This window comes from Lacinutrix venerupis, from assembly GCF_003663945.1.
Lineage (GTDB): Bacteria > Bacteroidota > Bacteroidia > Flavobacteriales > Flavobacteriaceae > Lacinutrix > Lacinutrix venerupis.
Genome location: NZ_RCCH01000006.1, coordinates 57,672 through 173,014 on the forward strand (window position 1 = coordinate 57,672; position 115,343 = coordinate 173,014).

The 115,343-nt window shown below is 30.3% G+C and carries 110 protein-coding genes, 1 pseudogene and 1 riboswitch (2 of these 112 cut by a window edge); of the genes and pseudogenes, 53 read left to right on the forward strand and 58 right to left on the reverse strand.

Translation table 11 applies throughout. The features are described from left to right. Positions 1-572: the 3' portion of a TonB-dependent receptor gene (locus tag CLV86_RS10025; RefSeq protein WP_121052057.1), read on the forward strand. It extends 1,579 nt beyond the left edge of the window; the window shows 572 of its 2,151 coding nt (coding positions 1,580-2,151); the start codon falls outside the window, past its left edge; its stop codon occupies positions 570-572. Between the two features lie 14 nt (positions 573-586). Here the strand turns inward: CLV86_RS10025 and CLV86_RS10030 are convergent, their stop codons facing one another. The 4 genes from CLV86_RS10030 to CLV86_RS10045 are packed head-to-tail and all read right to left on the reverse strand — an operon-like array spanning position 587 to position 2,312. Beyond that, positions 587-904, reverse strand: a complete 318-nt coding sequence (locus CLV86_RS10030) for a hypothetical protein (protein ID WP_076732399.1) — start codon at positions 902-904, stop codon at positions 587-589. 4 nt (positions 905-908) lie between these two features. Further along, positions 909-1,454 carry a hypothetical protein gene (locus CLV86_RS10035; protein WP_121052059.1) on the reverse strand — a complete coding sequence of 182 codons (546 nt, stop codon included), beginning with the start codon at positions 1,452-1,454 and terminating at the stop codon, positions 909-911. 10 nt (positions 1,455-1,464) lie between these two features. Beyond that, entirely contained in the window at positions 1,465-1,905 is a 441-nt protein-coding gene (locus CLV86_RS10040) for a hypothetical protein (protein ID WP_121052061.1), read from the reverse strand. A gap of 5 nt (positions 1,906-1,910) precedes the next feature. After that, positions 1,911-2,312 carry a hypothetical protein gene (locus tag CLV86_RS10045; protein ID WP_076732402.1) on the reverse strand — a complete coding sequence of 134 codons (402 nt, stop codon included), beginning with the start codon at positions 2,310-2,312 and terminating at the stop codon, positions 1,911-1,913. 200 nt (positions 2,313-2,512) lie between these two features. Here CLV86_RS10045 and CLV86_RS10050 point away from each other — a divergent pair, with 200 nt between their 5' ends. The 5 genes from CLV86_RS10050 to CLV86_RS10070 all read left to right on the forward strand — a co-directional run bounded on the left by CLV86_RS10050 (position 2,513) and on the right by CLV86_RS10070 (position 5,979). Further along, a complete protein-coding gene (locus CLV86_RS10050) occupies positions 2,513-3,142 on the forward strand; it encodes a hypothetical protein (protein WP_121052063.1) in 630 nt (209 codons plus the stop codon). Positions 3,143-3,147: 5 nt separating this feature from the next. Next, on the forward strand, positions 3,148-4,497 hold the full coding sequence (locus tag CLV86_RS10055) for a 2TM domain-containing protein (protein ID WP_121052065.1): 1,350 nt from the start codon (positions 3,148-3,150) through the stop codon (positions 4,495-4,497). A gap of 2 nt (positions 4,498-4,499) precedes the next feature. Beyond that, a complete protein-coding gene (locus tag CLV86_RS10060; RefSeq protein WP_121052067.1) occupies positions 4,500-4,844 on the forward strand; it encodes a 2TM domain-containing protein in 345 nt (114 codons plus the stop codon). A 2-nt stretch (positions 4,845-4,846) separates the two neighbouring features. Further along, positions 4,847-5,158 (forward strand): 2TM domain-containing protein, encoded by a 312-nt coding sequence (locus tag CLV86_RS10065; RefSeq protein WP_076734372.1) that lies wholly within the window; start codon positions 4,847-4,849, stop codon positions 5,156-5,158. A gap of 65 nt (positions 5,159-5,223) precedes the next feature. Then, positions 5,224-5,979 carry a LytR/AlgR family response regulator transcription factor gene (locus tag CLV86_RS10070; protein WP_121052069.1) on the forward strand — a complete coding sequence of 252 codons (756 nt, stop codon included), beginning with the start codon at positions 5,224-5,226 and terminating at the stop codon, positions 5,977-5,979. On the opposite strand, the gene CLV86_RS10075 is transcribed toward CLV86_RS10070, so the two are convergent. Continuing rightward, positions 5,980-7,152, reverse strand: coding sequence for an LETM1-related biofilm-associated protein (locus CLV86_RS10075; RefSeq protein WP_121052071.1), 1,173 nt, complete (start codon positions 7,150-7,152; stop codon positions 5,980-5,982). A gap of 160 nt (positions 7,153-7,312) precedes the next feature. On the opposite strand from CLV86_RS10075, the gene CLV86_RS10080 reads away from it, so the two are divergent. The 4 genes from CLV86_RS10080 (at position 7,313) to CLV86_RS10095 (ending at position 12,173) form a co-directional block, all read left to right on the forward strand. After that, complete coding sequence (locus tag CLV86_RS10080) at positions 7,313-7,972, forward strand: DUF4331 family protein (RefSeq protein WP_121052073.1); 660 nt, start codon at positions 7,313-7,315, stop codon at positions 7,970-7,972. Between the two features lie 29 nt (positions 7,973-8,001). Next, a complete protein-coding gene (locus CLV86_RS10085) occupies positions 8,002-8,556 on the forward strand; it encodes a DUF4331 family protein (protein ID WP_076732409.1) in 555 nt (184 codons plus the stop codon). A gap of 79 nt (positions 8,557-8,635) precedes the next feature. Beyond that, on the forward strand, positions 8,636-9,919 hold the full coding sequence (locus tag CLV86_RS10090; RefSeq protein ID WP_121052075.1) for a tetratricopeptide repeat protein: 1,284 nt from the start codon (positions 8,636-8,638) through the stop codon (positions 9,917-9,919). A gap of 7 nt (positions 9,920-9,926) precedes the next feature. Next, complete coding sequence (locus CLV86_RS10095; protein WP_121052078.1) at positions 9,927-12,173, forward strand: TonB-dependent receptor; 2,247 nt, start codon at positions 9,927-9,929, stop codon at positions 12,171-12,173. A gap of 343 nt (positions 12,174-12,516) precedes the next feature. Here CLV86_RS10095 and CLV86_RS10100 read toward each other — a convergent pair whose 3' ends face one another. From CLV86_RS10100 to CLV86_RS10115, 4 genes are all read right to left on the reverse strand, one after another. Next, entirely contained in the window at positions 12,517-13,323 is an 807-nt protein-coding gene (locus CLV86_RS10100) for an anti-sigma factor (protein WP_121052080.1), read from the reverse strand. Position 13,324: 1 nt separating this feature from the next. Then, a complete protein-coding gene (locus CLV86_RS10105) occupies positions 13,325-13,855 on the reverse strand; it encodes an RNA polymerase sigma factor (RefSeq protein ID WP_076732413.1) in 531 nt (176 codons plus the stop codon). Between the two features lie 15 nt (positions 13,856-13,870). Further along, positions 13,871-14,428 carry a superoxide dismutase family protein gene (locus CLV86_RS10110; protein WP_121052380.1) on the reverse strand — a complete coding sequence of 186 codons (558 nt, stop codon included), beginning with the start codon at positions 14,426-14,428 and terminating at the stop codon, positions 13,871-13,873. Positions 14,429-14,578: 150 nt separating this feature from the next. Further along, positions 14,579-17,770 carry a VPS10 domain-containing protein gene (locus CLV86_RS10115; protein ID WP_121052082.1) on the reverse strand — a complete coding sequence of 1,064 codons (3,192 nt, stop codon included), beginning with the start codon at positions 17,768-17,770 and terminating at the stop codon, positions 14,579-14,581. 97 nt (positions 17,771-17,867) lie between these two features. On the opposite strand from CLV86_RS10115, the gene CLV86_RS10120 reads away from it, so the two are divergent. Together CLV86_RS10120 and CLV86_RS10125 are read left to right on the forward strand one after the other, a co-directional pair. Continuing rightward, complete coding sequence (locus CLV86_RS10120) at positions 17,868-18,995, forward strand: vWA domain-containing protein (RefSeq protein WP_121052084.1); 1,128 nt, start codon at positions 17,868-17,870, stop codon at positions 18,993-18,995. 71 nt (positions 18,996-19,066) lie between these two features. Next, a complete protein-coding gene (locus CLV86_RS10125; RefSeq protein WP_121052086.1) occupies positions 19,067-20,533 on the forward strand; it encodes a sigma 54-interacting transcriptional regulator in 1,467 nt (488 codons plus the stop codon). Positions 20,534-20,592: 59 nt separating this feature from the next. Here CLV86_RS10125 and CLV86_RS10130 read toward each other — a convergent pair whose 3' ends face one another. The 13 genes from CLV86_RS10130 to CLV86_RS10190 all read right to left on the reverse strand — a co-directional run bounded on the left by CLV86_RS10130 (position 20,593) and on the right by CLV86_RS10190 (position 40,803). Next, positions 20,593-21,804, reverse strand: a complete 1,212-nt coding sequence (locus CLV86_RS10130) for a bifunctional alpha/beta hydrolase/OsmC family protein (RefSeq protein ID WP_121052088.1) — start codon at positions 21,802-21,804, stop codon at positions 20,593-20,595. A 58-nt stretch (positions 21,805-21,862) separates the two neighbouring features. Continuing rightward, on the reverse strand, positions 21,863-22,435 hold the full coding sequence (locus CLV86_RS10135; RefSeq protein WP_121052090.1) for a YdeI/OmpD-associated family protein: 573 nt from the start codon (positions 22,433-22,435) through the stop codon (positions 21,863-21,865). Between the two features lies 1 nt (position 22,436). Beyond that, the gene (locus tag CLV86_RS10140; protein ID WP_121052092.1) at positions 22,437-24,086 is read right to left on the reverse strand and encodes a M1 family metallopeptidase; all 1,650 of its coding nucleotides are present in this window, start codon (positions 24,084-24,086) and stop codon (positions 22,437-22,439) included. Between the two features lie 95 nt (positions 24,087-24,181). Then, entirely contained in the window at positions 24,182-24,709 is a 528-nt protein-coding gene (locus CLV86_RS10145) for a DUF421 domain-containing protein (protein ID WP_121052094.1), read from the reverse strand. 160 nt (positions 24,710-24,869) lie between these two features. Further along, entirely contained in the window at positions 24,870-26,678 is a 1,809-nt protein-coding gene (locus tag CLV86_RS10150; protein WP_121052096.1) for an acyl-CoA dehydrogenase family protein, read from the reverse strand. 28 nt (positions 26,679-26,706) lie between these two features. Then, positions 26,707-27,900 carry an acetyl-CoA C-acyltransferase gene (locus CLV86_RS10155; protein WP_121052098.1) on the reverse strand — a complete coding sequence of 398 codons (1,194 nt, stop codon included), beginning with the start codon at positions 27,898-27,900 and terminating at the stop codon, positions 26,707-26,709. 7 nt (positions 27,901-27,907) lie between these two features. Next, entirely contained in the window at positions 27,908-30,316 is a 2,409-nt protein-coding gene (locus tag CLV86_RS10160; protein WP_121052100.1) for a 3-hydroxyacyl-CoA dehydrogenase/enoyl-CoA hydratase family protein, read from the reverse strand. A gap of 4 nt (positions 30,317-30,320) precedes the next feature. Further along, complete coding sequence (locus tag CLV86_RS10165) at positions 30,321-30,770, reverse strand: MarR family winged helix-turn-helix transcriptional regulator (protein ID WP_076732424.1); 450 nt, start codon at positions 30,768-30,770, stop codon at positions 30,321-30,323. A gap of 112 nt (positions 30,771-30,882) precedes the next feature. After that, positions 30,883-32,655, reverse strand: a complete 1,773-nt coding sequence (locus tag CLV86_RS10170; RefSeq protein ID WP_121052102.1) for an AMP-dependent synthetase/ligase — start codon at positions 32,653-32,655, stop codon at positions 30,883-30,885. A 260-nt stretch (positions 32,656-32,915) separates the two neighbouring features. Beyond that, positions 32,916-33,719 (reverse strand): helix-turn-helix domain-containing protein, encoded by an 804-nt coding sequence (locus tag CLV86_RS10175; protein ID WP_121052104.1) that lies wholly within the window; start codon positions 33,717-33,719, stop codon positions 32,916-32,918. A 167-nt stretch (positions 33,720-33,886) separates the two neighbouring features. Beyond that, a complete protein-coding gene (purL, locus tag CLV86_RS10180) occupies positions 33,887-37,549 on the reverse strand; it encodes a phosphoribosylformylglycinamidine synthase (protein ID WP_121052106.1) in 3,663 nt (1,220 codons plus the stop codon). Positions 37,550-37,712: 163 nt separating this feature from the next. Then, positions 37,713-39,572 carry an endonuclease gene (locus tag CLV86_RS10185; RefSeq protein WP_121052108.1) on the reverse strand — a complete coding sequence of 620 codons (1,860 nt, stop codon included), beginning with the start codon at positions 39,570-39,572 and terminating at the stop codon, positions 37,713-37,715. A 10-nt stretch (positions 39,573-39,582) separates the two neighbouring features. Next, complete coding sequence (locus tag CLV86_RS10190) at positions 39,583-40,803, reverse strand: RsmB/NOP family class I SAM-dependent RNA methyltransferase (protein WP_121052111.1); 1,221 nt, start codon at positions 40,801-40,803, stop codon at positions 39,583-39,585. A 302-nt stretch (positions 40,804-41,105) separates the two neighbouring features. Here CLV86_RS10190 and CLV86_RS10195 point away from each other — a divergent pair. From CLV86_RS10195 to CLV86_RS10225, 8 genes and pseudogenes are all read left to right on the forward strand, one after another. Further along, a pseudogene (locus tag CLV86_RS10195) lies at positions 41,106-41,591 on the forward strand (RNA polymerase sigma factor); the annotation flags it as partial. Between the two features lie 42 nt (positions 41,592-41,633). Next, entirely contained in the window at positions 41,634-41,792 is a 159-nt protein-coding gene (locus CLV86_RS14280) for a hypothetical protein (protein WP_170148536.1), read from the forward strand. A gap of 213 nt (positions 41,793-42,005) precedes the next feature. After that, the gene (locus CLV86_RS10200; protein WP_121052113.1) at positions 42,006-42,443 is read left to right on the forward strand and encodes a Spy/CpxP family protein refolding chaperone; all 438 of its coding nucleotides are present in this window, start codon (positions 42,006-42,008) and stop codon (positions 42,441-42,443) included. Positions 42,444-42,582: 139 nt separating this feature from the next. Beyond that, positions 42,583-42,867, forward strand: coding sequence for an EF-hand domain-containing protein (locus tag CLV86_RS10205; RefSeq protein WP_121052115.1), 285 nt, complete (start codon positions 42,583-42,585; stop codon positions 42,865-42,867). A 189-nt stretch (positions 42,868-43,056) separates the two neighbouring features. Then, a complete protein-coding gene (locus CLV86_RS10210) occupies positions 43,057-43,815 on the forward strand; it encodes a YHYH protein (protein ID WP_121052117.1) in 759 nt (252 codons plus the stop codon). Between the two features lie 4 nt (positions 43,816-43,819). Continuing rightward, the gene (locus CLV86_RS10215) at positions 43,820-44,440 is read left to right on the forward strand and encodes a toxin-antitoxin system YwqK family antitoxin (RefSeq protein WP_121052119.1); all 621 of its coding nucleotides are present in this window, start codon (positions 43,820-43,822) and stop codon (positions 44,438-44,440) included. Beyond that, the gene (locus CLV86_RS10220) at positions 44,415-45,110 is read left to right on the forward strand and encodes an SCO family protein (RefSeq protein WP_121052121.1); all 696 of its coding nucleotides are present in this window, start codon (positions 44,415-44,417) and stop codon (positions 45,108-45,110) included. Before CLV86_RS10215 ends, CLV86_RS10220 begins: the two co-directional genes overlap by 26 nt. 82 nt (positions 45,111-45,192) lie before the next feature. Next, positions 45,193-46,284 carry a WD40/YVTN/BNR-like repeat-containing protein gene (locus tag CLV86_RS10225; protein ID WP_121052123.1) on the forward strand — a complete coding sequence of 364 codons (1,092 nt, stop codon included), beginning with the start codon at positions 45,193-45,195 and terminating at the stop codon, positions 46,282-46,284. Positions 46,285-46,317: 33 nt separating this feature from the next. On the opposite strand, the gene CLV86_RS10230 is transcribed toward CLV86_RS10225, so the two are convergent. From CLV86_RS10230 to CLV86_RS10265, 8 genes are all read right to left on the reverse strand, one after another. Continuing rightward, positions 46,318-46,764 (reverse strand): hypothetical protein, encoded by a 447-nt coding sequence (locus CLV86_RS10230; RefSeq protein WP_121052125.1) that lies wholly within the window; start codon positions 46,762-46,764, stop codon positions 46,318-46,320. Positions 46,765-46,778: 14 nt separating this feature from the next. Beyond that, complete coding sequence (locus CLV86_RS10235) at positions 46,779-47,255, reverse strand: hypothetical protein (protein ID WP_121052127.1); 477 nt, start codon at positions 47,253-47,255, stop codon at positions 46,779-46,781. 64 nt (positions 47,256-47,319) lie between these two features. Continuing rightward, entirely contained in the window at positions 47,320-47,862 is a 543-nt protein-coding gene (locus CLV86_RS10240; protein ID WP_121052129.1) for an RNA polymerase sigma factor, read from the reverse strand. 294 nt (positions 47,863-48,156) lie between these two features. Beyond that, positions 48,157-49,986: an ABC transporter ATP-binding protein gene (locus tag CLV86_RS10245; RefSeq protein ID WP_121052132.1), complete on the reverse strand. Its 1,830-nt coding sequence runs from the start codon at positions 49,984-49,986 to the stop codon at positions 48,157-48,159. Between the two features lie 113 nt (positions 49,987-50,099). Next, complete coding sequence (locus CLV86_RS10250) at positions 50,100-51,329, reverse strand: IPT/TIG domain-containing protein (RefSeq protein ID WP_121052134.1); 1,230 nt, start codon at positions 51,327-51,329, stop codon at positions 50,100-50,102. Further along, complete coding sequence (locus CLV86_RS10255) at positions 51,330-53,060, reverse strand: phospho-sugar mutase (RefSeq protein ID WP_121052136.1); 1,731 nt, start codon at positions 53,058-53,060, stop codon at positions 51,330-51,332. Between the two features lie 5 nt (positions 53,061-53,065). After that, complete coding sequence (locus CLV86_RS10260) at positions 53,066-54,031, reverse strand: glycosyltransferase family 2 protein (RefSeq protein ID WP_076732447.1); 966 nt, start codon at positions 54,029-54,031, stop codon at positions 53,066-53,068. Between the two features lie 37 nt (positions 54,032-54,068). Further along, a complete protein-coding gene (locus CLV86_RS10265; protein ID WP_121052138.1) occupies positions 54,069-54,599 on the reverse strand; it encodes a DUF4199 domain-containing protein in 531 nt (176 codons plus the stop codon). A 156-nt stretch (positions 54,600-54,755) separates the two neighbouring features. Here CLV86_RS10265 and CLV86_RS10270 point away from each other — a divergent pair, with 156 nt between their 5' ends. The 3 genes from CLV86_RS10270 (at position 54,756) to CLV86_RS10280 (ending at position 57,120) form a co-directional block, all read left to right on the forward strand. Further along, positions 54,756-55,007 (forward strand): type B 50S ribosomal protein L31, encoded by a 252-nt coding sequence (locus CLV86_RS10270; RefSeq protein WP_076732448.1) that lies wholly within the window; start codon positions 54,756-54,758, stop codon positions 55,005-55,007. A gap of 144 nt (positions 55,008-55,151) precedes the next feature. Then, positions 55,152-56,327, forward strand: a complete 1,176-nt coding sequence (locus CLV86_RS10275) for a GlmU family protein (protein WP_121052140.1) — start codon at positions 55,152-55,154, stop codon at positions 56,325-56,327. 100 nt (positions 56,328-56,427) lie between these two features. Beyond that, positions 56,428-57,120 carry a lysoplasmalogenase family protein gene (locus CLV86_RS10280; protein ID WP_121052142.1) on the forward strand — a complete coding sequence of 231 codons (693 nt, stop codon included), beginning with the start codon at positions 56,428-56,430 and terminating at the stop codon, positions 57,118-57,120. 184 nt (positions 57,121-57,304) lie between these two features. Here the strand turns inward: CLV86_RS10280 and CLV86_RS10285 are convergent, their stop codons facing one another. Then, the gene (locus CLV86_RS10285) at positions 57,305-58,942 is read right to left on the reverse strand and encodes an ABC transporter substrate-binding protein (RefSeq protein ID WP_121052382.1); all 1,638 of its coding nucleotides are present in this window, start codon (positions 58,940-58,942) and stop codon (positions 57,305-57,307) included. A gap of 98 nt (positions 58,943-59,040) precedes the next feature. Here CLV86_RS10285 and mtaB point away from each other — a divergent pair, with 98 nt between their 5' ends. Beyond that, complete coding sequence (mtaB, locus tag CLV86_RS10290; RefSeq protein WP_121052144.1) at positions 59,041-60,363, forward strand: tRNA (N(6)-L-threonylcarbamoyladenosine(37)-C(2))-methylthiotransferase MtaB; 1,323 nt, start codon at positions 59,041-59,043, stop codon at positions 60,361-60,363. 48 nt (positions 60,364-60,411) lie between these two features. On the opposite strand, the gene CLV86_RS10295 is transcribed toward mtaB, so the two are convergent. Then, positions 60,412-60,708 (reverse strand): N-acetyltransferase, encoded by a 297-nt coding sequence (locus tag CLV86_RS10295; protein WP_121052146.1) that lies wholly within the window; start codon positions 60,706-60,708, stop codon positions 60,412-60,414. Positions 60,709-60,830: 122 nt separating this feature from the next. On the opposite strand from CLV86_RS10295, the gene CLV86_RS10300 reads away from it, so the two are divergent. Genes CLV86_RS10300 through cls form a run of 3 tightly spaced genes read left to right on the forward strand, consistent with a single transcriptional unit; the run spans position 60,831 to position 63,936 of the window. Then, positions 60,831-61,502 carry an alpha/beta hydrolase family protein gene (locus CLV86_RS10300; protein WP_121052148.1) on the forward strand — a complete coding sequence of 224 codons (672 nt, stop codon included), beginning with the start codon at positions 60,831-60,833 and terminating at the stop codon, positions 61,500-61,502. A gap of 43 nt (positions 61,503-61,545) precedes the next feature. Further along, positions 61,546-62,475, forward strand: a complete 930-nt coding sequence (locus CLV86_RS10305) for a lytic transglycosylase domain-containing protein (protein WP_076732463.1) — start codon at positions 61,546-61,548, stop codon at positions 62,473-62,475. Further along, a complete protein-coding gene (gene cls, locus CLV86_RS10310) occupies positions 62,476-63,936 on the forward strand; it encodes a cardiolipin synthase (RefSeq protein ID WP_121052151.1) in 1,461 nt (486 codons plus the stop codon). Positions 63,937-63,988: 52 nt separating this feature from the next. On the opposite strand, the gene CLV86_RS10315 is transcribed toward cls, so the two are convergent. After that, the gene (locus CLV86_RS10315) at positions 63,989-64,573 is read right to left on the reverse strand and encodes a hypothetical protein (RefSeq protein WP_076732469.1); all 585 of its coding nucleotides are present in this window, start codon (positions 64,571-64,573) and stop codon (positions 63,989-63,991) included. A gap of 303 nt (positions 64,574-64,876) precedes the next feature. Between CLV86_RS10315 and rpmH the strand changes: the two genes are divergently transcribed. The 3 genes from rpmH to CLV86_RS10330 all read left to right on the forward strand — a co-directional run bounded on the left by rpmH (position 64,877) and on the right by CLV86_RS10330 (position 68,716). After that, a complete protein-coding gene (gene rpmH, locus CLV86_RS10320) occupies positions 64,877-65,038 on the forward strand; it encodes a 50S ribosomal protein L34 (protein WP_034059443.1) in 162 nt (53 codons plus the stop codon). Between the two features lie 100 nt (positions 65,039-65,138). Further along, complete coding sequence (gene carB, locus CLV86_RS10325) at positions 65,139-67,991, forward strand: carbamoyl-phosphate synthase large subunit (protein WP_121052153.1); 2,853 nt, start codon at positions 65,139-65,141, stop codon at positions 67,989-67,991. 104 nt (positions 67,992-68,095) lie between these two features. Beyond that, positions 68,096-68,716 carry a T9SS type A sorting domain-containing protein gene (locus tag CLV86_RS10330; protein WP_121052155.1) on the forward strand — a complete coding sequence of 207 codons (621 nt, stop codon included), beginning with the start codon at positions 68,096-68,098 and terminating at the stop codon, positions 68,714-68,716. Between the two features lie 46 nt (positions 68,717-68,762). Here the strand turns inward: CLV86_RS10330 and CLV86_RS10335 are convergent, their stop codons facing one another. From CLV86_RS10335 to CLV86_RS10360, 6 genes are all read right to left on the reverse strand, one after another. Beyond that, complete coding sequence (locus CLV86_RS10335) at positions 68,763-69,320, reverse strand: acyl-CoA thioesterase (RefSeq protein WP_076732478.1); 558 nt, start codon at positions 69,318-69,320, stop codon at positions 68,763-68,765. A 4-nt stretch (positions 69,321-69,324) separates the two neighbouring features. Further along, positions 69,325-69,681 carry a 6-phosphogluconate dehydrogenase gene (locus CLV86_RS10340; protein ID WP_121052157.1) on the reverse strand — a complete coding sequence of 119 codons (357 nt, stop codon included), beginning with the start codon at positions 69,679-69,681 and terminating at the stop codon, positions 69,325-69,327. 29 nt (positions 69,682-69,710) lie between these two features. Then, complete coding sequence (locus CLV86_RS10345; RefSeq protein ID WP_121052159.1) at positions 69,711-71,096, reverse strand: DNA recombination protein RmuC; 1,386 nt, start codon at positions 71,094-71,096, stop codon at positions 69,711-69,713. 72 nt (positions 71,097-71,168) lie between these two features. Then, positions 71,169-71,963 (reverse strand): ABC transporter ATP-binding protein, encoded by a 795-nt coding sequence (locus CLV86_RS10350; RefSeq protein ID WP_121052162.1) that lies wholly within the window; start codon positions 71,961-71,963, stop codon positions 71,169-71,171. A gap of 1 nt (position 71,964) precedes the next feature. Next, on the reverse strand, positions 71,965-72,981 hold the full coding sequence (locus tag CLV86_RS10355; protein WP_121052164.1) for a FecCD family ABC transporter permease: 1,017 nt from the start codon (positions 72,979-72,981) through the stop codon (positions 71,965-71,967). Further along, positions 72,982-74,136: an ABC transporter substrate-binding protein gene (locus tag CLV86_RS10360; RefSeq protein WP_121052166.1), complete on the reverse strand. Its 1,155-nt coding sequence runs from the start codon at positions 74,134-74,136 to the stop codon at positions 72,982-72,984. A 70-nt stretch (positions 74,137-74,206) separates the two neighbouring features. Beyond that, a riboswitch (cobalamin riboswitch) is annotated at positions 74,207-74,429 on the forward strand. A gap of 28 nt (positions 74,430-74,457) precedes the next feature. Between CLV86_RS10360 and CLV86_RS10365 the strand changes: the two genes are divergently transcribed. Beyond that, positions 74,458-76,293: a TonB-dependent receptor plug domain-containing protein gene (locus CLV86_RS10365; RefSeq protein ID WP_249037471.1), complete on the forward strand. Its 1,836-nt coding sequence runs from the start codon at positions 74,458-74,460 to the stop codon at positions 76,291-76,293. Between the two features lie 21 nt (positions 76,294-76,314). Continuing rightward, positions 76,315-77,370 carry a DUF5074 domain-containing protein gene (locus tag CLV86_RS10370; RefSeq protein ID WP_121052168.1) on the forward strand — a complete coding sequence of 352 codons (1,056 nt, stop codon included), beginning with the start codon at positions 76,315-76,317 and terminating at the stop codon, positions 77,368-77,370. Positions 77,371-77,435: 65 nt separating this feature from the next. On the opposite strand, the gene CLV86_RS10375 is transcribed toward CLV86_RS10370, so the two are convergent. Next, entirely contained in the window at positions 77,436-78,134 is a 699-nt protein-coding gene (locus CLV86_RS10375) for a Dph6-related ATP pyrophosphatase (protein ID WP_121052170.1), read from the reverse strand. Beyond that, complete coding sequence (locus CLV86_RS10380; RefSeq protein ID WP_121052172.1) at positions 78,124-79,527, reverse strand: S41 family peptidase; 1,404 nt, start codon at positions 79,525-79,527, stop codon at positions 78,124-78,126. The genes CLV86_RS10375 and CLV86_RS10380 overlap by 11 nt, the downstream gene beginning before the upstream one ends. Positions 79,528-79,641: 114 nt before the next feature. Between CLV86_RS10380 and CLV86_RS10385 the strand changes: the two genes are divergently transcribed. From CLV86_RS10385 to CLV86_RS10400, 4 genes are all read left to right on the forward strand, one after another. Further along, positions 79,642-80,151 carry an RNA polymerase sigma factor gene (locus CLV86_RS10385; protein ID WP_121052386.1) on the forward strand — a complete coding sequence of 170 codons (510 nt, stop codon included), beginning with the start codon at positions 79,642-79,644 and terminating at the stop codon, positions 80,149-80,151. Continuing rightward, positions 80,138-80,617: a hypothetical protein gene (locus CLV86_RS10390; protein ID WP_121052174.1), complete on the forward strand. Its 480-nt coding sequence runs from the start codon at positions 80,138-80,140 to the stop codon at positions 80,615-80,617. The genes CLV86_RS10385 and CLV86_RS10390 overlap by 14 nt, the downstream gene beginning before the upstream one ends. A gap of 90 nt (positions 80,618-80,707) precedes the next feature. Beyond that, entirely contained in the window at positions 80,708-81,301 is a 594-nt protein-coding gene (locus CLV86_RS10395) for a DUF4252 domain-containing protein (RefSeq protein ID WP_121052176.1), read from the forward strand. 40 nt (positions 81,302-81,341) lie between these two features. Next, on the forward strand, positions 81,342-81,887 hold the full coding sequence (locus CLV86_RS10400) for a DUF4252 domain-containing protein (protein ID WP_121052178.1): 546 nt from the start codon (positions 81,342-81,344) through the stop codon (positions 81,885-81,887). Between the two features lie 48 nt (positions 81,888-81,935). On the opposite strand, the gene CLV86_RS10405 is transcribed toward CLV86_RS10400, so the two are convergent. The 3 genes from CLV86_RS10405 to CLV86_RS10415 all read right to left on the reverse strand — a co-directional run bounded on the left by CLV86_RS10405 (position 81,936) and on the right by CLV86_RS10415 (position 84,164). Beyond that, a complete protein-coding gene (locus tag CLV86_RS10405) occupies positions 81,936-82,145 on the reverse strand; it encodes a hypothetical protein (protein WP_121052180.1) in 210 nt (69 codons plus the stop codon). A gap of 2 nt (positions 82,146-82,147) precedes the next feature. Continuing rightward, on the reverse strand, positions 82,148-83,491 hold the full coding sequence (gene purB, locus CLV86_RS10410; RefSeq protein ID WP_121052388.1) for an adenylosuccinate lyase: 1,344 nt from the start codon (positions 83,489-83,491) through the stop codon (positions 82,148-82,150). Between the two features lie 109 nt (positions 83,492-83,600). After that, entirely contained in the window at positions 83,601-84,164 is a 564-nt protein-coding gene (locus tag CLV86_RS10415) for an adenylosuccinate lyase (protein WP_121052182.1), read from the reverse strand. 123 nt (positions 84,165-84,287) lie between these two features. Between CLV86_RS10415 and CLV86_RS10420 the strand changes: the two genes are divergently transcribed. From CLV86_RS10420 to CLV86_RS10430, 3 genes are read left to right on the forward strand one after another with little or no spacing between them, the layout of a single operon-like run. Further along, positions 84,288-84,761, forward strand: a complete 474-nt coding sequence (locus tag CLV86_RS10420) for a heme-binding domain-containing protein (protein ID WP_121052184.1) — start codon at positions 84,288-84,290, stop codon at positions 84,759-84,761. A gap of 47 nt (positions 84,762-84,808) precedes the next feature. Then, positions 84,809-86,044, forward strand: a complete 1,236-nt coding sequence (locus tag CLV86_RS10425; protein WP_121052186.1) for a glycosyltransferase — start codon at positions 84,809-84,811, stop codon at positions 86,042-86,044. A gap of 28 nt (positions 86,045-86,072) precedes the next feature. Continuing rightward, entirely contained in the window at positions 86,073-87,638 is a 1,566-nt protein-coding gene (locus CLV86_RS10430; protein ID WP_121052188.1) for a serine hydrolase, read from the forward strand. 94 nt (positions 87,639-87,732) lie between these two features. Here CLV86_RS10430 and CLV86_RS10435 read toward each other — a convergent pair whose 3' ends face one another. Beyond that, positions 87,733-88,179, reverse strand: coding sequence for a KTSC domain-containing protein (locus tag CLV86_RS10435; protein ID WP_076732504.1), 447 nt, complete (start codon positions 88,177-88,179; stop codon positions 87,733-87,735). Positions 88,180-88,343: 164 nt separating this feature from the next. Beyond that, positions 88,344-88,985, reverse strand: a complete 642-nt coding sequence (locus CLV86_RS10440; RefSeq protein WP_121052189.1) for a hypothetical protein — start codon at positions 88,983-88,985, stop codon at positions 88,344-88,346. A gap of 359 nt (positions 88,986-89,344) precedes the next feature. On the opposite strand from CLV86_RS10440, the gene pyrG reads away from it, so the two are divergent. From pyrG to CLV86_RS10455, 3 genes are all read left to right on the forward strand, one after another. Further along, on the forward strand, positions 89,345-90,961 hold the full coding sequence (gene pyrG / locus CLV86_RS10445) for a CTP synthase (RefSeq protein WP_076732508.1): 1,617 nt from the start codon (positions 89,345-89,347) through the stop codon (positions 90,959-90,961). 113 nt (positions 90,962-91,074) lie between these two features. Continuing rightward, positions 91,075-92,979, forward strand: coding sequence for a membrane protein insertase YidC (gene yidC / locus CLV86_RS10450; protein WP_121052191.1), 1,905 nt, complete (start codon positions 91,075-91,077; stop codon positions 92,977-92,979). A 145-nt stretch (positions 92,980-93,124) separates the two neighbouring features. After that, positions 93,125-93,826, forward strand: coding sequence for a toxin-antitoxin system YwqK family antitoxin (locus tag CLV86_RS10455; protein WP_121052193.1), 702 nt, complete (start codon positions 93,125-93,127; stop codon positions 93,824-93,826). A gap of 113 nt (positions 93,827-93,939) precedes the next feature. Here the strand turns inward: CLV86_RS10455 and CLV86_RS10460 are convergent, their stop codons facing one another. After that, positions 93,940-94,926 (reverse strand): fasciclin domain-containing protein, encoded by a 987-nt coding sequence (locus CLV86_RS10460; RefSeq protein ID WP_121052195.1) that lies wholly within the window; start codon positions 94,924-94,926, stop codon positions 93,940-93,942. 228 nt (positions 94,927-95,154) lie between these two features. Between CLV86_RS10460 and mnmA the strand changes: the two genes are divergently transcribed. The 6 genes from mnmA to CLV86_RS10490 all read left to right on the forward strand — a co-directional run bounded on the left by mnmA (position 95,155) and on the right by CLV86_RS10490 (position 101,409). Beyond that, positions 95,155-96,345, forward strand: a complete 1,191-nt coding sequence (gene mnmA, locus CLV86_RS10465) for a tRNA 2-thiouridine(34) synthase MnmA (protein ID WP_076732518.1) — start codon at positions 95,155-95,157, stop codon at positions 96,343-96,345. Positions 96,346-96,369: 24 nt separating this feature from the next. Continuing rightward, positions 96,370-97,989 carry a S8 family serine peptidase gene (locus tag CLV86_RS10470; protein WP_121052197.1) on the forward strand — a complete coding sequence of 540 codons (1,620 nt, stop codon included), beginning with the start codon at positions 96,370-96,372 and terminating at the stop codon, positions 97,987-97,989. Between the two features lie 49 nt (positions 97,990-98,038). After that, positions 98,039-98,980, forward strand: coding sequence for an NAD(P)H-dependent flavin oxidoreductase (locus tag CLV86_RS10475; RefSeq protein ID WP_121052199.1), 942 nt, complete (start codon positions 98,039-98,041; stop codon positions 98,978-98,980). Positions 98,981-99,126: 146 nt separating this feature from the next. Beyond that, the gene (locus CLV86_RS10480; RefSeq protein ID WP_121052201.1) at positions 99,127-100,518 is read left to right on the forward strand and encodes an MATE family efflux transporter; all 1,392 of its coding nucleotides are present in this window, start codon (positions 99,127-99,129) and stop codon (positions 100,516-100,518) included. Between the two features lie 12 nt (positions 100,519-100,530). Continuing rightward, complete coding sequence (locus CLV86_RS10485; protein WP_076732530.1) at positions 100,531-100,758, forward strand: hypothetical protein; 228 nt, start codon at positions 100,531-100,533, stop codon at positions 100,756-100,758. A 72-nt stretch (positions 100,759-100,830) separates the two neighbouring features. After that, on the forward strand, positions 100,831-101,409 hold the full coding sequence (locus CLV86_RS10490; RefSeq protein WP_121052203.1) for a phosphatase PAP2 family protein: 579 nt from the start codon (positions 100,831-100,833) through the stop codon (positions 101,407-101,409). Between the two features lie 2 nt (positions 101,410-101,411). On the opposite strand, the gene CLV86_RS10495 is transcribed toward CLV86_RS10490, so the two are convergent. The 3 genes from CLV86_RS10495 to CLV86_RS10505 are packed head-to-tail and all read right to left on the reverse strand — an operon-like array spanning position 101,412 to position 104,375. Next, on the reverse strand, positions 101,412-103,046 hold the full coding sequence (locus tag CLV86_RS10495) for an ArnT family glycosyltransferase (RefSeq protein WP_121052205.1): 1,635 nt from the start codon (positions 103,044-103,046) through the stop codon (positions 101,412-101,414). After that, complete coding sequence (locus tag CLV86_RS10500) at positions 103,030-103,662, reverse strand: lipid-A-disaccharide synthase N-terminal domain-containing protein (protein ID WP_121052206.1); 633 nt, start codon at positions 103,660-103,662, stop codon at positions 103,030-103,032. The genes CLV86_RS10495 and CLV86_RS10500 overlap by 17 nt, the downstream gene beginning before the upstream one ends. After that, a complete protein-coding gene (locus tag CLV86_RS10505) occupies positions 103,662-104,375 on the reverse strand; it encodes a glycosyltransferase family 2 protein (protein WP_121052208.1) in 714 nt (237 codons plus the stop codon). The genes CLV86_RS10500 and CLV86_RS10505 overlap by 1 nt, the downstream gene beginning before the upstream one ends. A gap of 96 nt (positions 104,376-104,471) precedes the next feature. Here CLV86_RS10505 and CLV86_RS10510 point away from each other — a divergent pair, with 96 nt between their 5' ends. Beyond that, positions 104,472-105,413, forward strand: a complete 942-nt coding sequence (locus tag CLV86_RS10510) for an NAD-dependent epimerase/dehydratase family protein (RefSeq protein WP_121052210.1) — start codon at positions 104,472-104,474, stop codon at positions 105,411-105,413. A 205-nt stretch (positions 105,414-105,618) separates the two neighbouring features. Here CLV86_RS10510 and CLV86_RS10515 read toward each other — a convergent pair whose 3' ends face one another. Next, on the reverse strand, positions 105,619-105,972 hold the full coding sequence (locus tag CLV86_RS10515; protein WP_121052212.1) for a DUF6567 family protein: 354 nt from the start codon (positions 105,970-105,972) through the stop codon (positions 105,619-105,621). Positions 105,973-106,142: 170 nt separating this feature from the next. Between CLV86_RS10515 and CLV86_RS10520 the strand changes: the two genes are divergently transcribed. From CLV86_RS10520 to CLV86_RS10530, 3 genes are read left to right on the forward strand one after another with little or no spacing between them, the layout of a single operon-like run. Next, a complete protein-coding gene (locus tag CLV86_RS10520) occupies positions 106,143-106,739 on the forward strand; it encodes a SprT-like domain-containing protein (RefSeq protein ID WP_121052214.1) in 597 nt (198 codons plus the stop codon). Then, positions 106,736-107,815 (forward strand): mannose-1-phosphate guanylyltransferase, encoded by a 1,080-nt coding sequence (locus CLV86_RS10525; RefSeq protein WP_121052216.1) that lies wholly within the window; start codon positions 106,736-106,738, stop codon positions 107,813-107,815. Before CLV86_RS10520 ends, CLV86_RS10525 begins: the two co-directional genes overlap by 4 nt. Positions 107,816-107,818: 3 nt before the next feature. Next, positions 107,819-109,345, forward strand: coding sequence for a DUF389 domain-containing protein (locus CLV86_RS10530; RefSeq protein ID WP_121052218.1), 1,527 nt, complete (start codon positions 107,819-107,821; stop codon positions 109,343-109,345). Here CLV86_RS10530 and CLV86_RS10535 read toward each other — a convergent pair whose 3' ends face one another. Further along, positions 109,346-110,113, reverse strand: coding sequence for an ABC transporter ATP-binding protein (locus tag CLV86_RS10535; RefSeq protein WP_076732557.1), 768 nt, complete (start codon positions 110,111-110,113; stop codon positions 109,346-109,348). Then, positions 110,113-110,850, reverse strand: coding sequence for an MlaE family ABC transporter permease (locus CLV86_RS10540; protein WP_076732560.1), 738 nt, complete (start codon positions 110,848-110,850; stop codon positions 110,113-110,115). The genes CLV86_RS10535 and CLV86_RS10540 overlap by 1 nt, the downstream gene beginning before the upstream one ends. A gap of 154 nt (positions 110,851-111,004) precedes the next feature. Between CLV86_RS10540 and pafA the strand changes: the two genes are divergently transcribed. Continuing rightward, positions 111,005-112,666, forward strand: a complete 1,662-nt coding sequence (gene pafA, locus CLV86_RS10545) for an alkaline phosphatase PafA (RefSeq protein ID WP_121052220.1) — start codon at positions 111,005-111,007, stop codon at positions 112,664-112,666. A gap of 18 nt (positions 112,667-112,684) precedes the next feature. Here pafA and CLV86_RS10550 read toward each other — a convergent pair whose 3' ends face one another. The 5 genes in view from CLV86_RS10550 to CLV86_RS10570 are tightly spaced (at most 21 nt apart) and all read right to left on the reverse strand, a layout consistent with a single transcriptional unit that may run on beyond the window. After that, the gene (locus CLV86_RS10550) at positions 112,685-113,035 is read right to left on the reverse strand and encodes an SdpI family protein (protein ID WP_121052222.1); all 351 of its coding nucleotides are present in this window, start codon (positions 113,033-113,035) and stop codon (positions 112,685-112,687) included. A 12-nt stretch (positions 113,036-113,047) separates the two neighbouring features. Next, on the reverse strand, positions 113,048-113,314 hold the full coding sequence (locus CLV86_RS10555) for an acyl-CoA-binding protein (protein ID WP_076732566.1): 267 nt from the start codon (positions 113,312-113,314) through the stop codon (positions 113,048-113,050). Further along, positions 113,314-113,964, reverse strand: a complete 651-nt coding sequence (locus tag CLV86_RS10560; RefSeq protein ID WP_121052224.1) for a phosphatidylserine decarboxylase family protein — start codon at positions 113,962-113,964, stop codon at positions 113,314-113,316. The genes CLV86_RS10555 and CLV86_RS10560 overlap by 1 nt, the downstream gene beginning before the upstream one ends. Continuing rightward, positions 113,954-114,775: a phosphatidate cytidylyltransferase gene (locus CLV86_RS10565; RefSeq protein WP_121052226.1), complete on the reverse strand. Its 822-nt coding sequence runs from the start codon at positions 114,773-114,775 to the stop codon at positions 113,954-113,956. Before CLV86_RS10565 ends, CLV86_RS10560 begins: the two co-directional genes overlap by 11 nt. Before the next feature lie 21 nt (positions 114,776-114,796). Further along, positions 114,797-115,343: the 3' portion of an LUD domain-containing protein gene (locus CLV86_RS10570; protein WP_121052228.1), read on the reverse strand. It continues 59 nt past the right edge of the window; only the last 547 of its 606 coding nucleotides appear in the window; the start codon falls outside the window, past its right edge — the gene reads right to left on this strand; the stop codon is at positions 114,797-114,799.

Sequence of the window (115,343 nt, forward strand, 5' to 3'; positions counted from 1 at the left end):
AATATAATACAGAATTTGCTGGATTGGAAAGTAATTATAATAATTTAGGAACTGGATTTGCTAAGGGATTAGATTTATTTTACCGTGATAATAAGAGCATAAAGAATATCGATTATTGGTTAAGTTACTCTTATTTAGATACAGAAAGAGATTATAAAAATTACTTAACGGCTGCACAACCTAATTTTGCTAATAAGCATAACCTTTCTGTGGTTGGAAAATATTGGATTGAAAATTGGAAAAGTCAATTAGGTGTAAGTTATAGTTTTGCTTCTGGGAGAACTTATACCAACCCAAATAAAGCTGGTTTTTTAAATGAAAAAACCAAAAGCTATAATAGTTTAAGTTTAAATTGGGCGTATTTATTAAGTCCGCAGAAAATTTTATACTTTTCTTTTAACAACGCTTTAGGGTTTAAAAACGTAAACGGTTACCAATATGCAAATACGCCAGATGTAAATAATAATTTTGCTAGTCGTGCTTTGCGTCCTGCCGCAGATCAGTTCTTTTTTGTAGGTTTCTTTTGGACTATTAGCGAAAACGGCAATGATAACCAGCTGGATAATTTGTAAACTTTATTTTATATTTAAACATTAAAAATCCCAATAGCTTCATAAAGAACAGTAACAATACCATTCCATACTTTTTCTAAAACAACTTTAAGAATTCCTTTTAGTGTGTTAACAAAGTTGGTAACCATATGCTTTAAGCCATCGAGAAAGAAACCGATAAGATCGTCTTCAATTTCTCCAGTAGCAATACCTGCTTTTATAATAAGAGCTTGCTTAGAAATAGCTTCTGCTTGTCGCTCGCTAAAACCTGTTACCAAAGCAATATCTTTTTCTAATATGTTAGAAGCTACGTTTTTTATAGAATCTATTAAGTTAGCTGTTTTGTTATTCATAATATTAACGTTTTAAAAAGCTTTCGTAGGTAACGGCTTGATCTAAAAATATTTTAATTTCACCTTTAAAAGTTTCTATTACTATTGGGCTTAAACCAGAAGATTGGTCTTTTTCTTTCATTTTAACCAAGTTTTCTACAATACGATTAAAGGCAAAAGCACTTGGGTAATCGCTAGATGAGGTTGGGCTATTACGTTCTGCTAATAAATTATTTATTTGCTCAGTAGTTTTGTTGCTTGGTACTGGTCGTGCTTTAGCAAGTAGATTTAAGGTTTCAAACTTGCTTATTAATGAGTTGTATGTGTTTTCTCGTCTAGAAAAACTTTCTTCATTTGTACCTCCAGCAATTTCTGCTAGAAATAAAAAAGTCTCTGTTGTAGCCTCTGTAGATTTATCTATAATTGTTTGATTATAGCTAGGTGCTAAATAGGTTTTACAGTTAGCTAAAAGTAATACGCAAAAAAGAAGTAGTGTGTGTTTTAAAAAAAGGTGTTTTATTGGTTTCATTTTTATAGTATTACTTAATATTTTATTTTTATTTAAATCCATACATTTTAGATTATTCCACATGATCTTGTCTCCAAAATAAATACCCAATTAATAATCCAAAGGCCATAGATATTGCATGTGCTATGCGTATTTCGTTTTGTGTTGGTTGGTTAGGTATTTTTGCAACAGTTTCAATTAAAAAAGGTCCAATTTTTAAAAAATAAATTAATGCCGCAATTGAAAAAAGTATAATTGTGCCAGTAACTTCGTGAACTAATTTTTTGCTTTTTCGTGTAAAAAATAAGTTTATAGCAACTGCTCCCCAAAAATAAGTAAGTACAAAAAATGCCTTTTCGGTTTCACCTTTAATAACTTCGCTAATGGTAATATTATTAGTCGCCGCTAAAATAATATCGAATATAATTAGCACTACAAATAAGCCAATTAAAATATATTGTACTATGCGAACTAATTTAGGATGTGTTTCAAAATACGTTTCTAAGTTTTGCATGATTTTTAATTAAATATGTCTAAATAATCTAGATGACGCTGCGACCAAAAAAAGTGACCATAAATAACTCCCAAAATTAATAGTAGTAATTGTATACGTCGTTTCATTACAAAATCTTTGTCTTGTTTTAATCCTATTATTAATAAGGCAATTAATAAAACAACTACTAAAACAACAGGAAGCCAGGCGTTAGGTCCTAAAAGTGGAACTTCTGTTCCTAAAAAAAAATGTCCACCTAAAATTCCCCAAGCAGTTGTTAGAAAAAAATATTTATGGTATGCCCAACGCTTGATTAGAAAATTTACAGTGTCATTTTCTACATCGTTAAAATACAAATAGATATTAAAAAGTATTAGGAATAAAATGGTTATGCCAATAACAATTTGCACAATTAATGTATAATCCATTGTTTAGTTTTTACAGTTAAATTAATAGCAGCTTAAAGTTAAGTAATTAATTTTAAAATTTATGCTTCCAAATTGTTAAGGAATGTAATGTTTTATAGTTTTTTACAATTCAGTATTAAAAAATAACAGTTCGGTAATTCGTTTTTTTTAAACAAGTATTTGCGTAAGATATTTGTCCTAACAATTAAAACCACAAAATTATGTACAGATTAGCACTATTAATTATTATGATGATTACTTCTAATTTAAATGCACAAACCGAAAGTAAATATGAAACCGGTATGTTAAAAGCATTTAGCTTATGGGAAGAACAAAAAACAGAGGAAGCTGTAAATTTATTCGAGCGTATCTCGAGTGCAGAAAACGAAAATTGGTTACCAAGTTACTATGCAGCTCAAGTATTAATCCTTGATGGATTTACAAAACTTCAAGACTCAGAAAAATTAGATGCACAATTAAAACGAGCTCAAAATTTTATTAATGATGCAAAAACAAAAAGTAAAGAAAATGCCGAAATTCTAGTTATGCAAGCATTATTACATACCGTTTATGTAGCAAGTGATGGAGCAAAATATGGCATGACCTTAGCGCCAAAAGTAGCACAGTTGTATGAACAAGCATATAAACTTGATTCTAAAAACCCAAGAGTAGTATTAAATAGAGCCGAGTGGAACATAGGAAGCGCAAGATATTTTGGTCAAGACACTAAGCCATTTTGTAACGAATTTAATAAAGCCTTAGAACTTTTTGTTAACTTTAAACCAGAATCTAAATTTCACCCAAATTGGGGAAAGGAAAGAGCAGAGCAAATGATTAAATCTTGTAATTAATAAGTATGATTAAATTCTTAAAAGCATTTGGTAAAGCCTTTAGCATTGGTATTCTAGTATTTATTGTAATAGGTATTTTTAGATTTATTAATGGAGATACTATTGCGTTCGATAAATATCTACTGGAATATTTTATATATAATCAAGCTTATTCGGTTATTTTATATTTAGCAAATTCTTTTTCAATTAATTATATGACAGATAAAATGGGTTACAAACTCTTCGAGTTTAAAAACCTTATTATGGCTGTAATATTATCTATTGGAGTCTCGATACTATCTATTTTTTGTATTCGATACATAACAAGAGTAATAATTTATAACAGCACGTTTAGTAATTTTTTAAAAACCGAAACACTAAGTAGTTATCTGTTTGCTTTAGGAATTTCAATTTTAATTACTGTAATTTTTTATAGTATTTATTATTACAAAAATAAACAGGATCGAAAGGTTAAAGAACAAAAAGTAATTGCTGGAACTGCAAGTGCAAAGTTTAATGCTTTAAAAAACCAGTTAGACCCACATTTTCTGTTTAATAGTTTAAATGTATTAACTAGTTTAATTGAAGAAAATCCGGATAGTGCACAAAAATTTACAACTAGTCTATCTAAAGTTTATCGTTATGTTTTAGAGCAAAAAAATAAAGATTTAGTTACTGTAGACGAAGAACTAAAATTTGCAAAAACATATATGTCGCTTTTAAAAATGCGTTTTGAAGACAGTATTGTATTTAATATTCTTGAAAAAGCATCAAACCCAGAAAGTAAAGTAGTGCCATTATCACTACAATTACTTCTAGAAAATGCAGTAAAACATAATACAGTAACAGAAAGTAAACCTTTACACATTAAAATTTACGAAGACAACGGAAATTTAATTGTAGAAAACAATTTACAAACCAAACAAGTAATAAAAAAGAGTAGTGGAGTAGGCTTAAGTAATATTAAACAGCGTTACCAGCTATTATCAAATAAAACAGTTAGTATAACAGAGGATAAAATCAAATTTAAGGTCGCTATTCCAATGCTAACAAAACAAATTATAGTTATGAAACAAACAGCAATAAAACAATACGACGACAGTTATATAAGAGCTCGTAAAAGAGTAGACGAATTAAAAGAATTTTATTATAATTTAATTTCTTACTGCTGTGTTATTCCATTTTTAATATTTATAAATTATAACACATATTGGGATTTTAAATGGTTTTTCTTTCCGCTTTTTGGTTGGGGATTAGGCTTAAGTATACACGCTTATAAGGTTTTTGTAAACGATGGCGTTTTAGGCAGAAGTTGGGAGGAGCGTAAAATTGAAAAATTCATGAAAGAAGAAGAAGGTAACCAATACAATCTATAATTATGTCTCAAAATATAGATCCATATAACAACACTAATTCTCATAAAAATTTTGATAGAGAAGAAGCTTATATAAGAGCTAAAAAAAGAGTTAAAAAAATTCTTGGTTTTTATTGGCACTTAGCATCTTATATAGTAATTAATATTTTTATTTTATATGTTATTTCTCAAAATTTAAACGGAGAAAAATTTTGGTCGTTTAATGTCTTTTCAACAGTAATTTTTTGGGGAATTGGATTGTTGTTTCATTTTTTAGGCGTTTTTGGACCAAACTTTTTGTTTGGTAAAGCTTGGGAAAAACGAAAAATAGAAAAGTATTTAAAAGAAGAAAATAAAAAATGGGAGTAAACATGAACACAAATCAAATAGATCAACAACGTTTAGAACGTGCAAAAAAACGTGTAAAAAGAATAAAAGGTTTTTATACACACTTGTTAATTTATATTGTAATTAATACAGTTATTGTGTTTATAAATATTGATAATTTAAAACCCGGACAATCTTATTTTCAATGGTATAATTTTATAACACTAACCATTTGGGGAATACCATTAATTATTCATGGTCTAACTGTATTTTTACCTAATTTTATATTAGGAACAAATTGGGAAGAACGAAAAATTAAAGAAATTATGGAAAATGAAAACAATGTGTGGGAGTAATTATCTTTAAATTAAAGCGCTAAAAACTATTAAGTAATTTTTTAAATTTTCACCAACCTATAATTATGAAAGTAATAATAATAGAAGACGAAAAACCTTCTGCCAGACGTTTACAACGCATGTTAAAAGCGCTAGATATTGAGGTAGATACGATGTTACACTCTGTAGAAGAATCTATCCAATGGTTTCAAAATAACGAGCATCCAGATTTAATATTTTTAGATATACAGTTAAGTGATGGTCTATCTTTTGAAATTTTTGATGCAATAGATATAACTTCAGCTATAATATTTACAACTGCTTACGATGAGTATGCGCTTCAAGCATTTAAATTAAATAGTATTGATTATTTACTTAAACCTATTGATGATGAAGAGTTAGAAGCAGCGGTATCTAAATTTAAAATACGCTTACCCAAAAAACAAACAGTTTCTTTAGACTTTAATGAAATTAAAAAACTTTTAATTAATCCTATAGAGCGTGAGTATAAAAAACGTTTTTCGGTAAAAGTAGGTCAGCATTTAAAATTAGTTAATATAGAAGATATAGAATGTTTTTATAGTGAAAATAAAGGCACTTATTTACATACAAATCAAGGCAGAAGTTATTTGTTAGATACTACTTTAGATAGTTTAGAAGAAGAGTTAGCTCCAGAACATTTTTTTAGAATAAACAGAAAATTTATTGTAAATATTCAAGCAATAGAAGATATGGTAAGTTATACAAATTCAAGATTACAAATAAAACTAAAAACTTATAAAGGAGAAGAAGTTATTGTAGCTCGTGAACGTGTTAAAAAATTTAAGTCTTGGTTAGAATAGTTAATCTTCAATTCTATTATCATCAAAAGCAGATGGTAATAATTTAGGAATAAATTTAATAACTAACGGAAGTAATAGTGCGCCTCCAGGTAATATAAAAATAGCGAGACTTGGTATGGCTTTAAAAATATCTAATAATTGCTCGTTTACTTTTTTTTGTTCTTCCTTAGAGAGGTCCTTAACTGTTGATTTTGTTAATAAAATCATTAACTCTTTACTTTGAGAGAGTTCTTTTAATAAACGTTTACTATTTCTAGAGATTAGTTTAATTACAATTTTACTTGAGTTATCATAAAAAGATTTTACAATATTTTTAGAACCTAATAATACAATATCTTTTTTATGTGTTTCATAAAAAGTAGAAATAGACTGCATGGCAGTTGTTACATCTGTATTTTTTAGCTTTAGATCTTTACCTAAATTAAATAAAAAGTAACGCTCTTTATCATCAATAGTTTTATCTGTCCAAGTTGCCATACATGCTAAATCTAGTATGTATTGCTTTTCTAAAGGTGTTTTTAAATATTTAATAGCTTGAGCATAAGTAAGCTGGTTCGTTTGCTGGTAACGTAAAGACTGCTCAAATAGATTAATAAGGCTATAATCGTACTTAGTTTTTTCGGTTTTAGCATTTAAAGTTTTTAAAACTATGGTTTCTATTGCACTTTCTTCGTTAATAATAGAGGCTTCGGTAATATGTCCTGAAATTAAATATTCTTTATAAGCCAATACATCTATAAATAACAATGCATTTGTAATAAAATAGTTAAAGCTTTTATTAATAAGGTTGCTATCTATTTGAATACGCTTATGGATTATTTTTTCTAAAGCTTCAGTACTATTATTCTTCTTTATAATCTCAGATAGAAAATGCGTTTTATGTGCATTAATTTTTTTGTAAAATAAAACGGTATCTTCTATAAAATTTTCATTTGCTTTAAGAGATTGATGTACAACTATTAAAGCAGTAAGATGATTGATTTTACATATTTCTTCAGAAGAAAAATCTGCCTTATCAATGTAAGATAATGCTATATCCGTATTGCTACCATATATATAACCACAAGTTATTAATTCTTGATAAAGACTTATAAGTGTCAAAGCTTTGTTAGAGAAAACCTTATTAAATATTAAAGTTTGCTTATTTATCCAGCCAAATGAAGATGGGTTCACTTATTATTAGTTTTTAGCCGCTAAGTTACTTATACTAAATGAAACTTATAGACTATAAGTGGTTCAAGTTGTTAACACAAGTTTAACAAAACCGACTTCTGCATTTTCTCGTATGTAGACTGAGAACCAAAAAATTAATTAACAAAAATCTCATTAAATTATGAAAAAATTAAAAATTTTATTAGGAATTTCAGCTATTGCAGTTGCAGGTTTCTTTATGGTAGCAGCCGATCACATTGACGCACCAGCAGTTGCAGGTGGAACAAGTGACATTACAGATTTCTATGCTTTTAGAGCACAAGATCAAGACAACATTGCATTTGTTGCAAATGTGCAAGGTTTATTAAGTCCAACAGCATCAGCTTCAGCACAGTTTGATGAGAATGTATTAGTAGAAATTAACATTGATACAGATGCAGATACTGTTGAAGACTTATTAATTCAAGCAGTAGCAAGAGATGGAAAAATGTATGTATTTGGACCATTTGCAGCTGGATCTTCAGCAGGATTAAATAGTACAATTAACACATCTGCTCCATTAACAGTAGTAGATATTACAGGTTACAATGATTCAGCAATTACAGCAACTAACGCTTCTAATGGAGTTAAAGCATTTGCAGGACCTAGAGATGATCCATTTTATTTTGATTTCGATCAGTATAATGAAATCTTAGCTGGTAATGCTCCAGGAGGATTTAACAACCCAGGAACAGATAAGTTTGCTGGTACAAATGTACTGTCAATAGTTGTAGAAGTACCAAAAACTTTAATTGGTGGAACTGGTACAATTAATACTTGGTTAGAAACTAAGTCTAAATAATAATAATCAACCTAAAAACATATATAATTATGAAAAATATAAAAACATTAATGATAGCATTATTAATTTCTGGAGCAGCATTTAATTGCTCTGATGATGATGATAATGCAGTAACACCAATAGGAGAAGCTACTATAGATTTCTCAGGTACTTACACACAAGACGACCAAATGGGTAGACCTGCTATAAACACTGTGTTTAGTGTAGGCGATAGCCAGAAAAATACATTTAATACAACAGTGCCTTCTGCACAAGGACCAGCTTTTCAATCAAGTTTCGAAACTAGATTATTAGCTTTAAACGGAGCTTATACTACTAATGCTTTAGGATTAAATGCAGAAGATTTTACAGGCGTTTTAGCTACAGATGTTTTAAGTGTAGATTTAGATGGTGTTACCACTTTTTTCGACGGTACTAACGTTTTAACAGGAAGAACTCTTGCAGACGATGTTATTGATACAGAATTGTTATTAATCTTTGGTGGACCAATGGGTACAGATAATCCTACTTTAACAACGGATTATGTTGCAGGAAACGATAAAGATTTCTTAACATCTTTCCCTTATTTAGCAACACCTCACTAAATAATATATTAAACCAGAGTGCTTTTTTTAGTGCTCTGGTTTTTTTATATAATAAACTTACCAACAAACACAAACAGACATGAAAACATATTTATACTTCCTATTCTTTTTAACTTTGTTTTTTAGTTGCGAAGAAAAAGCCAAAACAATTACAAATTCTGAAAATTATGATGGATATCTAATTGCAGAAAATAAAAAATTAGAGAATGCAACCGAAGAATATAAATTTTGGTCTGCAAAACAAGAAAAAACACCACATCCTGTAAGTTATTTTTCCCAACTTGCAAATGCTCAAAACCAATTGTTTGATGCCACAGGAAATATTGAAAATCTTAAAAAATCTGAAGATTATTTATTAGAACTAAATACTAAAAATAATTTTGAAAAATGTGGAGAATTAAGAGCTTTAGCAAGAAATTACATTTCTCAACATCGCTTTAAAGAATCTTTAGAACTTTTAAAAAAAGCCGAAACTATTGGTGATGAGTTAGAAAGCACTCAAAAAATGATGTTTGATGTGCATATGGAACTTGGCAACTTTGATACAGCTAAATCCTACCTAGAAAAAGTAGTAGATTTAAACAGTTTCGATTATTTAATTAGAACAGCAAAATGGAATGACCATATAGGAAACCTTGATGCTGCTATTAAATATATGGAAATGGCTATGATTAAAGCAGAGTCTTCAAATCTTAAAAATTTAAAAATTTGGTCTTATACTAATATTGCCGATTTTTATGGGCACGATGGGCAAATAAATAAATCTTATAAATACTATTTAAAGGCTTTAGAATTAGATCCTAATAATGCATATGCAAAAAAAGGAATCGCTTGGATTATCTACTCTCACGAGCGTAATCCAGAAGAAGCTCTTAGAATTTTAACAGCAATTACTAAAGAATATAGTGCGCCAGATTACTTACTGTTAAAAGCAGAAATATCAGAGTTTTTAAAGGATCAAAATTCCAAAAATAATTATATTGCGGCTTATAAAAAAGCAATTAAAAACACACAATACGGCGAGATGTATAATGCCTATAATGCTAAGTTATTTGCAGAAGACACAACGCTTATTGACTCTGCAATTACAATTTCTAAAAAAGAAATAGAAAATAGAGCAACACCTCAATCTTACGATTTATTGGCTTGGGCTTATTATAACAAAGGAGATTATAAAAAGGCGTTAGACATTGCAAATAATCATATAATAAATAAAACTTTTGAACCAGAAGTATTATACCATGTTGCCGAGATATATAAGGCAAATAATATGAATGATGAACTACAACCATTAAAAAAAGAACTACTTGGTGCAACATACGAGTTAGGACCTGTAACCGAAATTAAAATTAACCAACTATAAATAAAAAATGAAAAACCCAAAAAGTATTCTGCGCATTGCATTATTCTTTATCTTTTTTCTAAGTTTCAAAATTCTTACTGCACAACAAGTAAAAGGATATGTTTTAAATAATAAACAGCCTTTAGCTACCGCTTATATCTATAATTTAGATACAAAGTCGCACTCTCACACTGCAGATAATGGATATTTTGTTTTAGAAAACAATAAAGTAAACGACACAATAACTATAAGTTTATTAGGCTTTAAAAAGAAAAACATAGTTCTTAAAGAAGAAGATTTTAATACTACAATTAGTATAAATCTAGAACGTAAAATTTTTCAATTAGATGAATTGGTTTTATCCGAACAAGAAAATGTATTAAATACATTAACAAAAATAGATGTACAAACTTCACCTATAAATTCTTCTCAAGAAATATTAAGAAAAATACCAGGATTAATAATAGGGCAGCATGCTGGTGGAGGTAAAGCCGAACAGATTTTTTTAAGAGGTTTCGATATCGATCATGGTACAGATATTTCTATAAATGTGGATGGAATTCCGGTAAACAATGTATCTCATGCACATGGTCAAGGTTACAGCGATTTACACTTTGTTATTCCAGAAACTATCGAGAGTATTAACTTTGGTAAAGGACCATATTATGCTAATGCTAGAGATTTTACAACAGCAGGTTATGTAGATTTTAAAACTAAAAGTAGTATAGAAAATAATACTATTAAATTATCTTATGGAGATTTTAATACCATTAGAACATTAGGTCTTTTTAATTTAACAGATAACAATAAAAATTCTAATGCCTATGCAGGTATAGAATATATTGAAACCGATGGCCCATTTAATAGCTCTCAAAACTTCAACAGACTTAATCTTATTGGTAAGTATTCTACTTTATTACAAAATAGAAATAAAATTACAGCAACTGTTACTCACTTTAATAGTCGTTGGGATGCTTCTGGACAAATACCAAATCGTGCTGTTGAAAGCGGATTGATAGACCGTTTTGGTGCTATTGATGATACCGAAGGAGGCAATACAAGTAGAACAAACATAAACTTAGAACACAAGTTTTTTGCAAGTGATGATACCACAGTAAAGTCTAATGCATTTTATTCTCATTACGATTTTGAACTGTATTCTAACTTTACCTTTTTTCTTGACGACCCTATTAATGGAGACCAGATAAAACAAAAAGAAGACCGCTCTATTTTTGGTTTTAATACCGAAATAAAAGAACAAAACGCCTTTAATAATGAAATTATTGAGACTACTAGCGGAATTGGGTTAAGATATGATAAGGTTAATGATGTAGAGTTATCTCATACACTAAATAGAAATACCACCTTAGAGTTTATACAACTTGGCGATATAAACCAAACCAATGCGTTTGCTTATTATAAAGCTGGATTCGATTTAGGAAAAGTTAAAATTACTCCAGGATTAAGACTAGAATATTTTAAATTTTTATATAATGATGCTTTAAGCGAAGATTATGAAACGCAATCTGAAACTAAAACAGCATTATTGCCAAAGCTTAACATACAATTCAATCAAAACAATAATCTACAATGGTTTTTAAAGTCTGGAATTGGTTTTCATTCTAACGATGCAAGAGTAGTAGTAAGCCAACAAGGAAGAGATATTTTACCAAAAGCTTATGGAGTAGATTTAGGTAATGTATGGAAACCAACTAAAAATTTAGTGATTAATACTACAGCATGGTATTTGTTTTTAGAACAAGAATTTGTTTACGTTGGAGATGCTGGAATTGTAGAACCTAGCGGAGAAACAGAACGTCTAGGTTTAGATTTAGGATTAAGATACCAATTAAACAATTATTTATATTTTAATACAGATGCAACATTAACAAAAGCTAGAAGTATTGAAGAAAATGATGGTGAAGATTATATTCCATTAGCACCAAGTTTTACTATGGTTGGAGGATTAGCTTTAAATAATTATGAAGGTTTTTCTGGAGCTTTAAGTTATAGATTTTTAGATGATAGAGCTGCAAACGAAGACTATTCAGTTACAGCAGAAGGTTATTTTGTAACAGATTTTAATCTTAATTATAAGTTTAATAAAAATCTAACATTAGGTATTTCAATAGAAAATATATTTGATACAGAATGGAACGAAACTCAATTCTTAACAGAGTCTAGACTACAAAATGAAATTGATTCTACAGAAGAAATTCATTTTACACCAGGAACTCCATTTAATGCTAAAGCAACTTTAACTTATAATTTTTAAAACCTTATGGATGAATTTTACGTAAGTATTTTAAAATCATCCATTAACATTAAAATATAAGATTTAAAGCTATGAAAAAGATATAAATTTTGTTTGTTTTTTTGTTGGTTGATTTGGAAAGTGCCTTGCTTATTCCTAACTATATAAGTAAGGACTTTCTTTATCAAAATAAAGTAATGTAAGGGAAGACAATTACTTTATTAACTAAGCTCAGGTTTTTATCTGAGCTTTTTTATGCGTTATTATTAAGTAAATATTTAATAGTTTTTATAAAACTATTTTATAAAAAAAAGTCGGCTGTTATAAAATAACAGCCGACTTAAATAAATATCTAAAATTATATTTAAGAAGTTTTTTCAACAACTCCTAAAGTATATAATTGTTCAAGCGTTGGAGAAACACTTCCTCCAGCTGGTTCTAAGGTAATACCAAATGCTTGAGACTCGTTTGTGTTTTCTAAGCTAAATATTTTGTTATCATCAGATATAAAATTATCAATAGTACCTAAACTTGTTGGTGTAAGAGGATTTAAAGTTAAAGACCAAACTTGGTAAACTTTACCTTCTGGCGGTTCTGGTAAACCTGCTAAATCTAAGTAAACAGTTTTGTTGTCTTTATTCCAGTATGCTTTTGCATAAGCTTCAGGAAAAACAGCTTGTCCTGCAAGAGGAACACTAATTACATCTTTATCCCTAAAGACATTAATTATTTGTTTAGAGTCTGCTAAATCACTGTTTAAATCTTCTATTTGTGTTTCAAAGAAATCTTTTTCAGTTTGTATTTCAGTAATTTTATTTTCTAATGTATTATTTTGATTATTCATCCATAATAATCCACCACCTAAAATAAGTGCAGCAGCCCAACCAGTATAATTATACCAATTGTTTTTAGGTTTATTGTTTAAAGTTACTACGTTATTTTGGCTATCTGTTCCTTTTAATTTATCAAGGATCGTTTTAAATGAAATCTTATTTTTTGGAGCTGCAGCTTTAGTTAATTTAATTACAGCAGCTTCAATATCTAAAACTTCTTGAAGAACTTCAGGATGTTTTTGCATCATACTAAGTACCTCTTCGTTTTCTGCTTCGGTTAGCGAACCAGCAACATAGAGTTCTAGTATTCCAGATGCTATGTATTGTTCTTTTTCCATATTAATTTAATACCAATTCTCTTAATTCTTTAATACAATTTCTATTGTGAGTTTTTATTGTCCCAATAGGAATTTCTAATGTTTCAGATGCTTCTTTTTGCGTATAACCTTTAAAGTAAAGTAGGTCTATTACTTTTTTACACTTTTCGGCTAACTTCCCAACATATTTTGCAATGCCTATAGCATCGGTAGAAGTGTTGAGGTCATCTTGAGTTGGTATGATATCTACGAAATAATCAGAGCTAAGGTTTTTAGAACTGTTTTTAAAACTTTTAGAGCGTGTTTTATCTATTGCTGCATTTCTCGAAATATTAAGAATCCAAGTAAAAAAACGTCCTTTTTTAGAGTTATAAGAGTCCGATTTATGCCATGCTTTTATAAAAACATCCTGCATAACTTCTTGTGCAATGTCATGATCTCTAACGATATTATATATAACACCATGCATGCTTTCGCTATACATATTGTATAATTTCTCAAAGGCTTTCTCATCCTTTTCTTGAAATTTAAGTACTAATGTTTCTAATTGCATATACTTTTATAAAATTTATTGAATTATACCACCACAGCTAATTCTGCTACCTGCAGCACCACTTGGCTGAGAAGTAAAATCATCTGTACCTTGGTGTACAATAATGGCTTTTCCTAAAATGTCTTTTGTGTCGTCTCCACAACCTATACACCATTCGTTTGTAGAAAAGTTTACAGCAGCAAAACCTTTTTCGTCTGCATTAAAATTTCCTATATCACCTTTATGGTATCCTGCAGCGTCTCCCCATTTTCCATGTGGTTCTGCAGTTGGGTTCCAGTGACCTCCAGTAGATGTTCCATCGGTAGAAGAACAATCTGCTTTTTCATGAATATGTATTGCATGTTCACCAGGATCTAAACCTTCTAAAATGGCTGTCATTTCTACTGTACCGTCTTCTTGTGTAAAAACAACATTACCTTTTACATTACTGTCGCTTTTTGGTGATAAAGCGAACTTAACTTTTACAGCTTTTTCTGCTTCTGTAACTGGTTCAACTTTATCTTTTGCATCTTTTTTACAACTGGTAAGACTTGTAAATGCACCTAAAAGTGCTAATAATACTATTTTTTTCATTGGATTAGTTTTTTTAATTATCATTATAGGGAATTTAAGGTTATTAATAGTTTTTTGCAAGTATCTTTTAATTATTTATGTTTTAAGATTAAATTTAAATTTTATATCTCACATTTTTAGTTCTTTACTCATCAAAAAATAATTTTTTCTTTAATCTATAGAAAAATTTTCAATGGCTTTAAATTCAGAAATGTCTAAGTTTTCAATAGTGTTTCTATAGTTTTTCCAATCTGTATTAAAAAAGGTGTTTGTTTCTTTTAAAGCTTCTTTTAAGGCAGTTTTTGTATGGTTTAGTAGTATTGTTTCTGTACTTGTTAAACCGTTTTGTCTTGAGCTTATATAACTACTTGCATTTCCTATTCTAGAATTAACGGTTGGTATGTTACTACGCGTTATACCTTGTCTGTCGTCTTCTTTACCAAAATAAACAGCAAATTGTTCGTCTATTTTTTTAATTATTTCTTTAGATGCTTTTATCTCTTCTCTGTATTTCTTTTTGTCTAAACTGCTAAGGTTTTTCTTAAATTTTTCGGCTGTTTTTTTACTTTCGGCTAATTGCTTTGTAGCATCTGCCATGGTTTGTCTTAAATCTTCAATAGCTTTTAAAGCTGTATAGATTTCGTTTGTATTTTGAGTAGAAACTTCTATTCTAGGATCTTCTTCTACAGTAATTAATTCTTCCGAAGTTAAATTACCATAATGCATTACAGCTTTGTAAGTTCCAGGTTTCACTGTCACGCCTCCTGGTTCGCTTGATCTTTTTCGTAGTGATTTTGATGGCCTATCTTTTCCGCTTTCACGCATATACCAAGTCCAGTTATATATACCTGTTGTATCTGGAGTTTTTCGTTTTAAAGTTCTAATAAGCCTATTGTTATCGTAAATTTTAAGGCTTATAGAATCCCATTTCACTATATTTTCATCTAATTCGTTTTCCTCTTTTTCCGATTCTTTTTTATCTTCTTTAACTGGTTTGTCTACTTTAACAAAGTATCTAAATCTTGCACCAGAACCTCTATTTTCGCCATTATACATAGCGTCTGCACCAAAACGACTACCAGTTGGTTGTTGGTAAGCTGCTTTGTAGGCTGTTGGAGGTGAAAATAATTCTAATTTGGTATTAAAAATTTCGTTTTTAGCAATAGCTCTTAATGGTCTAATGTCATCTAAAATCCATGCAGCACGACCAAATGTACCAATAACTAAATCGTGTTCTCTTGGGTGAATTACTAAATCTTTTACAGGAACTGTTGGGAAACCTTCTGTCCATTTTGTCCATTTATTTCCTGCGTTTGTAGATATGTACAATCCGTCATCTGTACCTAAAAACATAAGGTTTGGTTCTTCGATATCTTCTACAATTGAAAGCGCGTAGCTTTCAACATCATTACTATCTACAATACGTTGCCATGTTTTACCATAATTTTTTGTTCTGTATGCATAAGGTTCATAATTAAACCTTCTATAATCATTTGCAACTAAAAGAGCTTCACCTTTATTTTTATTACTTGCTTTTATTTGTACTATCCAGCTGCCTTTTGGTAAACCACTAAGGTTTTTACTTACGTCTTCCCAAGTATCGCCACCGTTTTTTGTAATGTGTACACGTCCATCATCTGTACCAACCCATAGCATATTTTTTTCTACCGGCGATGGTTCAATAACTAATATTGTACAATGGTTTTCTGCACCTGTAGCATCAATTGTTAATCCGCCACTATCGCGTTGTTTTTGTTTTTCAGGATCATTAGTTGTTAAGTCTGGCGAAATAATTTTCCAAGTATCACCTTTATCTGTAGATTTATGTACAAATTGGCTTCCAAAGTAAACGGTGCTATTGTTAAAGGGATCTATATTTATTGCAGAATTCCAATTAAAACGTAATAGTACATTAGCATCTGGATGTGTTGGTCTAACCATATAATTATTACCTGTTAGCCAATCGTAACGGCTTACATAACCTTGTTGGCTCATTGTCCAACCGTAACGTGAGTTGTCACGATCTGGAATAACATCAAAACCATCACCAAAGCTTATTTCTTGCCAATAGCTATTTCTAATACCTTGAGCTCTCCAAACATAAGCAGGGCCACGCCATGAACCATTATCTTGCATACCACCATAAACATTGTATGGGAACTCGTTATCTACATTTATATGGTAAAATTGGGCTACTGGCATGTTGCCAATAAAGCGCCACGATTTTCCGCCATCTTTTGTAATATTCATTCCGCCATCGTTACCATCAATCATAAAATTTCCGTTTTCAGGATGTATCCACCAGGCGTGATGATCTGGGTGTACACCGTTGTTTGCACCATAAGCAGGCATAAGTTGTTTAAAGCTTTTTCCACCATCTTCACTTACATTAATATAAGTGAATACAGAGTACACGCGATTTTCGTTTTGTGGATCTACATAAATTTCAGAATAGTAAAACGGCCTGTTTCCAATATCACTTTTATCGTTTATTTTTTTCCATGAAAATCCGCCATCTTCACTTTTGTAAAGGGCATTTTTTTTAGCTTCAACTAAAGCATAAATTATATTTGGTTTATTTCTAGCAATTGCTACACCAATTCTACCTAAATTACCTTTTGGAAAACCATCTTTTTCTGTAATTTTTTTCCATGTTTTTCCTCCATCGTGAGTTATATGTAATCCAGAGCCTTCACCACCAGAATTAAAAAACCATGGATCACGTTTGTGTTCCCACATTGCAGCAATTAATTTGTTAGGGTTTGTAGGATCCATTACTAAATCTGCAGCTCCAGTTTTATTATTTGCAAATAATATATTTTTCCATGTTTTACCACCATCTGTAGTTTTGTAAACGCCACGCTCACTGTGTTCTCCCCAAGGACTACCAATAGCAGCAGCATAAACAATATCTGGATTTGTTGGGTCTATTACAACTCTATGAATATGTCGTGTTTTTTCTAAACCCATAGATTTCCAGCTTTTTCCAGCGTCTAAAGATTTATAAATACCATAACCACCATTTAAACTATTTCTTGGGTTGCCTTCTCCAGTTCCTACCCAAATAACACTTGGGTTAGATTGTTGTATAGCAACAGCACCAATAGATGCGGTAACTTCATTATCAAAAATAGGATCCCATTTAATACCTCCAGAAGTAGATTTCCATAAACCACCAGAAGCTGTACCAACATACATAATATCTGGATTTGTATGTACAGCGTCAATTGCTGTAACACGTCCAGACATACCGCCAGGACCAATATTTCTTGGTGTCATGTTTTTAACCAAATCCATAGAAAAATCTTGCGAAAAGGCTGAAATAGAAAAGAGTAATAGTAGTAAAATGTAAAGTTTTTTCATTTTTAGTAGATTAGTTTGCATAAAGTTAAGCAACATAATCTTAAAAAGGTGTTAAGAGGTATATTTTGATGGCATTTTGTTGTATTTTTATAATGCAATGAAAGAAAATAATATACAGAAAAAGGGCTTTGTTTTTAAAAATTATGAAGCACCTTCGCAATCACCTTTCGATAAACTTTTTGATATTTTTAAAGAGTTAATCACACATACTTCTGGAGATTTTGACGAAGCTATAGATTGGCTTAGAGAATTAGATAAAGAATATAAACTTACCACGCCAGATTATACAATAGACGATTTTATTGAAGATTTAAAAGCAAAAGGTTTTATAAGAGAAGAAATAAAACCAGATGGCAAAAAAGGAATTGGCATTACAGCAAAAACAGAACGTGCAATTCGTCAGGCTGCTTTAGATCAAATTTTTGGAAAAATTAAACGAAGTGGAAGCGGAAACCATAAAAGTAAAGGTATTGGAATAGGAGATGAGCATACCGGAGATTTTAGAAATTACCAATATGGTGACGGCTTGGATAAAGTCTCTATGACAGAAAGCCTTAGAAATGCTCAAATAAATAATGGAATTGGTGACTTTACTATTACCGAAGACGATTTGGTAGTCGAAGAAACAAGACACAAATCTCAAATGAGTACAGTGTTGATGATAGATATTAGCCATAGTATGATTTTGTATGGTGAAGATAGAATTACTCCTGCAAAAAAAGTAGCTATGGCTTTAGCCGAATTAATTACAACACGTTACCCAAAAGATACTTTAGATATTTTGGTTTTTGGTAATGATGCTTGGCCAATAAAAATTAAAGATTTACCATATTTAAACGTTGGTCCATACCACACAAACACAGTAGCAGGATTACAATTAGCCATGGATTTGTTAAGAAGAAAACGTAACACCAATAAACAAATATTTATGATAACCGATGGAAAACCAAGTTGTTTGCGTTTGCCAGATGGTACTTATTATAAAGATAGTAACGGTTTAAACCCACACATTACAAACAAATGTTATGCTATGGCGCAACAAGCTAGAAAATTACACATACCAATAACAACATTCATGATTGCTCAAGATAATTATTTGATGCAGTTTGTTCAAGAATTTACAAGAGCTAATCAAGGTAAAGCATTTTATACAGGATTAAAAGGATTGGGAGAAATGATATTTGAAGATTATGAAACCAATAGAAAAAAACGAATTAAAGGATAAAACAAGTAAAAATTATAGGGCTATAAAGTGAAAAGTTTTAATCACTAAATGAAAAAGATTTAAAAAAAACTATGGAAGTAAAAAATATAAAAACTTTAGGCGAATTAAAAAAAGCTGGATATAAAAGTAAGTCTATAAAAGATGAGTTAAGAGATAATTTAATTGAAAAAATAAAAAATAAAGAAACCACCTTTAAAGGCGTTCATGGTTATGAAAATACTGTAATTCCAGAGTTAGAGCGTGCTATTTTATCTAGACATAATATTAACTTATTAGGATTACGCGGTCAAGCAAAAACACGTTTAGCACGTTTAATGTTAAATTTGTTAGACAAGTATATTCCTGTAGTTGAAGGCAGCGAAATTAATGACGACCCATTACAACCAATCTCTCGTTTTGCTATAGAATTAATAAAAGAAAAAGGAGATAATACACCAATAGTATGGTTACATAGAAGCGAACGTTTTGCCGAAAAACTAGCAACGCCAGATGTAACTGTTGCCGATTTAATAGGTGATGTAGACCCAATAAAAGCAGCCAATTTAAAACTAAGTTATGCAGACGATCGTGTAATTCATTACGGTATGATTCCGCGTGCCAACCGTTGTATTTTTGTTATAAATGAATTACCAGATTTACAAGCCAGAATTCAAGTGGCTTTATTTAATATTCTACAAGAAGGCGATATACAAATTCGAGGTTTTAAACTTAGGTTAAACTTAGATATGCAGTTTATATTTACTGCAAATCCTGAAGATTATACCAATCGTGGTAGTATTGTAACGCCTTTAAAAGATAGAATTGGTTCTCAAATTTTAACGCATTATCCAGAAGATATTGAAACTGCAAAAATAATTACAGAACAAGAAGCAAAACTAGATAAAAGACAAACAAATACGGTTGCCATTCCAGAATTGGCTAAAGATTTATTAGAGCAAATTGTTTTTGAAGCCAGAGAAAGCGAATATATAGATGCTAAAAGCGGTGTAAGTGCAAGATTAAGTATTACAGCTTTTGAAAATTTATTGAGTACAGCAGAACTTCGTGCTTTAAAAACAGGAGACACAAAAACAATGGTACGTTTAAGTGACTTTTTAGGTATTATTCCTGCAATTACAGGAAAAGTAGAATTAGTTTACGAAGGAGAACAAGAAGGAGCTGCAAAAGTTGCATTTAATTTAATAGGTGAAGCCGTAAAAAGCTTATTTCCAGAGTTTTTTCCTAAAATTGAAAAGCTACAAAAACAAGGCGACGAAAGTTCGTATGACGATGTAGTATCATGGTTTTTTAATAATCGTGATGGTTTTGAACTTTTAGACGATTTAAGAGATAAAGAGTACAAACATTTATTAGATGCTATTACTCCATTAGATGATTTACTTGGAGAATACCAACCAAATTTAGATAAAACTGAAAGCTATTTTGTAAAAGAATTTGTTTTATGGGCTTTAGTAGAATATAAACAACTAAGTAAATACCGTTATACCGAAGGTATCCAGTTTAAAGATCCATACGGAAGTTTTATAAGCGGTTTATAAATATTAAATACAAAAGCGCAGTTAATTTTAATTGCGCTTTTTTTTTATATAAAATGTATTTAAATTAACTTAGTAATAACCTGTGTTTCGCTATGTAATGTTTTATGAACAGGACATTTATCTGCAATTTGAAGTACACGTTTTATTTGTTTTTCATCTAGATTACCAATAAGTTTTATTTCTCTATGAAAAGTATCAATTTCTGCTGAAGTAGATTCACAATCTTTACAATCTTCAGCATGTGTTTTTGAGTATTTGGTATGAACTTCAACATTTTCAATATCCCAACCTTTACGTTTAGCATACATTTGTATAGTCATAGCAGTACAAGCCGATAATCCTGCCGATACAAGCTCGTATGGTGAAGGGCCAAAATCATTTCCACCAAAACTAGTTGGTTCATCTGCGGTTAGGTAATGATTGCCTACTTTCATTTTAGTTGTAAATCCTTCAGAAGCATCTAAACTTGCAACCACATCATGTTGTGTATTAATAATTTCAGTTTCAGGAATATTTACATAACGTGTAGCCCAACTAGAAATAATTTTTCCAACATAGTTAGAATCTTCTTTGTTTGATAATAAATGGTCTGCACCATCTATAGAAACAAAACTTTTTGGATGTCTTGCTGCAACATAAATATCTTCGGCATTTTGAATGCATACCGTTGTATCTTGTGGCGAGTGTATAACCAACAATGCTTTACGAAGTTTTTGTGCAACATCTGGTAAAGATTTAGTTTCAATATCGTCTAAAAATTGTTTTTTAATAGTAAAAGGTCTACCGCCAATATTAACATTTGCTATTCCTGTAGTTTTAATTTCTTCAACGCTACTTTGTATTAAATGCTGAACATGTTTAGGATTTGAAGGTGCGCCAATAGTAGCAACAGCCTTAATAGATTCTATTTTTGAAGCTGTAAAAATTGCAGCAGCTCCACCTAATGAATGACCTATTATTAAGCTTGGAGCATTATATTGTTCTTTTAAAAAATTTGAAGCATGAATTAAATCTTTAACATTACCAGAAAAATTAGTGTTTTCAAAATCACCTTCGCTATCACCTAAACCTGTAAAATCGAAGCGTAATACTCCAAAACCATTAGCTGTAAGTTCTCTACTTATATTTTTTACCGCAGATAAGTTTTTATTACATGTAAAACAATGTGCAAATATTACAAAGTTATGAGGATGTTGATTAACAGGCAGCTCTAAACGTCCAACTAATGTTTCGTTTTTAGTATTCTTGAAAGTTACTTTTTGAATGTTCATTTGCTTTAGTTTTTATAATCAGTCGTAAAAAAGAATTAGCCTTTCAAAAATAGAAGGTTTACCAATTTCCGCGTGACTTAATATTAGCTTCGCATAATTTTATAATTTCGTCAACTCTTTTTTGTTTTGTGGTTTCTCGTTTGGCTTGATTTACCCAATATAAATAGCTTTTTCTGTAAGAAGGAGCAAAGTTTTTATAGTTTTTAAATGCTTTTGGGTTTACATTAAATGCTGTTTGTAATAGTTCTGGAATTATTCCTTTTTCAACAGCGTCAAGCGCTGTCCAACTGCCATTTTGCTTTGCTATTTCAATACTGTCAATTCCTTTTTTATGCATTAAATTTTCAGCAATTAAAACTTCTATGTGTTTTTTATTTACAGCACTCCATACACTTTTGGGTTTACGTTTGCAAAAATATTGTCTGCGTTTTCCATTACCTAAACTTTTAACAGTACTATCTATCCAACCATAACATAAAGCAACTTTTACGGCTTCTTCCCAACGCATGCTTTGTTTTTCGTGGTCAACTTTGTAAAAGATAAGGTAAATGCCATTATCGTTTTCATGATTTTCATGTAACCATTCTCGCCATTCTTTATCTGTTTTAAAATAGAGCTCTTCTTGATTCATTTTAAAGCGCTTTAGTTTTAATATAGAAATCTCTATCCACTACAATTTTTGGTTTTTTAGTTTTTAATTTTAAGGTTTGGTTTTTTAGAGTAGGTGAAATCCATTGTGAAATACCATTAACTTCAATTTGAATTGGCATTACAAAGTTTTTAACTGCATTATTCCATTTGTAAGTTAATTTTTTTCCATTAATGGTATACTGTAGTTCAGGAATTTTTGTAGTGCGTAAATATTGGTCAAAAAAGCCTTGTAAATTTAAACCAGATTCTTGTGCTAAATAGTGTTCAATTTGTTGCGTTGTAACGGTTTGATGATAAAAAGTTTTATTTAAACCACGTAGTATTTGTCTCCATTTTTCGTCGTTATTTATAAGTTGGCGTAAGGTGTGTAACATATTTGCACCTTTATAATACATATCTCCAGAACCTTCATTGTTTACATTGTATTTTCCAATTAATGGTCTATCGTTTTGAATGCTTTGTCTTGTACCAATAACATAATCTGCAGAGGCTTGAGTACCATAATAATAGTCTAAAAATAAACTTTCGGAATATGCTGTGAAACTTTCATGTATCCACATGTCTGCAATATCTACGTTAGTTATATTGTTAGCAAACCATTCGTGTCCTGCTTCATGTATTATAATAAAATCAAATTTTAATCCCCAACCAGTACCAGATAAATCGTTGCCTAAATAACCTTTAAGATATTGGTTTCCATAAGTTACAGAGCTTTGGTGCTCCATACCTAAATATGGTACTTCTACAAGTTTAAAACTGTCTTCGTAAAATGGATATGGACCAAACCAATGCTCAAAAGCCTTCATCATTTTTGGTGCGTCTTTAAAGTGTTTTTTTGCTTTGTCAAGGTTGTCTTTTAGTACATAATAGTTCATGTCTAAATCTCCTTTTTCGCCTTTGTAAACTTCAGAGAAATTAACATAATCACCAATATTAATATTTACACCATAGTTATTAATTGGGTTTGAAACATGCCAATGGGTTGTAATGGTTTCATTTTTATTATCTACAATACTTTTAAGTCTTCCATTAGAAACATTCATTAATCCTTTTGGTATTGTAACGCTAATATCCATGCTGTCTACTTCATCATACATATGGTCTTTATTTGGCCACCAAACACTAGCGCCTAAACCTTGACAAGATGAAGCAATAAAATGTTTTCCGTTTTTGTCTTTTTTCCAAGAAATTCCGCCGTCCCAAGGTGCGCGTACAGCTTCACGTGGTTTACCTTTGTAATATGCAACAACACTATTAATGTCTCCTACGTTTTGTTGATTTTTAAGTGTTACAAAATGTGCGTTGCCATCGTGTTTTATCTCTAATTCTTTATCGTTTTGAGTTACTTTGGTTAACGTTAATGGTTCTTGTAAATCTATTTGTAAAACCTGATAAGGCTTTAAAACTTTATAGGTTATTGTGTTTTTTCCAGCAATAGTTTTCTCTTCTGGATTAACCTTAATGTCTAAATGGTAATACGTTAAATCCCACCATTCGCGCTCAGGTGTTATGCTACCACGAAGCGTGTCTTGATGTGTAAAATTATTTTTTTCTTCTAATAAACCTTGAGAAAACGAAAATGAAGTTATAAATAAAGTAAATAGTAATACAAGGAATTTATTATTTTTCATATATAAAATTTTAGCTAAAAATAGTAAAAAATAAAAAGTTGTCTTTTGATTAAATAACTTATTTAAATATTTTAAAACTTTAAAATATAATATTTTTATGGTGTTTTTCTAACTCCTAAAAGTAATTCTTTATTAAATTTCTCGTCGCTATTTTCTGTTTTATGAAGTACTGAAATAGCACCAGTAGATTCTAAAACTACTGCCACAACTTGATTGTAGTTTAATACATTTGCTTCTCTAAGTTTAGCTATAAGTTGGTTTTTTTCAATTCTGGCATGTTTTAAATTATCTTCTAAAATAGTATTGCCATCCATTAATAGTATTGGTGCGTTAGATATTAATTTACTTAAAGGTTGTATTTTACGTTGTAATACAGAGAAAATATAAGTAAGTATTAGTAAACCAGCTATAGCGGTAAATCCATGAGCGATAGATGTTGAAGAGGTAAGGGTAGAAGAGATTATACTACCTATGGCAATTGTAAAAGCAAAATCGTATGCTGTAAATTTTGCAAATGATCTTAAACCAATAATTCTTGTAAGAAATATAATTATTATAAAAAGTAGAAAACAACCTACTAAGGTTTGTAAGATTGGGTCACTATTACTATATATCCATTCCATAAAAAAGTGTTTTTAAAATATTAGTGAAAATGTTGCGGTATATTCAAATTTACAATTTTGATTACTTAAAAGCACTTGATAAAAACTAAAGTTTAGTTAATAAAAAAAGCCAATACTCTATGAGTATTGACTTTTTTTCTACTAAAAAATTAAAACTAGATTAAAAACAGTATTTATTTTCTGCTTTTACTTTTTCCGCGATTTCGTTACGTAAATCAACAATATCAGGGTAATTTGTATATTTTGTAAAACGTTTAAGTCCCATTAACATCATGCGTTGTTCATCGCCTTCAGCAAAAGAAATGATACTTTCTTTTCCTTTACCTTCAACAATACTTACTGCATTGTATAAGTATAATTTAGACATGGCAATTTGTACAGCTTGTTCTTTTTCACTTGTACGTTTAGCGTTTTTCTCAGTTCTTAAAATTGTAGATTCTGCCATGTAGATTTCAATTAAAATATCAGCAGCTGCAATTAATAACTGTTGGTGCTCTTCTAAATCTGGTCCAAATTTTTGAACAGCAGCACCAGCAACCATTAAGAATACTTTTTTAAGTTTAGCTATCATTGCCTTCTCCTCAGAGAATAACTCAGAGTAATCTGGTGTTTCAAAAGAAGGAATACCCATTAATTCTTGCTGTACAGCTTGTGCAGGATTTAATAAATCTACATGACCTTTCATTGCTTTTTTAACAAGCATACCAACAGAAAGCATTCTATTAATTTCGTTTGTTCCTTCGTAAATACGAGCAATTCTAGCATCTCTCCAGGCAGCTTCCATTGGAGTTTCTTCTGAGAATCCCATACCACCAAAGATTTGAATACCTTCATCTGCACAACTTTGTACATCTTCAGATACAGCAACTTTTAAAATAGAACACTCAATTGCATATTCTTCTACACCTTTAAGCTCTGCTTCTTGGTGCGTATTTCCTGCAGCTTCACGCAATGCAATACGATCTTCAATATTTTTAGCAGCTCTATATGTTGCAGATTCTCCAGCATAAGCATTAGTTGCCATTTCGGCTAACTTAACTTTAATTGCACCAAAGTCTGAAATAGGTGTTTTAAATTGTTTTCTTTCGTTTGCATATTGTACTCCTGTAGTTAATATTCTTCTTTGAGAATCTAAACAAGCAGCAGCTAATTTAATACGTCCAACGTTTAATGCATTCATTGCGATTTTAAAACCTTCACCACGACCAGCTAACATATTTTCTACTGGTACTGTAGTATCGTTAAAAAATACCTGACGCGTAGAACTTGCACGAATACCTAATTTATGTTCTTCTTCGCCCAATGTTATTCCATTAGCATTTTCAGGATCGTATTCAACTATAAAACCAGTAATATTTTTATCGTCTTCAATACGAGCAAAAACAATCATCACACTACAGAAACCTGCATTTGAGATCCACATTTTTTGACCATTAATTTTGTAAGACTTACCATCTTCTGTAAGTTCTGCTGTAGTTTTTCCAGAGTTAGCATCAGATCCTGCACCTGGCTCTGTTAAACAATAAGCACCAAACCATTCTCCAGAGGCTAATTTAGGAACGTATTTTTGTTTTTGAGCTTCTGTTCCATATAAAGTAATTGGCATAGTACCAATACCTGTATGCGCTCCAAAAGCAGTACTAAAAGATCCTGTACCAGAAGAAATATAATCACAAGTTAAACAGGTAGAAACAAAGCTCATTCCTAATCCGCCATAAGCTTCAGGTACGGCCACGCCTAAAAATCCCATTTCTCCAGCTTTACGCATAACTTCTTCGGTTAAAGCATAATCTTTAGCTTCAAATCTTGGTTTGTGAGCAATAATTTCACGTTCGTTGAATTCCATTACGGATTCTTTCATCATGTTTTGCTCTTCTGAAAAATCTTCAGGAGTAAAAACATCTTCGCATTTTGTTTCTTTTACTAAGAATTGACCTCCACGTAGGATATCTTTTTCTGTATCTGCCATTTTATAGTATTGTATTAAGTTCTTTTAATTAATTTAAAAATTCGAATATTCCACAAGCACCTTGACCTGTACCAACACACATCGTTACTGCTCCATATTTTCCTTTCATGTCGCGCTTACGCATTTCATCAAAAAGTTGAACAGAAAGTTTTGCTCCAGTACATCCTAATGGGTGACCAAGTGCAATAGCTCCTCCATTTACATTTATAATATCTTGGTTAAGGTCTAATTCGCGAATTACTGCTAAAGATTGAGAAGCAAAAGCTTCGTTTAACTCTATTAATGCTAAATCGTCTTGTTTTAAACCAGCTTGTTTTAATGCTTTTGGAATTGCTTTTACTGGTCCAATTCCCATGATACGAGGTTCAACTCCTGCAGCGGCATAATTTACCATTCTTGCTACTGGTTCAAGGCCTAACTCTTTAACCATATCTTCGCTCATAACCATTACAAATGCAGCGCCATCACTCATTTGAGATGAGTTTCCGGCAGTTACACTTCCTCCAGCAGCAAATACAGCTCTTAGTTTTGCTAGTGCTTCTTTGTTTGTTCCTGCACGTGGACCTTCGTCTTTAGTTACAGTATAAGATTTTGTTGCTTTTTTACCGTTAGCATCAATATATGTTTGTTCTACATCTATAGGTACAATTTGATCTTGAAAACGGTCTTCGGCTAAAGCTCTTAATGCTTTCATGTGAGAATTATATGCGAACTCATCTTGGTCTTCACGAGAGACATTAAATTGTTTTGCTACAGCTTCTGCCGTATTTCCCATTCCCCAATAGTAATCTTCATGACCTGATTTTACAATGGTATCGTAATTTAATTCTGGCTTAAAACCTGTCATTGGTACGCTACTCATACTTTCTGCTCCACCAGCAATAATACAATCTGCCATTCCAGCTTGTATTTTTGCTGTTGCCATACCAATAGTTTCTACTCCAGAAGAGCAAAAACGGTTTACAGTCACTCCAGGAACATCTACAACATCTAATCCCATTAAAGAGATTAAACGAGCCATATTTAATCCTTGAGAACCTTCTGGCATTGCATTACCAACAATAACATCGTCAATGCGTTTTGGGTCTAAGTTTGGCAATTCTTTCATCATATATTTGATGGTTTCTGCTGCCAATTCATCTGTTCTTTTAAAACGGAACACGCCTTTTGGTGCTTTACCAACTGCTGTTCTATATGCTTTTACTATATATGCTGTTTTCATCTTTTTCTTAGTTTCTTAAAGGTTTACCTTTTGTTAACATGTGTTGAATTCTTTCTAATGTTTTACGTTCTGTACAAAGCGAAAGGAATGCTTCACGTTCTAAGTCTAATAAATATTGTTCGCTTACTTTAGTTGGTTCAGATAAATCTCCACCAGCCATAACGTAAGCTAATTTATTTGCAATTTTCATGTCATGCTCACTAATGTAATTAGAATCTTTCATAGAATCTGTTCCTACTAAAAACATACCTAATGCTTGTTTACCAAGTACTAATACATCGTTTCTTTTTACTGGTTGTGTGTATCCAGCGTCTGCCATTATTTTTGCATGTGCTTTTGCTGTTGCTATTTGGCGATCTTTATTTACTACAACCACGTCTTTACCTTCTTGCATGATGCCTAAATCGAAAGCTTCGTAGGCTGAAGTTGATACTTTTGCCATACCAATAGTTAAAAAGTATTCTTGAAGTGTATTTAATTGTACATCTCCTTTTTTGAAGGTGTCTGATGCTCTTAAAGCCATTTCTTTAGAACCTCCACCACCAGGAATAACACCAACACCAAACTCTACAAGTCCCATATAAGTTTCTGCTGCTGCTACAATTTTATCTGCATGTAATGAAATTTCACAACCACCACCAAGTGCCATACCGTGAGGTGCAGAAATTGTTGGTATTGCAGAATAACGCATACGCATCATTGTGTCTTGGAAATACTTAATAGCCATATTTAGCTCATCGTATTCTTGTTCTGCAGCCATCATGAAAATCATACCAATATTTGCTCCTACAGAGAAATTTGGTCCTTGATTACCTACTACTAAACCTGCAAAATCTTTTTCTGCCATATCAATGGCTTTATTAATTCCTGCTAAAACATCGCCACCAATAGTGTTCATTTTAGATTGGAATTCTAGGTTTAATATACCATCTCCTAAATCTTGTACAGATACTCCAGAGTTTTTAAAGACTTCGGTAGTTTTTCTAATATTATCTAATATGATAAAGCTATCTTGTCCTGGTATTTTTTCTTGTTCTTTTTTAGGAATATCGTAAAAGTAGGTTGCTCCATCTTTAATAGAGTAGAAGCTATCGCTACCAGATTCTAACATATCTGCAACCCAATCTGCAGGTTTTAAACCTTCAGCTTGCATCATTTCGATTCCTTTTTCAACACCTATAGCATCCCAAATTTGGAATGGTCCATGTTCCCAACCAAAACCAGCTTTCATGGCGTCGTCAATTTTGTATAGCTCGTCTGTAATTTCTGGAATACGGTTTGAAACGTATGCGAATAGTGCAGAGAAACTTTTTCTGTAAAATTCTCCTGCTTTATCTTTTCCTTTTATTAATACTTTAAAACGATCTGCGACTTTATCAATCGTTTTTGTAAGTTCTAAGGTTGCAAATTTTGCTTTTTGAGCAGATCTATATTCTAATGTGTTTAGGTCTAATGATAAAATTTCTTTTTTACCATCAGCCGACACTTGCTTTTTGTAGAAACCTTGACCTGTTTTACTTCCTAGCCATTTGTTTTTCATCATGGTGTTGATGAAATCTGGTAATTCAAATAACTCTAAACGTTCGTCTTTTGGGCAGTTTTCTCTAATTCCGTTTGCTACGTGAACTAAAGTGTCTAATCCTACAACATCTACCGTACGGAAGGTTGCCGATTTTGGTCTACCTATTACTGGTCCAGATAATTTATCTACTTCTTCTATTGTTAAATCTAAATCTTTAACTGTGTGAAATAAACTTTGAATGCTAAATATACCAATACGGTTTCCAATAAATGCTGGTGTATCTTTAGCTATAACCGAAGTTTTACCTAGGAATTTTTCACCATAACCATTTAAGAATTCTAAAACAGAAGCATCTGTTTTTGGTCCTGGAATAATTTCAAATAATTTTAAGTAACGTGCTGGATTAAAAAAGTGTGTTCCGCAGAAGTGTTTTTGGAAATCTTCACTTCTTCCTTCACTCATAAATTTAATTGGAATACCAGAAGTGTTAGAGGTAATTAATGTTCCTGGTGTTCTATACTTTTCTAGTTTTTCGAATACTTGTTGTTTAATATCAAGTCTTTCTACTACAACTTCCATAATCCAATCTACATCTGCTACTTTAGCGATGTCATCTTCTAAGTTACCAGTAGTAATTCTATTGGCAAATGATGGATGATAAATTGGTGATGGTTTAGATTTTAAAGATGCTGTTAAGGCATCGTTTACTAAGCGGTTTCTTACCACTTTGTCTTCTAATGTTAAGCCTTTAGCTTTTTCTTTTTCATTTAGTTCTCTTGGTACAATATCTAATAGTAAGACATCAACACCAATGTTTGCGAAATGACATGCAATACCAGATCCCATGATACCAGAACCTATAATTGCTATTTTTTTAATTCTACGTGTGCTCATTATATTAAACAGATTGTTTTTGATTGTATATTTTTTTGTTTGAAATCATATTGTTAATGATTTCTGCTACTCTATGAAAATTTTCGAGTTCTTCTTGAGTTACATTTGCTTTAATAGTTTCATTAAAAGTGAGTACTTTTTCTTTTGAATAATTACGTTTTTCTTTTCCAAAATCGGTTAGAAATATAAGTACACCACGTCCATCTTCAGGATTTGGTTTTCTAATTATTAATCCTCTATTTTCCATATTTTTTAAAGTACGCGAAAGACTAGTTGCTTCCATACCCATTTTTGGACCAAGAGAAGTAGAAGGCGTACCATTTACAGGATCTATACTTAGTAGGGCAAAACCTGTAGCCATAGTGCTATCAAATTTAGCGGCTTCTTCGTTATACATTTTGGTTACCGCTAACCATGTAGTCCTAAGTACATAATCTATAGTGGCATCTTTCATATAGTAAATTTTTGATATTCAAATATACAAAAATTTACTATGCACGCATAATAAATTAAGAAAATATTGTTTATAAAATGAAAAACTCCTAATTAAAGGAGCTTTTTTTTATTTATCTGTAAATTTTATCGTAAAGATTTTGATGAATCTCTTTTATGACGCTTCGCTTCATTTTCATGGTAGGAGTAAGATGTCCAGATTCTATAGACCAAACTTCTGAAGTAAGTTCGAATCGTTTTATTCGTTCCCACTTACCAAAATGATTGTTACAAATATCTAATTCTTTTTGAATTCTATCTATAACTTCTTGAGATTCTGTTATCTCTTGGTTTGAGGTACCAATGTTTTTTTTCTTTTTTTGAATCCATTCCTTTATAAATTCAAAATTAGGTTGAATTATAGCTGCTGGCATTTTTTCTCCTTCTCCAACAACCATTACTTGCTCTATAAAACGAGATTGTTTTAACTCGTTTTCTAGAAGTGTTGGTATAACATACTTTCCACCAGAGGTTTTAAACATTTCTTTTTTACGCCCAGTAATTTTTAAAAAACCGTCTGTATCTATCTCGCCTTTGTCTCCTGTGTGGAAGTAGTCTCCTGTCATTACACTTGTGGTTTTTTCAGGATCTTTATAATAGCCCAACATTACGTTAGGTCCTTTAACAAGTATTTCTCCATCTTCGGCAATTTTTACTTCAACATTTTTTATAGGTTTACCAACGGTTCCTAATCTAAAATGATTATTTCGGTACATTTCTACCGAGATTACAGGAGATGTTTCTGTTAAACCATAGCCTTGCATAACCTGCATTCCTGCTGCAGAAAATATTCTAGAAAGTCTTACTTGTAAAGCTGCAGAACCAGATACCATTGTATTAAGTTCTCCACCAAGTGCTTCACGCCATTTGCTAAAAATAAGTTTATTAGCAATTTTTAGTTTAAATTCGTACCAAGCACCATTGGCTCCATAAGGTTGCCATTGCTCACCTAAATTAACGGCCCAAAAGAATAGTGCTTTTTTAACACCAGATAACTCTTCTGCTTTAGCCATGATTTTATCGTAAACTTTTTCAAGTAACCTAGGTACAACACTCATTAAATGAGGTTTTATTTCTTTTGCGTTATCACCAATTTTATCGATGCCTTCTGCAAAGTAAATTGAAGCTCCTGCGTATTGGTACAAATAAATAAGTACACGCTCGAATACATGACAAATAGGGAGGAAGCTTAAAATTCTATTTTCTTCACTATTCATAAAAGGTAAACGTTCCGATGCGTCTAAAGCATTGCTTGTTATATTATTATGAGATAACATAACACCTTTTGGTTTGCCTGTTGTTCCAGAAGTATAAATAATGGTTGCTAAATCGTGTGGAGAAACCGCATCCATTCTTGCTTGCACTTCGTTTTGATTACTTTTATCCTTACCAAGTTCAAATAATTCTGAATAATGTTTGCAACCTTCAATATGATTAAAAGAGTATACTTCTTTAAGTTTTGTATTAGTTTTTATTTTATTGACTTTGGCTAAAACTTCTTCATCGCTAACAAAACAGTATATAGATTCACTATGATTTAAAACATACTCATAGTCTTCTGATGAAATTGTTGGATATATTGGAATATTTTGTGCTCCCAATTGCAGAATTCCTATATCCATAATATTCCATTCGGTTCTATTAGTAGATGAAATTACAGCAATTTTATCATTTTTTTGAATTCCCATTCTTAGTAAAGCACGACTAACCGCGTTTGCTTTATCCACATATTCTTTTGTAGACATAGGAGTCCATATACCGTCGTATTTAGTTACTAAAGCGGCTTCGAGATTATATTTTTCAAGTTGATAATATGGAAAATCGAAAAGGCGTGTGATTTCTGTCATTCTTTTTATTGGAAGTTAAAAGTCTTGCAAAGTATGAATTTTTAAGTGCATTTCAAATAGTATGAAAAAAAAGGAGCTGTTAAAAACAGCTCCTCAGCTAATAGATTGATAGCAAGAATTTATGTTTTAATTTTGTTTATTTAATAACTAACTATTTTTAAATGAATCCCTTAACTTTCATTTAATTAAATAAATTTTACATAAATTCTTCGTAAAGATAAACAGTTATATTAAAAAAAAAATGTAAAAAATCGTAATGTTTAGGGTTTTAAATACTTTTTTATAAAATCACTCTCATTTTTATAGTAAGATTTTGGAGATTGGTTCATAAAAAACCTAAATTCTTTAAAAAAGTGTGAGCTATCATGAAGATTATACATTTCTATTAAATCTTTAAAACTTAATTCTTTTTCATTGCATTTTCTCATTAACAAACCAAATCTATATAGTCTAGCATATTTTTTTGGAGTTAAACCTACCATGAGTTTAAATTTGGTTTCTAGTGTTTTTTGAGAAACTGGTATTTGCTCTAAAAGGTTATTAATAGAAATTTTACCTTCCTTTTTATTAATTATAGCTAAGGCTTTATCTACGTTTTTAGTGTGATTATTTAGTGTAAGTGGTTGCTTTTTAATAATATCTTCTAAAACTTTAAGAGCATTATCACCATTCATTTTTTTTACAAAAAATGGATTTAATATGTTGTGGAGTGATTGAGAAAAAACACTTAAAGGTATGTGTTTATCATTTAAAGTGGAAACATCTAATTTTGTTAATTTATAAAGTGTTGTTGGGTGAAGCAATATGCCTTTACAATGAGTTTCTTCATCAACATTTAATAAATAAGATTTTTTTATTTGTCCAGAAACAATAAGTTCTTTTCCTTTAAACACTTTGTCTCCTACAGTAATTTTGTGTAAACCTTTATATGTATAAGCCATAGAGTGCTTGCCAAGAGGAAGTACTTTACTTTGAAAAGGTAATGCGGATTTTGTTATTTTTAATTCAAAAAACTCGTCTATTAAATTACAAGAGTCTGTACTCTTGTAAACTTTATAAATCATATGGTTGGTTGTAATTTATCAATTAAGTAGCATTACAAAAATACGATTTTTCTTATTAAAATTAGTGCATTTTTGTAGCTTAATAAATTTCAAATTGAAATCAATTACATATTAAAGCGTCTTATATTTATAAAATAGCTTGAGACTGTTAAAAATGTATAATTGTATTAATTATTCTCAATCCATAATCTTGCGTTTACAAAAGCTTCTAACCAAGGTGACACTTCGTCTTTTCTACCTTCAGGATAGTTTGCCCAATTCCATTGGAAAGTAGAACGTTCAATATGTGGCATAGTTACTAAATGTCTTCCTGTTTTATCGCATAGCATTGCGGTGTTAAAGTCAGATCCGTTAGGATTGTTTGGGTAACCTTCATAACCATATTTAGCTACAATATTGTATTGCTGTTCGGTTTTTGGTAAGTTAAATTTACCTTCGCCATGCGAAATCCAAACACCTAATTCTGTACCTTCTAATGAAGAAAGCATTACAGAATTGTTTTCTTGAATTTTTACAGAAGTAAACGAGCTTTCGTGTTTTTTAGAATCGTTATGAATCATTTTCCCATGCACATCATGTTCAGGATTTATAAGGTCTAATTCCATAAATAATTGGCAACCATTACAAATACCAACCGAAAGTGTGTCTTCTCTATTAAAGAAATCGTTGATAACTTTATTCGCTTTGTCGTTGTACTTAATGGCTCCAGCCCAACCTTTTGCAGAGCCTAAAACATCACTGTTAGAGAAACCACCAACTGCACCTAAAAACTGTATGTCTTTTAAATCCTCACGACCAGAAATTAAATCGGTCATGTGTACATCTTTAACATCAAAACCAGCTAAATACATTGCATTTGCCATTTCGCGTTCAGAGTTAGATCCTTTTTCACGTAGTATTGCGGCTTTTGGTCTTGGTTTATTAGCATCAAATACTGGTAGTTTTCCAGTAAAATGTTTTGGGAATGTATATTTTAAAGGCTGAACAGCATAGTTTTTATAACGTGCTTCAGCAAGATTATTTGCTGTTTGTTTTTGGTCTAAAAGGAAAGACGTTTTGTACCAAACATCACGTAAACGAGAAACTGTCATGGTAAATACTTCAGCATTATTAATAATACTTAAAACATCTGTATCTGTAACTTTTCCTATGTTGAAAAACTCAATATTTGCTTCATTTAAAACAGTTTCTATTGAGGCATCTTTTGACTGAAAAACAATACCCGCATTTTCAGCAAATAATACTTTATGAGAGTCTTTTTGGTTTAAAGCTGTAATATCTAATTCCGCTCCAATATTAGTGTCTGCAAAGCATAATTCTAATAGAGTAGTAATTAAACCACCAGAAGCAACATCGTGTCCTGCAACAATTTGCTCGTTTTTAATTAGTTTTTGAATGGTATTAAATACTGTTTTTACAAATGTAGAATCGTTTACATTTGGCGCATCGTTACCAACTTTATTTAAAATTTGAGCGAAAGAACTTCCTCCTAATTTATAATGATCTTGAGATAGATTTATATAATAAATATCTCCAGCATTTTTCTTAAATAAAGGCTCTACAACTTTAGAAATTGCATTACAATTTCCTGCTGCCGAAATAATTACAGTTCCAGGAGAAATAACCTCTTCGTTAGGATATTTTTGTTTCATAGATAACGAATCTTTTCCTGTTGGAACATTGATTCCTAAATCTATTGCATATTCTGAAATGGCTTGTACGGCTTCGTATAATCGTGCATCTTCACCTTCATTTTTACAAGGCCACATCCAGTTTGCAGATAGTGAAACACTTTGTAAACCATCTTTTAATGGCGCCCAAATAATATTGGTTAAAGCCTCTGTAATACTATTACGACTTCCTGCTACAGGATTTATTAATCCTGAAATAGGCGAGTGGCCAATAGAGGTTGCAACACCTTCTTTTCCTTTATAGTCTAAAGCCATTACACCAACATTATTTAGTGGTATTTGTAATGGTCCAATACATTGTTGTTTGGCTACTTTTCCACCAACACAACGGTCTACTTTGTTTGTTAACCAATCTTTACAAGCAACAGCTTCTAATTGTAATACTTGATCTAGATAGTTGTAAAAATTATCTGTATTGTATGAAATGCCACCATAATTTCTATCTACAGTAACATCGTTCATTATTGTTTTTGGCGAGCTTCCAAACATGTCTTCAAGAGCTAAATCCATAGGTTTGTCTCCTTTGGTTTTAGACTCGAAAGTAAAACGGTGTTCTCCAGTAACATCACCAACAGTGTACATTGGCGAACGTTCACGATCTGCTATTTTGTTTAAAGCTTCTAAGTGCTTTTCTGCAATAACTAATCCCATACGTTCTTGAGACTCGTTACCAATAATTTCTTTTGCAGATAATGTTGGGTCGCCAACAGGAAGTTTATCTAAATTGATATTTCCACCAGTATCTTCTACAAGTTCGCTTAAACAATTTAAGTGTCCGCCAGCTCCATGATCGTGAATAGAAACAATATAATTTTCATCGCTTTCTACCATGCCACGTACTGCATTTGCCGCTCTTTTTTGCATTTCCGGATTAGAACGTTGTACCGCATTAAGCTCGATACCAGAAGCAAATTCTCCAGTATCTGCACTAGATACAGCAGCGCCACCCATACCAATTCGGTAATTTTCACCGCCAAGAATTACAATTTTATCTCCGGCTTCTGGAGTAGCTTTTATGGCTTGTTCTGCTTTTCCATAACCAATTCCACCGGCTTGCATAATAACTTTATCGAAACCAAGTTTTCTTGCATCTTGCTCGTGCTCGAATGTTAATACCGAACCGCAAATTAATGGCTGGCCAAATTTGTTTCCAAAGTCTGAAGCTCCATTACTTGCTTTTATTAAAATATCTACAGGCGTTTGGTATAACCAATCTCTAGCTTCCATTTTTTGTTCCCAAGGTCTGTTTTCCTCCAAACGAGAATACGAGGTCATGTAAACAGCAGTTCCTGCTAAAGGCAAAGATCCTTTTCCACCAGCTAATCTATCTCTTATTTCTCCACCAGAACCTGTTGCAGCACCATTAAAAGGCTCTACAGTTGTAGGGAAATTATGTGTTTCGGCTTTTAAAGATATTACAGAATCGAAATCTTTAGTTTCATAAAAATCTGGTTTATCTGCAGTTTTAGGCGCAAATTGCTCTACTTTTGGGCCTTTAATAAACGCTACGTTATCTTTATATGCCGAAACAATATCGTTAGGATGTTGCTTTGAGGTTTCTTTTATTAATTTAAAAAGAGAAGTTTCTTTTTCTTCTCCATCTATAATAAAAGTACCATTGAAAATTTTATGTCGACAGTGTTCTGAATTTACTTGAGAAAATCCAAAAACTTCAGAGTCTGTTAATGGTCTTCCTATTTTTTTTGAAACACCTTCTAAGTATTCAATCTCTTCATCGTTTAAAGCTAAACCTTCTTGTTGGTTGTATGCCGAAATATCTTCGATGTTAAGAATAGATTCTGGTTTAATTTCAATAGTAAACGATTCTTGATTTAAACCGTTATATTTTTCTGAAATCATAGGATCGTAATCCTTGAAATCTTTAGTTGAAGCGATAAATTCTTCAATTCTAATGATACCTTCAATACCCATATTTTGAGTAATCTCAACAGCATTTGTACTCCAAGGCGTTATCATTGCTGCTCTTGGTCCAACAAAAAAAGCATCCAATGATGCTTGTTCTATTTTTGGCTGGTTGCCAAATAACCATGTCAATTTTGAAACGGTTTGGGTTGATAATTCTTTTGTTGCTTGAACAGTAAAAACTTTACTGTTTTGGTTTCCGAAGAAATGAATCATTATATAATTAGTTTGAAGTTGTTTTTAAAAGCACAAATTTAGTTTTTTTAGCGGAATAGTTTTAGTAAAAATGCATCTAAATTTTATAGTTATTCACGTGGTTATTAACCAAAAAAAAAGCGATTCTTATTGAATCGCTTTTAAAATTATATGTTTTTAAAAATTAACTTTTAATTAATTTCTTAGTTATACTTCCGTTAGGTGTATTAAGTTTTAAAATATAAACACCTTTATTTAATGTTGAAACACTTACTTTACTATTTGTTGGTGTTACATTTCCTTTTAAAATTTTCTTTCCTAAAATATCATAAATTTCAAAACGAGTGTTTTGTTTTACTTCAATATTTAAAAGATTTCCTTTTATAGGATTTGGGTATATTTTAAATTCAGAAAGGTTTATTTCGTTTACGCTTAAGGTTGTAGAATGAGATCCTAAGTATGTACAAGTATCTGATGGGAATTGATCCCACTCGTTAATATTGAAAGAAGTATTTCCGCTATCAATATTATTTTTTCTAACTAAGGTGGTGTTTTGGGCAAAATTTGAAGATCCACCACCAAAAGTTCCTATAATATCTATTAAGGTTCCATTATTAAAAAGTCCGATAGGATCATTGCCATTATAGTTAGTAGGAGTATTACTTTGTGGTATCGAAAGATCGATTGTAGTTGAACCTTGACATGAAGCGTCTATTGATGCGTTAGCAATAACATATACTTGTCCACTTGCAAGCGATCCAGATAGTGTTATACCTAAATCCCAAGTGCCACTACCATTTCCATCACGAAGAATAGTATAGTTTGAAAGGTCTATTGTGCTTCCAGTAAAGTTCGCAATTTCTAAGGCTTTATTAAAGCTAGAACCCTCAATATATTCTGAAAAGAATAAATCATTTGCACTAGAGCTTCCTGCTAATGTAGTTTCATTGGCAGAAGCACTTTGTGTTGACGCGTTTCCAGAATCATCATTTGCTAAAACTGTAAATGTATAATTTGTTTCTGGAGATAAACCTGTAACTGTAAAAGTTGTTGAATTTGAGTTTGTAGAAACATAAAATGTTCCATCTACATAAATATCATAACTTGTAACTGCTACATTATCTGTAGATGCTGTCCAGCTTAAATCTACAGAATTTGATGTAGGATTAGATGCTGTTAAATTTGTTGGCACTGTTGGTGCTTGTATATCTGGATTTGGATTCCAAATTAAATTAGCATATTCTGGATGATCTACAAACGGATTTGCATTACCTTGAAAGTTATAAGCTGCATTATTTCTATCAATTTCTTTTTGACTAACCGGATCAACATTATAGTGCCAATCTAATAATAAATCTATTGCCCAATCTTGAAAAACTTGGTCATTTGAACCGTTAAACATATCGAAACTAGTATAATTGTCTACATTATTTTCGTATCGAGTAGCAAAATATAGTAATGCTCTTGCAATATCTCCTTTAAATTCATCAATAGGTTCAAAAACTGTTCCTGAGTAACCAGAAACTAAGCTACTACCTCTTTTAGATCCGTTTGTATAAGTAGTTCCTCCAGAAGCGGCTATGCCAAAAGGAAAGCTACCGCGTCCACCATTAACGTATCCATCTGTAGGATAGACATGATGTACATCGTTTTTCATTGGTGAAGCTTCACCAAAACTAGATTGTGGTACAAGATGCTCTCTATTGTAGCAATCACCTTCGCTGTTGTAACTTCCACATTGGTCTGAACCGTATGTAAAATTTAGATATGTAGGTTCTGGGTTATCTGGATCTTCAGAATAAATATCTAATATAAAACCATCATTATCATACTGGTTTGTATTATCAATATCTGTGGTCTGGTAAGCAATCCATAGTCCTCCATAACCTTGGTCGGTGTGTCCAGAAGTTATAATGTTTTTTAATTCTGTTTTTAAAGTATATCCATCCAAACCATTAGCACTATCATAATAATTTGCAGGAATTTGCGCAAACCCTATAAAAGTTACTAATAAAAAAGATATAGTTAAGTAATTATGTTTCATGAAAATAAGATTATTTTGTGTTTTTTCTTTCTAATAATGCCATGTAAAATCCGTCGAAACCAGATTCGTGCGATAGTATTTTTTTCTCTTTAACAAAAGTAAACTCTTTTCCAGATTCTGATGTTAAAAAATGTTTAACTTGTTCTTGGTTTTCTGATGGTAATATAGAACATGTTGCATAAACCAGTTTTCCTCCAGGTTTTACCATTCTAGAGTAGCTACTTAAAATTTCGCGTTGTGTGGTTTTAATTCTTTCTAAAAAAGAAGCTTCAAGTTTCCATTTAGCATCTGGATTTCTACGTAAAACGCCTAAGCCAGAACATGGTGCATCTATAAGTACACGATCTGCTTTATCGTAAAGTTTTTTAATTGGTTTTGTAGAGTCTATGGTTCTCATTTCTATGTTATGAGCACCAGCACGTTTTGCACGTCGTTTTAGTTCTCTTAATTTATTTTCATAAATATCCATAGCAATTACTTGACCTTTATTTTCCATTAAAGCAGCAATGTGTAATGTTTTACCACCAGCACCTGCACAAGTATCTACAACTTTTATGCCTGGTTTTACATCAAGAAACTCTGCGACTAATTGAGATGATGCATCTTGTACTTCAAACCATCCTTTTTTAAAGGCTTCTGTAGTAAAAACATTAGCTCTTTCTTTAAGTTTTAAAGCGTCTGGATAACCTTTAATTTCTTCGGTAACAAAATCTAAATCAAATAATTCTGATTTTAATTTTTCTTTTGTAGTTTTAAGCGTATTTGCTCTTAAAATAACATCTGCTTGTTCGTTAAGTGCAGCAGCTTCTTTGTTCCATACGGTTTCACCTAATTCTTTTTCGGCTAACTCATCTATCCAATCTGGAAACGATTCTTTAATTTTTCTAATTTGAGAAAGCTCATCAAAACGACCTTTAATTTTTCTTGTAGGTGTATTTTCAAAGTACTTCCAATCTGGTAATTTTATACCTTTTAAAGTTGCCCAAACAGCAAATAAACGCCAGATATCGTCTCTAGAAAAAGGTTCTTTTACGTTTGCAATTTCAGCATATAAACGTTTCCATCGTACAATGTCGTAAGTTGTTTCGGCAACGAAACCTCTATCTCGGCTTCCCCAACGTTTGTCGCGTTTTAGTAGTTGTTGCACTACTTTATCTGCATAATTACCTTCGTTAAAGATTAGTAGTAATCCATCAACTGTGGCAAAGCATAAATTTCTATGTAATCTCATTTTTTGTATTTAATTGAATTATAAATCAACTTATTATGACCCATAATTCGGCGTGCAAAGGTACGGTTTTATATAGAATAATTTGGTATAAATAAGGTGAGATATTTATTTGTTAATAGTAAAATGCTATCTTTTCAAAATTATTTAAAATTTCCCGCAAGTTTTAATTAAAAACTGCATCTAAATTATATTACAATAAAATTTAATTTTTGACTGAAACCAAATTTATAGAAGCGCTAAAGAGCAAAAGCGAGCAGGCGTAAAGTAAGCTTTTAGATGACTACTAGCAAAAGGTATATGCTACTTGTATCTCTTTTGTGCCAAATACAGAGGATGCCGAAGATATTGCGCAAGAGGTTTTTGTTGAAGTATTTAATGCTATACATAAATTTAAAGGGCAGTCTAAACTATCTACCTGGATTTATAAAGTAACTACTAATAAATGTTTAGAATTTATACGTAAAAAAAACACTAAAAAGCGTTTTGCTTTTTTATAGTCTATAACAGGAAATGCAATTCCTGTTGATATGACAAACTATTTTACAGAGATGAATCATCCTGGAATAGTTTTAGAAAACAAAGAAACTAGCAAGGTGTTATTTGCTGCTATAAACCAATTGCCAGATGCACAGCGTATTGTTTTTACGTTGCATAAAATAGATGGTAAAAGTTATAATGAAATAAGTGAAATTGTAGATAAAAGTTTATCGTCTGTAGAGTCTTTAATGTTTAGGTCTAAAAAAAACTTACAGAAGGTATTAGAAAATTTTTATGAAAATAATAGATAGCGCAAGTTTTTTTACGCTTGTGCATCTAAAAAAATATAGATTATGAAAACAAATATGAATATAGAAGAAAAGGTAACAAAGACTTTAGAAGTATTTGATACAATTGACACTGTAAAAGCACCACCTTTTTTTAAGGATAAAACCATGCAGCTTTTATTTGCTGAAAAAGAAGAAAAAGTTACACCATTATTTTGGAGCTAGTTTACACCACAATTACAATTAGCTACCTTAGTATGTGTTGTATTGGTTAATTTTTATGCCATTAAAGAAATAAATAATTCTGAATACGAATCATCAATTTCAAGTTTTGCTTCAGATTATGGAATTGCAAGAGAACAAGAATCATCAATTTTCAATTTTTAAAAAATAAAAAAAAACACAGTTTTATATGTGCTGCTTATTGTATTAATAATAATGAATGGTTTTTTTCTATTCAATTACTTAGGTAGGCCGCAGCATAAAGGAGTAAAAGAGTCAAGTGCTTTTATTGTAAAAGAATTAAATTTTAATGCTTCTCAACTAGAAAAATTTAAACAACTAGAAGAAAATCATCATTTTACAATGCAAAAAAATGGAGATGATATTAAAGTAAATAAAGACAAATTATTCAAAAAAATTACAGCACCTACAATAGATAGAAATAAAGTAGATAGTTTAATAATTGAAATTTCTAAAGCAGATTTATTAAAAGAAAAAGAACTTTTTAATAAGCTTCGAGGCATTTATGAGATTTGTGACGAAAATCAAAAAAAACGATTTAGTGCTATTTTAAAAAAAGCGAGACGTTTTAATGGTAATGGACCCGAAAGATCAAGAAGACCCGAAAGATCAAGTAGGCCAGAAAGACCTTAAAAATGAATAATCGTATTTACAAAAAGACCTTAACTAATTAAGGTCTTTTTTTTGTGTTTTATTTAACAAAATAAAACACAAGTTATTTTCAATTACATCATCTAAACTTATATAACAAAACAATTATAAAGAATAGATTATGAATAATAGCACATTTAAAAAAACAATATTAACGTTTGGAATAGCAGTATTAGTTTTAAATAGTTCATTTGGTCAATCTGAAAAAAGAGAACAAAAAACGCCGCCAACATTTAGTGAGTTATTAAAAGAACTAGATAAGGATGAAGATGGCTTACTTTCTAAAACAGAAGTTAAAGGTCCATTGAAAGAAGGTTTTTCTGAAATTGATACAGATGAAGATAGTTTTATTTCTGAAGAAGAATTAAAAAAAGTACCAAAGCCTAAAAGAAGAAAAAGAGATTAGAATAGTATTTTGGTTGGTTAGTAGTTAAAAGCTTTGTGATGTAAAAGTCATGAGGCTTTTTTCAAGTTTCAAACTTTAAAAACGCAAGTATTTATAAAAAAAACCACCAAAACATAATTAATTTAAAAAAAGCGCAAGTTTATTTTTTATTAGGCATCTAAAGAGATAAACACATTAAAAATATAAAAAATGAAAAACCTATTTAAACTAATATTATTAATGGTAGCGGTGTTTACATTAAGTATCGCTTGTACTTCAAATGATGATGCTGCAAGCACAACAACTGTTACAGAAGACGAAGTTGTAACAGAGCTTCATGCAGCATACTCGGCTTTTAATACAGATGCTACAACAATTTATATAGACAATACGGGAACAAATGTTGTAATAGAAACTACAGGTTTACCAGATCACCAAACCGTTTATTGGGGAGAAGGACATCCGCTTTACATAGAAGAGCCAGATGTACAAGTAACACCTAGTATAATGTCTAGTAACAATAATGCTGTAACTATCACAGTAGATGCTACACCAAATTTAACAGGAAATACTGTATCTACAACATTTAATACTATTGGTATAGCAGTTAGTGGCGCTTCAATTTTTAATGATCAAGAAGGTGGCGGACCTTTAGACCAAGCAGCAGCAAGTTTAGATTATACAGGTGCACATATTGGGCCAGGTGTCTATCACTATCATTTAGAGCCCAAAGCTTTTTCTAATGATGATGATGCCTTAGTAGGTGTACTATTAGATGGTGTTTTCCTTTACGGAAGAAAATGTAGTGCTACAGGTTCTTACCCAGAAGATTTAGATGTTTCAGGCGGACATACATCTATAACACAATATACAGATGGAGAAGAAGAATACCACTATCATATAATAAACGAAGTATATTCTAATACAGGATCTTACTTAGCATTCGCAGGACCTTACCAAGGATATTAAAGTAATGAAAACATTTTTTACAGTTATACTTGTTCTGTCTTTTTTGAGTTGTAAGCAATCAACAGAAAACAATTTTTCTGAAGAAAATAATACAATTAAAAGTGAAAATATTATAACAATTAAAGATGTTGAAGTTCTTAAATCAGAATTAATTTTAAACCAACTACAAGGCGTTTGGTATTATAAAGAAGAACCTTACAATGGCTACTCTTTAAAGTATCACGAAAATAATACTATAAAAGAAAAGCTTGGTTTCTATAGCGGAAAACGTCAAGGTATTGCTCAAACATGGTCAGAGCATGGAGTACTTCGTATAGAGTCTTATTACAACCAAAACAAGTTGGTTGGTGTTTATAAAAGTTTTTGGGAAAATGGTAACCTAGCCTTAGAAGTTAATTATGTAAACGGAAAAAAGCAAGGAGAAGAAAAACAATGGTATTCTAACGGAAAACTATCAAAATTAAGGTTGTTAAAAGACGGTAAAGAAAACGGCATTCAAAAAGCTTGGTTACCAACAGGACAACTTTATGTTAATTATGAAGCAAAAAACGGTAGAACCTTTGGTTTAATGCGAGCAAACTCATGTTATAAATTAGAAAATGAAAAAGTTATTATTTCAAAATAGTCTGCTATTACTTTTACTAAGTTTAACCTTATTAGTAATAGGTTGTAAAAAAACTGTAAAAAAGGAAATTAGTAAAGCCGAAGAAACCAGTAGAGTAGCGTATTTACCATATTATAACGAAGCATCTTTTACACCAAAATGGTTGACGCCAGAAACAGAAGAAGAGCAAATTTTTCATAAAATACCAGACTTTTCATTAACAAACCAATTGGGAGAAGAAGTGTCTCAAAAAACGTTTGAAAATAAAATTTATATAACCGATTTCTTTTTTGCTAGCTGTCCTGGTATTTGCCCGCAAATGACGGGAAACATGTTTCAATTACAAGAAGCATTTTTAAACGATGATGAGGTGTTATTTTTATCTCATACCGTAACACCAACAAAAGATTCTGTTCCCGTTTTAAAAAATTATGCCCAAAAACATGGTGTAATAGATAATAAATGGCATTTAGTAACAGGAGATAAACAAGTTATTTATAATCTTGGTAGAGCTCAATATTTTATAGAAAACGATTTAGGAGCACCTAAAACCATGGACGATTTTTTGCACACAGAGAATTTTTTGTTAATAGACAAGAATAAACATATAAGAGGTATTTATAATGGTTTAAATAGAGCCTCAATGGCACAATTAATAGTAGATGTTAAAGCCTTGAAGAAACAAGGTTAAATTAGTTTTTTGATTGATTGGTAAAAAGCTTTGCGATTATGTCGTAAAGCTTTTTTACATTTATAGAAATTTACAATTAAATATGAAAAAACTAATCACCATAATTTGTATTGCTTTAGCTATTGTTTCTTGTAAAAAAGATACAGAAAAAAAAGATATTGATGTTGAAGAAGAAATAACAGAACCAAGAGCGTTTAAAGAAGTTGAAATAGGTATGTTATTGAGAGATTCTATTTTAAATGTAAGAGCTATAGAAATCCTTGAGAAGGATGAAATGTTATATGGAAATGCTAGCGGTGGTCATGGTAGTTATAGTTATGACTCAGATAGAAATAGTTATTGGATAACACCACCTTATAACATTAATATAGATTCACTCAAATTCAATTTTAGAGCAGTATCAAGTACAGATAATACAGCGTTTTTCCTTTCAATAGGTTCGCCAGCTTACCTCGTTAAACAAGGTGCTTCAGGTAAAAAAATAGTTTATCAAGAAAATCATGAAAAAGCATTCTACGATTCTATCGATTTTTGGAACAACCAAGAAGGTATTGCAATTGGTGATCCCACAGAAAATTGTATGAGTATAATAATTACTCGCGATGGAGGAGAAACATGGAACAAGCTATCTTGCGACGTGTTACCAAAAACAAAAGAAGGTGAAGCAGCTTTTGCAGCAAGCGATACAAATATTGCTATAGTTGGAGATAATACATGGGTAGCCACAGGCGGAAAGGCAAGTAGAATATTATTTTCTCCAGATAAAGGTAAAACTTGGGAGGTTTTCGAGACTCCAATTGTGCAAGGTAAAGAAACTACAGGTATTTACTCGCTAGATTTTTATGATGATAAAAATGGTTTTGCTATTGGTGGAGACTACACAAAAGCAGGAGATAGCACAGCAAATAAAATAAGAACACAAGATGGAGGAAAAACATGGCAATTAGTTGCGCAAAATCAAAGTCCAGGTTACAGAAGTTGTGTGCAATATATTCCTGGTCGAGATGCAAAAGAGTTAGTTGCTGTTGGTTTTAAAGGTATAGATTATTCTAACAATGCTGGCGAAAGCTGGACGCATTTAAGCGATGAAGGTTTTTATACTTTACGTTTTATAAATGATAGTGTTGCTTATGCTGGAGGAAGCAAAAGGATTGCAAAATTAACTTTTAGATAATAAAAAAGGCAGCTTAATTAGCTGCCTTTTTTATTATTTTTTAGATTTATCTGCTTGATGTCTCTGTCTGTATTCTTGAATCATTTTCTTTTTAAAAGAATGATCGGCTTGCATTAATGCAATTATTTTTTTTGCTGGTAGAATATTAAGTAAATCGGTTATAAATTTTGAATGTAATTCTTGTTTTTTATTCTCAATTTCAACCATTTCTAAAAGAAGGGCTTTAGCTTCAGTCTCAGATAAATTTTCTACTTTCTTATCTTTTCGTCTTTTCGAAGATTGTTCTCTTAATTTATTTTCTGCTTCTTCCTTTGTGTTATAAACTGGCCAAAAAGCTTGCGCTTCTTTTGCAGATAAATCCATTTGCTCTGTAATATGTGCTATTTTTAAAGCTTTAATTTTTTCTCTGTCAAGTTTTTGTGCATAACTACTTATGGATAGTAGTAAAGCAAAAACCGGTATTAATATTATTTTTTTCATTATTTTTATTTTTTTTATTCTGAATATAAGTCGTTAAAATCTATATTTTCTATATAGTTATCTAGAGCTTCGTCACTTAAAGAGTAATCTATAAATTGATTTTCGCTTAACTCGTTATCTTGAAATAAATATGTTAAATCACCAATTTCGGTTTCATTTAAAATATAATTATCTACTGTTGTTGTATCTAAATCATCAAAAGATAGTGGTGAATTATCAAACACATTTAAACTAAAAAATAGAACTATAGCTGCAGCAATACTTGAAACTAATAGCATATTTTTTTTACTAAAAATAGAAATAACTTTTGTTTCTTTTTCAATAGGAACACTAAAGTTATCTAAGTAGCCTTCTGGAGCTTTAAATCCAGAATCGATTACTAAGTTTTTAAGTTTAGCTTCGGTTAAAATTGAATTTTCAAACTCTTCAAAATAATTTTGAGGGACTTTAAATCCAGTTTTTTTTACGTTATTTAAATTTTCATTTTTCATGTTTCTTTCCAAATATGGAAACTCTTTTGTTTCTATTAATAAGACTCTATATTTATTAAATAGTTTAATTGTTTTTTAAATAGGCTTCAATTTTCTTTGCTGCTATATGGTAAGAAGCTTTTAAAGCGCCTTCACTTGTTTCTAAAATTTGAGACATTTCATTATATTTTAATTCTTGAAAATATTTCATATTAAAAACTAATTGTTGTTTTTCTGGTAATGTTGCAATTGCTTTTTGAAGTTTTAGCTGGATGGCGTCTCCTTCAAAATATACATCAGATTCCAAATTGTTTAATGCTAAATTTTGTGCCTCTTCATTTGTAATCTGTAATAGTTTTGCGTTTTTGTTTATTAGTGTAATAGCTTCGTTTATTGCTATTCTATATAACCAAGAATAAAGTTTGCTTTCTCCCTTAAATTTCTCGATATTTTTATAAACCTTTATAAATGTATTTTGCAATACATCGTCTGCATCGTCGTGCGATTTTACAATATTTCTAATATGCCAGTATAATCGCTCTTTATATTGCGCAACAAGTACTCTAAATGCAGCATCTTTGTTGCCTTTAGATTGTAATTGAGATATGAGTTCTAGTTCTTCTGTCACTTAAGCTATTTTCTTTTAGACTGCAGAATTTTAATTTGGTTTAAATATAATTTGATTTTTTTTTTAAAGAAAGACATGTTATTTAACAGCTTTCTGTTTAATCTGATTTTTAACTAAAAACACGATTAAAAGATGTTTTTTATCGATTAAAAGACAAAATATTTGTTTTCTAACATTTTTTAAATTATGTTTACATTAGAAAATAATACTTATGTTTTAGAGCCCCAATTCTATACATAAACAAAAAAAAGGATAAACATTTGTTTATCCTTTTTAATTTTATAATAATAGTAATTATTCAAAACTCTGCATATCTACCAGTTTTTTATAAATACCATCTAAGGCTATAAGTTCGTTATGCTTGCCTTGTTCTGCAATTTCACCTTTATGCATCACTATTATCTCATCTGCATTTTGTATTGTAGATAACCTATGTGCGATAACAATTGAGGTTCTGTTTTTCATCATATTTTCTAATGCTAATTGTACTAGGCGTTCGCTTTCTGTATCTAGAGCAGAGGTAGCTTCATCTAGAACCATTATTGGAGGATTTTTTAATACTGCTCTAGCAATACTTAAGCGTTGTTTTTGCCCACCAGAGAAATTGTTTCCAGCATCACCTACATTAGTTTCTATCCCTTTTGGTAAGTTTTGTATAAATTCCCATGCGTTTGCAATTTTAAGGGCATCAATTATTTCTTCTTCTGTAGCGTCTTCTTTACCTATTAATAAATTGTTTTTAATAGTGTCGTTAAATAGTATAGAGTCTTGTGTTACCAATCCCATTAAAGCTCGTAAAGATTTTTTTGTAACATGTTTTATATTGTTACCATCAATAGATATGTTACCGTTGTTAACATCGTAAAATCGTGTTAGTAAGTTTGCAATAGTACTTTTTCCACTTCCAGATTGTCCTACTAATGCTACAGTTTTTCCTTTAGGCACTTTTATAGAAAAGTTTTTTAATACTAAGTCATTTTCATATTTAAAGGAAATGTTGTTAATGGTAATTTCGTTATTAAATGATGTTAACTCTTTTGCATCTGGTAAATCTGGCATCTCATTTTTATGATGCAAAATTTCAAAAACACGATCTGCAGCAGACATTCCGTTTTTTACACGATATGATGCTTTACTAATAGCTTTAGCAGGTGTTAAAATACCATATGCAAGAAGCATAAAGCCAATAAATGTTGTACCTTCTATAACTTGATCTATTAATACTAATTTACCACCATACCATAATAAAATGGCTATTGTAGTTATTCCTAAAATTTCACTAACTGGTCCAGCTAGGTTGTTTTTTAAGCCTATACTATTAGAAAGTTTTAATAATCTGTTTGCAGAATTTTTAAAACTGTTTTTAAACACAGATTCTGCATTATAACTTTTAACAATTTTTAAACCTGTTAGTGTTTCTTCTACTGTAGAAATTAATCTACCAGATTCTTGTTGAGCTGTTAAAGATTGACTTTTAAGTCTCTTTCCTATTCTTGATATAATAAATCCGGCTGTTGGAATAAATACTAATACAAAAATTGATAGTTTCCAATTTATGTAAAACATAGTTCCTAATGCAAAGAGAATATTTAAAGGCTCTCTAACTATTAACTCTAGAACTATAAATAAAGAATTTTGCATTTCGGCAATATCTCCTAATATTCTAGCCATTACATCTCCTTTTTGTCTTTTAGAATAAAAGCTTAATGGAAGATTAATAATGTTATCGTACATATCATTACGTAAATCTGTTAAGACTCCGTTTTTTAAATACATAACATGTTGGTTTGCTAGATAGCCAAATAAGTTTTTTAATGCAAAGGTTATAATTACTATGGCAATAACTATAATTAAAGCCATTTGGGCATTATTGTTATCTAAATAACTACTTACTTTATAATTAAGTAAATCGTTACCATAATCTTTTAAACCACCAATTCCAGTCCATTCTGGTTCCTTGGTAACTCTATTTGTTTTGTCAAACAAAACATTTAGCATTGGAATTAGAGCAACAAATGAAAGTGTTGTAAATAAGGCATTTAAAATATTAAAAACTACATTTAAAATAACGTGTTTTTTATAGTTTTTAATAAAAGGTAATAATTGATTTAATATTTTTTTCATCTAATTTAGCTGCATGTCTTTTAAAATGGCATCAATCTTAGCTTCCAATTGTTGTTCCGTTTCTTTAAAAGCAGACACATTGTCTAAGTTTGTATTTTATGTAATTTGAAATTTTAATTTAGTTCTTTTAAAATTTTAGTACCATAGCCTAAATCTTGGTTTTCTAAATATACCTTATATAATGTATTATCTTGTAAATTATATTTATAAAGTCCGTTATTAGTAAATCCATTATTGTTGTTTGAAACAATTGTAAAATCTATAAACTCGTTTTGCGTATTTATAAAACCAGATCCAGACGGGTTTAAAAAGCCTAAAGTATTATTAGAAATATCTGTTAAATTTCCAGATGATGTTTCCAGACTCGTTAAGGTAGCTTCAATTTGAGAAGGGTTTTTATATATACCGTATAGTAAATTGTTATATTTAAACGTTTTATGTAATGGTTTATTAATTAGTTGAGACGATGTTGTACTAGATTGTAAGTCTATATTTATTATTAAGCCATTATTAGAAGATAAATACCAAGTGTTATTAGATATGTATGTAGAACGTATTATATCTAAATTAAAACTTAAGTTAGCGTTTAAAAATTCTTCAGTTTGTGGATTAAATGTATATAAATAATATGGAAAACTTTCATTTGCTTGATCGTCACCGGCAAATAATAAATATAATAATCCATCACTTATATTAAAATTAATAGCTGTTATTGCTGGGAAATTTGTGCTTGTAAGTTCAGGAATATTACTAAAAGTATTTGAAGTAGTTTCTAAAGTATTTGTACTTAGGTTATATTGTAGTATTCTAAATTCTGATGAAGAAAAATCGGCAATGTATAAAATGTCTTCAGAAAAATCTATAACATTTAAATTTCCTTGACTCCAAAAATCATAATTAATGGTATTTATTAAATTGCATTCTCCAGATCCAGTATATACTTCATGTATTTGCCCTAATGGAGAGTATACAAGAATTTTAGAGTTATCAAGTATTTCAAAATTTCCAATTGTAAAAATTTCATCATTTACATTTAAAGAAATATTATAATTTCCTGCAGGTTCATTTGGAATTTCAGCTTTTATTTGGGTTGTAGTAATAGACGTAATATTTGCAATAACATTATTAAATAAAAGCGTATTATTGGAAATTAGAGTATTAAAATTTTCTCCATTAATTGTTATTACGTCATTGGGAAAACCTTGATTGGGAGTGTATGAATTTATTAATATTTGCGAAATTTGCTCAGTCTCTTCTTGTACGATAGTGCTAGAATCATCGCTAGTGCACGATATAATTAATATAGTAAAAAAAAAAGTTTTAAATAGTGTAAGAGTTTTCATTTAATTTAATTTCAAATCTTTAATGATAGCATCAATCTTGTTTTCCAATTGTTGTTCCGTTTCTTTAAAAGCAGACACATTGTTTAAAGAAGTATTAACACTAATGTAGAATTTTATTTTAGGTTCTGTACCACTTGGTCTTAGAGCAATTTTACTACCATCTTCTGTGTGGTAAATTAATACATTAGATTTTGGAATATCTATTACAGTAGTTTCTCCTGTAACTGTATTTTTTGAAGTTGATAATTGGTAATCCTCAATTAAAACAACTTTAGAATTGTTTAATTCTGTAAGCGGATTTTTACGAGCATCAATCATCATTTGTTTTATTTCTTGAGCACCTTCAATTCCTTTTTTGGTTAAAGAAATTAAGCGTTCTTTATATAAACCATGTTTTACATATAATTTGACTAATTCTTGATATAAGCTGCTGCCTTTTGCTTTTGCTTGAGCTGCAATTTCGCAAGCGAGTAGAGTAGAAGTAACAGCGTCTTTATCGCGAACAAAATCGCCTACCATAAAGCCAAAACTTTCTTCGCCACCACCAATAAAGTCTTGGTTTGGAAAATCTTTTATCATTTTAGCAATCCATTTAAAGCCTGTTAAGCCTATTTTGCATTCTACATTGTATGCTTTGGCTAAAACACTCATCATAGGTGTAGAAACGATAGTGCTTCCTATAAATTGATTGCCATTAATTTTGTTTTCACTTTGCCATTGTTTTAATAGAAAGTCCGTCATTAAAATCATGGCTTGATTACCGTTAAGTATAACAAGATTGTTTTCTAAATCTCTAACAACTACGCCTAATCTGTCGCAATCTGGATCTGTACCAATAACTATGTCTCCTTCAACTTTATTAGCTAATGCCATAGCCATTTTTAAAGCCTCTGGTTCTTCTGGGTTTGGCGATACTACAGTTGGAAAATCACCATTTGGTTCGCGTTGTTCTTCAACTATATTTACGTTTGTGTAGCCGGCTCGATTTAACGTTTCTGGTATTGCTGTTATAGATGTGCCATGTAAAGAAGTAAATACAATATTTAAGTTTTCTTTAGCTTCTTTTAATGTGTTAAAACTTCCATTTTTAACTGATGCATTAATAAAAACATCATCAACTTCTTTACCTATATAGTTAATTAGTTTCTCATTAGCATTAAATTTAATATCAGCATAATCTAACTTATTAATAAGTGAAATTACTTCACCATCTTGAGGAGGTACTAATTGTCCTCCATCTTGCCAATATACTTTGTAACCATTATATTCTGGTGGGTTATGGGATGCTGTTAATACAATACCACAGTGGCAATTTAAATGTTTTAATGTAAAAGATAGCTCAGGAGTTGGACGAAGATCTTCAAACAAATAAACTTCAATATTATTTGCAGAAAACACATCTGCAACAACCTTTGCTAAGGTTTTACTGTTGTGTCTACAATCAAAAGCTATTGCTACTTTTAAATTCTCGTTAGGAAACACTTTGTGCATATAATCACTAAGACCTTGAGTGTTTTTTCCTAAAGTATATTTATTAATTCTATTAGTGCCAATACCCATAACACCACGCATACCGCCAGTACCAAACTCTAAGTCTTTATAAAAAGATTCTTTAAGTTCTTTAGGATTGCTACCTATAAGATCTTTTATATATAATTGTGTTTCATTATCGAAAGTAGGAGTTAACCAAGTATTAACTCTATTTAGCAATTCTGGCTCTATATGTATCATAGTGGTTAGTTAATTACAGTGTTGTTTAAATTTAATTCTTCTTTTACTAAATATCGTTTTTTGTTTTGTTTAGAACGTAAAATTATTTCGCCTAAAAAACCAGCAATAAAAAACTGTGTACCAATAATCATTGTTGTTAGCGCAATAAAAAATTGCGGTCTTTCTGTTATTAATCTTCCAGTTTTATGAAAAAATAACTTATCTATTCCTAAATATACAGAAAAAACAAAGCCAATAGCAAACATAATAACACCCAATGCACCAAATAAATGCATTGGTCTTTTTCCAAAACGAGAAATAAACCAAATGGTAATTAAATCTAAAAAGCCATTAATAAAACGCTCCATTCCAAATTTAGTTTCACCATATTTTCTAGCTTGATGCTGCACAACTTGCTCTCCAATTTTAGTAAAACCTGCATTTTTTGCTAAAACAGGAATGTAGCGGTGCATCTCACCATTTACATCAATATTTTTAACAACAACATTTTTGTAGGCTTTGAGGCCACAATTAAAATCGTTTAGTTTTACACCAGATGTTTTTCTGGCCGCCCAATTAAAGAGTTTTGAAGGTAAATTTTTTGTAAATTTATTATCGTAGCGTTTCTTTTTCCATCCTGAAACAAGATCGAAATTATCTTTTGTAATTTTGTTATAAAGAGCAGGTATTTCTTCAGGATTGTCTTGTAAATCGGCATCCATAGTAATAATAACGTCTCCTTTGGCTTTTTCAAATCCAGCATGAAGTGCTTGCGATTTACCAAAATTTTTAAGAAAACGTATGCCTTTTACATTTGCATTAGCTTTAGATAATGTTTCTATAGTTTTCCAAGACTCATCAGTAGAGCCATCGTCTATAAAGAGAATTTCATAAGAAAAACGATTGGATTGCATAACTTTAGCAATCCAATCGTGTAATTCTGTAAGAGATTCTTGTTCGTTAAGTAGTGGTATGACTACAGATATATTCATGTATTATTTCGAAATTAATACTTCAAATATAAAACTATTATGCGTTTTCAGGCTTTCTTTTCATTATTAAAGAAATAATAAGTCCAATAATGCTATAAAATATAATGTATCCAATTAAAGATGTAAATACATTTTGAATAGAAAATAAGTTGCCTTGTTTCTCTGAAGCTTCAACTACCATTTCAATAGATTCTTCTGGCTGATTAAAGTTTCTTAACATTTCTACTTGAGATTCTAATGCTATTTCTTTTAATGTTTCTGCAGCTTCTGGGTCAACAAAATTAAAAATTATAAAAGAAATTAAAGAACTAATTACAATACCTATAAGCACTGTTATAAAGTAAGATGTAAAAGCTTCTTTAAAGCTAATAAAACCATTTTGTATTTTTTTAGCTTTAATAATTGAAATTACTCCAAAGGTTAATGTTATTACAAAAAGAATAATTCCTAATGTTATACTTGCAAAAAGCTCAAGCTTTAAAGCATAAACTAATATTGTTGCAAGAGCTAATACTCCACCTAAATATAACCCATAATTAGTAGCAGATGATTTTGTTGTAGTTTCCATATTTTTGTGTTTTTTTGTTGATTATAGTAGTTAGTAGTCAAAGATAAAAAAACGTTACAGAAATAAGTTTAAATTATTTTTAAAAAAATAGTGTAGAATTATAAAAAATGATTAAATTTGCACCTCGAATTTAGAATACAATAAAAGCATTTAGCGATGAAAAAAGATATACATCCAGAAAATTATAGAGTAGTGGCATTTAAAGATATGTCTAACGAAGACGTTTTTTTAACAAAATCTACAGCTAACACAAGCGAAACTTTAGAAGTTGATGGTGTTGAGTACCCATTAGTAAAAATGGAAATCTCTAGAACATCTCACCCTTTTTATACAGGTAAATCTAAATTAATTGATACGGCTGGTCGTATTGACAAGTTTAAAAACAAATACGCTAAATTTAAAAAATAATTTAGCTTGCAATATATTTAAAAGCCTTTCATAATTATGAAAGGCTTTTTTGTTTTCGGTATTTAAGCTACTTTTGTTTTAATCTTTAGTTTAAGTTAATGGTAAAGCTTTTAACTTATAATTCTTAAACCTTTCAATTTACTTATGAATTATATTCTTTTTGATGGTCCAGCAAGAAACCAATTGCTACCATTTACGTACACAAGACCAGTTGCAGACATTAGAGTTGGTATTTTAACCATTCGAGAAAAATGGGAAAAGCATTTGCAAACTACTACAACTACAGTTACTGAAGATTATTTGTCTGAAAAATGGCCAATGGTTGAGTTGGAAACAAATGTGATGATTAATTCGTCGTTTTGTCCAACAGAGGCTTTAGTTGAAAAAATTAAAGATTTAAAGGAAAATCAAGCCATTTTTAAAGATGAAGAAGTTATTGCCTTTTTTACGAAAGAAGGACAAGAAGATATAGATTTGTCTACTTTTGAAGCTATCGAATTTGAAGATGAAACTATAACAATAGAGCATACTTGGGATATTTTTTCAAAAAACGCCGAGGCAATTACTCAAGATTTTAAATTAATTACTCAAGATAGAACGTCTCAACCAATTCCAAAATCTAATAATATAATTGGTGCAGAACATATTTTTATAGAAGAAGGTGCTAAGTTAGAATTTACAACACTTAATGCAAATACAGGACCTATTTACATTGGAAAAAATGCAGAAATTATGGAAGGTTCTGTGGTGCGTGGTCCATTAGCTTTATGTGATAATGCTACCTTAAAATTAGCAACAAAAATATATGGAGCAACAACAGTTGGACCGCATAGTAAAGTTGGAGGAGAAGTTAATAATTCAGTTTTGTTTGGATATTCCAATAAAGGTCATGATGGTTTTTTAGGGAATTCAGTTTTAGGAGAATGGTGTAATTTAGGAGCAGATACTAACAATTCTAATTTAAAAAATAACTATGCAGAAGTAAGACTTTGGGATTATGAAACTGAAGGTTTTGCTAAAACAGGATTGCAGTTTTGTGGATTAATGATGGGAGACCATAGTAAATGTGGTATTAATACTATGTTTAATACAGGAACTGTAGTTGGTGTGAATGCAAATATTTTTGGTAGTGGTTTTCCTAGAAATTTTGTCCCAAGTTATAGTTGGGGAGGAAGTGGAGGCTTTACAACATATTTAACTAAAAAGGCTTTTGAAGTGTGTAAAGTAGTAATGTCTAGAAGAGCATTAGAGTTTACAGATATTGATCAATCTATTTTAGAACATGTTTTTGAAGAGACTAAAAAGTTTAGAAGAGACTAAACTTTAATAGTTGAAAATGAGTATTTAAAGATTTTTTTTGTGCGTATTTTTTTGTTAAAATTAAATTAAAAATTTTATATTCGATATTCCAAATGCGAATATGAAATTTATTTTTAAATATCCATTTAGGTTTACAATTATATATCTTATTTTATATATTCTAGACGCCTTTTTTAAGAATAGCGATGTTTTATACTCTTGTAGGTATGTTTCAAAAATATTGTTAAGCTCAAGTTTGCTTGTGTTTTATCTTTATAATACTAAACAAAAAGACGCTAATAAAAAGAAACTTGTAATTACAGCATTAAGTCTATTTATTTTAGGAGACTTTTTTTTTATAAGAGGTAACGATAATAATATTATACATTTTGTTATTGCAGGAATATTATTTGCTATTGCAAAAATATTTTACTCTATACGGTTTTTAAATAATAAAGATTTTAAAATATCTAAATTAATTCCGTTTTTACTGTTCTGTTTTACTTATATGAGTGTAATTATGTTTCTTGTATACAGTAATTTAGGTGGTTTTTTTATACCATTTCTTATCTATTTGTTTGTAGCAATGTTATTGATGCAATTTGCTTTTTTAAGAAAAGAAGAAGTGAATTCTAAAAGTTTTTGGTTAGTAATGGTGGGAGTTGTAGCATTTATGTTTGCAGATAGTATTAATATGCTTAAGATGTTTTATAATCCATTAATAGCATACAATAAACTAACAATAATGTTTTTTTATTGTTTAGCGCAATATCTTATTGTGTTTGGAATTTTAAAAGAAGTAGATAATAAATAATTGTAATACTAAATGTTAAAAGCAATTTTTGAAATTAAAAAACCTTATTTTATAATTGTGTATGGTATTTTAATAGAGGTTAAGATAAAAGAAAAATTGGTGTAGATATTTTGCAATCTAATTATCTTTTTTGTTGTAATGACTTAATTTAATTACTTGGTTATATATAAAAATAGATTTATAGCTAATGAATATTTGCTTTAGAGACTTGTTTTAAATCTAGCATATTTATTGGATTTATACCTAAGTTTCTTACATCTTGCCTAGTAAACCTAACTACTTCATCATAATACAGAGGAACTATAGGAGCTTCTTGCATAATTAAACTATCTAATTTAGTATACAATATTTCTCTTGCTTTATTATTAGTCTCTGTAAAAGATTGTGAGTACCAAGTGTTAAAATTTTCATTTTTAAAATGAGTATAATTCGGACCGTTTGGTGCAAAATTTTTGCTGTAATATAGTGATAAGTAATTTTGAGCATCTGGATAATCGGCAACCCAACTAGCTCTAAAAAAATCTAATTTACCATTAGCTTTAGCGCTTTTTAAAGTAGAAGCAGGTATAACATCTATATTAACTATAAGTCCTATTTTTTGTAATTCACGTTGTATATATTCACAAAAATTAAGGTAATTGCTAGTTGTAGTTATAGTAATTTCTGGCGTATTATTACCAGTTTCTTTTTTAAATAAATTTATAAGTGTTTTGGCTTTTTCAGGATTAAAAGAATATCCTATTTCTGCATTATAACCTGGTAGACCTTTGGGTATAAAACCACCATTTGCAGGAATGCCAATGCCATTACGTAAATAAGTCATCATTTTTTTTCTATCAAAACCATAATTTACAGCTTTTCTTATGTATTCCGATTGTATTTCAGGAATTTCAGAATCCATATAAAAACCTAAATACTCTGTATTTAGATATGGACCTCGAATCATATTAACAGCAGATTTGTATTTTGATCTTAACTCGCCTTTGCTGGTTAAAATATCATCTTGGTACGAAGCATCTAATGAGTTTAAAAAATCTAAATTACCTTGAATAAATTGTAAAAACTCACTTTGTTTGTCTGGTAAAAAAGTAATAGCAATAGCTTCTAAATAAGGCAAACTATTTCCATTAGAATCTTTTTCAAAATAATTATTATTCTTTCTAAAAACTAACTTAATATTTTCTTCCCAACGTTTAAATTTAAAAGGACCTGTGCCAATTGGGTTCGCTCTAAATTCTGTACCATAATGTTCAACAATCTCTTTTGGTACTACAGAGCAATATTTCATGGTTAATAAACCTAAAAATGCCGGAAATGGTTGTTTTAGTTTAATGTTAAAAGTACTATCATTTTCTGCATAAAAATGCTCTACTTTATTTAAAACCCAACGTCCAGAAGACGCTATTTCTTTGTCAATAAGTCTATTAAAACTATACTCGAAATCTAAAGCTTTTACAGTGCGTGTAGAATCTTTACCAAACAGCTTGTGTTTATGAAAATAAACATTATCTCTAAGAGTAAAAGAGTAGGTAAGTGCATCTTTGGAAATAGACCAATTTTTTGCAATACTAGGTTTTACATTTAAGTTGCTATCCATTTGCACTAAACCATTAAATAGTTGATTTACAGCCCAAATATCTGCATTGTCCTTAGCAAAAGCAGGATCTAAAGACCCTATATTTTTATGCTCGTTATATCTAAAAACAAGAGTATTGTCTATGGTGTTATGCTTATTATTACAAGAAAAAAATAAAAAGAAAAGGCAAGTTGCTGTTAAGTAGTTAATTAAACTAAAATATTGCTTGTTTTTCAATTTTATCATTTTGTAATTTAATTGTAAATTTGCGCTTCCTTTAAAACGAGAGTTAATTGGTAAATATAATGAGATTTCTTTCTGTAAGGAAAAGATAAAACTATAAAATGAATAAAAAAGTCGCATTTTACACTTTAGGCTGCAAGCTTAATTTTTCTGAAACATCTACAATTGCTAGGAGTTTTAAAGATGAAGGATTTGAGCGCGTAGATTTTTCTGAAACCGCAGATATTTATGTAATAAATACTTGCTCTGTAACCGAGAATGCCGATAAACGTTTTAAAACTATAGTTAAGCAAGCTCAAAAAGCAAATCCAGAAGCTTTTGTAGCTGCAGTTGGTTGTTATGCGCAATTAAAACCAGAGGAATTAGCAGATGTTAATGGTGTAGATTTGGTTTTAGGTGCTACAGAAAAATTTAAAATTACAGATTACCTTAACGATCTTACTAAAAATGATTTTGGAGAAGTACATTCTTGCGATATAAATGATGCCGATTTTTATGTAGGTAGCTATTCTATAGGAGATAGAACACGTGCTTTTTTAAAAGTACAAGATGGTTGCGATTATAAATGTACCTATTGTACTATTCCTTTAGCTAGAGGGATTTCGCGAAGCGATGAATTAGCAAATGTTATAAAAAATGCTCAAGAAATTTCAGCAAAAGGTATTAAGGAAATTGTATTAACAGGAGTTAATATTGGTGATTATGGAAAAGGTGAATTTGGTAATAAAAAACACGAACATACTTTTTTAGAATTAGTTCAAGAATTAGATCAAGTAGAAGGTATCGAGCGATTACGTATCTCGTCTATAGAACCTAATTTATTAAAAAATGAAACAATAGATGTTGTAAGTAAGTCTAGAGCATTTGTACCACATTTTCATATACCATTACAAAGTGGACATAATGATATTTTAAAATTAATGAAACGTCGTTATATGCGAGAACTATATGTAGATCGTGTAGCAAAAATTAACGAGGTCATGCCTCATGCTTGCATAGGTGTAGATGTTATTGTTGGTTTTCCGGGAGAAACCGAAGAGCATTTTTTAGAAACATATAATTTTTTAAATGCACTTGATATTTCATATTTACACGTGTTTACGTATTCCGAAAGAGATAATACGGAAGCTGCAAGTTTTAAAAATGTTGTGCCAAAAAATATAAGAAGTAAGCGAAGTAAAATGTTACGCGGTTTAAGTGCAAAAAAACGCCGTGCTTTTTATGAAAAGCAAATAAACACTTCAAGAAGTGTATTGTTTGAAAGCGAAAACAAAGAAGGTTATATACATGGTTTTACAGAAAATTATGTAAAAGTAAAAGCACCTTGGGATCCATATTTAGTAAATACTATCCATCAAGTAAAGCTTACAAGTATAGATGATGATGGCTTGGTAAGATTTGAATTTGAAAACATTTTGGTATAAAAAAAAACTGAAACGTTAATTTCAGTTTTAATTTTGTTTATTTATAAATTATATTCTTAATCCAACAGGTAGTAATTTTTTATACTGCCTATTACGCCTAATAAACTTAGCAATTTCAGGACTTGTAGGTACAACACTTAGGTTGCGTTCTTCAACATTTTCAAAAACCAATTTTAAAAAATCTCCGGCAAAGTTTTGGTCTGTAACTTCTTCAGGAATAATTAATTTTGTTAAAAATATCTTTCGCTCTTGTAAAGAATATTCAATTTTAGCAAAATCATTCCCGGTTTTTAATTCGAATTGACGTAGAAAATCATTGTCAACTAGTTCAGCAGCAGCAGTCATATTATAATAAGTTTAATTTATTGTTAAGGGAACAAAAATAGTGCCATCTATTTTATAGCTTTACGCATTACAAAAATACGTAAAATTATCCTTAAGTGATTATTAATAACTGTTAAAAGCTTATGAGTCAAGATATAATACATGTTTATTTAATGCCTGGTATGGCGGCTAATCCTTCAATTTTTGATAATATTTCGCTTCCCAAAGATCAGTTTCAATTACATAAACTTACATGGGAAATTCCTATTAAAAATGAAACATTAAGTAATTATGCTTTAAGAATGATTAATAATATTAAACATGAAAATATTGTACTATTAGGCGTTTCTTTTGGAGGTATTTTAGTGCAAGAGATGAGTAAACATGTTAAATTAAGGAAATTGTTTGTAGTCTCTAGTGTAAAAACTAAGCATGAGCTTCCTAATAGATTTAAAATTTTAAAAACGACTAAAGCATATAAGTTATTACCAACACAATTAGCAAGTAACCTCGATTTATTGGCAAAATTTTCGTTTGGAGATTTAATTAAAAAACGTATAGATTTATATAAAAAATATCTTTCTGTTAATGATAAATATTATTTAGATTGGTCTATAGAGCAAGTTATTAATTGGGAGCAAGATAAAGTCATTCCAGAAGCCATTCATATTCATGGAGAAAAAGACAAAGTGTTTCCGCACAATTGCATAACAAATTGTATTACTGTAAAAAATGGAACACATATTATGATAATAGATAAATACAAGTGGTTTAACGAAAATTTACCAAAGTTAATTTTAGGTGAAAAAGAATAATTTTTAATTAAATTATTATAAATTTATAAAAAACGAAATGATGATGAAAATTGCACAAAAAGTATTGGCAGGTATTGGTCTTGTATGCTTAGGATTATTGTTTATTAATGCTTTACAAGAAGCACCAACAGATGAGAATTTAGAAAAGAAAATTATTAACGATTATAATGTTTATGCCTTACAAGTACCAGATTATTTAGATTTTGCAGGAGAGCGCGTACCTTTAGAAAATCCGGATATATTAGAACGTATGGATAAAGAGTTGTTAGTAAACACCTATTGGCAATCTAATGGTTTGTTAATGTTTAAACGTGCTCAAAAATATTTTCCTATTATAGAACCTATTTTAGCTAAAAACGGTATTCCAGATGATTTTAAATACTTAGCAGTAATAGAAAGCGGATTAACAAATGCACGTTCTCCTGCCGGAGCAAGTGGTTTTTGGCAAATTATGAAAGCTACTGGTAAAGAAAATGGATTAGAAGTAAATAGTAATGTAGATGAGCGTTACAATTTAGAAATGGCAACCCAAGTAGCTTGCGATTATTTAAAAAAATCTAAAGAACGTTTAGGTTCTTGGACAAATGCTGCTGCTGCTTACAATGCCGGAAATTATGGTGTTTCAAGACGATTAGAAGAGCAAAAAGTAGATAATTACTACGATTTGCTTTTAGGTGAAGAAACCGGACGTTATGTTTTTAGAATAATAGCTTTAAAAGAGATTTTATCTAATCCTGCAAAATATGGTTTTAACTTTAGAACTAAAGATTTGTATTCTGCTATACCAACATATAAAGTGGCTGTAGATACTGCTGTTACAGATTTTGCTCAGTTTGCAAAAGATATGGGAATTAACTATAAAATATTAAAAATTCATAATCCTTGGTTACGAGAAAACAAACTTAATAATGCGTCTAGAAAACAATATTTTATAGATATACCTGAAAAAGGTTATTATTCTACAACTCCATAAATGATAGAGTTTTTAAAAAATAATTGGTTTGTAATAATAATTTCAATTAATTATTTACTTGCAATTTCTGCAGTAATTACAATACTTTTTAGAAATTTAAATCCAACAAAAACACTAACATATATTATTGTGTTAGTGTTTTTTCCTTTTTTAGGACTTTTGGTTTATTATTTATTTGGTCAAGAATATAGAAAGAATAAAATATTTAACCGTAAAAATGTTTTAAATCAAAAAATTATAAAATCTTTAAATGAAGATTTAGAACAAAATAATAAGCAGTTAAAAGAACTACAAGACGATTTTCTTGAAGATAAAATTCGTTTAGCACAATTACTCCAAAAAAGCGATAAAGCACCATTAACAAGATGCAATAGTGTAGAAATTATTAAAAATGGTGAAAATAAGTTTAAACGATTATTTGAGGATATAAAAAAAGCAAAACACCATTTACATATAGAATATTACATTGTTAAAGACGACGACATTGGTACACAGCTATTAAATTTATTATGTGAAAAAGCAAAAGAAGGTTTAGAAGTACGTTTAAGTGTAGATGATGTTGGTGCAAGTATTTCTCGAAAAATGAAACACCAATTAAAAAGCGCAGGTGTCGAGTTTTATTCTTTTATGCCAGTTTTATTTCCAAAATTTACAGGTAGAATGAATTACCGTAACCATAGAAAAATTGCCATAATCGATGGTGCTATAGGTTATGTGGGAGGTATAAATGTTGCAGACGATTATGTAAATAAACCAGGTAAAAAATTATATTGGAGAGATACACATATTCGATTAGAAGGTGAGGCAGTAATAACTTTGCAAGTACAGTTTTTAACCAATTGGCAGTTTGTGTCAGACTCTAAAATAGAAGATCTCTCAAAAGAATATTTTCCAAATAAAAAATGTGAAGATACAGTAGCGGTGCAAATTGCTGCTAGTGGTCCAGATACAGATTGGTCTAATATTATGGATGTTATTTTCTTTGCAATTACCACTGCAGACGATTATGTTTATTTAACAACACCTTACTTTATTCCAAACGATGAGATTATTATGGCATTACAAATTGCTTCTCGTAGTGGTATAGATGTTAGACTACTTATTCCAGACGAAAGCGATTCTATTATTGCTAAACATGCTACAAACTCTTATTTACAACGTTTGTTTAACGCAAATATTAAAGTATATCGTTATACAAAAGGATTTATTCATGCAAAAACAATGGTTGTAGATAATGTGTTTTCTACAATAGGAACTTCAAACTTAGATTATAGAAGTTTTAATATCAATTTCGAAATTAACGCTGTTATTTACGATAAAGATAAAAGTAAAGAGTTAAAATTTATTTTTATGGAAGATTTAAAAGATGCAATAGAAATGAATCCTGAAGAATGGAAAAATAGATCTAAAATTCAAAAATTAAAAGAAGCTTATTGTAAGCTTTGGGCGCCATTATTATAAAATAAAAAAAGCTCACAAACGTGAGCTTTTAGTAAAAATATTTTAATAAAACTTATCTGCGCGATGCTCTACGCTGCGCTCTCATAGAGCCACCTTGTCCAAAATGTTGGTTTGGTGCTCCTTGTGCACGTTTCATGTTTGCTTTCATTTCTTTAATTTGCTCTTTTAACATGTTATTTTTGTCTAGTTTTTGAGCTTCATTAATTAATATAGTAGCTTCTTGTTTTCTTCTTTTAGAAAAAGCTATTCCGGCTAAGTTTAATTTTGCCATTGCCATATCTTGGTCCATACTTAAACCTAAATTTACAGCTTTTTTAAAGTGTTTTTCAGCAAGATTCATATCGGTTTGAGAAACCATAATACCTTGCAAATAATTAAAGTAACCTTGTTGTTTAGTTACTAAGGCTGCTTCTGGATTTTTAATTTTATTAAGCCATTTTTGAGCACCAGGAAAATCTTGTTTACGTAATTTTAAAAAGGCAAGTAAAATAAATTCATTTTTAAAATATAGAAACACAAAAATTAAAGCTAAAAAAATAAGCATGATACCGTTTCCAATACCACCTTCTGTAAACTGCCAAATAGCAGTAGCTAAAATTAAACCTGCAATTATTAATTTAAATACTTTATTATACATTGTTATATATTTATTGTTTTAATAACGCTCTACATATTTCTAGCGTTATTTTTCTGTTTTAAGACTGCAAAGAAACTCAATTTTTCTGAAATATCCTTAGTTAAAAAATGTAATTGTACGTTATTATACCCTTATTTTCTTGCAAAAGCCTTTATTTTTGCTAAGAAAACAAATCATAATAAAATATTTTTTAAATAAGGTTTGCTAAATAAAAAAGTCGTTGTATATTTGCGCTCAGTTTTGGGGAATGCTCAAAACAAAAATGAGATAGATTTTACAATTCAGATTTAAAAAAATAAGACAATGCCAAAAAGAACGTTTCAGCCATCGAAAAGAAAGAGAAGAAATAAACATGGTTTTAGAGAAAGAATGGCTTCTGCTAATGGTAGAAAGGTATTAGCTCGTAGAAGAGCAAAAGGAAGAAAGAAATTATCTGTTTCAACTGAAACTAGACATAAAAAATAATGATTAACAATTGTTAATATATTAAAGGCGTTACTTAGGTGTAACGCCTTTTTTTATATCTAAGTTTTACTATTTTTGCACCACATAATAATTAATAACAATGCCAAAGAACTCTAAATTAAAATCAATACTTATTATTGGCTCAGGTCCTATTATAATTGGACAAGCCTGTGAATTCGACTACTCTGGAACTCAAGCTTTACGCTCGTTAAGAGAAGACGGAATAGAAACTATTTTAATAAATTCTAACCCAGCAACTATCATGACGGATCCTTCAATGGCAGATCATGTATATTTGTTACCTCTTACTACAAAATCTCTAATAGAAATACTTAAAAAGCATCCACAAATTGATGCTGTTTTACCTACTATGGGAGGACAAACTGCTTTAAATTTATGTATTGAAGCAGATGAAAAAGGTATCTGGAAAGATTTTGATGTAGAAATTATTGGTGTTAATATCGATGCCATAAATATTACCGAAGATAGAGAGAAGTTTAGAGAGTTAATGCTTGATATTGGTATTCCTATGGCGCCACAAGCTACAGCAACCTCTTATTTAAAAGGAAAAGAAATTGCTCAAGAATTTGGTTTCCCATTAATTATTAGAGCATCTTTTACTTTAGGTGGAGCAGGAGCTTCTTTTGTATATAAAGAAGAAGATTTTGATGAACTTTTAACTCGTGGTTTAGAGATTTCTCCAATTCACGAAGTTATGATAGATAAGGCCTTAATTGGCTGGAAAGAATACGAGTTAGAGTTACTTAGAGACTCTAATGATAACGTTGTTATTATTTGTGCTATTGAAAATATGGATCCTATTGGTATTCATACAGGAGACTCAATTACGGTTGCTCCAGCAATGACTTTAAGTGATAAAACATACCAAAAAATGCGTGATATGGCTATCCATATGATGCGTAATATTGGAGACTTTGCAGGTGGTTGTAATGTACAATTTGCTGTAAGTCCAGATGAAAATGAAGACATTATTGCTATCGAGATAAATCCGCGTGTATCACGTTCTTCTGCTTTAGCAAGTAAGGCAACAGGATATCCTATTGCAAAAGTTGCTGCTAAATTAGCGTTAGGCTATCATTTAGATGAATTAGAAAACCAAATTACTAAATCTACATCTGCTTTATTCGAGCCAACTTTAGATTACGTAATTGTAAAAATACCACGTTGGAATTTTGATAAATTTGAAGGATCAGACAGAACTTTAGGTTTACAAATGAAATCTGTTGGAGAAGTAATGGGAATTGGACGAAGTTTCCAAGAGGCCTTACACAAAGCAACACAATCGCTAGAAATTAAGCGTAATGGTTTAGGTGCAGATGGTAAAGGTTATAAAAACTACGACCAGATTATAGATAAATTAACACATGCTAGTTGGGATCGTGTATTTGCTATTTATGATGCCATTCAAATGGGAATTCCATTAAGTCGTATTCATGAAATCACTAAAATTGATATGTGGTTTTTAAAGCAATACGAAGAGCTATACTTTATCGAAAAAGAAATTTCAACCTTTACAATAGATACTATACAAAAAGATTTATTACTAGAAGCAAAACAAAAAGGTTACGGAGACAGACAAATAGCTCACATGTTAGGCTGTTTAGAAAGTGAAGTATATAATAAACGTGAAGAATTAAATATTAATCGTGTTTATAAACTGGTAGATACCTGTGCAGCAGAGTTTGAAGCAAAAACACCTTATTATTACTCAACATTTGAAAACGATGTTGAAACAGTAGATGGTGTACGTCAAGCAGAAAACGAGAGTATTGTTACAGATAAGAAAAAAGTTATTGTTTTAGGATCTGGTCCAAACCGTATTGGGCAAGGTATCGAGTTCGATTACTGTTGTGTTCATGGTGTATTAGCTGCTGCAGAATGTGGCTACGAAACCATCATGATTAACTGTAATCCAGAAACTGTTTCTACAGATTTTGATACAGCAGATAAATTATATTTTGAACCAGTATTCTGGGAACATATTTACGATATAATTAAGCATGAAAAACCAGAAGGTGTAATAGTACAACTTGGTGGACAAACCGCTTTAAAATTAGCCGAAAAACTAGAACGTTACGGTGTGAAAATATTAGGTACTAGTTTTGAAGCATTAGATTTAGCCGAAGATAGAGGTCGTTTTTCTACTTTATTAAAAGAATTAGAAATTCCTTATCCAGAATTTGATATTGCTACAACAGCAGACGAAGCTTCTGCAATAGCAGATGTTTTAGATTTTCCAATTCTAGTAAGGCCATCATACGTACTTGGAGGTCAAGGCATGAAAATTGTTATTAATAAAGAAGAACTTGAAAAACATGTTGTAGACTTATTAAGCCGTATGCCAGGAAACCAACTGTTGTTAGACCATTATTTAGATGGTGCCATTGAAGCTGAAGCAGATGCCATTTGCGATGGTGAAAATGTTTACATTATTGGTATCATGGAGCATATTGAACCATGTGGAATACACTCTGGTGATAGTAACTCTTTATTACCTCCTTTTAACTTAGGAGATTTAGTAATGCAACAAATTAAAGACCATACAAAAAAGATTGCTTTAGCATTAAATACAGTAGGTTTAATAAACATACAATTTGCTGTAAAAGACGATAAAGTTTATATTATTGAAGCCAACCCAAGAGCTTCTAGAACGGTACCTTTTATAGCTAAAGCTTATGGAGAACCTTATGTTAACTTTGCAACTAAAGTAATGTTAGGTGAGAAAAAAATTACTGATTTTAACTTTAATCCAAAGTTAAATGGATATGCAATTAAGCAACCAGTATTCTCTTTTAATAAGTTTCATAATGTAAATAAAAAACTAGGCCCAGAAATGAAAAGTACTGGAGAAAGCATCTTATTTATAGACGATTTAAAAGACGATGAATTCTACAATTTATACTCAAGACGTAAAATGTATTTAAGTAAATAAGCTTATTGATTTTTTTTAATTAACTGAAGCACAGTTTTTTATTTTTAAAATCTGTGCTTTTTTTATTATTTTTTTGTACTTTTAGATAATTAAATGTACTTAATATGATGAAAAAATTACTCTTTATTTTAAGCATAACTATGTCTCTAAGTTTAGCGGCACAAGTTGAAACCGTTACAATAGATTGGAGCTTTGGATCAAATCCAACTGCATCAGGAAATGCAAATACAAATAGAACTATAGAAGTAGGAGATACGGTAGAGTGGAATTGGTATGCTTCAGGTACTCACAATGTTGCTTCTACAGGAGGAACCGAAACCTTTAACAGTGGAGCTCCAACTAGTACACCAGGTGTAAATTTTTCTCATACTTTTACAAGTGTTGGTACAACAGATTTTGTTTGTCAACCACACTCAACAAATATGTTTGGAACAATAACAGTTGTTTCTGAAGGTACATTAGGAGTGCAACAATTTGAAACACCAACTAAGTTTTCAATTTTTCCAAATCCAGGAAATAATGAAATGAATATTAATATACCAACATTAAGTGATGAACTACAATTAGAAGTTTTTGATTTGCTAGGAAAACGTGTTTACAGTGAATATTTAAATGGCTTAAATACAAAATTAAATATTAGTAAATGGAAAAGCGGCATGTATTTGGTACGCTTAACATCAAATAATCAGGATATAAAATTAACTAAGCGTTTTGTAAAGCTTTAGATTTTAAAATAGAATGAAAAAAAGTGCTTTAATTTAAAGTGCTTTTTTATTTAAAATTATCTGGTAATTCTATTTTTACTTTTAAATCTTTAAGTTGATCTAAGTAGTTGTGATGTGAAAAATTTTGATCGTTAAACTCTGCCTGTCTGGTTCTTTTAGTTTCATTTCGTTTAATGGCTTTTAAATAACGTTTTACTTCGTTTTTATCGTTTAAAATTAAGCCAGGAACTTCAACAGATTTTCCATTTTCATCTTTTGCAACCATTGTAAAATAAGAAGAATTACAATGTTTTTTTTCTCCTGTTTGTATGTTTTCAGATTCTACTCTAATACCAACAACCATTGATGTTCTACCTACATAATTTACAGAAGCTTTCATAGTAACTAACTCGCCAACTTCTATTGGGTTTAAAAAATCTACAGTATCTACAGATGCTGTTACACAGTATGTTTTAGAATGTTTACTTGCGCAAGCAAATGCTATTTGGTCCATTAAGCTTAATATATAACCACCATGAACTTTTCCACTAAAATTTGTGTGTGCTGGCACCATTAACTCCGAAATGGTAATGCGCGAATTATCTACTTTAATATAGTTTGGCATAATGTTACTGGTTTTCTGTTGTGTTAAGCTCTACCTTAGTTACAAAATAGTGTGTGTCTCCTAACCAAAATAAAGTTTTGTAACGCTCAAAATAACTTAGTTTTACTAATCGACCTTGGTATTTATTTAAGTCTTCTATAACTTGAGTTTCTCCATCTTCTACCGAGAATTTAAATATTTGTGCTTCACTAACACCTTGGCTAATTTCGCCTTCCCAAGTTTTAAATAAAACACCTTTTTTACTAAACTTAACTAATTCTCCAGCTCTAACACCTTCGCTGTAAGTTGCAAAATAAACAAAAGCAAAATAACCTGCTATTATTAGCAGTATGACTATAAGTGTTTTAATTAAAAATTTCATATAATTTTATGTTAGTTAATTTTAGGTGTTTAGTCTTCTTCGTTTGCACGTTTTATAATAGCTTCTGGTAATGCTTTTTTTGCTTTAGCACCCATTTTCTTTAGTTTTTCTACACGTCCAACAAGGTTTCCTTTACCTTCAACAAGTTTATTCATGGCAGCAGAATAATCTGTTTTAGCAGCATCTATTTTTTTGCCAACACCCATTAAATCACTTACTAAACCTTCAAACTTATCGTATAAAGAACCAGCTTGTTTTGCAATTTCTATAGCGTTTTGTTGTTGTTTTTCGTTATTCCACATGGTATCAATAGTACGTAATGTGGCAAGTAAAGTAGAAGGTGTAACAATTACAATATTACGCTCAAAAGCTTTGTTATATAGTGAATTGTCTTCATTAATTGCAATAGCAAATGCAGGTTCTATAGGTATAAAAAGTAATACAAAATCTGGAGATTCTATATCGTATAAATCTTGATAATTCTTGTCTGATAATTGGTCTACATGCTTTTTAATAGAATTTATATGAGCCTTTAAATATTGACTTCTGTCTTCCATTTCTGCGTTTACAAAACGCTCATAATCAATTAAAGATACTTTACTATCTATAATCATTCGTTTGTTATTTGGTAAATGCAACACAACATCTGGTAATACTCTTGTGCCATCTTCGCGTGTAAAACTTTGTTGTACGTAGTATTCTCTGTCTTTTTCTAAACCAGATTTTTCGAGTACACGTTCTAAAACAAGTTCTCCCCAATTACCTTGCATTTTATTATCTCCTTTTAATGCTTTAGTAAGGTTTGTAGCTTCTTTTGTCATTTGTTGATTAAGCTCTTTTAAACCTTCTAATTGGGTTTTTAAAGCAGAATGTAAGCCGAAGTTTTCCTTGTGTGTATCGTCTACTTTTTTTTCGAAAATTTGAATTTTCTCTTGTAGCGGATTTAATATATTCTTTATGTTTTCTTTATTCTGAAGTGTAAATTTTTCAGATTTAGCATCTAAAATTTTATTTGCTAAATTTTCAAAATCTGTACGCAGTTGTTTTTGGCGTTCTTCTAACTCTTCATCTCTTTTTAAATTTAGCTTTTGAAGGTTTTCGTACTCTGTATTTCTTCTAGCTAGTTCGGTACTTAAAAAGTCTTTTTCACGTCTAATGTCTTCACGTTCAGCTTCAATTTTATAAAGCGACGTCTTTAATTCTTCTATTTTATTTTCGAAATTTTGATTTTGTTTTTGGTTTTCAGTTTCAGAAAATTGTTTAAAATCATTAAACTGCTGTTGTAAATTATTATTTCGTTCTTCTAAAGTACTTTTTTCACTTTTGCTTTTCAGTTTAGTAAATAACATGCCTAAATAAGCACCAATGGCAGCAGCAATTAATATGGCAATTATGAGAATGATGTTGTCGTTCATTTATTTTTATTGAATTTTATCAAAGATAATTTTTTTAGACTTAAGAGTAAGAAACAAGTAACTAGTTTTCTATTATTTCTTTACTCTAAAACTTTTTGTTGTTTGGTCGAAAACTATTAAATCGTTTGGAAACAAAGTGTTAAAAGCACCTTGATTTATAAGTTGTTCTGGTGTGTTTTGCATGCAACTGTTATGGCTCATCACAATTAAATTATCGCAAAGCTGAATAGCTAAATCTATTTCGTGAGAAGAAAACAATATAGTTTTACCTGTTTCTTTAGCCAATTTTTGAAGCAATTTTAAAATGTATGCTTTGTGATACATATCTAAATGTGTGGTTGGCTCATCTAAAATAATTAGTGAAGTGTCTTGCGCTAAAGCACGTGCAACCATTACCTTTTGTAATTGTCCATCGCTTAATTCAAAGCATTTTTTATGTTTTAAACCTTCAATATTTGTTTGTGCAATGGCTTTATTTACTATATCTATATCGTTTTTAGATAGATTTCCAACCCAATTGGTATATGGTTGTCTGCCAAGCGCAACAAGTTCGAATACAGAAAGGTTTTTAGATGATACTGTTTCGGTTAAAACCAAACTTAGCACTTTTGCAAGTTCAACCTGTGCATAATCTTGCAACGGTTTAGCGTTAATAGCTATGGCGCCATTTAATTTTGGTTGTACATTAGTAAGTGTGCGTAGTAAAGTAGATTTGCCAATACCGTTTGCACCAACTAAAGCTATTAATTCACCTTGTTTAAGTGCTATATTTATATTTGAAGCAATAGTATTTTCGGTCTTTTTAGACTTGTAACCAATAGATAAGTTTTTGGTTTCTAAAATTATATTTTTAGTTTCTTTAGTCATGTTAAAACACCATTTTTTTCTTTCTAACTAATAACCAAACGACTACTGGAGCACCAATTAAACTAGTTATAGCGTTAATTGGTAAGGTGTAATCTGTATTTGGTAATTGTGCAATACTATCGCAAATAAGCATTATTATAGCGCCAAATAAAAAAACTGCAGGTAATAATATTTTATGGTTTGATGTATTAAAAACCTGCCTTGTAAGATGTGGTATCGCTAAGCCAATAAAAGCAATTGGTCCTGCAAAAGCTGTAATTGTTCCTGCAAGTAAACTGGTTGCTATTATAATTATCAAGCGGCTTTGTTTAATGTTTAAACCTAAACTTTTTGCATAGTTTTCGCCTAATAATAATGTGTTTAATGCTTTTATTGATGCAATACTAAATAGTAAGCCTACACTATAAATTAATGCAAATATTTTAAGCTCGTTCCATTGTAAATCGCCAAGACTTCCAAATCCCCAAAAAATGTATTGTTGTAACTCTTCGGCAGAACTAAAATACGACAGTACACTAACTACCGCAGCTGTAATACTACCAAACATAAGCCCGATAATTAAAATCGCCATAGTATCACGCACACGAGAAGAGACTATTAAAACCGTAAGTAAAACTAAAAAACTACCTAAACTTGCAGAGATAACTAAACTCCATTTTGAGATAAGTAATGTTGCAAAAAAGCCACCTAAAACTGATGATCCCATAATAACAAGTGCAACACCTAAACTTGCACCAGACGTTATGCCTAAAACAAATGGTCCTGCTAATGGATTGCGAAATAAGGTTTGCATTAATAAACCAGATATACCTAAACCCGAACCAACTAATATGGCTGTTATGGCTTTTGGTAATCTATAGTTTAGAATAATGTAATTATCTGCACTACCCGTTAAGCTATTAAATACAGTATTAAAAGGTATAGAAATAGAACCTAAACTAACATTCGCAAAAAAGAGTATAATTAATACAATTATTAGAATGATAAAAGAAAGTTTATATGATTTTGATGTTACCAATTAGTCTAATTTTTTAAAGAAAAAAGGCTCGTAATTTTCTAATAATTCTGGATGACATATTTTAATAATATCTTTTAAAACTAGATCTGGTCTTGCAGTGCCTAATTCATAATATAAAACACCTCCGTTTTTTCCTGTAGTGTTAGTAAATGAATACACTTGCTTGTTTTTAAAGGCATCAAATTTAGTGTAATGTTGGCTAGCTTCTTCTAAGGCTTCAAGACTTGTGTAATACGAAGGACTCAACCATAAATCGGCAGTTTTAGCTTTTTCATAAACGACTTCAAAATTTAAGGCAATGCTTCCTTTATCGGTTGTATTGCTCCATAAATAGTTTGTATTAGCATCTTTTAAAAACTGTGCTTCTGTACTTGTTCCGTTTGGTAAATACCATACATCTTTATGCATAGCTCCAGATAAAATAGTAGGTTTATTTTTTGCATTTAAGGCTAGTTTTTTAGCTTGGGTGTAATCTTTTTCAATTTTATTAAAAATAGAATCGGCTTGGTTTTCTTTATTATATAAAGCACCAAAAAACTTAATCCATTCGGCTTTTGCTAACGGCGATTTTTCTACCCAATCACCATTGTAAATTACAGGAATATTAGCTTTTTTTATGGTTTCTAAAGATTTGCTTTTTCCATCTACTCCAAAAGCAATTACAACATTTGGATTTATATTTAAAAGCACTTCGGTATTTATGCCTTCATTTTTTCCTAATTCTCTAACAAGGCTACTATCAATTCTAGCTCTTGTTTTTTCAGAAGAAATATAATTTGTTCCAGGAAACCCAATTAGGGTTTCTTCAACATTTAAAAGTTCTAAAGCAGGAATGTGTGTTGTAGAGGTTACTACTATTTTTTCTATAGGTGTTATTAAAATAGCATCGTACTCCTCTTTCATAAACGTAGTTTTTGCAGCTTCTTCTGCTGAAATTAATACGTATTTAAAAGTTTGTGTGCTGTTTGGCCATGGACTTTTAATCTCTAAAATAGAGTGGTTGTTGTTTTTTGTAATTGTAAAACCTTCAGCATAAGTAATCGTTTTATTTTCATTTTTATCAACATGTGCTGGAGGTATTTCAATATTATTAGCTTTCTCTTCTTTACATGAAAAAATAAGAGTTGCAACAAAAAGGAATAGTATATTTTTCAAAATCTTAGGTTTTTACACTCCAAAAATAAGATTATTTAATCTTTTGTGTGTTAGATTAAACAAAAAGAGTAGATTTGCGTCGAATTTTGGTTCGACTTTGCAATGAAGCATTGTTGATTAAAAGGGAATCAAGTGCAAAACTTGAACTGTTCCCGCAACTGTAATTTTATACTCAACTTGTTTGAGTACCTTTTTAAAGGGTGTTATTAACTTCAAAACCACTGGAAAAGTTTTCTGGGAAGGTATGGTAACATTAAAAAAGTCAGGAGACCTGCCAAATTCATTATCAAAAGAATCTTCGGGAGAAAGATTTTAAGATTTATGAAAAAAAGTATTCTAATTTTATTTACAATTATTTGTAGTTTAAGCTGTTTGGCTCAAACTAAGCTAGACTCTATTCAAAACTTAGACGAAGTTATTTTGAGTGATAGTAAACTAAAAACGTTTACTAATACGCAGTCTGTTTTAAAAATAACAGACAGTGTTATAAAAAAACAAAATGCACTTTTAACTCATTTATTAAATAGTAATACGCCTATTTATTTTAAAGAAAACGGTTATGGCATGGTGTCTTCGGCTTCTTTTAGAGGTACTACTGCACAACAAACAGCTGTTGTTTGGAATGGTATAAATATTAATTCTCAACTTAATGGTCAAACAGATTTTAGTACGGTAAATACTGAAATTTTCGATAATATAGATGTACGTAGTGGAGGTGGAAGCGTGTTATATGGAAGTGGAGCCATTGGCGGCTCTGTACATTTAAATAATGAGATTAGATATAATAATGAAAATACAAATTATATAAGTACAAGTTTTGGATCTTTTAGTACTATAAATACAACTTATAAAGGTCATTATTCTACAAGCAAATTAAGTGTTAATGCTAATGTTAGTTATTTACAATCTGAAAATGATTACGATTATGTAGATAGCAATAGAAGTAATTTAAACGGTGCATTTTATAGCAATAATTTTGGTTTAAATCTAGGTTATAAAATTAACGACAATAATATACTTAAGGTATATAGTAGTTTTTATGATGGACAGCGCCATTTTGCTTTACAAACTTCTACCGAAACACCTTCAAAATATAAGAATAGAGATACTCGAAATCTAATAGAATATGTTGGACTTACAGATAAATTTACTTCTAAGTTAAAAGTTGCTTATATAACAGAAAATTATAAATACTTTTCTAATATAGCAAGAGATACTTATACAGATGGTGATGTTAATAGTTTGATTTTAAAATACGATTTATCTTATAAATTAGACGATAATATTACAATTAATCCTGTTATAGATTACACTCAAAATAGTGGAAAAGGTTCTAGTATAAATAAGGTAAAACGTGATGTTACAGGCTTTAATTTATTGTATAAACATAATATTGGAGAACGTTTTTTATATGAAATTACAACACGACAAGAAATAACAAATAATTACAATAGTCCTTTATTATATAGCTTAGGCTTAAAATACAGTTTTTCAGACTTGTATACTTTATCTATAAATGGTTCTAAAAATTATCGCGTACCAACTTTTAATGATTTGTACTGGCAAGATGGTGGAAACCTAAACCTAAAACCAGAAAATTCTTATCAAATTGAAATTGGTAATGTCTTTACTTATAAAAATTTAGATTTATCACTTACAGGTTATTATAACGATATAAAAGATATGATTAGGTGGTTGCCAACCGGTACCATTTGGATGCCAATTAATACCGATCATGTTAAAACATATGGTATTGAAACTGCTTTAAACGTTAAGCAATCGTTTGGAGAAAACCATTTATCACTTTCAAGTACTTATGCTTATACAGTTTCCGAGGATCAGGAACGAGAAACACAACTTATTTATGTGCCATACCATAAGGCTACAGCAACATTGAGTTATAATTATAAACGCTTATCGGCATACTACCAACAGTTGTATGTTGGAGAGGTTTTTACACAATCCGATAATAATAAAAAGTATAATATAGATGCTTATTATCTTTCTCATTTTGGAGTTGATTATACTTTTGGAAGTAATAAAAACTTCAGGTTAGGTGCTCAAGTAAATAATATTTTCAATCATAATTACCAAAGTGTTTTAGGGCGTTTTATGCCAGGAACACATTTTAATACTTACTTAAATTTTAATTTTTAAACACTAATAAATATTTATACAATGAAACAATTTAAAAAAATAATGTTTTTAGCATTAGCAAGTGCTTTCTTTTTAACCTCTTGTAGTAATGATGATGATAGTTTTGTCGATATCCCATCGATACCTTTAGGAGATTATGAAAATGGATATTTTGTATTAAACGAAGGAGGAGGAAGCGCTGCAACAAATTCTATAATTTTTATAAGTAATGATGGTACTAGAACAAACGATGTATTTAGAATAGAAAATCCGGATGCTGAAGAATTAGGTACATTTATTCAAAACATATTTTTTGATGATACAAGAGCATTTATAGTTGCAGGAAGTGGATCTGTAACTGTTGTAAATAGATATTCTTTTGAATATATTACTACTATTAGTACGGATTTAGAAGCACCAAGGTATGGAGTAGTTGTAAACGGAAAAGCTTATGTTACAAACAACGGAGATTTTGGTTCTGTTACAGACGATTTTTTAACGGTTATAGATTTGTCTAATTACTCAACTTCTCAAGTGTTAATAGGAAACTACTTAGATAGAATTTCTGCTGTAGGAGATAAAGTTATTACAACTAATAACCAGTATGGGACAGAGCATTCTGTATCTATAGTAGATACAAATACTTTAACGGTAACAGATGTAGATTTAGGAAATGGTAATACGTCAAACTCTATAGCGGTAGTTAATGACGATGTTTACGTTTTAACAGGATCTGGTAAGTTTATAGAAATAGACGTAGTAAATAATACTGTTGCCAATACATTAGATATTCCAGCATCAATTACTAATACAAAAAACTTAGATATTGATAATGATACCGTTTATTTCACTTCAGATGCATCTGTTTATAGTTTTAATTTAGGAGAAACAACAGTATCTGAAACACCTATTATAACGTATCAATCTGATTCTGCTTATGGTGTAATGTATGGTTTTGCTGTAAATAATGATATTATATACATTGGTGATGGAGCAGATTTTTCTTCTAATGGTACATTTTACGAATATTCTACATCTGGAGAATTACTCTCGGAAAATGTAGCTGGTGTTGCGCCAAATGGTTTTTACTTCAACTAAATGTAAGGCTTAAATAAGCTATATGTAAATAAAAAAAAAGCCTGCTATTTAGCAGGCTTTTTTTTTTATTCAGTAATTAAATCGCAAAACCAAAAACCAGATTTCTCATTTTTGGTATTTGGTGTATTGTATTCGCGATAAATTTTTTCTCCTATTGTAAATGGAACTGGTTTTTTAAAAATTGGGCCGTCGTAACAAAAGGTATGAAACTCTCCATTTTCACCACAAGGATCTACTGCTTTAGGTAAATTATCAATTAATTCTTTAGTAATAGTTTTACCAACAAAATCTTCAGAAAAATATTTTGCACTAGCACATACAATAATAGCTTTAAAGCCTAAGTTTAAAAATTCGGTAATTAATTTTTTAGTGTCCTTTTTCCAAAGTGGAAATACCGTAGAAATACCAACTTTTTTTAAATTATCTTCTCGGTATTGTTTTAAATCTTCTAAAAAAATATCACCGAAAACACTATGCGTAAAGCCTTCTGTTTTTAAATTATTTATAGCTTTTGCCATAATGGTTTCGTAATCTTCCATACTTGGTTGTTCGGGAAGATTAATGGTTTGAAGTGGTATGCCAATAGCTTCAGTTTGCTTTTTTAATAATGCAACTGGTAAGCCGTGCATAGTAACTCTATTGTAATGCGCGTTTACTGTAGTAACTAGCTTTTCAACCGAAAAATCTGGATCTTTTAATAAGTAATGTAAAGCCAAAGCAGAGTCTTTTCCTGTGCTCCAATTAAAATAGGTTTTAACGCTCAATGTACATGTCTTTTGTATGCGGAAGCAAATCGTTACTATCAAAAACGGTTTTAGTCTTTTTACCTTTTGGAGTGTTAGATATACGGTTAGTTGCGGCAATATGTGCTAGAGCTTCAGCTAAAAGTGGTTCGTTTTCATCACCTAAAATACCATAGTTGTTTATTTCTTCTTCTATTTCTATTAAAGGAGTAAGACCTTGTGCAGGTACTTGGGTATTATCTTTATTCACTGTAATAGCCACTAATGGTTGCATTGCATACGTATGTCTTGGGTCGGCTTCGGTTCTTCTAAAGTTTGGAGAATCGTAAAGTGTTATTGAAGCTTGAGACTTTCCTACTGTTTGTGTTCCTATTTGTACAACTTCTATATATGCATTTAAGCTGTTAATAACCATTTCACTAGCAGAAGCCGAAGAGCCAGTTGCTAATATGTAGACCTTATTTAAATTTAAACTATTGCTAGGATTTGTTGTAAAAGTATAGTTAAAGTTATCGCCTTGTTGCAAGCTATTGTATTGTAGTTTGGCAAAAACCTGACCAGAAAATTGTCCAGTAATTAAGCTGCCTAAATGAGCGGCACTATTTACAGAACCTCCAGGATTGTAACGTAAATCTAATACTAGATGCTGTATATTATTAGCTTGAAACTCACTAAAAGCAGCAGTTAGCGCATTGTCAAAATTACTTGTAAAAGCATTGTACATTAAATAACCTACATTTTCACCTTCAACATTTAGTATTGCCGTTTTAAAAACAGGATTTTCCGTGTATTGTATTGCAGATAGATTTACTGTATTTGTTGAGCTATCAATAGTATCGTCATCTATTTCTGGAGTACCATTGGTATTATATTCGGCAAGATTTAATGTGAAATTATCTTGATTTAACAGCGTCCTCCAATTATTAGTGGTTAACTGTGTGCCATTTACTGCATTAAATAAATCGCCACGATTTAAACCATTAGCTTCGGCGCTTGTATTAGGTAATACTAAACGTACTACACCGTATAAGTCACTACCTCCTGGTGTGTAGCGTTTAAGACCAAATTCCATTCCGTTAGATTTTGTAATGCCATCAAACTGTTGTTCTAAAGCAATATAGTCGTCTGTTATCCAGCTAAATCTATCAGTATTTTCTCGGTCAAAAAGTAAGTTTTCAAATAAAGCTTCTGGAGAACTAAAGTTGTTTAAATAATCTGTATAACCAGCGCTATTGGCTTTATCTTCAACTAAATCGTTAACAGAATCTCTATAAAGATAATAGGCATCTAAACCGCGATAGACAAATTCATTAATATCTATAGAACTAATAGCTTTGTCGTCTAAATCTTCAAAACAACTTGTAAAAAGAGTAGGTAATAACAAGGCAAGAAACAGTATCTTGGGAGTTTTCATAAGTATATAATTTTTCTTTTTCAGCTTAAAAGTACTTATTTTTAATTTAAGTAAAAATATTTTGTAACAAAATAGAAAGTGGTTCGTCGTAATAACATAAACCAACCAAAAGAAATGACACAGTTAGAATTTTTAAATGTTGTAACGCCTTTTAAAGACAAAGTCTTTAGACTAGCAAAACGTTTGCTTGTGTCTAGAGAAGAGGCTGAAGATGCAACACAAGAAGTTTTAATTAAACTGTGGAAAAATAAAGCAAAAATAAAAGATTATAAAAATATTGAAGCTTTTTCTATGACGATGACAAAGAATTTTTGTTTCGATAAGTTAAAGTCTAAACAGGCTCAAAATTTAAAAATTGTACATAATAATTATCAAGACCATAATGTGTCTCTACAAAAAGCAGTAGAATTAAATGATAGTTTAAATTGGGTAGAAAAAATTATGCAAGAGCTACCAGAGCAACAAAAAATGGTAGTTCAATTAAGAGATATAGAACAGTACGATTTTAAAGATATAGCAAAAATGCTTGATATGAATGAAACTGCAATACGTGTAGCTTTATCAAGAGCAAGAAAAACAATACGAGAAAAATTAACGAAAACACATAATTATGGTGTTAAATAATATAGAACATTTATTAGAAAAATACGAAAATGGTGAAACATCACTAAAAGAAGAGCAGCAGTTAAAAAACTATTTTTCTCAAGAAACTGTAGCGCCACATTTAGAAATGTATAAACCAATGTTTCAATATTTTGTAGTAAACCAACAAGAACAGTTTACTAAGCAATTACCACTAAAATCTAAAAAAGTATTTAATTACAAGTGGCTATCTATTGCAGCAGTTGTGGTTTTAATGGTGTCAATTTTTATAACTAAACCTTTTAATAATGAAGAACTAATGCTTACAGCGGCAGAAAAAACAGAAATTAAAAATGCTAAAGAAGCTTTAGCAATTATGTCTAAACACCTTAATCAAGGTACAGCGCAAGTAAATTATTTAGGAGCAATTAATAAGGCTGGCACACAAGTTGACTACTTAAAAGAAATAACCAATCCTATGGATCGCTTATTTAAAAATAAAAAATAAAAAGTGATGTGATGAATTTAAAAACTATAAATAAATTCTAAAGTAAATCTCAACATCATTTATATAAATAACACTTTAAAAATTAGAAAAATGAACACAATAAATAAATTAAACGCGATGAAAAAATCTTTAGTTGTATTAGCATTAGCAATACTATTAATGCCATTAACAGCAATGGCTCAAACCGATATATTTGAAAAATATAGCAATAGTGATAATGTAACATATGCATCTATAAAGCCAAAAATGTTTCAAATGTTAGCAGGAATTGATATTGAAACAGATAGTAAGGAAGCTCAAGAGTACATGAAAATGGTAAAAAGTATTACTAGTTTTAAAACTTTGGCAACAGACGATAAAAATGTAGCTGGAGATATTGCAAAATGGGTTAAAGCACGTTCTGGATCTCTTGAAGAATTAATGGAAATTAAAGATGATGGTGTAGTTGTAAAATTTTATGTTAAAGAAGGTAGAGATGAAAATTTTGTAGCAGAACTTTTAATGTTTGTTAATGGTTTAGATGCAGTTACTAAAGATTTAGATGTTAACGTAAACGGAAAGAAAAGAGGTATGGAATCTGTATTAGTTTCTTTTACAGGAGATATAGATTTAAATCAATTATCTAAGCTAATTAATGCTTTCGATTTACCAGGAGGAAAAGAATTAGACAAAAAGAAAAAATAATAAGTTATTCGTTTTTTATCAATCATCACCTATAAATATCATGAAATCAATTATAAAAACTGTTTGTTTAAGCTTATGTTTAGCTCTTGCTGTAGTAAGTTGTAAAGACGAAGCATCAATACAAAGTTATTTTGTAGACAATCAAGATAAACCAGAATTTTTAACTTTAGATCTTTCTCCAAAAATGTTAGATATATCTAAAGTAGAATTAGACGAAGAACAAAAACAAGTTTACGAGTCTTTTGAGAAAGTAAATATTTTAGCATATAAAATTTCAAAAGGAAATAAAGAAACCTACGCTCAAGAATTAGAAAAAATAAAAACTATTTTTAAAGATGAGAGATATAATGAGTTAATGGAGTTTAGCGACAATGGTACAAAGTTTATTGTTAATACCGTAGGCGATAATAATGATGTTGATGAGTTTTTAGTATTAGCAAGCTCAAAAGAACTTGGGTTTGCAGTATTAAGAGTTTTAGGTAAAGATATGCAGCCAGAAAAATTATATAAATTAATATCTAAAATTCAAAAAGCAGACGTAGCCGAAGGTCAACTTAAAAAAGTGATGGATTATTTTAAAGAATAATTTATAATAAAAAAAGAGAAAAGGCTTATCGAGAGATAAGCCTTTTTTTTATTTAAATAAGTTGGTGTCGTTTAATTTAGAATCGTCAATATCTACCGATTTCTTTTTTGGTATAAATAAATTTACAACAACTATAGCGTAGAGAATACCTATAATAATTTGCACTATCACGTTATGCAGCAAGTTGGCTAAGCCAGCAATAAAAAAACTGAGAACTACAATAGATGCTAAGTATAGAGATTGTCTGTCTGTTATCATGTTTATATTCCAGTATAATTACTTGGCGAAATCGCTTTTAATTCTGTTTTAATAGCATCGCTAACCTCTAAGGTATCAATAAAATTTGAAATAGATGCTTCTGTAATAGCTTCATTTGTTCTTGTGAGACCTTTTAAGGCTTCGTATGGGTTTGGGTAAGCTTCGCGACGTAAAATAGTTTGTATAGCTTCTGCAACCACAGCCCAATTATTTTCTAAATCTTCAGCAAATTTAGATTCGTTTAATAGTAGTTTATTTAACCCTTTTAAGGTAGATAAAAAACCAATTAACGTATGCCCAAAAGGGACACCTACATTACGCAAAACAGTACTGTCTGTTAAATCACGTTGTAAACGCGAAATAGGTAATTTTGCCGATAAATGTTCAAAAATAGCATTAGCTATACCTAAATTACCTTCAGAATTTTCAAAATCTATTGGGTTTACTTTATGTGGCATCGCGCTACTTCCTACTTCGCCAGCTTTAATTTTTTGTTTAAAGTAATCCATAGAAACGTAAGTCCAAATATCACGATCTAAATCTATAATAATAGTATTAATACGTTTTAAACAATCAAACAAAGCTGCCATATGGTCGTAATGCTCAATTTGAGTGGTTGGGAATGAATGTTGTAACCCTAGTTTTTCTTGAACAAAATGGCTTCCAAAAGCTTTCCAGTCTATAGTTGGATAAGCTACTTTATGTGCATTAAAATTACCAGTAGCACCTCCAAATTTTGCTGCACTTGGGATATCGTTTAATAAATTAAATTGTTCTTTTAAGCGTACTACAAATACTTCAATCTCTTTTCCTAAACGTGTTGGAGAGGCTGGTTGACCGTGTGTTCTGGCAAGCATTGGTATTGTAGCCCATTCTTTAGATAAAGCTTCTAAACGTTTTAATACTTCAAAATATTGAGGCACGTAAACATCGTTCATCGCTTCTTTAATACTTAAAGGAATTGCAGTGTTGTTAATGTCTTGAGAGGTTAATCCAAAATGAATAAACTCCTTATATTGTTCTAAACCAAGTTTATCGAATTCTTTTTTAATAAAATACTCAACAGCTTTTACATCGTGGTTTGTTATGCTTTCAATATCTTTTATTGCTTGAGCATCTTCAGCATTAAACTCTTTATAAATTTTACGTAAATCTTCAAAAACAGAAGTGTCAATGCTTTTAAGTTGAGGTAAAGGTTGCTCGCAAAGTGCGATAAAATATTCTACTTCAACTAAAACTCGGTATTTAATAAGGGCTTCTTCGCTAAAGTATTTACCTAAGGCTTCAACTTTATTTCTATAACGACCATCTATTGGTGAGATGGCATTTAATGCAGATAATGACATAGTTTGTGTGTTGTTTTGTTTCAATTTTTTGAAAGCAACAAATATAGCTAACAAAGTTAAAAGTATAAAGTTAGAAGAAATAAGTTTTAGGTAGTTATTAACTAATCTATTATTTCTTAATTTTTTTTAAAATTTGTCTGGCTCTAGCTTTAAACCCAGAGCTTTGCATTTGGTAATCGCGTTCTAAAATAATTGCCAATTCAGGATGTATCCAGTCGTACTCTTGACCTAATAAAAAAAGACTATTCATAGAGTAAGCTTTAGGCGCTATCTTTTCATCGTTAATCATCCAATCGAAACAAGCTTCAATTATTTTTTCTTTATGGAAAGCGGTTAATGCGTGTTTTATGTCGTTATCTTGCTTGCTATACAATGCTACTGTTAAATATTCGCAAATTTTTGCAACAGGTCTTACGGCAGAATCTATGTGTATTTTACTAATGTTTGTTGTAAAATAATCTAAATAAGGGATTATTTTATTTAATTTTTTTCCACACATAAACTCTAAAACCCAAGCAGCACGAGGTGAAATTTTATTGTCTACCATAAACATGATATCCAGTAGCTTAGGTAATAAATCTGGATTGTTAATTATTAAATTAGCATAGTATAATCGCTTCTCTCGAGAGTGATTTACATAATTTAATTCTTGGTATAAAGCTTCAGTAGTCAATAGAAATTATTACTTTTAAGCAATAAAATTAAGGAAAACGAAACAATAATTTAAGTGTTTTTTAATAAAGCTTTTAGGTAAATTGTTTCGGTCTTGTAACAACTTAAAATAAAAATAAGCTATATGAAGATTGTAAAAAAAATTCTACTACTTTTATTAGTGGTTTTTGTAGTTGCTCAATTTTTTGGGCCTGAAAAAAATGAAGGTTCGTTAGAGTCTGTAACTGCTTTTTTAGAAGAAACTAAACCTCCTGAACATGTAAAAACAATATTGGTAGAAACTTGTTTCGATTGCCATAGTAATGTAACAAGATATCCTTGGTATAGTAATATTACTCCTGTAAATTATTGGTTATCAAACCACGTAAAAGATGGAAAAAAACATTTTAATGTCTCTGCTTGGGAAGGCTCTTCAGTAAAAAGAAAAGATCATAAGTTTGAAGAACTTATAGAAATGGTAGAAGATAAAGAAATGCCTTTACCTTCTTACACTTGGGCACATGGAGATGCAAAATTAAGCAACCAGCAAATTTCAGATGTTTTAAAATGGGCAAACCAAGTGCGTACAATGTATGCATTGCAACCAAGACCTCAATAATTTATAAAAAAACGTTATATTAATAGAACATTATTAAATAATCCCTCTTGAATAAAAAACTTCTTATTATCGGTTTCGTTTGGCCAGAACCTCAAAGTTCTGCCGCAGGAAGTCGAATGATGCAATTAATCGAAATCTTTAAATCTAAAAATTACGACATTACTTTTGCTACTGCTTGTGCAAAAAGTGAAAATGCTTTCGATTTAAAGACAATAAACATAAAAACCAAAAACATTGAAATTAACAATTCGAGTTTCGATAGTTTTATAAAAGATCTAAATCCAGACGTGGTGTTGTTTGATAGGTTTATGATTGAAGAACAATATGGATGGCGAGTGGCAGAGCAGTGCCCAAAAGCGTTAAGAATTTTAGATACAGAAGATTTACATTGTTTACGAAGAGGAAGAGAACAGGCCTTAAAAGATAATACCGTTTTTGATATTAGTTATTTGTATAACGATACAGCAAAGCGTGAAGTGGCTAGTATTTATAGATGCGATCTTACCATTATAATATCGGAAATAGAAATGCAAATATTAAGGCAGCAGTTTTTAGTAAACGATGGTTTGCTATGCTATCTCCCTTTTTTGGTAGAATCTATTTCTCAAAAAACACAAAAAGCTTTACCAGATTTTAAAAAGAGAGAACACTTTATAACTATTGGTAATTTTTTACATAAACCTAATGTAGATGGCTTAATCCATTTAAAACAAAATATATGGCCATTAATTAGAAAAAAATTACCTAAAGCAGAAATTCATATTTACGGTGCTTATGTAACAGAGCAAGCAAAACAATTAAATAACGAAAAAGAAGGTTTTTTAATAAAAGGTTATGTAGAAGACGTAAATACACTAATGAAAGATTACAAAATTTGCTTAGTACCTTTGCGTTACGGAGCAGGTTTAAAAGGTAAAATTTTAGACGCAATGGTTAATGGAGTTCCATGTGTAACAACAAGTATTGGAGCAGAAGGAATGTATGGTAACTTAGAACCTAATGGGTTTATAGAAGATGCACCAGAAGATTTTGCAGAAAAAGCAGTAGAGCTTTATACCAATAAAATATTTTGGGCAGGAAAGCAGAAGTTAGGTGTGAAAATTGTTAATCTTCGTTTTGATAAATTGTTATACACTAAAGATTTTTTATTTAAAGTAGAAAATACCCAGAACGCCATAGAATTACACAGGAGAAATAACTTTACAGGAAGTATGATCATGCATCATACTTTACAAAGTACTAAGTTTATGAGTAAGTGGATAGAAGAGAAAAATAAGAAATAATTACGCTATTAAACTTAAAACTATATTTATGAAAAGCACAGTATTTAAAAATACAACATTGTTAGTGTTTTTACTATTTGCCTCATTGGTGAAAGCTCAAATGAATACTAAACAAGTAGATTCGTTAGTAAATTATGCAATGAGTAAGTTTAATGTTGCTGGTTGTGCTGTAGCTGTTGTTAAAGATGGAAAAGTAATTCATAATAAAGGATATGGAGTAAAATCTATAATAACAAAAGAACCTGTAAACAAACATACGCAATTTGCTATTGCATCAAACAGTAAAGCTTTTACTACAGCAGCATTAGCTATTTTAGTGGAAGAAGGAAAAATAACTTGGTTAGATAAAGTAAAAGATCATATTCCAGAATTTAGAATGTATAATCAATATGTAGAAGATAATTTTAATATTCAAGATTTAGTAACACATCGTAGTGGATTAGGTTTAGGTATGGGAGATTTAATGTTTTTTCCAGATGGTGCCGATTTTAAAATGGAAGATTTATTAAGCAGTTTTCAATATTTTAAACCAGAATCTGCTTTTAGAACAAAATGGGATTACGATAATCTACTATACTTAGTCGCTGGTGAGCTTATTGCTAGAAAAAGCGGCATGACTTGGGAAGAGTTTATTACAAAAAACATTCTTAAGCCTTTAAATATGAATAATAGTTATGCGTCTTTAGCAGATGTAAAAGATACTAGTAATTTAGCTGCCTCCCATACTGTAGAAAATGGAAATATTAGAGTAATACCAACTTTTAAAGAGATGATGAATGGTGCTGCAGGTGGTATATTTTCTAATGTAGATGATATTTCTCAATGGATGTTACTACAATTAAATAAAGGTAAGTATGGCGATAGTTTAAATAAGCAACTTTTTACAGAAAAAAGCCATCGCGAAATGTGGCGTATACATACTGTAATGAGTACAGATCCAAATCCAAGATATAATTCTCATTTTGCAGGTTATGGTTTAGGTTGGTTTTTATCGGACGTAAAAGGCAATATGAAAGTAGAACATACAGGAGGTTTACCAGGAATGTTATCTAACACAGTAATGATTCCAGATTTAAATTTAGGTGTGGTAATTTTAACTAATACTAGCGATGATGGTGCTGGATTATTTTCTGCAGTAGCAAATGCAATTACAGATGATTATTTAGGTTTAGACAATTTTAATTGGGTAGATAAATACGCTAATTATTTTACACAACGCACAACAGGAAACGATGATTTTACTAAAAAAGTTTGGGACGAAGTTGCAGCAGCAGATGCCTCGCAGATAAAACAAAAAAACTTTATTGGCTTTTATAGAGATAATTGGTTTGGTAAAGCAGAGGTATTTAAAAAAGAAGGAAAATTATGGATTAGGTTCTTGCGATCTCCTAAACTTAATGGAGAATTACAGTATTATAAAGAGAATATTTTTGCAGTAAAATGGGAATACCAAGACATGAATGTCGATGCTTTTGTAACATTTGCTTTAGATAAAAAAGGCAAAGCACAAGGAATTAAAATAAAAGGAATCTCTCCTAATATAGATTTTAGTTTCGATTTTCAAGATTTAGACTTACAACGTGTTAAAGAATAATAACACAAGTTGTTTTACTACATTTTAAAACATAAAAAAGCCTCAAAAATTACTTTTTGAGGCTTTTTTTATGAGATTAAGTAATTACTTTTAATTAAGCAACAACATCTTGTTTCTTTATTTTTCTGTAAGTAAAAGAGTTAAAAATACTACGTTTTGCAAAACGTGTTTGCTTATCGCTTTGAGCAAATTTAATATATAACGCTTTGTTTACACCAAAGTACTCGTAAGTGTTACCATCTAAAAAAGTAACCTCTAAAAGCAATCCTTTGTGTTTCCAATCCATAATAGGAGTAGAGATTGTAGTATTATATTCTTCTAAATTAGCAGCTTTAGTTTCAGGCGCAATACTTACTAAAAAATGGTAGCCATCAATAACTTTACGGCTCATAATTTCAGCCTCTTCTGCTTTAGCATCATTATCTTGAAATTTATCTGGATGCCATTCCTTTACAAGATTTCTGTACTTTTTTTTAAGTTCGCTAAGTGTTGGCTGTCCTTCAACTTCAAATAACTTTTTATACTCGTTTATGCGTTTCATAATAATGCAATTCTAATTTTTGCGCGAAAGTACTCTTTTGTTTTGGATTTTGAATGTATTTATTTGTAGAAGTTTTATTTTGAGGTGGTTTAGGAGTTTAAACTTTTATTTTAGACTATGTTTATAGTCTATGTACAAGCAAAGAAATTATACGGTTTATTGTTTTATTTCCCAATAAAGGCCAAAAATGAATTTTTAAAATAGCGATAATCATTTAGCGCATTAACTCCAGTTATTGAAATTTTAATTTTTGAATCTAATCGACCAAGTCTATTGCTCATAAATTCTCTCCACATTGTATTACTTAAAATTGAATTTGTTCTGCTTGATGAAATATAGAATATTATGTTAGAATTTGTTTCTCTATGTGTTTTAAATTCAAATTTGTCGTTTAAGTTAAGAATAGAAAACATTTTATACGAATTCGATGTTTTAGTGGAATCGTATAATTTTTTAAAAGAATTTTGGTCAATATCAAAAAGTATTAAAAAATCTTCTGGTTTAGAGTCGTTATTTTTAGAGTAATCAATAAGCCTCTTTTTTGCCCATTTTGGATTTAATAAAAAATAATAAATGTCAGAATCAGATTCTGGTTTACTAACTTTTTTTAATTCATTTTCTACTAGTAAATGTTCTTTACACGCCTCTTGTTTTACATGATAAATACAAAAACCTATTTTATGAGCCGAGTTTTTAAAATCAATCCAAAGTTCATTATTAGATTTTTTAATTTGGGAATATGTTTTTAAGCTAAACAATGAAATTAATAAACAAACAGTAATCAAGTAATTTTTTTGTTTTATCATTTTAAAATTATAATGGTAAGATTTTTAATGTTTTATGTAAAGGTAAAATTAAATTCGAAGTTCGTGTGTTTTTTTTAGACAACGTTTATTGTACTAAAAAAACCAAGCGTTTAGTTAAAAATGATTTTATACATTTTTGGCCAAACGCTTTTTATATATTCTTAATGTTTCTTTTTAGAGACAATATATATTGTTTGCTTTATGTTTCATTAAGAAGTTTCACAGTACATTGTTTATGTACTTAATGTTTTAGAATAAAAATGGTTAACATTTAAGAATAAATTCATTCTAAAATAAAAGTTTAAACCTTAAACATTCTCATAAAATATCGTAAATTTGCTCGCGTTTAACAACGCACTATGGCAAATTCAACAAAATACATATTTGTAACCGGAGGAGTAACTTCTTCACTTGGAAAGGGTATTATAGCAGCATCTTTAGCAAAGCTTCTTCAGGCACAAGGTTATAGAACCACAATTCAAAAATTAGATCCATACATTAATATAGATCCTGGTACACTTAATCCATACGAGCATGGCGAATGCTATGTTACAGATGATGGTGCAGAAACAGATTTAGATCTTGGTCACTACGAGCGTTTTTTAAATGTACCTACAAGCCAGGCTAATAATGTTACAACAGGTCGTATATATCAAAGTGTAATAGATAAAGAACGTAGAGGTGAATTTTTAGGTAAAACTGTACAAGTAATACCACATATAACAGACGAAATTAAACGCAGAATTCAACTTTTAGGACGTTCTGGAGATTACGATATTGTTATTACAGAGCTTGGAGGAACCGTTGGTGATATCGAGTCTTTACCTTACGTAGAAAGTGTAAGACAATTAAAATGGGAATTAGGAGAAAATAATACTTTATCTATCCATTTAACCTTAATTCCATATTTAGCTGCTGCAGGAGAATTAAAAACAAAGCCAACACAGCATAGTGTAAAAACACTAATGGAAAGTGGTGTGCAGGCAGATATTTTAGTATGTAGAACAGAGCATGAATTGTCTCAAGATATTCGCCATAAATTAGCACGTTTTTGTAATGTAACACCAGATTCTGTAATGCAATCTATAGATGCATCTACAATTTACGATGTGCCAAATTTAATGCTAGAAGAAGGGTTAGATACTGTTGTTTTAAGAAAATTAGGTTTAGAAAGCCATACTCCAGATTTAACACAATGGAATGAATTTTTAAAAAGACATAAAAATCCAAAATCTGAAGTTACCATTGGTTTAATTGGTAAATATGTAGAACTTCAGGATTCATACAAATCAATATTAGAAGCCTTTATTCATGCAGGTGCAGAAAAAGAAGTAAATGTTACTATAGAATCTGTACATTCTGAATATTTAAATGGTGAGAATGCAAAAGCCATGTTATCTCATTTAGACGGTGTTTTAGTAGCACCAGGATTTGGAGAGCGTGGTATTGAAGGTAAAATAGATGCCGTTAGGTATGTAAGAGAAAATAATATTCCGTTTTTAGGTATTTGTTTGGGTATGCAAATGGCAGTTATTGAGTTTGCTAGAAATGTATTAGGTTTAAAAGACGCAAATTCTACAGAAATGGATGAGCAAACACCTAATCCTGTTATTAATTTAATGGAAGAGCAAAAAAACATTACAGACAAAGGTGGGACTATGCGTTTAGGAGCTTGGGATTGTAAATTAAAAGAAGACAGTATTGTAGGAAAACTATACAATACAGATGTTATAAAAGAACGTCACAGACACCGTTATGAGTTTAACAGTGACTATAAATCTCAAATAGAAGCTAAAGGCATGATTGCTACAGGTTTAAATCCTGAAACAGGTCTTGTAGAAATTGTAGAGATTCCTAGTCATCCTTGGTTTGTTGGTGTACAATACCATCCAGAGTATAAAAGTACAGTTGCAAATCCACATCCACTTTTTGTGGCTTTTGTAGCAGCAGCCTTAAAGCATAAAACAAATAAATAAAGTGTCAGTTTGGCATAAATTAAATAACGGATTACTTTTTGAAGAGTCCAAAATATACTTTTTAAAAAACTAACTAGATTATATCTCAACTATTTTGAGATAGCTTAAGTAATATGGAAGAAAAAAAATTAGATGTAAAATCGATTATAGGTTTTGTACTTATATTTGGTATTTTATTATTCATGATGTGGCAAAACCAGCCATCACCAGAAGAAATTGCTGCTGAAGAAAAAGCAAAACAAGAGCAAATTGAAGCAGATAAAAAAGCAAAAGAAGCTGCCGCTAACGATAATACTAAAGTAACAACAGCAGACGATTTCTCTAACGAAACATTAGGAGATTCATTACAACAAATAGCAAACCAAAATAAATTTGGAGCATTTGCATACGGAGCCGGATTAAATTCTGAAGATGTATCTGTAGATAATGGTGTTTTAGATTTAACATTCTCTAAAAGAGGTGGACATTTATCTGAAGTAAAGCTTAATAAGTTTGTAGATTTCGATTCTATTCCAATTTATTTAGTAAAAGATAATAATGCAAGTTTCAACATTAATTTTGGAACAACAGATAGCCGAATATTAAATACTAAAGATTTACCGTTTCAATCTAATGTAACTAAAAACGGAGAAAACACTTTAGTTTCTATGAAATTAAAAGTGTCTGAAACTAAGTTTTTAGAATACTTGTATGTAATCAAACCTAACGATTACATGATAGATTTCACAATTAAATCTCAAGGATTAAGTAATGTAATCAATGGATCTCAAGACATTAATTTAAATTGGGAACAAACAAGTAAACGTCACGATCAAAGTATAAGTTACGAAAACCGTTATACACGTTTAACTTACCAGCATGATGGAGGTAATATAGACAAACTATCGCAATCTGGTGAAGATGAAGAAACGGTAGAAGACTTAGATTGGTTATCGTTTAGACAACATTTCTTTAGTTCTATTTTAGTGGCCGATAAGCCATTAAAATCTGTAATGTTAACTTCTAAAGACTTAGTAGAAGAAGAGACAATAGATACTTTATTTACAAAAACATTTGGTGCAAAAACAACCTTAGCGTTACAAGGAAATGAATTAAACCAAAACTTTGGTCTTTTTTACGGCCCAACAGACAGTACAGTTTTAAAACCTTACGATAAAAACTTAGAAGAAAGTATTCCTCTTGGTTGGGGACTTTTTGGCTGGATTAACGAATATTTATTTATACCGTTATTTGGCTTTTTAAGCTCGTTTTTACCATTTGGTATTGCAATTATTGTAATGACGGTGCTTATTAAATTAGCGATGTCTTTTGTACAATACAAGCAATATTTATCGCAAATGAAAATGAAAATTCTTAAGCCAGAATTAGATGCTATTCGCGAAAAGCATAAAAACAATAAAATGAAAGCGCAACAAGAAACTATGGCGCTACAAAATAAAGCAGGTGCAAGCCCAATGGCGGGATGTTTACCAGCATTAATACAAATGCCAGTTTTCTATGCTTTATTTATGTTTTTTCCAACAGCTTTTGCTTTAAGACAGAAAAAGTTTCTTTGGGCAGACGATTTATCATCTTACGATATTATTGCAAAATTACCTTTCGATATTCCTATTTACGGAGATCACATAAGTTTATTCCCAATCTTAGCAGCTATTGCAATTTTCTTTTATATGAAAATGACAACAGGACAACAACAAATGTCTGCACCACAACAAGAAGGTATGCCAGATATGGCAAAAATGATGAAGTACATGATTTATTTTGCACCAATAATGATGATGGTATTCTTTAATAAATATGCGTCAGGATTAAGTTTATATTATTTTATATCTAACTTAATTAGTATTGGTATATTAATAGTTATCAAAAACTTTATTTTAGATGAAGATAAAATTCATGCTAAAATTCAAGAGCAAAAAGCAAAGCCTAAAAAAGAAAGTAAATTCCAGAAAAAAATGAAAGAAATGATGGAACAGGCAGAGCAGCAAAAACAAGCTCAAAAACGTAATAAAAAATAATATTATTAAATTTTTATAAAAGCTGCCATACAATATTAAGTTTGGCAGCTTTTTTGTTTTATACAATTAGAAAAAGAAAAATACGTTAACCGTAAGTATATTTACTCCTTTATTTAAAAGGATGCAAAAAAAATAAAATATAAAAATGAATAGAATTTTGTTGCTAATATTAGCATTAGTCTCATTTACCTTATCTGCACAAAATATTAATCAAATGGATGCAGATGGTAATCGTCATGGTGTTTGGAAAAAAAACTTTGAAGGTACAAAAGTATTGCGCTATGAAGGTAAATTTAACCACGGTAAAGAAGTTGGAACATTTAAGTTTTATAAAAATATTGAAAACCAACCTGTTTTAACTGCAACTAGAACATTTAGTGAAACAAGTGATTTAGCCGATGTAAAATTTTTCTCATCTACCAAGCATTTAATAAGCGAAGGAAAAATGAGAGGCAAAACCTTTGTAGGAAAATGGATTTATTACCACAACAGATCTAAAGTCGTCATGACGGAGGAGTTTTACGATGCTAAAGGTAAACTAGAAGGTTTAAAGAAAACGTATTATTTAAGTGGTCAATTAGCAAAACAAGAAAATTATAATTCTGGGATTGTAGATGGAGAATCCAAATGGTACTCAGAGTCGGGAAAACTTTTAAAAGTTTTTAATTATAAAAATGGAGAATTACATGGGCCTGCAAAAATATACGATACAAAGGGAAATATAGAACAAGAAGGTGTCTACCAAAAAGATAGACGACACGGCATTTGGAAATTCTATAAAAAAGGTACACTTATAAAAGAGCAAGATTTTACAAGACGTAGTAAAAATCCATATAAGAAAAAGTAAAAAAATAAGCGCTTAGATAATTATCTAAGCGCTTTTGATTTTAATATTAAGAACTCTTGCTATTAATCTATCTAACGATTTTTTTTATGCCTCATATTAAAATACTATATCTTTTACATAGGTAATAATACTTTGTTCACGGCATGTATTACACCATTAGTTGCTTGAACATCTACTGCAATAATACCAATATCTGTATTTCCAGATCCATCTGTTACATCTGCAATATTACTTCCTGTTCCAGGAAGTGTAACAGTAATATTATCTCCTTCAAGACTAGGAGCTGTTGTATCTCCATTAGGTGTTAAATCTGTAGATCTTACATTGGCACCAGAAATTACATGGTGTAATAAAATATTTGTTAACACTGTTTCGTCTGTAGGAATTGTTATATCGCTAAAAGCATCGTTTGTAGGAGCAAAAACAGTAAAATCTGGATTAATATTATCTGCATTATTTTCAGTTCTTGCAAGAATGCTAGCAAAATCTGTTTGTGGCGTTAATGTTGTTAAAGCTTCTTGAAGCGTATCAAAATTCGGGTCTGCTACGGCAAAAGTAGTTACAGTTGGTAAGTCTATAACTTCGTCTACAATATGTACAATACCGTTAGTAGTAGTAACATCTGCAGTGGTAACAGATGCAACTCCATTTAATTGTACTCCAGAATTACCATTATAAAATATACTTAAATTGCTGTTATTTGGTCCGCTAGCCATAGTAGTTGCATAGCCTGTAGAATTTGCTAATGCAGTAGATGTTATATTGGAATCCGCAATAACGTGGTTTAATAATATTTGTGTAAGTACATCGTTAGGCACTTCAGATAAAGAAGAAAAACCTTTAGCTTGTAAAAAAGACGTAAATGCGGCATTTGTTGGAGCAAAAACAGTTCTTTCTCCTTCTACAGATAAAGCATCAACTAATCCGGCTTGTATAACTGCATCAACTAAAACACTTAGGCTTGGTGTAGCTTGTGCAATTTCTACAATGTTTAATGGTTGTGTTACAGGTACTGTAGATGTCGCGTCATCATCATCACTACAAGACCAAAATAATGTAATTGCTAATAAAGCAAGAGAGATTTTCTTTAGATTTTTCATAATAATTATATTTTATTTATTGTTTTGTTTATCAAAAATATAAAAACATTAAACAAAATATGTAAAATATTTGTTAAATGTATTTTTGAAAAGATTAAACAAAAATAAAGTCATGCTTTGAAAATTTTTATTATAAGTAATAAAAAATTAAAATCTTGTATCTTTGCAAACGGTAAATTAATGCCTAAATGTTATAAATAATATCACTGCTTTTGCAGAAAAAATAATATGAAAAAAAGAGTAATTGTAGGACTTTCAGGTGGTGTAGATTCTAGTGTTGCAGCTTATTTGTTAAAGGAGCAAGGTTATGAGGTTATAGGTCTTTTTATGAAAAACTGGCATGACGATTCTGTAACCATTTCAGATGAGTGTCCATGGCTAGACGATAGTAATGATGCAATGCTTGTTGCCGAAAAATTAGGTATTCCGTTTCAAACGGTAGACTTAAGTGAGCAATATAAAGAGCGCATTGTAGATTACATGTTTAACGAATACGAAAAAGGACGTACACCAAACCCAGACGTATTATGTAACAGAGAAATAAAATTCGATGTTTTTATGAAAATAGCTTTAGATCTTGGAGCAGATTACGTTGCTACTGGACATTATTGCAGAAAAGGAACCATAGAGAATAACGGAGAGCAGGTATATCAATTACTTTCTGGAAAAGATAATAATAAAGATCAATCTTATTTTTTGTGCCAATTATCTCAAGATCAATTAGCAAAAGCATTATTTCCAATTGGAGAGTTACAAAAAAGTGAAGTACGTGAAATTGCTAAACAAGCCGATTTAATTACAGCAGACAAAAAAGATTCACAAGGTCTTTGTTTTATAGGCAAAGTAAGATTGCCAGATTTCCTTCAACAACAATTAAAACCAAAAGATGGTGTTATAGTAGAAATTCCTAAAGATAATTTTCATTACAAAACAACTCAAACCTCTTTTAAATCTAAAACCGAAGAACTTCAATATTTAAGCAGAAAAGCAGAGTATTCCATTTCAGATGGCGAAATAGTTGGAAAGCATCAAGGAGCACATTATTTTACAAAAGGACAACGTAAAGGCCTTTCTGTTGGCGGAAAAGTTGAGCCTTTATTTGTTATAGATACAGATGTAAAAGAGAATGTAATATATACAGGACAAGGTAAAGGCCATCCTGGTCTTTATAAAAAAGCATTATATGTTTCTAACGAAGAGTTACATTGGATAAGACCAGATTTAATGTTAAAAACCGACGAAACATTAAAAGTTTTAGCACGAATTAGGTATAGACAACCTTTAGAAAATGCCATATTGCATAAGGTAGAGTCTGGAATGTATGTGGAATTTGAAAATTTACAATCTGCAATTACCGAAGGTCAATTTGTAGCTTGGTATTTAGAAGACGAATTAGTTGGTTCAGGTGTAATTTCTTAACTTGCAGTAAATAAACTTTCTGTTATGTTTAGAAATATTATATGTTTTGTTTTTTTATTATTTCAACTAAATAGTTTAGCCCAAGAAGATGCATGGGTATATTTATTAGATAAAGAAAATGTTCAAACTTCTATAGCAAACCCAATTTCTATACTTACTCAAAAAGCAATTGATAGAAAAGCGGCACATAATATTCCTATAGATGAACGAGATGTGCCAGTAAACGAAAATTACATTTCACAATTAAAAACTCAAACAGGAATTACGGTGTTAGCTAAATCTAAATGGTTTAATGCTGTTCATGTTCGAGGATTAGAAACAGATATTAATGCTTTAGAAAATTTAGCTTTTGTAGATGAAATTATTTTTGCAGACGATAGTTTAAACGCTAGAACAGAAAATACTAATACAAGTTCACCAGCTTCAAGTTTTAAAACGGAAAACGCACAAGTTATTTTTGATTATGGAAACGCATTAAACCAAATTCAAATGTTTAATGGAGATCAATTACATATTTCAGATTATACAGGAACAGGAATGACAGTTGCTGTAATAGATTCAGGATTTCCAGGAGTAGATGTTATTGCTGGATTTCAGCGTGTAAGAGATTCTTCTCATATTTTAGGGACTTACGATTTTGTAAATAGAGATATAGATGTCTATAATAATACATCCAGTAATCACGGTACTTTAGTGCTTAGTGATATGGTAGGTTATATAGAAAATGATTTTGTAGGTACAGCACCAGATGCTGAGTATTATTTGTTCATTACAGAACATGCACCAAATGAAAATCCTGTTGAAGAAAGTTATTGGGTAGAAGCAGTAGAACGTGCAGATAGCTTAGGTGTAGATGTTGTAAATACATCGTTAGGTTATAAAGACTATGATAATACTAACTACTCTCATACCGATGCCGATTTAGATGGTTTAACAACATATATTTCTAAAGGAGCGAATATTGCTTTCGAAAAAGGTATGCTTATGGTTACTTCTGCAGGAAATTCGGGAGCAAATGGAGTAAGTGCTCCAGGTGATGCACCAGGAAGTTTTACTATTGCAGCTGTAGATAGTAATGAGAATTATGCAAGCTTTAGTTCGCAAGGTAGTGCTATACAGTTAACACAAAAACCAGATGTTGCCGCGCAAGGACAAGGGAGTTATGTTATTAGTCAAAGTGGTGCAATATCAACAGCAAATGGCACTTCTTTTAGTTCACCAATTATGGCAGGCGGTATAGTTTGTTTATGGCAGGCATTACCAGATTTTACTAATGCCGAAATTATGCAATTGGTTCGAGAAACAGCATCACAATATAACAATCCAGATTATTTTTTAGGTTATGGTATTCCAGATTTATCGTTGGCTTTAGCTCAAGGATTATCCGTGCAAGATTTTCCAGAAACAACTACAGATTTAATAGTGTATCCAAATCCTGTTAAAAATAACTTATTTATAAAATTACCAACCGCCTACGAAACAGGACAAATAACTTTGTATGATGTTATAGGGAAAAAAGTATTAGAAAGTGCTATTTCTCAAACTAACAACAAAGTTAATGTGAGTTCTTTTTCTAAAGGAGTTTACCTTTTAAAAGTTGAAGCTGCAGGTTTAGCTAAAACATTAAAGTTAGTTGTTAATTAGTGTGTTCGATTAAAAAAAATCTAGAAATTAAAAAAACAAAACTATTCCATTGAAAAATAAAATAACTACGCTATTCAATATAAAATATCCAATTATTCAAGCTGGAATGATTTGGAACTCAGGATGGAAATTAGCATCAGCTTCAAGTAATGCAGGAATTCTTGGTTTAATTGGAGCAGGAAGTATGTACCCAGATGTGTTACGAGAGCATATTCAAAAATGCAAAAAAGCTACAAACAAACCTTTTGGTGTAAACGTGCCAATGCTATATCCTAATATTACAGAGATTATGGATATTATTGTAGAGGAAGGCGTAAAAATTGTATTTACTTCTGCAGGAAACCCAAAAACTTGGACTAAATGGTTACAAGACAAAGGTATTACAGTAGTACATGTTGTAAGTAGTGTAAAGTTTGCTTTAAAGGCTCAAGAGGCTGGAGTAGATGCTATTGTTGCCGAAGGTTTTGAAGCAGGAGGTCATAATGGTCGAGACGAAACTACAACCTTAACATTAATACCAATGGTACGTGAGCAATTACAAATTCCTTTAATAGCGGCTGGAGGTATAGCTACAGGAAGAGCTATGCTAGCTTGTATGGTTTTAGGAGCAGACGCTGTGCAGGTAGGAAGTCGTTTTGTGGCTAGTGAAGAGTCTAGTGCGCATAGGGCTTTTAAACAAGTTGTGGTAGATGCAAAGGAAGGAGATACACAATTAACTTTAAAAGAATTAGCACCTGTACGTTTAGTAAAAAATAAGTTTTATAACGATTTACAAGAACTTTATAAAACAGCGCCTGCACCAGAACAACTTAAAGAATTATTAGGTAGAGCTCGAGCTAAACGAGGCATGTTTGAAGGTGATCTTGAAGACGGAGAATTAGAAATTGGACAAATTGCAGGATTAATACACGATATAAAACCGGTTGCAACAATTGTGGAAGAAATGGTTACTGAATTTGAGGAAGCAAAAACAAATGTTGTGGCACTTTAGTTATTATGTAAATACACGTTTATTATTGTGTTATTAATATTTTCTTAATTTATAATATGCCTAAGCGATTTTATTTGGTAGAAACATCAAGTTAATCTTTTTAAAATTATCTTCAAAAACCAAAACCTAAGCAGTACTTTTGCCAAATGGTTTTAAGCAACTACACTAAAGAATTTAAATACAACTGGCAGCTGGCCGCACCAGTAATGTTGGGTATGCTTGGCCATACCTTTGTAAGCTTTATAGATAATATTATGGTTGGGCAATTGGGTACTGCAGAATTAGCTGCGGTGTCCCTTGGAAACAGTTTTATGTTTATTGCTATGTCTTTAGGAATTGGCTTTAGCACAGCTATTACACCATTAGTTGCAGAAGCAGATTCAGCAAAGGATTTTGCAGGAGGAAAATCAGCATTAAAACATGGTATCTTTTTATGTTCGGTTTTAGGTATTTTATTATTTCTACTTGTATTTTTTGCAAAACCATTAATGTATTTAATGAAACAGCCTGTTGAGGTTGTAGAATTAGCATTACCATATTTAGATTTGGTTGCATTTTCTTTAATTCCATTAATTATTTTTCAAGCTTTTAAGCAATTTAGTGATGGCTTGTCTATGACCAAGTATCCTATGTATGCAACCATTATTGGTAATGTTGTAAATGTGGTACTTAACTATTTATTTATTTTTGGAAAATTTGGTTTTCCAGAGTTAGGTATTGTAGGTGCAGCTTATGGTACTTTAGCATCAAGATTTATTATGTTATGGTATTTATGGTATTTGCTTAAGAAAAAAGACAAATCAAAGGATTTTGTAACCAATATAAAACTATTTGTTTTAGATAAATTAATGCTTAAAAAAATAATAAGTTTAGGTACACCAAGTGCTATGCAAATGTTTTTTGAAGTAGCTATTTTTACTGCAGCTATTTGGTTAAGTGGCTTGTTAGGTAAAAATCCTCAAGCAGCAAACCAAATAGCTTTAAACCTAAGTTCTATGACGTTTATGGTTGCAATGGGATTAAGTGTAGCCTCAATGATTAGAGTTGGAAATCAAAAAGGATTAAAAAAATATCACGAGTTACGCCGTATTGCTTTTTCATTATTTCTTTTAGGAACTCTTTTTGCCGTTGGTTTTGCATTAATATTTGCCTTGTTTCACGATTATTTACCAAGAATTTATGTAGATTTTGATGATGCCGTTAACTTTAATGACAATATGGAAGTTGTATCTATAGCGTCACAATTATTATTAGCAGCAGCAGTTTTTCAAATAAGTGACAGTATTCAAGTTGTTGTTTTGGGAGCTTTAAGAGGTTTACAAGACGTAAAAATACCAACCATAATAACATTTATTTCTTATTGGCTAGTAGGTTTTCCTATTAGTTGGTTTTTAGGTAAAGAAGAGGCTTATGCAAGTTTTGGTATATGGTTAGGCTTATTAGCAGGTTTAACAACTGCTTCAATTTTATTGTATTTAAGATTTAACTATCTTACAAAAAAACTAATTTTGTCTAACAGACTAATAACAAATAAATAAAGACAAACTATAATGACACTTCCAAAATTTATATTAGGCGATAATACCGATTTTCCCAACGCAATTTTTGTAATCCACACAGAATTCCCTATGTTTATTATTAATCTTGAAGATGATGAAGTCGAGTGGTTAGAAGATTTCGACCAGCATGACCAAAAGGAATTGGAAATGGAAACCGAAAACATGATTAAAGAAGCAACCGCTTTTTACGATAGAGAAGTAGCGCGTTACGAAGAATAAAATAACGGTATTGCTTAAATAAAACGAAGAAACTATACTGCAATCTCTTCAGCTTAATAGAACAAATAACAAATGTTAGAACAATTAGTAGAATTAGATCACGAACTATTTTTATACCTAAACAGTTTAGGTAATGTATATTGGGATGCTTTTTGGATGGCTTATACCGCTAAATTTCACTGGATTCCTTTTTATGCTCTTTTAGTGTATTTAATGTATAGAAGATTAAACAGTAAAATGTTTATACTTACATTAATTGTTATTGTGTTTATGATTACGTTTACAGATCAAGTTGCAAATTTATTTAAATCTGGCGTTGGCAGATTAAGACCGTGCCATAATGCTAAATTAATAGATAGTATGCGTTTAGTTAAATCTTATTGTGGCGGACAATTTGGTTATTTTTCCGGACATGCAAGCAATGCTATGGCAGTAGCTATATTTACAGGAATGTTGTTAAAAGATAAGTATAAATATTTAATCTATTTTATGCTTATTTGGGCATTGTTTATGGGTTACAGCCGTATATACATTGGTGTACATTTCCCACTAGATGTATTAAGTGGTTTTGTATTTGGTGGTTTATCTGGTTACGCATTTTATAGATTAGATAAATATCTTCAGCAGCGTTTTATTTATAATAAAGTATAATTTTATTTACGAGTAAGTATATAGAATACACTTTTTAAACGCCAATTATCTTGGTTTGAAGCGCTTCCAAATCGATTTAAATTATAAGTTCCTATTTCTTTTATGTTGTAATTTAAACTTAGTTTAGTTTCAATTTCTGGAGTCATAGTGTTTACTAAAAGACCAAAAGAATTATCTAAAGGAAAGGTGTAATTATTATTTTCTATTTTAATTTCTGGAATTATATCACCATAGTCCCAAATAAACTCTGGAGCAACATAATCTAAAGCATATAAATTAATATTACGCATTTGGTTTTCTTTATTTAAAGTAGAAAGGCTTTTGTAATTTTCATTCTTAAAAGCTTCTGTTAAAGGTAAAACCACAATAAATGCTGAAGCAAAAAACAGAACAGTTAATAAAAATACATTTTTAATTTCTTTAGCTTTTAACTGCATAAAAATTAATATTCCAATTGCAAATAATACAATTGAAGCTATTATAAATTTAAACATATGGTTTTGTAACTGCTCTTTAAAAAGAAGCCACATAACTATTGGAAAAGCAATGCCTATAATACCAATTAAACCAAAATTAAAATAAACAGGAAAGGTTTCGCGCTTGTCTTTTAAAACCTTAAATTTTCTTATTAAATATTCAATATAAAATCCAATATTAAATGCTAAAGGAATTAAAACAGGCATTAAATATCGTGACTTTTTCATAGGCACTGCAGATAATAAAACTACAGCAACTAAAGTCCATATTAAGCTAAACTTGTATGCTTTAAAATGGCTAACACGCTTTTTTAAATACGGATAGAGTAGAGAGATAAAGGCAGGAACAGTCCAAATGCCGCTTTGTGTAAAAAAGCTCCAATAATAGTAAAATGGTCTAATATTATAGTTTCCCCAAGTACTGGTTTCTTTACTTGCAATAGCATTTAATGTTGTTGTATCCTGCAATTTTACATACAAATACCAAGAGCCTCCAATGGCAATTCCTAGTATAATGGAGCCTATAAGATATGGTGTTTTTTTTGCTAAATTTTTATACTTAAAACTAAAGCCATAAGCAACTAAAAACGGTAAAAATAAAGCGTAAATAGAAATAGGACCTTTTGCCAGTATCGACAATCCTAAAAATAAGCCAGCTTTAATGGCATGTTTCCATGTATAGTTTTCGGTTTTAAAAATTTTAAAAAAATAATAAATAGCAACAAGCATAAAAGCATGTGTAAAAATATCTGATGGCGCCTCAAATGTAATTCCAATAACATAAAAAGAGGTTAACAGAATAAGCGCATTAATTATACTATGTGTTTTTCCTTTTAAAATAGTTCGCGATAAATAATACGTAAAACTACCAGCAAGCATAACCATTAATACCGCAGGAAGTCGCATTGCAAAAAGGCTTTTTGTACCAAAAACAATACTACTAAAGGCCGAAAACCATGCTGGTAAAGGAGGTTTTTGGTAACGTGCAACATTATTCATTGTGGTTAAAAGCCAATGGTCGTTATTTAGCATCTCGCGAGCAGTAATAAAATTTCTCGCTTCCATAATCGATACTTGTAATACTTCTAAATTTGGCAATAACATAATTGCTACAAATAAACAAATAGTAAGAACCGGATAGATTTTAAGCGATTTTGGCATCTTGATTTTTTAAAAGAATTAAATTTCTAATGTAGATTACTGTTCCTAAAATATGGCCCACAAAAAGTACAGGATCTTTTCTAAAAATGGCGTAAGTTAAAATAAGTAAAGAGCCTATTAAACTTAATGCCCAAAAACCAAAAGGTAATGTAGAGTTTTTATGTTTTTCAGAATATAACCATTGGTATACAAAACGTAAAGTAAAAATAATTTGAGATACAATACCTAAAGCTAATAACCAAAAAGGAATATCTTCATTTTTAAAGAAAATATTTACATCTATTCTATTGTTATTAAAATAAAATATACCTACAAATAGTGGCATGAACAGTAATATGTATCGTAAAATTACTGGTATTTTTTTCCATTGATTTTGTAGTTGTAAATTTCTAATGTAAATAAAATAGGTAAGTGTTTGTCCAAGCATAATTGCAAAATCATCTCTTAAATATCCATAAATAAATAATAGAAAGGAGGCAATTAAGCTTAATGTCCAAAACAATGTTGGTGTAACTACACGTTTTGTTTTTTCACTTGTAATCCATTGTATAATTAACCGCGAGGAAAATAAAATTTGAGCCAAAAACCCAATGCTATATATAATCCAGTCGCTCATTAACCTTGTTTAGAAACTTGATAATTTATATGCTTTTTCTTCATCCATAAATAGGCAAAACAATCCATTAAAGGTCCTATTAATCTATTCCAAACACCAAATTTTGCTTCACCAGCAACACGAGGAAAATGCTGTACAGGAACTTGTTTTATTTTTCCGTTTTGTAATAAAACCATGGCAGGTAAAAAACGATGTAAACCTTTAAACATTGGAATACGTTTTGCAAAATCGGTTTTAATTACTTTTAACGGACAGCCAGTATCGTCCATACCATCGTGTGTAAAACTTCTTCTAATACCATTTGCAATTTTAGACGACATATTTTTTACAAAGCTATCTTTTCTATTAGCACGAACACCTGTAACTAAATCATTCTCGCCAATATGTTTTAAAAGTAAATTAAAATCTTCTGGAGCCGTTTGTAAATCGCTATCTATATAACCTACTAATTCAGTTTCTGTATAATCAAAACCAGCTTTAATAGCTGCGCTTAAGCCTCTATTTTCTTTAAATTTAATAAATGAAAACATATCGTTTCTATTACAAATAGTTTCAATAATAGATTGGCTTTTATCTTTAGAACCATCATTAACAAACAAAATTTTAGTTGCTTTAGTAGCAATTTTTGTATATGCCAAGAGCTCTTTTTCTACTCGTAATAAATTTTCCTCTTCATTATAAACAGGAACAACAATGGTAAATTGATAAGTCATTAATAATTAAAATTTAATGCAAATGTATTGTTTTTTTAAGAATAGAAATTAGGTGTGAAATAAAATATGTTTCTTTGTATTTGTATATTTAGAAATATGAAGATATTAGTAACAGGAGCAGCAGGATTTATAGGCTCTCACACTTGTGAGAGATTAAAAGGTTTAGGTCATGAAGTAATAGGTTTAGATAATTTTTCGGCATATTATAATTTAGAGCTAAAGCATTTAAATGAAAATGCGCTTAATAAAAAGAATATATCTATAATTAAAAAAGATTTGCGAGATAATGCTTTTGCAGAAGCGCTTCCAAAGGATATAAATTATATTTTTCATTTTGCAGCGCAGCCAGGTTTATCAAGCACATCGAGTTTTGAAGACTATTTAAGCAATAATGTAATTGGTACAAAAAATTTAATAGATTATGCTTTAACGCTACCAGATTTAAAATTATTTGTAAACATAGGTACATCTTCTATTTATGGCTTAGAGGCAACTTCTGCTGAAACAATTGTACCTAAACCAGCATCTTATTATGGTGTTACTAAATTAGCAGCAGAGCAATTAGTGCTTCAAAAAAGTAGAGAACAACTATTTAAATCATGCTCTTTAAGACTATATTCTGTAATTGGTCCACGTGAACGCCCAGAAAAAATGTACACTAAATTAATAGCTTGTGCATTTAATAATACCGAGTTTCCTTTATATAATGGTAGTGCAACACACCTAAGAAGTTTTACTTATGTAGGCGATATTGTAGATGGTATTACAAGTGTTATAGGTAATGATGCTAAAGTAAATGGCGAAATTATAAATCTTGGAACCGAAGTAGAGCACACAACACAAGATGGTATTCGTGCAGTTGAAAATATAGTAGGAAAAACTATTAAAATTAATAATGTAGAGGCTAGAGCTGGAGATCAATTACGTACTAAAGCTAATATAGATAAAGCTCGAAAATTATTAAACTACAACCCAAAAACAACTTTGTTGGAGAGTGTTAAAGCTCAAGTAGAGTGGTATAGAGCTAATTTTTTATAGTTTTAAACAGAATTAAAGCGTGTATTTTGAAAGTTCGTTTATCGTGTTTCACTGATATAAAATCGTTTCAATGTTTTTTATATCTGACGATAAACGAAATTAGCAGAAAATTTTAACAAAGTCAAACACACTTCATTTAATAAAATTTTAAAAATAATCCCAAAACAGTAATATTGCTTTGGGATTATTTAAAAAAGTAATAATTTTATTTAAACTCAATAATTTCAGCAGAAATAGTTGCGTTTACTCTTTTACTAGTTTTAATAAAATCTACAGTTACATTTACTAACGCTCTGCTTCCTGTTAATTCTACTCCAGCAGCCTTTGCATTTTCTAACATTTTCGTTTTTGCTTGAGAAATAATACCTTCTCTGTTGGTAATATTACCAGTTTTAATTTTTTCGGTAGCACTTCCTTTAAAGCTACCAAGAACTTCAAAATTAGAACTATTTAATACTGTTTGCGTTTGGTTTACTTGGTTAAAAGTACCGCTGTAAATACTCGATCTACAAGAAGTTAAAGTTGCAACTACTGCAAGTGTTAAAATAATTTTTTTCATTAATTTGTTAGGTTTAGTTATGCCCTAAATATTTTAAGGTCTTTTGAGGGCTTTATTGTGACCTCAATTAGTTTAGATAATTAAGTTGCCAAAACTAAAACTTTTTTCCTACAAAGTCCTATACGTAGAACTACGTATTTTTATCAAAAATAAATTCTATTTTTGTGGTAATGGAGAATACAATACAAAACCACGTCCCAAGTCAGGCTATACCTAGAGTTTTAAAACTTTTAGAGCATGACGATTTAGTAGTTTTAGTAAAGAAAGAACGTAAAACAAGACACGGAGATTATAGAAAATTGCCAAACGGTAAACACCAAATAACTATAAACGAGAATTTAAATAGCTACAGATTTTTAATTACACTTATTCATGAAATTGCACATTTCGAAACTTATAAAACATATGGTAAACATATAAAACCTCATGGCTTAGAGTGGAAGCGAACGTTTCAACATTTAATGTTGCCATTTATTAATCCAGAAATATTTCCTTTGGATTTACTACCATTATTGGCTAAGCACTTTAAAAATCCCAAAGCATCTAGCGATACAGACACGCAACTCGCCTTAAGTTTAAGGCAATTCGACGAACCAAATAATAAAACCTTTATATTTGAATTACCTTTGGGTGAAACCTTTATATTTAGAAATAATAAGATTTTTAAAAAAGGTAAAAAACGAACAAAACGCTATGAATGTACAGAGCTTAAAACAGGTAAAGTATATTTATTTAACCCAAATGCAGAAGTAGAACCAATAAGATGAACAAAAATTATTACGCCATATTAATGGCAGGTGGAGTAGGCTCAAGATTTTGGCCAGTAAGTACACAAGATTTTCCTAAACAATTTCATGATATGTTAGGAACTGGTGAGACGTTAATACAAAAAACATTTAATCGTTTAGCTACTTTAATACCAAAAGAAAATATTTTTATTTTAACAAACGAACGCTATAACGATTTGGTGTTCCAGCAACTTCCAGACGTTACTAAAAGACAAGTAGTTTTAGAACCTGCAATGCGTAATACAGCACCTTGTATTTTATATGCATCATTAAAAATACAAAAGGAAAATAAAGATGCAATAATGATTGTGGCACCAAGTGACCATTGGATTGAAGATGAAAGAGCATTTGCTAACAATGTACAACAAGCATTTAATTTTTGTGAAAATAATAATGCTTTAATGACATTAGGTATAACACCAACATTTCCTAATACAGGCTATGGTTATATAGAATATAATAAAACTTCAGACAGTAATATAAAACCAGTAGCACAGTTTAGAGAAAAACCAGATTACGATACCGCAAAAAGTTTTATTTCTCAAGGTAATTTTTTGTGGAATGCAGGTATCTTTATGTGGAGTGTAAAAAGTGTTATAGAGGCTTTTAAAAATAATCAACCAGATTTATTTAATCTTTTTGAAAAAGGAATTACAACATATAATACAGATTTTGAAGACAATTTTATAAAAGATAATTATGGCAAAGCCGAAAATATTTCGGTAGATTATGCTATAATGGAAAAGTCTAAAAATGTCTATGTAATTCCTGCAACTTTCGATTGGAACGACCTTGGAACTTGGGGAAGCCTATACGATAAATTAGAAAAAGATGATAACGCAAATGCCGTTGTTAACGCAAGAACAATAACCGAAGATGCTACAGGTAACATGATAAGAACCAAAGCAAATAAAGTTGTAGTTGTTGATGGTTTACAAGATTATATTATTGTAGATAAAGACGAAGTTTTGCTTATCTTTCCAAAAGCAAAAGAACAAGATATTAAAAAAGTACTCCAAAATGTAAAAAACAAATTTGGAGACCATTTAGGATAAACTATGAGTGAAGAAAATAAATTTAACTTTACTAACGAGTCTGAAAAAGACGAGGAAGCTAAAATTGAAGCAGCAAAAGCCGAAGCGGCAAGAAAAGATGAAGCTGTAAAAGAGTCTAAGGAAACAGTAAAAAAAGAGGCGCAAAGTTTTTACGAGAGTATAAAAAAATTCTTTACAGAACTTTTAGATTTTAGGCACGATACAGATAGAGATGCTACAATAGCAGCAATAAAAGCCGATATTCCATTTAAAGGAGCAACAGCATGGATTTTAATATGCTCTATTTTTGTAGCCTCAATTGGTTTAAATGCAAATTCACCAGCAGTAGTTATTGGAGCCATGTTAATTTCTCCACTAATGGGCCCAATTTTAGGTGTTGGTTTAGCGATTGCTATTAATGATATCGATACGTTAAAACGATCACTTATAAACTTAGCAACCATGATTGTTTTAAGTTTATTAACCGCATTTTTGTTCTTTTATTTCTTTCCTTTAAGTGAAGATACATCAGAGCTTTTAGGTCGTGTAAGTCCAGATATTAGAGATGTTCTTATTGCTTTTTTTGGTGGATTAGCACTAATAATTGCAAGAACAAAAAAAGGAACAATAGCTTCGGTAATATTTGGTGTAGCTATTGCTACAGCATTAATGCCACCACTTTGTACTGCAGGATATGGTTTAGCAAAAGGCAATTGGGTATATTTTAGAGGTGCAATGTATTTATTTACTATAAATACTATATTTATTGCTCTTGCCACATTTTTGGTTCTAAAAATACTACGTTTCCCTATGCTTAAATATGCAAATTCTGCAAAGCGTAAGCGTATTGCAAGATTTGCTTCTTTAGTAGCTATTGTGGTTATGATTCCTGCTATTTATACATTTATTAATGTACTACAACAAAGTAAGTATGAAATGGATTACGATAATTTTATAAAAAATGAAATTGTTGCTAATGATAATTTATGGTTACAGCGAGAAAACATGGATATAGCAACAAAAAAGATAAGTTTGTTTTTTAATGGCGAAATAGGAGAAGCTACAATTTCAGATTTGAAAAATGAATTAAAAAAAGGAAATAATTACGGTAATCTTAAAGATTTTGAATTAGTAATTAACGCTAATAAATCTAGAAGTATAGATAGAATTTCAGAATCTTTGGATCGTGCTTACGATGATTTAGATAGAAGAGATAATATTATTGCTGGTTTACAAAAGCAAATTGAAGAATTACAAAATAATATTAATACACTTAATTTAGAATTAGAGAATAAAAATAACTTAAAAGGAGCAGTGTCTTTTACAACTTTAGCTAAAGATGCTAAAATTACATTTAAAGATTTAGAGTTCTTTAGTTATGCAACTATGTTAGAATCTAGAGATTTTATTAGAATAGATACTATGCCAGTAGCCCGTGTTAAATGGAATAAAAATTTAAGTGACAGTTTAGTTAGAAAAAATGAAAAAGCCTTAAGTGTATGGTTAAAAAAGGAAATAAAAGTAGATACAGTATATATAGAGCATAATTAATTAACCTTGTTCCTTTAAAACAGCTTCACGTACTTTTTTAAATAAGTTTGAAGAGTAAACAAAGTCTGTAACAATTTTATTATCTGTTTTAAAAATGGTTTTTTTGCTGCCTTCCCAAGCTTTTAAACCATCTTTTAAAAACATTATACTATCGCCAATTTCCATAACCGAATTCATATCGTGTGTATTAATTACAGTAGTAATATTGTACTCTTCTGTAATTTCATGAATTAAATTATCTATAACAATAGCTGTTTTAGGATCTAAACCAGAGTTTGGTTCATCACAAAATAGATATTTCGGATTATTTACAATTGCACGCGCGATAGCAACACGTTTTTGCATACCTCCAGAAGCTTCACTTGGCATTTTTTTATGGGCGTCTTCAAGATTTACACGTTTTAAAACAATAGATGCACGTTCTCGCATTTCGTCTTTTTTAAGCTTTGTAAACATGCGTAATGGAAACATAACATTCTCTTCTATTGTTAAAGAATCGAATAATGCACTGCCTTGAAATACCATTCCAATTTTGGCACGCATATCTCTTTTTTTGTCTTCACTTAAATTAGCAAAAACTTCTCCATTATATTCAATGCTTCCTTCTTCGTAATCGTATAAGCCTAATAAACATTTTAAAAATACCGATTTTCCTGAGCCACTTTGCCCAATAATTAGGTTGGTTTTTCCTTGTTCAAAAGTATTGCTAATGCCCTTTAAAATATGAGCATCTCCAAACGATTTGTGTAAATTTTTTACTTCTATCATTAGCTTAATAATAATTGAGTTGCTAAATAGTTTAATAAAATAATAGTAACACTGGTCCAAACAAAAGAGGTTGTACTAGCTTCTCCTACTTCTAAGGCGCCACCTTTCATATAATAGCCATGGTAAGATGGTATTGTGGCCAAAACAAATGCAAATAAAAACGTTTTTATAAATGCATAAACAATATGAAAAGGTTGAAAGTCTTGTTGTATTCCTGTAATAAAATCATCTACTGAAGAATATCCGCCGTAAACACAAGCAGTTAAACCACCTATAATACCTAAAAACATAGCAATAGAAATTACAAAAGGATAAAAAGCCATGGCAACAAGTTTAGGGAAAACTAAATAGTTTAAAGAGTTTATACCCATAACTTCTAAAGCATCAATTTGCTCTGTAACTCTCATGGTTCCTATACTAGAGGTAATAAAAGACCCTACTTTACCAGCCATAATAATAGACATAAATGTTGGCGCAAATTCTAAAAGAATAGATTGCCTAGTGGCAAAACCAACAAGCGTTTTTGGAATTAACGGGTTATCTATATTTAATGCTGTTTGAATAGTAACAACTCCTCCCACAAAAAAAGCAATAAAAGATACGATGCCTAAAGAACCAATAATTAAATCATCTATATCTTTTAAAATAAGATGACGCATTACAGACCATTTTGTAGGTTTACGAAATAGCTCTATAATCATTAAAAAATATGTTCCTATATTATTTAGATACTGCATAAAATTATTAAAACGATTAGACTTTATGTGCTAGGTAATAACTTGAATTGTATTAATTGCTAATGTATAAAAATCTGTAAAGTATTTAACGATAATTTTAAGTTAAGATATTTAAAAAAGTTTATTTTTGAAATCTTAAATAAAATAAGAGAAAATGAGATTTTTATCAATTATATTTTTATCGGTATTCCTATTTAACTGTAATGCGCAAAGTAATGTTATACAAGTTAAACCTCAAGAAGAGGTTACTTTAAACGCTAATCCTAAATTAGTAGTTGGTGTTGTTGTCGACCAAATGCGTTACGATTATTTAACACGTTTTTATAATAAATATGGAAATGATGGTTTTAAAAGATTAATTAACGATGGCTTTAATTGTAAAAATAATCATTATAACTATGTGCCAACCTTTACAGGTCCAGGTCATGCTTCAATTTATACAGGAACTTCACCAAAAAATCATGGTATAATTGCTAACAATTGGTACAATAAATTTAGTAAAAAAATGGTGTATTGTGCAGAAGATTCTACAGTTGTAGCAGTTGGTAGTGATACAGACCAAGAGAAAATGTCTCCTCGTAGAATGAAGACTACTAGTTTTGCAGACGAGAACAGGCTTCACACACAATTAAAAGGAAAAACCATTGGTATTTCTATTAAAGATAGAGGTGCAATTTTACCAGCAGGTCACTCTGCTAATGCTGCATATTGGTTTAGAGGAAAAGATGAAGGGAATTTTATAACTTCAAATTACTACATGAATAGTCTGCCTCAATGGGTAAACGATTTTAATGCAACTACTACCGCAGAAAGCTATTTACGCGAATGGAATACACTATACGATATTAATACATATACAGAAAGTGGGAGTGATTTAAATGTTTTTGAAACAGGTTTTAAAGGTAAAGACAATGCTACTTTTCCTTATGATTTAGCAACATTAAAAGATAAAAATGGTGGTTTCGATATTATTAAGGCAACACCATTTGGCAATAGTATTGTAGCAGATTTTGCAATTAAAGCAATAGATGGAGAGCAACTTGGGCAAGATAATATTACAGATGTTTTAACGGTTAGTTTTTCGAGCACAGATTATGTTGGCCATAACTTTGGTGTGAACTCTAAAGAGATTGAAGATACTTATATTCGTTTAGATAAAGATTTAGCACGTTTATTTAAGGCATTAGATGAGAAAATTGGAGTAGGAGAGTATACTTTATTTTTAACTTCAGATCATGGAGCTGTAGAGGTTCCTGCTTATTTACAAAGTGTAAAAATTCCTGCAGGTTACTTTAATAGAGATGAATTTAAAACAAAATTAAACAACTTTTTAGTAAAAGAATTTTCGGCTTCAGATTTAATAGAAAATATAAGTAACGATCAAATATTTTTAAATAAAGCTCGTTTAAAACAGTTTAATTTAAAGTTAGAAGATGTACAATATGCCATTGTAAACGAAGTTATAAATTACAACCATATTGATAAAGCATATTCTGCTAAAACCATGCAAAGTTCTACATTTTTTGGTGGAATTGAAGCGTTGTTACAAAACGGATATCACCAAAAACGTTCTGGAGATATAATTTTAGTTAAAGATCCTGCTGTGATAAGCTACAGTAAAACAGGTTCTACTCATGGTTCTGGTTCTACTTTCGATACTCACGTTCCTTTACTTTTTTATGGAAATGGAATTAAAAAAGGAAGTACCTTAACTAAAACAGAAATTACAGATATAGCACCTACAATCTCTGCTCTATTAGGAATTAGTTTCCCAAATGGAGCCACAGGAAATGTTTTAGATTTTGTTATAGATTAATATTTGGTGTAAAATAATTTACGACTTTTTAAACTTGTTTTTTAAGGCTTTTTCAGTTTTTAAAAGCATGTAGAGTACGCTTCCTCCAATAATAATTAAGCTAATAATTATTGTATTTTTATTTGATATATTAAATGCAATAATTGCTATACCTAATAGTAATTTTATACAACCACAAAAAACCATTTTTTTTGAAGAATACTTTTGTGCAAAATCCCAAGTTTGTTGGTTTTTCATAGAAGTATCTGTTCTATATCCATAAAACATATTTATTTTTTTAGGAGGAAATTTATACATAATTATTCCTAAAATAATAAATACAATGCCGCTAAGCGAAAGTGGATTAATTAAATATTCTAGTTGTTCCAAAATATAATAAGTTTACTTTCTATATAAAAAGTAATTATTTACAAGCTCTATGTAGGTTTGTTTTGCTTGGTCTTCTGTAATGCCTTGAATTTGAAATAGAGCATTAGTTTTAAAAGCATTAATTATTGGTGTGCGGCTGCTTGGTCTTTCGTAATTATTTGTAGCCTTTTTAAAATACGCATATAAGCGTAGCAAAAAGTCTGCTGGAAAAGGTTCTGTATGCGAGTTAATACGCTCTACAGCTTCTTGAAATGCGATATCTATTTCTTCAGAAGTCATTATAATTCGGCAATTATACTTTCGCCACCTTTTACTTTATCGTTTAAACTTACTTTTACATTAGTATCTAAAGGTAAATATAAATCTACTCTCGAGCCAAATTTTATAAAACCAGAATCGGTGCCTTGTACGGCTTCATCACCAACTTTAGCGTAGTTTACTATACGTTTGGCTAATGCTCCAGCTATTTGTCTATATAATACTTTACCGTAAGATTCATTTTCTACAACAACAGTTGTTCGCTCGTTTTCTTCACTCGCTTTTGGATGCCAAGCAACTAAATATTTACCAGGATGATATTTACTAAATAAAACTTTTCCATTAATAGGATAGCGTGTTACATGAACATTTAATGGAGACATAAACACACTTATTTGTAGTCTTTTTTCTTTAAAATATTCTTTTTCAAAAACTTCTTCAATAACTACAACTTTACCATCTACAGGAGATAAAACGTTGTTGTTATTGTTTATTGTGTTTCTTTTAGGATTTCTAAAAAATTGAAGAATTAAATATAAAAATACTGCTAAAGTGAAAAACAGTAAATATTTAAGCCAATTAATATCTATAAAGTAATCTACAGCTATGTAAGACGCGATTATAAGTATAAAAGTTATGACAATAATTTTATGGCCTTCTTTATGAAACATAATGTAATATTCTTAAAAATAAATATATAAATGGTGCTGCAAATATAATACTATCGAAACGGTCTAACAAACCTCCATGACCTGGCATAATTACACCACTGTCTTTAACATTTGCTTGACGTTTAAATTTAGACTCTATTAAATCTCCAATAGTACCTATAACACTAATAATTACAGCTAAAATAAGCCAATTATTAAAATTTAAAGTATGCGTGTAAGTTGCTATAAAATAACTTGCTATGCAAGAAAATAATAATCCTCCAAGAAAACCTTCTACAGTTTTTTTAGGAGATATACTTGAAAACAACTTTTGTTTACCAAAGTTTTTTCCAACTAAATAGGCAAAAGAATCGTTTACCCAAACCAAAATAAATGAACCAAACAAAAGTTTTGGTGTAAAGGTATGATTATGGTTTGCTATTAATATTAAAAAAACAAAGCCGCTAGAAATATAAAACGTGGTTAATATAAAACGCTTTGTTATAAATAGTGGAATAACTTTTTCTGAAAATAAATCTTTAATTAAAAGAAGTTGAACAAATATAGTAATAACTTGAAGTATTTGCGTGGCTTCGTCTAAACCTTTTGAAGAATTCATGAGTAATTGCCAGTACCCAAAAATAAAATATAAAACCGTGAAAACAATGTAAGGAACAAAACTTTTTAAACTAATTAGTTTTTTAAATTCTGCAATACATATAATTCCAAATATAAAAAACAGAATGATTAATGCATGCTGATTTAATAGTGATGAAAGTAGTAGTAATACATAAAGTACTCCAGATAATGCTCTAGTTATAGTTTCTTTCATTAAAAAATAAATGAGTTCTTATTATAAATCCTCAAGAAGTAGCAAATATAAGTTTTTTGAGGCACTACCATACGTTAAAAAGTCTTTTTCATCAAGATCTTTAAAGTGTTTTATTGTAGTAATGTTTGTGGGTATTTTTTGTGCGTTATTGTTTTTAATTTTTCTTAAACCTTCTCCAATATTTGTGACAATTTGACTTGTAGTAGCAAAAACAATAAAATTATTCGGGAACTCTCTAAGTTTAGATTCTGCTATTTGATGAGATGATATAAGTAAAGAACCATCATTAGCAATTAAACTTTCGCAAGTTGTAAAAAAATAAGTTGCAGCATTTAAAGCATCTGTTTTTAAGTTTAAACTTTTAAAACGTTGTTTTAGGTTTTTGTCGTAAAAAAAACCAGCTTTTTCTGTCCAATTATTTTCTTCAAGAATAAGATTTAAGTTTTCGTAAATTTCATCTAAATTTTCACAATATAAAAACTTACCACCGTTTGCTTTAAAGTTTATAGTAAAACTTTCGTCAATTGGTAGTTTTTCTTGAGGCATGTATTTACCTCTTGTTTCGTTA

Coding starts and splice junctions, on each gene's coding strand:
- CLV86_RS10030 (WP_076732399.1), bottom strand. CDS start 904: ATGAATAACAAAACAGCTAACTTAATAGATTCTATAAAAAACGTAGCT.
- CLV86_RS10035 (WP_121052059.1), bottom strand. CDS start 1,454: ATGGATTTAAATAAAAATAAAATATTAAGTAATACTATAAAAATGAAA.
- CLV86_RS10040 (WP_121052061.1), bottom strand. CDS start 1,905: ATGCAAAACTTAGAAACGTATTTTGAAACACATCCTAAATTAGTTCGC.
- CLV86_RS10045 (WP_076732402.1), bottom strand. CDS start 2,312: ATGGATTATACATTAATTGTGCAAATTGTTATTGGCATAACCATTTTA.
- CLV86_RS10050 (WP_121052063.1), top strand. CDS start 2,513: ATGTACAGATTAGCACTATTAATTATTATGATGATTACTTCTAATTTA.
- CLV86_RS10055 (WP_121052065.1), top strand. CDS start 3,148: ATGATTAAATTCTTAAAAGCATTTGGTAAAGCCTTTAGCATTGGTATT.
- CLV86_RS10060 (WP_121052067.1), top strand. CDS start 4,500: ATGTCTCAAAATATAGATCCATATAACAACACTAATTCTCATAAAAAT.
- CLV86_RS10065 (WP_076734372.1), top strand. CDS start 4,847: ATGAACACAAATCAAATAGATCAACAACGTTTAGAACGTGCAAAAAAA.
- CLV86_RS10070 (WP_121052069.1), top strand. CDS start 5,224: ATGAAAGTAATAATAATAGAAGACGAAAAACCTTCTGCCAGACGTTTA.
- CLV86_RS10080 (WP_121052073.1), top strand. CDS start 7,313: ATGAAAAAATTAAAAATTTTATTAGGAATTTCAGCTATTGCAGTTGCA.
- CLV86_RS10085 (WP_076732409.1), top strand. CDS start 8,002: ATGAAAAATATAAAAACATTAATGATAGCATTATTAATTTCTGGAGCA.
- CLV86_RS10090 (WP_121052075.1), top strand. CDS start 8,636: ATGAAAACATATTTATACTTCCTATTCTTTTTAACTTTGTTTTTTAGT.
- CLV86_RS10095 (WP_121052078.1), top strand. CDS start 9,927: ATGAAAAACCCAAAAAGTATTCTGCGCATTGCATTATTCTTTATCTTT.
- CLV86_RS10100 (WP_121052080.1), bottom strand. CDS start 13,323: ATGGAAAAAGAACAATACATAGCATCTGGAATACTAGAACTCTATGTT.
- CLV86_RS10105 (WP_076732413.1), bottom strand. CDS start 13,855: ATGCAATTAGAAACATTAGTACTTAAATTTCAAGAAAAGGATGAGAAA.
- CLV86_RS10110 (WP_121052380.1), bottom strand. CDS start 14,428: ATGAAAAAAATAGTATTATTAGCACTTTTAGGTGCATTTACAAGTCTT.
- CLV86_RS10115 (WP_121052082.1), bottom strand. CDS start 17,770: ATGAAAAAACTTTACATTTTACTACTATTACTCTTTTCTATTTCAGCC.
- CLV86_RS10120 (WP_121052084.1), top strand. CDS start 17,868: ATGAAAGAAAATAATATACAGAAAAAGGGCTTTGTTTTTAAAAATTAT.
- CLV86_RS10125 (WP_121052086.1), top strand. CDS start 19,067: ATGGAAGTAAAAAATATAAAAACTTTAGGCGAATTAAAAAAAGCTGGA.
- CLV86_RS10130 (WP_121052088.1), bottom strand. CDS start 21,804: ATGAACATTCAAAAAGTAACTTTCAAGAATACTAAAAACGAAACATTA.
- CLV86_RS10135 (WP_121052090.1), bottom strand. CDS start 22,435: ATGAATCAAGAAGAGCTCTATTTTAAAACAGATAAAGAATGGCGAGAA.
- CLV86_RS10140 (WP_121052092.1), bottom strand. CDS start 24,086: ATGAAAAATAATAAATTCCTTGTATTACTATTTACTTTATTTATAACT.
- CLV86_RS10145 (WP_121052094.1), bottom strand. CDS start 24,709: ATGGAATGGATATATAGTAATAGTGACCCAATCTTACAAACCTTAGTA.
- CLV86_RS10150 (WP_121052096.1), bottom strand. CDS start 26,678: ATGGCAGATACAGAAAAAGATATCCTACGTGGAGGTCAATTCTTAGTA.
- CLV86_RS10155 (WP_121052098.1), bottom strand. CDS start 27,900: ATGAAAACAGCATATATAGTAAAAGCATATAGAACAGCAGTTGGTAAA.
- CLV86_RS10160 (WP_121052100.1), bottom strand. CDS start 30,316: ATGAGCACACGTAGAATTAAAAAAATAGCAATTATAGGTTCTGGTATC.
- CLV86_RS10165 (WP_076732424.1), bottom strand. CDS start 30,770: ATGAAAGATGCCACTATAGATTATGTACTTAGGACTACATGGTTAGCG.
- CLV86_RS10170 (WP_121052102.1), bottom strand. CDS start 32,655: ATGACAGAAATCACACGCCTTTTCGATTTTCCATATTATCAACTTGAA.
- CLV86_RS10175 (WP_121052104.1), bottom strand. CDS start 33,719: ATGATTTATAAAGTTTACAAGAGTACAGACTCTTGTAATTTAATAGAC.
- purL (WP_121052106.1), bottom strand. CDS start 37,549: ATGATTCATTTCTTCGGAAACCAAAACAGTAAAGTTTTTACTGTTCAA.
- CLV86_RS10185 (WP_121052108.1), bottom strand. CDS start 39,572: ATGAAACATAATTACTTAACTATATCTTTTTTATTAGTAACTTTTATA.
- CLV86_RS10190 (WP_121052111.1), bottom strand. CDS start 40,803: ATGAGATTACATAGAAATTTATGCTTTGCCACAGTTGATGGATTACTA.
- CLV86_RS14280 (WP_170148536.1), top strand. CDS start 41,634: ATGAAAACAAATATGAATATAGAAGAAAAGGTAACAAAGACTTTAGAA.
- CLV86_RS10200 (WP_121052113.1), top strand. CDS start 42,006: ATGAATGGTTTTTTTCTATTCAATTACTTAGGTAGGCCGCAGCATAAA.
- CLV86_RS10205 (WP_121052115.1), top strand. CDS start 42,583: ATGAATAATAGCACATTTAAAAAAACAATATTAACGTTTGGAATAGCA.
- CLV86_RS10210 (WP_121052117.1), top strand. CDS start 43,057: ATGAAAAACCTATTTAAACTAATATTATTAATGGTAGCGGTGTTTACA.
- CLV86_RS10215 (WP_121052119.1), top strand. CDS start 43,820: ATGAAAACATTTTTTACAGTTATACTTGTTCTGTCTTTTTTGAGTTGT.
- CLV86_RS10220 (WP_121052121.1), top strand. CDS start 44,415: ATGAAAAAGTTATTATTTCAAAATAGTCTGCTATTACTTTTACTAAGT.
- CLV86_RS10225 (WP_121052123.1), top strand. CDS start 45,193: ATGAAAAAACTAATCACCATAATTTGTATTGCTTTAGCTATTGTTTCT.
- CLV86_RS10230 (WP_121052125.1), bottom strand. CDS start 46,764: ATGAAAAAAATAATATTAATACCGGTTTTTGCTTTACTACTATCCATA.
- CLV86_RS10235 (WP_121052127.1), bottom strand. CDS start 47,255: ATGAAAAATGAAAATTTAAATAACGTAAAAAAAACTGGATTTAAAGTC.
- CLV86_RS10245 (WP_121052132.1), bottom strand. CDS start 49,986: ATGAAAAAAATATTAAATCAATTATTACCTTTTATTAAAAACTATAAA.
- CLV86_RS10250 (WP_121052134.1), bottom strand. CDS start 51,329: ATGAAAACTCTTACACTATTTAAAACTTTTTTTTTTACTATATTAATT.
- CLV86_RS10255 (WP_121052136.1), bottom strand. CDS start 53,060: ATGATACATATAGAGCCAGAATTGCTAAATAGAGTTAATACTTGGTTA.
- CLV86_RS10260 (WP_076732447.1), bottom strand. CDS start 54,031: ATGAATATATCTGTAGTCATACCACTACTTAACGAACAAGAATCTCTT.
- CLV86_RS10265 (WP_121052138.1), bottom strand. CDS start 54,599: ATGGAAACTACAACAAAATCATCTGCTACTAATTATGGGTTATATTTA.
- CLV86_RS10270 (WP_076732448.1), top strand. CDS start 54,756: ATGAAAAAAGATATACATCCAGAAAATTATAGAGTAGTGGCATTTAAA.
- CLV86_RS10275 (WP_121052140.1), top strand. CDS start 55,152: ATGAATTATATTCTTTTTGATGGTCCAGCAAGAAACCAATTGCTACCA.
- CLV86_RS10280 (WP_121052142.1), top strand. CDS start 56,428: ATGAAATTTATTTTTAAATATCCATTTAGGTTTACAATTATATATCTT.
- CLV86_RS10285 (WP_121052382.1), bottom strand. CDS start 58,942: ATGATAAAATTGAAAAACAAGCAATATTTTAGTTTAATTAACTACTTA.
- mtaB (WP_121052144.1), top strand. CDS start 59,041: ATGAATAAAAAAGTCGCATTTTACACTTTAGGCTGCAAGCTTAATTTT.
- CLV86_RS10295 (WP_121052146.1), bottom strand. CDS start 60,708: ATGACTGCTGCTGCTGAACTAGTTGACAATGATTTTCTACGTCAATTC.
- CLV86_RS10300 (WP_121052148.1), top strand. CDS start 60,831: ATGAGTCAAGATATAATACATGTTTATTTAATGCCTGGTATGGCGGCT.
- CLV86_RS10305 (WP_076732463.1), top strand. CDS start 61,546: ATGAAAATTGCACAAAAAGTATTGGCAGGTATTGGTCTTGTATGCTTA.
- cls (WP_121052151.1), top strand. CDS start 62,476: ATGATAGAGTTTTTAAAAAATAATTGGTTTGTAATAATAATTTCAATT.
- CLV86_RS10315 (WP_076732469.1), bottom strand. CDS start 64,573: ATGTATAATAAAGTATTTAAATTAATAATTGCAGGTTTAATTTTAGCT.
- rpmH (WP_034059443.1), top strand. CDS start 64,877: ATGCCAAAAAGAACGTTTCAGCCATCGAAAAGAAAGAGAAGAAATAAA.
- carB (WP_121052153.1), top strand. CDS start 65,139: ATGCCAAAGAACTCTAAATTAAAATCAATACTTATTATTGGCTCAGGT.
- CLV86_RS10330 (WP_121052155.1), top strand. CDS start 68,096: ATGATGAAAAAATTACTCTTTATTTTAAGCATAACTATGTCTCTAAGT.
- CLV86_RS10335 (WP_076732478.1), bottom strand. CDS start 69,320: ATGCCAAACTATATTAAAGTAGATAATTCGCGCATTACCATTTCGGAG.
- CLV86_RS10340 (WP_121052157.1), bottom strand. CDS start 69,681: ATGAAATTTTTAATTAAAACACTTATAGTCATACTGCTAATAATAGCA.
- CLV86_RS10345 (WP_121052159.1), bottom strand. CDS start 71,096: ATGAACGACAACATCATTCTCATAATTGCCATATTAATTGCTGCTGCC.
- CLV86_RS10350 (WP_121052162.1), bottom strand. CDS start 71,963: ATGACTAAAGAAACTAAAAATATAATTTTAGAAACCAAAAACTTATCT.
- CLV86_RS10365 (WP_249037471.1), top strand. CDS start 74,458: ATGAAAAAAAGTATTCTAATTTTATTTACAATTATTTGTAGTTTAAGC.
- CLV86_RS10370 (WP_121052168.1), top strand. CDS start 76,315: ATGAAACAATTTAAAAAAATAATGTTTTTAGCATTAGCAAGTGCTTTC.
- CLV86_RS10380 (WP_121052172.1), bottom strand. CDS start 79,527: ATGAAAACTCCCAAGATACTGTTTCTTGCCTTGTTATTACCTACTCTT.
- CLV86_RS10385 (WP_121052386.1), top strand. CDS start 79,642: ATGACACAGTTAGAATTTTTAAATGTTGTAACGCCTTTTAAAGACAAA.
- CLV86_RS10390 (WP_121052174.1), top strand. CDS start 80,138: ATGGTGTTAAATAATATAGAACATTTATTAGAAAAATACGAAAATGGT.
- CLV86_RS10395 (WP_121052176.1), top strand. CDS start 80,708: ATGAACACAATAAATAAATTAAACGCGATGAAAAAATCTTTAGTTGTA.
- CLV86_RS10400 (WP_121052178.1), top strand. CDS start 81,342: ATGAAATCAATTATAAAAACTGTTTGTTTAAGCTTATGTTTAGCTCTT.
- CLV86_RS10405 (WP_121052180.1), bottom strand. CDS start 82,145: ATGATAACAGACAGACAATCTCTATACTTAGCATCTATTGTAGTTCTC.
- purB (WP_121052388.1), bottom strand. CDS start 83,491: ATGTCATTATCTGCATTAAATGCCATCTCACCAATAGATGGTCGTTAT.
- CLV86_RS10420 (WP_121052184.1), top strand. CDS start 84,288: ATGAAGATTGTAAAAAAAATTCTACTACTTTTATTAGTGGTTTTTGTA.
- CLV86_RS10430 (WP_121052188.1), top strand. CDS start 86,073: ATGAAAAGCACAGTATTTAAAAATACAACATTGTTAGTGTTTTTACTA.
- CLV86_RS10435 (WP_076732504.1), bottom strand. CDS start 88,179: ATGAAACGCATAAACGAGTATAAAAAGTTATTTGAAGTTGAAGGACAG.
- CLV86_RS10440 (WP_121052189.1), bottom strand. CDS start 88,985: ATGATAAAACAAAAAAATTACTTGATTACTGTTTGTTTATTAATTTCA.
- pyrG (WP_076732508.1), top strand. CDS start 89,345: ATGGCAAATTCAACAAAATACATATTTGTAACCGGAGGAGTAACTTCT.
- yidC (WP_121052191.1), top strand. CDS start 91,075: ATGGAAGAAAAAAAATTAGATGTAAAATCGATTATAGGTTTTGTACTT.
- CLV86_RS10455 (WP_121052193.1), top strand. CDS start 93,125: ATGAATAGAATTTTGTTGCTAATATTAGCATTAGTCTCATTTACCTTA.
- CLV86_RS10460 (WP_121052195.1), bottom strand. CDS start 94,926: ATGAAAAATCTAAAGAAAATCTCTCTTGCTTTATTAGCAATTACATTA.
- mnmA (WP_076732518.1), top strand. CDS start 95,155: ATGAAAAAAAGAGTAATTGTAGGACTTTCAGGTGGTGTAGATTCTAGT.
- CLV86_RS10470 (WP_121052197.1), top strand. CDS start 96,370: ATGTTTAGAAATATTATATGTTTTGTTTTTTTATTATTTCAACTAAAT.
- CLV86_RS10480 (WP_121052201.1), top strand. CDS start 99,127: ATGGTTTTAAGCAACTACACTAAAGAATTTAAATACAACTGGCAGCTG.
- CLV86_RS10485 (WP_076732530.1), top strand. CDS start 100,531: ATGACACTTCCAAAATTTATATTAGGCGATAATACCGATTTTCCCAAC.
- CLV86_RS10490 (WP_121052203.1), top strand. CDS start 100,831: ATGTTAGAACAATTAGTAGAATTAGATCACGAACTATTTTTATACCTA.
- CLV86_RS10495 (WP_121052205.1), bottom strand. CDS start 103,046: ATGCCAAAATCGCTTAAAATCTATCCGGTTCTTACTATTTGTTTATTT.
- CLV86_RS10500 (WP_121052206.1), bottom strand. CDS start 103,662: ATGAGCGACTGGATTATATATAGCATTGGGTTTTTGGCTCAAATTTTA.
- CLV86_RS10505 (WP_121052208.1), bottom strand. CDS start 104,375: ATGACTTATCAATTTACCATTGTTGTTCCTGTTTATAATGAAGAGGAA.
- CLV86_RS10510 (WP_121052210.1), top strand. CDS start 104,472: ATGAAGATATTAGTAACAGGAGCAGCAGGATTTATAGGCTCTCACACT.
- CLV86_RS10515 (WP_121052212.1), bottom strand. CDS start 105,972: ATGAAAAAAATTATTTTAACACTTGCAGTAGTTGCAACTTTAACTTCT.
- CLV86_RS10520 (WP_121052214.1), top strand. CDS start 106,143: ATGGAGAATACAATACAAAACCACGTCCCAAGTCAGGCTATACCTAGA.
- CLV86_RS10525 (WP_121052216.1), top strand. CDS start 106,736: ATGAACAAAAATTATTACGCCATATTAATGGCAGGTGGAGTAGGCTCA.
- CLV86_RS10530 (WP_121052218.1), top strand. CDS start 107,819: ATGAGTGAAGAAAATAAATTTAACTTTACTAACGAGTCTGAAAAAGAC.
- CLV86_RS10535 (WP_076732557.1), bottom strand. CDS start 110,113: ATGATAGAAGTAAAAAATTTACACAAATCGTTTGGAGATGCTCATATT.
- CLV86_RS10540 (WP_076732560.1), bottom strand. CDS start 110,850: ATGCAGTATCTAAATAATATAGGAACATATTTTTTAATGATTATAGAG.
- pafA (WP_121052220.1), top strand. CDS start 111,005: ATGAGATTTTTATCAATTATATTTTTATCGGTATTCCTATTTAACTGT.
- CLV86_RS10555 (WP_076732566.1), bottom strand. CDS start 113,314: ATGACTTCTGAAGAAATAGATATCGCATTTCAAGAAGCTGTAGAGCGT.
- CLV86_RS10560 (WP_121052224.1), bottom strand. CDS start 113,964: ATGTTTCATAAAGAAGGCCATAAAATTATTGTCATAACTTTTATACTT.
- CLV86_RS10565 (WP_121052226.1), bottom strand. CDS start 114,775: ATGAAAGAAACTATAACTAGAGCATTATCTGGAGTACTTTATGTATTA.